Origin of the sequence: Yersinia bercovieri ATCC 43970, from assembly GCF_013282745.1 — a bacterium.
In the GTDB taxonomy this organism is placed as follows: Bacteria; Pseudomonadota; Gammaproteobacteria; order Enterobacterales; family Enterobacteriaceae; genus Yersinia; species Yersinia bercovieri.
The window spans coordinates 2,014,927-2,130,269 of the sequence record NZ_CP054044.1 but is presented as its reverse complement, the minus strand read 5'-3'; the positions used below and the strand labels follow the sequence as shown (position 1 = coordinate 2,130,269).

The following is a 115,343-nucleotide window of genomic DNA, read 5'->3' as shown; positions in this document are numbered from 1 at the left end:
CCATGTTGCAGCAGGCAGAGGCGCTAGTTGCAGAGCAAGCGCAGCTGTTGATTGATGCCGCTAAGCACGAAGCTGATGATAAGTTGAGTGCGGAACTGGCGCGTTTGGAAGCCCTAAAAGCGGTTAACCCAAATATTCGTGATGATGAGCTGGAAGCATTGGAACATAACCGTAAATTGGTACTGGAAAGTCTAAATCAAGCGGGCTGGCGTTTAGATGCTATCCGCCTGGTGGTGGTCACTCACCAGTAATCTCAAAGAGGAAAACTGAGACTGGATGCTCGGTTTTCCTTCTGCGGGGCTTTGCGCAGCGGAGCCACGCTCATGACTTTCAGCTCATATTTTTGGAATAAAAATGGAACCCTATAATCCTCCACGCGACCCCTGGCTGCATATTCTGTATCAAGATCAGCATATTATGGTGGTCAATAAACCGAGCGGGTTGCTCTCTGTACCCGGCCGCGCGCCAGAGCACAAAGACAGTGTCATGACCCGTATTCAGGCCGATTATCCGACTGCGGAATCTGTTCATCGGCTGGATATGGCAACCAGTGGTGTGATTATTGTGGCGTTGACCAAAGCTGCTGAGCGCGAGCTTAAGCGCCAGTTTCGTGAGCGCGAACCGAAAAAAACGTATATCGCGCGGGTATGGGGCCATCTGGCACAAGATGAGGGCCTGATTGACCTACCTTTAATCTGCGACTGGCCCAATCGGCCAAAACAGAAAGTCTGCTATGAGACCGGTAAATCCGCCCAAACTGAGTATCAGGTGCTTTCACGGGATGCGGATGGCAGTACCCGGGTGAAATTGTCACCAATCACTGGTCGCTCACATCAGTTACGGGTTCATATGCTGGCAATGGGTCATCCGATCCTCGGCGATGGCTTCTACGCCCATCCTGAAGCCAAAGCGATGGCACCCCGGTTGCAGTTACATGCGCAGGAATTATGTATTACTCATCCAGAGTTTAGCACCCTGATGCATTTTAAGTGTGAAGCAGGATTTTGATAGTAATTAGTTTGCATGATAGTTTTTGAATTGTGCTGGCATCTTTTAAATATGATGTTAAGTATTAGAAAAAAATATATTTAAGAATATAAAACAACAATGAAATAGTAAGCTAAGTAATAATATTCCATCAATCACAAATGAAATGAAGGAATATTATTATGGCTGTCGTAACACCCCGCACCGAAACTTCTGATAAACCAATCATTCCTCAAGGGAAGAAGATCAGAAGTCATATGCATAGATTTGATCAAAATAGTGTAGCGGCATTATCAGGATATTCGGTCAGCATGAGTACCCCCACACAAAACTGGCATCCAAAAAGAAACACCACTTCGGCTAAAATAAAAAAAGAAAATACCAAAGCTCTTGAGTCTCAGTACATAACGATCCAGTCGAAAAATGGAATAGATAAAAAAGATAACGCCATTACTTTTTATTTACCCAAAGAACAAGGCAATTACCGTGCAGAGATCTCAAACTTCAGTCCCATTAATGTCGCAGCAAAATCAATATACTCATTTGATTTCAAAGCAACACATCTCCCAAACGATCTTATTCTCTTTCAGGTAAGAGAGTTGGGGGGGAGCATGAAAAAATTGGGAGGCGACCGTCCTCCATTCTCTTTACATATCAAACAAGATGGCACATTAGTCGCGGCAATAGCCACTGTTAATCAAAATTCAGACTCCATCGGGCCTGATGCCAAAACTTATCAGAATGAAAATATATGGTTGAAGCAAATTGAATTAGCCAAATATCATCATCTCACTATCGAGATGGTCATGCATCGAGATACCCCCTCAATTAAAATATCTATTGGCGATGAGAAAATATATCAACGTGACACACCTTTTGGGGCGGCAGATTCAAAAACGTTTTATAGTAAACTTGGCGCTTATGTTCCACAGCAGGAAAATGAAGCAGGAATAAGTGACTCAAAGGTCAGTTTTGACAATATCAAAGAAGCACATTACCTATATACCCCCCCTGGTATTACGGAGAAAAAAATAACTCCCTCCTTACCTTCAGCGTCAAAAAACATAAGCTCATTACCCGATGCGATAACAACCTTCGATACCGTTTCACATAATATGACAAATGTAGATCTACCCAATATTGGCAAACATATGCTAACTCTCGGCATCGCCGTAATAACACCTTTTCTTATTTTTTAATGCAGCTCAAAATAAGAAGCGAAAGATGCCTGATAACAGGCATCTTATAAAACCAGCCAATCTTATTTAAATCCCTTCTCGCGCTTAATTAAGTCATAGGCGGCTTGAATTTCTTGGGCTTTTTGCTTCGCCATCTCCATCATTTCTGGCGGCAAACCTTTCGCCACCAACTTATCCGGATGATGCTCCCCCATCAACTTGCGGTAAGCACGTTTGATAACCACGCTGTCGTCACTGCTACTCACCCCCAACACCTTGCAGGCATCCTCCAGTGTTGGCCCATTCGACGCTTGCTGGTAACCACCTTGAGAGTATCCTCCCTGCTGGCCCTGCCATCCGCCGTGACCACCAAACTGTCGACCACCTTCAATCATGCTCAGGAATTGATCAAACTGACCACGGGAGATCCCCAGCTCTTCAGCGATGACATACAGCACCTGCCGCTCATTGGGATGCAACGAACCATCGGCAAATGCGGCCTGCAACTGAATTTCCAGAAACATCCGAATTAAATCAAAGCGCCCAAAGCAGACACCGCGCAACTCCTGCAATCTTTCACGCAGCGGGAATCCACTCTCTTTCCCCTCACGAAATGCTTGCTGTGCCGCTGCCCGGGCCTCGCCATGCAATTGCATTCTATCCATCAATTGGCTGGCAAGCTGAATATCAACCTCCGTCACCCGCCCTTTGGCCTTGGTTAAGTGCCCCATCACCTGAAAAGTGGCGCGGAAAAAAATTAATTGTCGTGTTTGTTGATCGGCAAAATAGCCGCGGCGCTTCGTGCTTCGCACCCTGTCTACCATATGGCCGACAAGCAACCCCAGTACCACACCCCAGAAACCAGTACCTGACATTAAGCCCAATACCAGACCGAGCAGTTTTCCCCAATACTGCATATACTCCTCAATTCATCATGCCGTCAGTCAAAATTTGCATTATCATACTCGGCATTCAGCTCAGCGCCTAACAGCGAGACGTGTAAGCGGCCGGATTTAACACTAGCGCAACTGTGATGAGTAATATAGTCTCAGACCGTTTGCCGGCATGATGCCCCCCGATGACGGAACACCAAAACCGCGTATGAAAAAAAGATTCCCAACACTGCTGGCCACATTGATATGGACGGCACTATATAGCCAGCAATCGCTGGCTGACCTCGCTGAGCAATGTATGCTCGGTGTACCTACCTATGACCAACCATTGGTCACAGGCGATCCGAATCAGCTACCGGTCCGCATTAATGCGGCTAAAACCGAAGCCAACTACCCGGATAACGCACTGTTCACTGGCAATGTTATTGTCCAGCAAGGTAATCGCACGTTAACCGCTAATCAGGTTGAGCTGACGCAAGTACAAAAAACCGGTGAAGCTATCCCGGTGCGTACGGTCACCGCCACTGGCGACGTGAATTATGACGATCCGCAAATCAAGCTAAAAGGCCCCAAAGGCTGGTCAAACCTGAATACCAAAGACACTGATATGGATAAAGGTAAATATCAGATGGTCGGTCGACAGGGGCGTGGTGATGCAGATTTGATGAAATTACGGGGTCAGAATCGCTACACCATTCTGGAAAATGGTACTTTTACCTCCTGTCTGCCGGGTGATAATAGCTGGAGCGTCGTGGGTTCCGAAGTCATACACGACCGTGAGGAAGAAGTAGCGGAAATCTGGAATGCCCGCTTTAAAATTGGCAAGGTGCCGGTGTTCTACAGCCCGTATATGCAATTGCCGATCGGTGATAAGCGTCGCTCAGGTTTCCTGATCCCTAATGCTAAATACACCAGTAACAACGGCATCGAGTTTATGCTGCCGTACTACTGGAATATTGCGCCAAACTTTGATGCAACCATTACCCCGCACTATATGGAGCGCCGTGGGTTGCAGTGGCAGAATGAGTTCCGCTACCTGCTGGCACCTGGTTCAGGCACCATGGCGTTAGACTGGCTGCCAAGTGATCGTTTATACCACGGGCAAGATGGCAAAGAGCAAGACCCTACCCGCTGGTTATACTACTGGGGCCATTCCGGTGTAATGGATAAAGTCTGGCGTTTCAACGTCAACTACACGCGTGTGAGTGATCCCAATTACTTCACCGATTTAACGTCGCAATATGGCTCGACCACTGATGGCTATGCCACGCAAATATTCAGCGCAGGCTATGCCGACCAGAACTGGAATGCCACCCTGGCCTCAAAACAGTTCCAGGTGTTTAGTGATGCCGGTAATAGCAATGCTTACCGTGCCCAGCCGCAGCTGGATATGAATTACTACAAAAATGACATTGGTCCATTTGACTTGCATGTCTACGGGCAGGCCGCCAAATTCACTAGCGTTAATCTGAATAATCCGGAAGCCAGTCGTTTCCACATTGAGCCATCGGTTAACCTGCCACTGTCCAACAGTTGGGGGAGTTTGAATACCGAAGCCAAATTACTGGCGACTCATTACCAGCAGGATACCCCGACTGGTTTTGCCAACTACTATTCCAGCGTGAATAAGGGTGAAACAGCCCCAGATCTAAAAGACTCAGTTAACCGGGTGATGCCGCAATTTAAAGTTGATGGCAAAGTGGTATTTGATCGGCCAATGGATTTGAGCGAAGGATTCACCCAAACGCTAGAACCGCGCGTACAATATCTCTATGTTCCCTACCGGGATCAGGATGATATCTATATTTACGACACCACGTTGATGCAGTCGGACTACTCTGGCCTGTTCCGTGACCGTACCTATAGTGGCCTCGACCGCATTGCGTCGGCGAATCAGGTATCTACCGGTTTAACCACCCGCATATATGATGATGCACTGGTTGAACGATTTAATGCTTCTGTGGGTCAAATCTATTACTTCAGCCGTTCGCGTACAGGTAATAGCGAAACTATTGATAACAGTGATGATACCGGTAGCCTTGTTTGGGCTGGCGATACATTCTGGCGAATCAGTGATCAGTTTGGCCTGAAAGGTGGTGCGCAGTATGATACCCGTTTAGGGAATTTGACCCTGGGTAACGCGGTAATGGAGTATAGGAAAGACTCGGAGCGTATGATTCAATTGAATTATCGCTATGCTAGCCCAGAATATATTCAGGCCGCTGTCTCTAACGTGACCAGCCCAGGTTACCAACAGGGTATATCTCAGGTTGGTGCCACCGCCAGTTGGCCAATTGCCGACCGCTGGGCGTTGGTAGGATCGTATTACTACGATACTAAAGCTAATCAGCCCGCCAGCCAGCTTGTTGGCGTACAATACAACACCTGCTGTTGGGCGGTAAACTTGGGTTATGAGCGTAAAATCACCGGCTGGAACTCACAAACTGAAGCCAGTAAATATGATAACAGAGTCAGTTTTAACATCGAATTACGTGGTCTGAGTAGCGACCATAACCTGGGGACTGCACAAATGCTGCGCTCAGGTATTCTGCCTTATCAAAGTGCATTCTGATACTGTGTAACACACTGAATACAGTGAATTTTAACCCGCTAAAGCGGATTACATAAATGGAAAAGGTATGAAGAACTGGAGAACGCTTATTCTCGGATTGGTTGTCTGTGCCAATACCGCGTTCGCAGCACCACAAGAAGTTGATAAAGTTGCCGCAGTGGTCGATAACGGCGTTGTTCTGCAAAGTGATGTCGATGGTCTGTTGCAATCAGTAAAACTGAATGCACAGCAGGCCGGGCAGCAGGTTCCGGATGATGCAACCTTGCGCCATCAGATTCTTGAGCGCCTGATTATGGATAGTATCCAGTTGCAGATGGCCAAGAAAATGGGCATTACCGTCAGTGACGAAGCACTGGATAAAGCTATCGCGGATATTGCAGCACAAAACCGCATGACACCTGCCCAGATGCGCAGCCGCTTAGCGGCCGATGGCTTGAATTACGACACTTACCGTGAACAGATCCGTAAAGAGATGTTGACTTCAGAAGTGCGTAACAACGAAGTGCGCCGCCGGATAACTATCCTGCCGCAGGAAGTTGAATCATTGGCCAAACAGATTGGTAACCAGACCAGTGGTGATGCCGAGCTCAACCTCAGCCATATTCTGATCCCGCTGCCAGAGAATCCCTCTCAGCAGCAAGTTGATCAGGCAGAAGAGTTAGCGAACAAACTGGTGTCCGATATTAAAGGCGGCGCTGATTTTGGTAAATTGGCTATCGCCAACTCCGCTGACTCTCAAGCGCTGAAAGGCGGCCAGATGGGTTGGGGGAAATTGCAGGAGCTGCCTTCACTGTTTGCTGAAAAACTGCAATCTGCAAATAAAGGTGATGTGGTTGGCCCTATCCGTTCCGGTGTTGGGTTCCATATCCTGAAGGTGAATGATATCCGTGGTGCAGATAAAACGGTTTCGGTGACTGAAGTTCACGCACGCCACATCTTGCTCAAACCGTCACCGGTAATGACTGACGATCAGGCGCGCGCTAAGTTAGCGGCGGCGGCGGCTGACATTAAAAGCGGGAAAACGACCTTCGCCAATATTGCCAAAGAGATCTCTCAGGACCCAGGTTCTGCGGTGCAAGGGGGTGATCTCGGTTGGGCATCACCAGACATTTATGACCCTGCGTTCCGTGATGCTTTGATGAAGCTGCAAAAAGGCGAAATCAGCGCACCAGTTCACTCCTCTTTCGGCTGGCACTTAATTCAGGTTGTTGATACCCGCCAGGTCGACAAAACTGATGCTGCACAGAAAGATCGTGCCTACCGTATGCTCTTTAGCCGTAAATTCGCTGAAGAAGCACAAACCTGGATGCAAGAGCAGCGTGCTGCTGCTTACGTAAAAATTCTTGATGGTAGTAATGCACAACCACAATAAACGTATTGTCATTACCCCCGGCGAGCCTGCCGGGGTTGGGCCGGATTTAGTCGTCGCCCTAGCTCAACAGGATTGGCCTGTTGAGCTAGTGGTATGCGCTGATCCGGCCTTGCTACTGACACGTGCTGGCCAGCTAAATCTGCCTTTGCAGCTACGTGAGTATCAGCCAGATCAGCCTGCATCAGCACAGCAAGCTGGCTCCCTCACTATTTTCCCCGTGAAAACAGCGGCTGAGGTGACACCAGGCCAGCTTGATGTCAATAATAGCCACTATGTTGTGGAGACCTTGGCGAAAGCTTGTGATGGCGCGATAAGCGGCGAATTTGCCGCATTGGTGACAGGCCCAGTACAAAAAAGCATTATCAATGATGCCGGTATCCCTTTTATCGGGCATACCGAGTTCTTTGCTGATCGTAGCCACTGTCCACGGGTGGTGATGATGCTAGCAACAGAAGAGCTACGAGTTGCTCTGGCAACCACCCATCTGCCGTTGTTGGCAGTGCCGGGGGCCATCACTCAGGCCAGCTTGCATGAAGTGATCACCATTCTTGATGGTGACCTGAAAACCAAATTTGGCATTCAGCAGCCACAGATTTATGTCTGTGGGCTTAATCCTCATGCGGGTGAAGGTGGCCATATGGGCCATGAAGAGATCGATACCATTATTCCTGCGCTGAATGCATTACGTCAGCAGGGGATAAACCTTATCGGCCCTCTTCCCGCAGATACCCTATTCCAGCCCAAATATCTGCAACACGCCGATGCAGTACTCGCGATGTATCATGATCAGGGGCTACCGGTGCTGAAATATCAAGGATTTGGCCGCGCAGTCAATATCACTCTCGGTTTGCCTTTTATCCGCACCTCAGTGGATCACGGTACCGCTTTAGAACTCGCCGCAAGCGGATCTGCCGATGTCGGCAGCTTCATTACGGCATTAAACTTAGCCATTAAAATGATAAATAACAGCAATGAATAATAGAGTCCACCAAGGGCATTTTGCCCGCAAACGCTTTGGACAAAACTTTTTAAACGATCAGTTTGTCATCGACAGTATTGTCTCTGCTATCCACCCCGTTCCCGGTGAAGCGGTAGTTGAGATCGGCCCCGGTTTAGGTGCATTAACCGAGCCAGTCGCAGCACGAATGGATCGCATGACGGTTATTGAGCTGGATCGTGACTTAGCCGCTCGACTGGCTAGCCATCCTCAGTTAAAAGACAAACTCACCATCCATCAACAAGACGCGATGAAGGTCAATTTCGCTGAATTGGCGGAGCTTGCAGGGCAGCCATTGCGGGTGTTTGGTAACTTGCCATACAACATCTCCACCCCGCTGATGTTCCATCTTTTCAGCTATACTAATGCTATTCGTGACATGCATTTCATGTTACAAAAAGAGGTCGTTAACCGCTTGGTTGCCGGGCCTAACAGTAAAGCTTATGGCCGTTTGACCGTAATGGCGCAATACTATTGCAACGTTATCCCCGTGTTGGAAGTACCGCCAACTGCATTTACCCCGGCCCCGAAAGTTGATTCGGCTGTGGTGCGCTTGATTCCACATGTGAACATGCCAAACCCGGTGGGTGATGTGCGTATGCTTACCCGCATTACCACGCAAGCATTCAACCAACGCAGAAAAACAGTGCGTAACAGCTTAGGTGATCTATTCACTGCAGAGCAGTTAATCGAATTAGGTATTGACCCAATATTGCGGGCAGAGAACATTTCGGTAGCGCAGTACTGCAAGCTGGCGAACTGGCTTTCAGCCCAATCGACACCGCAAGAATAAGCAGGAGCAGATCATGATTGAACAGCCTCGCGTTTGTGTACAGGTGCAAAGTATCTATGTGGAAACCCAATCGATACCTGATGAAGAACGTTTCGTCTTTGCCTATACCGTGACAATTCGTAATTTAGGCCGTTCAAATGTGCAACTGATGGGCCGCTATTGGTTAATCACCAATAGTAATGGCCGGCAGACTGAAGTTCAGGGTGAAGGGGTTATCGGCGAACAGCCGCTGATCCTGCCAGGTAATGAGTTTCAATATACCAGCGGCGCTGTTTTAGAGACCCCGCTGGGTACCATGGAAGGGCACTATGAGATGGTTGACCACCTAGGTCAGGCTTTCCGTACTGCGATTCCGGTGTTCCGCTTAGCGATCCCTACCCTGATCCATTAATTCTGACCTCAACTATGTCTACTTATCTTATTGGCGATGTGCATGGCTGTCTTGATGAGTTGCTTGCGCTATTGGCGCAGGTAAACTTCGATCCGCAGCAGGATAGATTGTGGCTAACCGGTGATTTAGTCGCCCGTGGCCCAGCTTCACTTGATGTTTTACGCTATGTTCGCTCATTAGGCCCGGCGGTTCGTATGGTTCTGGGTAACCATGATCTGCATTTACTGGCCGTCTTTGCAGGCATCAGCCGCAATAAACCTAAAGATCGTATCACACCGCTGCTAGAAGCACCTGATGCTGACGAATTGATTAATTGGCTACGTCGCCAACCGGTTTTGCAGGTTGATGACGAGTTAAAATTAATCATGGCCCACGCGGGGATCACCCCACAATGGGATATAGAAACCGCCAAGATGTGCGCCCGTGAAGTCGAATCAGTATTAAGCAGTGACAGCTATCCGCTATTCCTTGATGCAATGTATGGTGATATGCCGAACAACTGGTCACCCGAATTGACCGGGCTGGGGCGCTTGCGCTTTAGCACCAATGCACTGACCCGTATGCGTTTCTGCTTCCCTAATGGGCAGTTGGATATGATTTGCAAAGATACGCCAGATAATGCCCCAGCCCCACTTAAACCTTGGTTCGAACTACCAAGGCTTGTCGATCCTGAATATTCGATTATTTTTGGTCACTGGGCATCACTGGAAGGTAAAGGTGTTCCGGAAGGTATTTATGGGCTGGATACGGGCTGCTGCTGGGGTGGCGACTTAACCATGCTCCGTTGGGAGGATAAACGTTATTTCACTCAACATGCATTTAAAGTTGCAGCCGAAACCAGTGGCGTTGATGACTCTGCCGCTGCATCAGAAGATCCACCAAACTACTTATAAAGTGGTGAGGGAGTAAAGCGTCCGCGCCAGGAATGGCGCGGGTCAAGCCTCTGGGGATATTTTTTCAAAGGGCAGACGGCATCTTTACAATCTACCTGTTCTCTCCGCAAGCGGCGCTTTGTCAATAACCTCAAAGCCCATTTTAGCTTTTCTGCAAAATCTAAATAGGGGCAATAGCCTTTAGCGACGTTCCAGAATCTCGAAGCAATAGCTGTGAGAGTTGGCTTCGTCCGCATCATGAAACTCGCTGAATGTGCTTTCCCACTCATCTGGTTCATAGTCAGGGAAATGGGTATCACCACCAACTTCAGCATCAATATGGGTTAGATACATGCGATTGGCACGGTCTAAAAATTGGTTATAGACTCGCCCCCCCCCCATGACCATCACCTCTTGCGCATCACCAGCGAAAGAGAGCGCCTCATCAATAGAGGTTGCCCAGGTCACACGGTCATCAGTGCCCGGTTGACTACTGATAACAATATTCAAGCGCCCCGGTAGAGGGCGACCAATGGATTCGAAAGTTTTACGGCCCATAATAACCGGCTTATTTAGCGTGTTACGTTTGAACCACGCTAAATCCGCAGGTAAGTGCCATGGCATGGCGTTTTCCATACCGATAACGCGATCCGCTGCCAGTGCAGCGATCAGGCTGATAATCATTGTTAAACCCTGTATGTAGGCTACAAGAGCCAGTACCGAAAAATTGCTCACACTATACGTAAAGCCGAAACCAGCGTCGATAGCGATAAGCAGGCTAATCACACATATAAGACAGCTCTTAGCCCGATACCAAAACAGAGAACAAAAAAAGCCTTATACACCAGGACGTTTGCGATATAGCCATAATCCCGGCAAAGATAAACCAATCGACAACGCACCAACAATAAATGATGCTTTCAAGAAATTAGTCACCATAGTGGACATCAATGCCTCGGTGTAACCCATATGCGAAATCTCCACCACTGATATCATCGCGGTATAAGCAGAGATTCCGGGGAACATTGGGATCACAGCAGCAACAGTGAAAACTTTGGGGTGCGCCAGTAGCCAGCGCGACCAATTAATCCCGATCACCCCAATCATAATCGAGGCCAATAACGAAGCCAGTTCGATATTCATGCCAAAATGAACCATCAACATGCGCGAACCGTGACCTATTGCCCCCAGTAGTGCGCAATAGCGCAATGCACGCACCGGCACATTAAACACCATCGCAAAACCCAATGCCGGAATGGCGGCCAACACCATATCTTGCAGTAACGCCCAGAGTAAACTCACGACCACCCCCGCAATCCCCAAAGCGCCATAGCAAATATCACCCCAATACAGGTGGATAGAGTAAGCAAACTGGCCATCGCCCAACGTGCTAACCCAGTATTAACATGCCCTTTGAACATATCCGCGACAGCATTAATCAGCGGGAAACCGGGTACCAAGAGCAATACACTGGCGGCCATCGCCACACTGGATGCCTCATGGAAAAAGGGTAGCCGCATCAATAAGCCAGATGCCGATGTCGCGACAAATGCTGTGATGCAGAAATTGATCAGCGGATTCATATGGCGAGCCGTCAGGCTTTGACGCACAAACATCGCCAACCCACTGGCAATAAAGGCGATGGAAAATGCATCCCAACCGCCGCCATTGAGTTTACTAAAGCAGCCACAAGACAGTGCGACCATCACAACCACCAGCCAGCGCGGATAACGCAGCGGTTTGATATTCTCAAAACGCTTATCTACCCCCTTCGCATCCAGCAGATGATGCTCCACCAAAATGACAATATGCTGAACCTCAGTGACCACCTGCATATTGATACCGCGGTCAGCATTTTTACGGGTAGAGGTCAGGCAATTACCCTGACTGATGGTGGTCAAAACAACCGCATTGGCTGAGATGGAGCTTTCGACACTGTCCATTCCCAGTGCGATACCCAAACGGGCAGATAGCTGCTCAACCAGCATACTTTCTGCGCCATGTTGCAACAGTAGCAGAGCGCATTTGATGCACAATCGTGTAATCTCCCGCTGCTGCTGATGCGGCACTTCACTGCTTATTACATTCTCCAGGCTCATATTTGTGCATCACTATCCGTCAAAAGAGTAAAAACCCGTCAAAAGAGCAAAAGATGAGTGCTCAATATCATCACTACCGACAATCAAACCATCACAGATAACTAATAAGGATAATGCAAGGAGAGTCCAGTGGCGCTATTATCGCCAGAACGCACCACTCTGACTGGGTAATCCTTATGCTTGAAACTTCATTATTCGTCGCAACTATTGCTACCTTAGGGATGCTCTCCCCCGGCCCCGATTTTTTTCTGGTCATTAAAAACGCCGCCCGCTATCGCCGCCCTGCAGCCATGATGACCGCACTCGGCGTCATTTTGGGTGTAGCCACACATATGTCTTACTGCGTGGCGGGTCTGGCCGTGGTTATCACCACCACCCCCTGGCTATTCAATCTGCTGAAATATGCCGGTGCCTGCTATTTGATTTGGATTGGTATCCAAGCCCTGCTGTCGCGGGGAGAGAGCAAGCTCAGTATTGATAACGCAGCATACTCTCCCATCACGCTGAAAGCCGCATTCTTGCAGGGATACCTTTGCAACTTATTGAATCCCAAAGCAACACTGTTCTTCCTCGCCGTTTTCACTCAAATATTGCAGATAGACTCCGGCGTGGGTGAAAAACTATGGTACGCCTCAATCATCTGGGTACTGGCCGTGATCTGGTGGCCTCTGCTGGTGATTCTGATTCAAAGTGCGCCAGTGCGCCGTGGTTTGGCAAAAGCACAAAAAGTGGTCGATAAGCTACTGGGTGGGCTATTAATCGGTTTGGGTATCAAAGTCGCTTTAAGCTAGTTAAACCGGCTGTGAGCCACCGGGCTATAAGCTACTCCCCATAACCCGCATGAATATTGATCTTCACCAATGTTGTTTATGAACAATACTATCGTTTATGAATAATACTTTTGCGCATAAGAAACACTGTATCTGCAAGTAAAAAGCGCGATCTTATAAATAATAAGCATAAAAAAGGGCGATGTTTCCATCGCCCCCTTTCTGACAACCAAAATTAGCCTTTCATATTCTTAATCTTGGCGTGCATCTCTTGCACTGAAATCACTTGTTCGGTTGGGTCTGCATTTAAGGCCATTGCCGTTGCAAAGCCACCATTCAAGGTGGTGTCGTAGTGCACCTTATATTGCAAAGCGCTGCGGCGGATCAGTTTGGAATCTTCAATCGCCTGACGCCCTGCCGTTGTATTCACGATATAGGTGTACTCGCCATTCTTAATACGGTCCTGAATGTGTGGACGGCCTTCATGCACCTTGTTGACCAAGCGCGGATTGATCCCTGCTTCGCCCAGCACCACCGCAGTACCGTGAGTCGCATCCAGTTCAAAGCCCTGTTTCAGCAGTTTCGCCGCCAGATCAACCACCCGATGCTTATCACCCTCACGAACCGATAACAGCGCCCGACCACTCTTTTTCATGCCTGATTGACTGCCCAGCATCGCTTTAGAGAAAGCTTCTGCGAAGGTACGGCCAACCCCCATGACTTCACCGGTAGAGCGCATTTCTGGCCCTAAAATCGGGTCAACACCAGGGAATTTATTAAACGGCAATACCACCTCTTTTACCGAGTAATAAGGCGGAATAATCTCTTCGGTAATACCTTGCTCAGCCAGTGACTGCCCCACCATCACGCGCGCGGCAATTTTTGCCAGTGGCATACCGGTCGCTTTAGAGACGAATGGTACGGTACGGGCCGCTCGTGGGTTAACTTCAATCAGGTAAACTTCATTGTTCTTGACCGCAAACTGCACGTTCATCAGGCCACGAACACACAACTCGAAGGCCAGTTTTTCTACTTGCTGGCGCATCACATCCTGAATCTCTTTGCTCAGGGTGTAGGCAGGCAATGAGCAGGCTGAGTCACCGGAGTGAACCCCAGCTTGCTCGATATGTTCCATAATGCCGCCGATGAGCACGCGCTCGCCGTCGCAAATGGCATCTACATCCACCTCAACCGCATCATCAAGGAAGCGGTCCAACAGCACCGGCGCATCGTTCGAGACACTCACCGCATTTTGGAAGTAACGGCGCAGGTCGACTTCGTCATACACGATCTCCATTGCGCGCCCACCCAAGACATAGGATGGGCGAACCACCAGCGGATAACCCAGACCGGTCGCTTTCTCTACGGCCTGTTCAATCGTGGCAACCGTGGCGTTCGCTGGCTGTTTCAGGCCCAGACGATTAACCGCCTGTTGGAAACGTTCACGGTCTTCAGCGCGGTCGATAGCATCCGGGCTAGTCCCAATCACTGGCACACCAGCCGCTTCCAATTCACGGGCCAATTTCAATGGCGTCTGGCCACCATACTGCACGATAACGCCCTGCGGCTTCTCGATACGCACGATTTCCAGCACATCTTCCAGCGTAACTGACTCGAAGTAGAGGCGATCAGAGGTGTCGTAGTCGGTTGATACTGTTTCTGGGTTACAGTTCACCATGATGGTTTCGTAACCATCTTCACGCAGCGCCAATGAGGCGTGCACGCAGCAATAGTCGAACTCAATCCCTTGGCCGATACGGTTCGGCCCGCCCCCCAGCACCATCACTTTCGGACGATCACTGGTTGGGTTGGATTCGCACTCTTCCTCGTAGGTAGAGTACATGTAGGCAGTATCGGTAGAGAACTCCGCCGCACAGGTGTCTACTCGCTTGTAGACCGGATGCAGACCATGCTTGTAGCGCAGTTTACGCACTTCGCTCTCCGCCGCGCCGACCAATTTCGCCAGACGAGCATCGGCAAAACCTTTGCGTTTCAACTGGCGCATAAACTCGGCATTCAGGCCATTAATGCCGCACTCCGCCACATTCTCTTCCAGGCGAACCAGCTCTTCAATCTGCACCAGGAACCAGCGATCAACGTTGGTCAGATTGAAAACGCCATCAACCGACATCCCAGCACGGAAGGCATCGGCGATGTACCAAATACGATCAGAACCCGCCTCTTTCAATTCACGACGAATTTTGGTCAGCGCTTCGGGGTCATCCAGACTCACTTTCGGATCAAAACCTGTTGCACCCACCTCCAAACCGCGCAGCGCTTTTTGCAGTGACTCCTGCAACGTGCGGCCAATAGCCATGACTTCACCGACAGATTTCATCTGCGTAGTCAGACGATCATTAGCACCGGCAAACTTTTCGAAGTTAAAGCGAGGGATCTTGGTCACAACGTAGTCAATGGATGGCTCGAAGGAGGCAGGGGTACGACCGCCAGTGATGTCATTCATCAACTCATCCAGCGTATAACCCACCGCCAGTTTGGCGGCAATCTTGGCAATCGGGAAGCCCGTTGCTTTAGAGGCCAGCGCGGAGGAGCGGGAGACACGTGGATTCATTTCAATCACAATCAAACGGCCATTTTTCGGGTTAACCGAGAACTGCACGTTAGAACCACCGGTTTCTACGCCGATTTCACGCAGTACTGCCATCGAGGCATTACGCATGATTTGATACTCTTTATCGGTCAGTGTTTGGGCAGGGGCGACAGTGATGGAGTCACCGGTATGGATACCCATGGCATCGAAGTTTTCGATGGCGCAGACGATGATACAGTTGTCGTTTTTATCGCGAACAACTTCCATCTCATACTCTTTCCAGCCAATCAGTGACTCATCGATCAGCAACTCTTTAGTTGGCGACAAATCCAGGCCGCGCTCACAAATTTCTTCAAACTCTTCGCGGTTATAAGCAATACCGCCACCCGTGCCACCCATGGTAAAAGAGGGGCGGATGATGCAAGGGAAGCCCACATCTGCCGCGACGGCCAGCGCTTCTTCCATATTATGGGCAATACCTGAGCGGGCGGTATCCAGACCAATTTTCTTCATCGCGATATCAAAGCGACGGCGGTCTTCTGCTTTATCAATGGCATCGGCGGTGGCACCAATCATGGTGACGCCAAATTCAGCCAGCACACCTTGGCGCTCCAGTTCCAGCGCACAGTTCAGTGCGGTTTGCCCCCCCATGGTTGGCAAAACAGCGTCTGGGCGCTCTTTTTCGATGATCTTACGCACCACTTCCCAGTGGATCGGCTCGATATAGGTTGCATCGGCCATCTCAGGGTCGGTCATGATGGTCGCGGGGTTTGAGTTCACCAGAATGACGCGGTAACCCTCTTCACGCAGCGCTTTACAAGCCTGAGCGCCGGAGTAGTCAAACTCACAAGCCTGGCCGATAACGATAGGGCCTGCGCCCAGAATCAGGATGCTTTTTATATCTGTACGTTTTGGCATGGTAATCGCTCCTGATTAATTATGGGTATGGCTAGCGGCGGTGGCGCGATAAGCTTCAATCAGCTCAATAAAGTGATCAAACAACGGGGCGGCATCATGTGGCCCTGGGCTGGCTTCTGGGTGACCCTGGAAGCTGAAGGCTGCTTTATCGGTGCGGTGAATCCCTTGCAGAGAACCATCAAATAGCGAAACGTGCGTCTTACGCAGGTTGGATGGCAATGTGCTTTCATCTACTGCGAAACCATGGTTCTGTGCAGTAATCATCACGCAATCTGCATCCAAATCTTTCACTGGATGGTTGCCACCGTGGTGACCAAACTTCATTTTTACCGTTTTTGCGCCACTGGCCAGTGCCAATAATTGGTGACCTAAGCAGATACCAAACACCGGGATATCGGTTTCCAGGAAGCGCTTAATCGCCGCGATCGCATAGTCGCATGGCTCTGGGTCCCCTGGGCCGTTGGACAAGAAAATGCCATCTGGATTCAGCTTCAGAACCTCTGAAGCCGGGGTTTGCGCCGGAACCACCGTCAGGCGGCAACCGCGATCGACCAGCATACGCAGGATATTGCGTTTCACACCGTAATCGTAAGCCACGACGTGGAAGGGCAAATCTTCTGGCTGCTGCGCTGCAGGCAGATCATCTTCCAGTGTCCAACTGCCTTGCAGCCACTTATAGCTATCCTTGGTGGTCACTTCTTTCGCCAAATCCATCCCTTTCAAACCGGGGAAGGCTTTCGCTTTTTCCAACGCCAAAGCGGCATCAGATAAGTCACCCACAATAATGCAGCCGTTTTGCGCACCTTTCTCACGCAGCAACCGGGTCAGCTTGCGGGTATCGATATCAGCAATCGCCACAATGTTGTGACGTTTGAGATACTCAGCTAAGCCTTCTTCACTGCGGTAGTTGCTGGCGATCAATGGCAGGTCACGAATAACAAGACCTTGGGCGTGTACTGCGGAGGATTCTTCATCGGAGGCATTAGTGCCGACATTGCCGATATGAGGATAAGTAAGAGTAACGATCTGGCGGGAGTAGGAAGGATCAGTGAGGATTTCTTGATAACCGGTCATCGACGTATTGAAGACCACTTCCCCCACTGCCGTACCCTCTGCCGTACCCTCTGCCCCGATGGCCCGACCGTGAAATTGGGTTCCGTCTTCGAGAACCAATAGCGCTGACTTAATCAAAACACCCTCCAAGGAATAAACAGTCACATTATTTGCATATTAATTCACATCTAGCGATCTAAATCAATGCAAAAACCGCCCTCAAAGCTAATTTTTGGCAAATTGGGCGCATTTTAATGATGAGTGATGCTCTTGTCTAGCCAAAATGCCACTTCTTCTCTATTTTTTGCCGTTCTCATCAAAAATAGTGGGTTATAGCGACAAAAACAGATGCTAACTTAACATAGTAAACGGTTGCGAGGGTAAGTGACTGGAAAATATCCTTCTGGGGAGATAAAAATCAGTACCAGTGCCTAATGAGAGGATAAAAAGATAGGAAATCAGATGAAAACATGAAAAAACAGATATTACATAATGAATAACTGACAAAACACTCTATTTAATTAGAAAATAAAAAAGGACAATAAAATATTGCCCTATTATCAAATGATTATGATAAAAACAACCACATCACTGGCTGTGCTTTACACCTTTAAAGTTGATTCAAATTCAGTACATCTCGCATATCAAACTGACCATTATCATGCTCAGACACCCAAATCGCAGACTTAACTGCACCATTGGCAAATGTCATGCGGCTGGTTGCTTTATGTGTGATTTCAACCCGCTCGCCAATGTCAGCAAACATCGCGGTATGTTCACCAACGATATCGCCAGCCCGCACCGTCGCAAAGCCTATCGTGCCGGGTTTACGCTCACCGGTATGACCTTCACGACTATAGACTGCATGATCTTTTAGTGACCAGCCCAATGAATCGGCAATAGCTTCGCCCATGGCAAGAGCCGTCCCTGAAGGCGCATCAACTTTGTGTCTGTGGTGCGCTTCAATAATCTCGATATCGGTGTAGTCGCCCATCACTTTTGCTGCTTTTTCGAGCAACTTGAGCACTACATTCACCCCAACACTGAAGTTGGCCGCGAAGACAATGCCAATATCAGCTGCCGCTGCACTGATGGCCGCCTTACCTGCATCATCAAAGCCAGTTGTGCCGATAACCATCGCTTTGCGGTGCTGACGGCAAATGGCTAAATGTACCAGCGTACCTTCTGGGCGAGTAAAATCGATCAACACATCAAAATGGTCAATTACACTTAATAAATCATCACTTACAGCAATACCTAGCAAGCCTGTTCCGGCCAACTCACCAGCGTCACTGCCGACCAAAGTGGAGCCGACGCGCTCAACTGCTGCCCCCAACACAACGCCATCTGTCTGGGTAATTGCCTGAATAAGTTGCCGGCCCATACGGCCACCCGCGCCGACAACAGCGATACGAATAGTTGAATTGGTCATGATTGCTCCTAATGTTGTGTCATCTACCCTGACAAGAGTTCAGATTAGCCGCCCGCTATGGACTCTGCCAGTCTATTTAATCTGTATTAGAAAAAAATGATATACGTTCACTTTTATCAGCAATACCACTTAGCGGCTTAAATAGCGCCAATTGATCTCACTTCAGCAGCGCCCAACTCATCTGGCCTCAATGCCATAGCGCTTAGTCTGCCATTTTGGTGTTATTCCGCATATTCATTCAGTTAAGGCGCAATATATTCCATCGCTCACGATTATGGGTTCTGCTGGATCTACCTTGCCACCATAATAAAAATGCCGTTTTGCCGATAAAAAAAGCAGCCACTGAGGGCTGCTGATATCACTTAACGAATACATGCTGAGAAATTAAAAGTGAGGTTAATCGATCTGTTTAATATCAACACGTAATTCTTTGGGAACTTCGAAGACAATACTCTCTTCGCGGCCACTAAGTTCAATGGAGCCGCCGGCGCCGAGTGCTTGCAGGCGAGCAATCACTTGCTGTACCAGTATATCCGGGGCCGAGGCACCTGCCGTGACACCAATCCGCGCCGCTCCCAGCAACCATGACTCTTGGATATCAACCGCAGAGTCAATCAGGTAGGCCGGTTTCCCCATGCGCTGTGCCAGTTCGGCTAAACGGTTGGAGTTAGATGAGTTTTTCGAGCCAACCACCAGCACCAGATCGGCATCATTCGCCAAATTCCGCACCGCTTCTTGCCGGTTGGTAGTGGCGTAGCAGATATCATCTTTACGCGGGCCAACAATCTTCGGAAAACGTTTATGTAAGGCATCGATAACCGCAGAGGTGTCGTCGACAGACAAGGTCGTCTGTGTCATAAAGCACAGATTATTCTCGTCTTTTACATTCAGCCCCCAGACATCATCCGGTGACTCAACCAGATACATCCCCCCTTTCGGGTTACTGTATTGCCCCATCGTCCCTTCGACTTCTGGATGACCTGCGTGGCCTATCAGGATAGCTTCTTTACCTTTACGACTGGCGCGCGCAACCTCCATGTGCACCTTAGTCACCAACGGGCAGGTCGCATCAAACAGCATCGTCAACTTACGCTCACGGGCTTCTGCGCGAACGGCCTGCGAAACGCCATGGGCCGAGAAAATCAGAATGGAGCCATCGGGCACCTCAGAGATCTCTTCGATAAAGATAGCCCCGCGCTCACGCAGGCTATCAACCACATAGCGGTTATGGACCACTTCATGCCGCACATAAATTGGCGCGCCATACATCTCGATAGCACGCTCAACAATACTGATAGCCCGATCAACGCCTGCGCAAAAGCCGCGTGGATTAGCCAGCAATATCTGCATGGATAGCCTCCTGTTGGGGGTCAATCTCCAGCACTTCAATTTCAAAGCTGACGACATGCCCTGCCAACGGGTGATTAAAATCAACAGTAATGGACTCTTCTGCCACCTCTCGCACCACACCTGGCATTTCACTGCCATCGCGAGCGGTAAACAGCATGATGGTACCAGCATCTGGCACCCCGGTTAGCGCAAAGTCACGCTGAGTAAAATACTGAACCAGATCAGGACTTTCTAAGCCAAACGCATCTTCAGGTTGTAAAGTGAAAGTGTGCTTAGCACCCACTTTCAAACCAATCAGCTGCTGCTCTAGCGCGTCAGAAAGACTATCATCACCTAAACGAAACAGCGCAGGCTTCCCGTGAATATGGGTTGATTCAGCCGTGGAGCCATCTTCCAGCTTCAGAGTAAAGTGCACCAGTACAGCACTGCTGTCTTGTACCTGATAGCCTTGTACAACTTCGGACATATCACTCACCTTTATCAATCGCCGTTTTATCAGCCGGACTCAAGAAGCCTTCAAATATCACCAACGCAGCACCAATGCAGATCGCGACATCAGCTAGATTGAACGTCGGGAAATGCCAGTTATTGACGTAAAAATCGATGAAGTCGTTCACTGCGCCATGCACTAAGCGGTCAAATAAGTTGCCGAGTGCACCACCGATAATTAATGCGTATGCACAGTTTATCAGGCGTTGTTTTGCTGTTGAGCGATACATCATCACCATCAATATAACTGAGATGCCGATGGCTATCCCAGCAAAGAACCAGCGCTGCCAGCCACTTTTGTCCGCCAGGAAGCTAAATGCCGCGCCATAATTCTGTGCGTAAGTCATATTGAAAAAAGGAATCAGTGGCATAGATTCATACAGCGCAAAGTGGGTCATGACCCACTGTTTGCTGCCAAGATCCAAAATCACCACCAGCACCGCCAGCCATAGCCAGCGCAATCCGGTCGAACAAATTGGCTTACTCATTAGGCAAATTTACGCTCTTCACCGTCACCGGCAACGTTAGTGACACAGCGGCCGCACAGCTCAGCATGTTCCGCTACCAAACCGACGTCTTGAGTGTAGTGCCAGCAACGTGGGCACTTCTCACCGTCAGCTTTATTAAAGGTAATTTTCAGCCCTGCAATCAGTTCACTTTGCAGCGCATCATCACCTGCTTCGGCATAATCTGCGACTTTCGCAGCAGAGGTCAGTAACACAAAGCGCAATTCGTCCTGCAAACTGTTCAAACGTGCAGCCAATTCAGACTCTGCGTATAGGGTCACTGCGGCTTCCAGAGAACCGCCGATACGTTTATCGCTACGGGCTTGCTCTAAGACTTTGTTCACTTCGCCACGGACTTTCAACAGCTCGGCCCAGAAAGTATCGTTCATGCTCTCGTCGCCCGCCAATCCGAACAGCCCGTCATACCACTCTTCAGTGAAGACGTATTGCGGACGTTCCCCTGGCAGTTGATTCCAGATCTCGTCTGCAGTGAAGGACATGATTGGTGCCATCCAGCGAACCAATGCTTCGGCGATATGGAATAGCGCAGTCTGGCAGCTACGGCGGGCAACGCTGTCGCCTTTCGCGGTGTACTGGCGGTCTTTGATGATATCCAGATAGAAGGAGCCCATCTCAACCGAACAGAACTGCATCAATCGCTGTACCACCAAGTGGAAATCATAATTTTCATACGCTGCCATGATCTCGGCTTGAGCGGCTTGAGCACGGCCCACGGCCCAGCGATCTACCACCACCATCTCTTCGGGTTTCACCTGATGCTGCGCTGGATCAAAACCATTCAGGTTAGCCAGCAAGAAGCGCGCGGTGTTACGGATACGGCGATAGGAGTCAGCGGAACGTTTCAGAATTTCGTCAGAAACAGCGATTTCGCCGGTATAGTCAGTCGATGCCACCCACAAGCGCAGAATGTCGCCACCCAGTTTGTTCATCACATCTTGCGGGCTGATGGTGTTGCCGATGGATTTGGACATTTTACGGCCCTGACCATCAACGGTGAAGCCGTGAGTCAGCACCTGACGATAAGGCGCTTTGCCCTTCATCGCGGTTGCAATCATCAGTGACGACATAAACCAACCACGGTGCTGGTCAGAACCTTCCAGATACATATCTGGGCTATGACCACCAAACTCTGGGCGCACGTCAACCACCGAAGAGTGAGTTGAACCTGAGTCAAACCAGACGTCTAGCGTGTCTGGCACTTTGGTGTAATCGGCAGCATCGGCACCTAAAATCTCAGCAAGATCCAGATCCCACCATGCTTGAATACCGTCTTGCTCAACACGTTTGGCCACTTCTTCCATCAGCTCAGTGCTGCGCGGGTGAAGTGCTTCGGTCTCTTTGTGCACAAACAGAGACATCGGCACGCCCCAAGTACGCTGGCGCGAAATACACCAATCTGGGCGATTAGCCACCATGGTTTCGATACGCGCCTGGCCCCAATCTGGGATCCACTGCACACCTTTGATCTCTTCCAGTGACTGCTTACGCAAACCTTTCTGATCCATGCTGATAAACCATTGTGGCGTAGCACGGAAGATAATTGGCGTTTTGTGACGCCAGCAGCATGGGTAGCTGTGGACCAGTTTTTCAACTTTCAGCAGTGCGCCTTTCTCGCGCAGCAGCTCAACGATCACATCGTTGGCTTTAAACACAAACAGACCATCTAGCGTTGGATAAGTCCCCGCCAAATAGCAGCCGTTCGGGCCAACCGGATTCGCCACTTCCAAACCATATTTTTGACCGATAACAAAGTCATCTGGGCCATGGCCTGGGGCCGTGTGCACCGCGCCAGTACCGGCATCCAGTGTTACGTGATCGCCTAAAATCGCCGGGACGTCAAAGCCCATAAACGGATGGTTAAAGCGCAGCAGTTCGAGATCAGCGCCTTTGCAGCTTCCCAACACCGCCCATTCAGCGATACCGGCGCGCTTCATAACACTCTCAACCAGATCTTCCGCCAGAATCAGGCATTCGCCGTCAACCTGCACCAGTTGATAGATGTACTCAGCATTCAGCGAAATTGCACGGTTGGCGGGCAGGGTCCATGGCGTGGTAGTCCAGATAACCAGTGAAATTGGGCCGTTGACCTGAGTTGCGCCAAATTTTGCACTCACGGCGGCAGCATCGACGGCATTAAAACGCACATCAATAGAAGGTGAGGTTTTGTCGTAATATTCAACTTCAGCTTCAGCCAATGAGGAGCCGCAATCAGTACACCAATGTACCGGCTTCGCGCCTTTGTGCAGGTGGCCGTTATCAATGATTTTGCTTAACGCACGAATGATATTGGCTTCGGTTTTGAAATCCATCGTCAAATAGGGATGGTCCCAATCGCCCAATACGCCCAGGCGGATAAAGTCCGCTTTCTGGCCTTCAACCTGTTCAGCCGCATATTTGCGGCAGGCAGCACGGAACTCCGCGGCACTAACTTTCTCGCCCGGCTTACCAATTAGCTGCTCAACTTTTAACTCGATCGGCAGACCGTGGCAGTCCCAACCTGGGATATAAGGTGAGTCGTAGCCAGCCATTCCTTTCGATTTAACAATAATATCTTTGAGAATTTTGTTAACAGAGTGACCAATGTGAATGTTGCCGTTCGCATAAGGAGGGCCGTCGTGCAAAATAAAGGTCTTTTTACCTTTCTTGGCCGTACGAACAATCCCATACAGATCCTGCTCATACCAACGTTTCAGCATGTCAGGTTCACGCTTAGCCAGATCGCCGCGCATCGGGAACCCTGTTTCAGGTAAATTCAGGGTATTCTTGTAGTCACTCATTAGATTCTCGGTTCCGTTTCGGCTAGAAATATTAAACCGGTGTCTTTAGCCCGAAAAATGTTCGGGCCGTCACCACATCATTGGCGATTTGCTGCTTCAGGGCATCGAGCGAAGCAAAACGCTGTTCATTGCGCAGTTTTGCGCGGAGCACCACATCAATATGACGCCCATAAAGATCCATTGTGACATCAAGCAGATGAACCTCTAGCTGCTGGCGAACACCGGCAACAGTAGGCCGGGTGCCAATATTGGCAACACCGGGCAATGGCTCTGGACCCAAGCCATAAACATCAACCGCATACACTCCTTTTACCGGAGCGACTAAACGTTTTAACGGCAAATTCGCCGTGGGGAAGCCAATCGTCCGCCCCAGTTCATCACCGTGAACCACACGGCCAGAAATACTGTACGGGTGACCAAGTAACACCTCAGCCTGCACCAGATCGTCATCATGAAGCGCCTGACGAATCGCGGTGCTGCTAATGCGTAACCCGCTGTCACAGAAGCTGTCAGTGCTGATGACATCAAAGCCAAATTCAGCCCCCGCCTGTTGTAACAGCTGAAAATCCCCCTGACGCTCTGCGCCAAAGCGGAAATCATCGCCAACCGTTAAAAACTTAACACCCAACTTCTCTACCAGCAACTGAGCAACGAAAGCTTGCGCAGTATTCGCTGCAAAACGCGGATCAAATTTAACGCACAATAAGTAGTCAACACCCGCTTCGGCCAGATATCGAGCTTTATCACGCAAGCGCGTCAGCCGTGCTGGTGCTTTGTCCGCTGCAAACAATTCCAGTGGTTGCGGTTCAAATATCATGACCATAACGGGCAGCCCTAAACGCTGACCTTCGCGCTTTAACTGCTCCAATAGGGCTTGATGTCCGCGATGGACACCATCAAAGTTACCGATAGTTAGCACGCAACCATGGTGGCGTGCCCGGATATTATGTATACCGCGAATTAGCTCCATAGCTGGCTCAAAACAGTGGAAATCGCCGGATTATACCTTGTACAGCGGTTAAGGTTAACCCGCGATTGGCACCTTTAATCGAAAGTCATACCATTTTGCCAATATTATGCAGGTAAAATCCCTTTTACTGACTTTATCCTGTAGAATACGCTCGCCGTTGAATACAGAAGCAGGCTGAGATTTTTACAAGAACCACCGTCGAATCCCTTCGAGGCAGTGAACTGTGGAATTTTCTTTCGAAAGACTGTATTCCACAGCGCGAAGCTGGTAAAATCCCGCTCCATCACAACGTAGCAAGTGCCGCCCGTACAAACGGCGCTTATTTGCACAAATCCATTGACAAACGAAGGCTAAAAGGGCATATTCCTCGGCCTTTGAATTGTCCTCAATAGAATATATTTGGGAGTTGGACCTTGGCTAATATCAAATCAGCTAAGAAACGCGCCGTACAGTCTGAGAAACGCCGCAAGCATAACGCTAGCCGTCGCTCAATGGTGCGTACCTTCATTAAGAAGGTGTATGCGGCAATTGCAGCTGGCGATAAAGACGCAGCGCAAAAAGCATTTAATGAAATGCAACCAATCGTGGATCGTCAGTCCTGTAAAGGTCTGATCCACAAAAACAAAGCAGCACGTCATAAGTCAAACTTAGTCGCGCAAATCAACGCAATGCAGTAATGCATTATGTTGGTTGCTTAGTAAAAAGACCGGCCTAGGCCGGTTTTTTTATGTCCATCGTTTGGCTATCATCCCACTGTTTCACTACCTCACCGCCAGCAGAACAATAGTGCCATCACCAAATAGCGCATATTTTAGCCACTCAATCACCAAAACCATTCATTAGCCGGTAAAAAGGGCTGAAAAATCTTTATTACATACCCGCTGTACTGCTGGATGTTGGATCATCCGTTCAGCAAAAATGACGTAATACTCTTCCTGCACATTATCCAGTCGGCCAATTTCAACAATTTGATCATCTTTGGCATAAGTATCAGCAGCGTAAATTGTGGGTGCGACAAAAATGGCATTGTTATAGATAGCAAAAGCGTTCATCAGCGCTGCATCATCAAACTCCCCCAAAATTTCTACTTGTAGCCCTTTGCTGTTAATCCAGTTCAGTAATTTGCGCCCAAGCATGGAACGGCGCCCGGGGATCAACAGCGGTTTCTGTTGCAAACAGGCTGGGAAAGATAAATCTGGGATAGGTTGACGGCAATAAAAACTTACACTGCATTCACCAAGTTTGACCGAGAACAGCCCCTCTTGCTGGCTAGAATCTACCGGGCAATCTGACAGAATCATATCCAGCTTATGCTGGCTTAACTGCTCGAGCAGCATCTCATGGGTTGATTCGAAACAGCGCAGATGAATTTTTTCATTATCAACTACCGCCGTTTCCAGCACCTGGCTCACCAAGCGCTTGGATAAAGCATCGGCAACACCCACGTCGAAGAGCAGATTGGACTCTTTGCGATAGTTAACAATATCCAGCATTTCATGGCTGAGCATGAACATTTTATCGGCATAGCGGAAGACCAATTGCCCCAACTCCGACGGCACTAAACCTCGCCCCTGGCGCTTAAACAGTTTACCGCCCAGCCGCTCTTCCAAGGCTTTAATTTGGCCGGTAATGGTTTGTGGCGTCAGGAATAACGCGCCGGCCGCTCCCACAACGGAGCCCTCCTTGCAGACCTGCCAAAAATAGTAAAGATGATTGAAATTGATATGTGACACTCGCATGTTGTTATCTCCTTAACATATCGCGAAGCCAGGTATGGCCCCATGCACGATAAAACACTCCCTGTTTTAGACTTCACAGACTGTGAGCCAGGAATTCCATCAAGTAAAACTGCCGATGCCTTTGTCTGACATCGGCAATACCAATACATTGGGTAGCTATTACATTGGACTCTTTAGCTGCTTTTTTTATTCGCCGGAAGCACCAGGCGCAACAAGCTGTAACCCACAATCGCTGCAGCGGTCGAACCTAGCAATATCCCCAGTTTGGAATAGGTGGTCAGAGCAAGATCCGCGCCTTCAAACGCCAGTGAAGCAATAAATATCGACATTGTAAAGCCGATACCACAGAGCACTGAAACGGCGAAAATCTGCTTAAAGTTTATCGCATCGGGCAGTTTAGCAATCCCTAACTTAACCGCGAGCCAACTAAAGATGAAAATCCCCAGTGGCTTACCAATAAACAGACCACTCGCGATCCCTAAGGGCAGTAACGATGTCAGCCCGGAGAGAGAGACCCCCTGTAGCGAAACCCCTGCATTGGCAAAAGCAAATAGTGGCAGAATCAAATAAGCCACCCACGGGTGCAAACCATGTTCCAGCGATTCAGAAGGTGAATGCTTATTTTTGGTATGTAGCGGGATCATAAAGCCAACAATGACTCCAGCTAAGGTTGCATGTACGCCTGACTTAAGAATGCAGACCCACAGCACCAACCCCACCAGCAAATAGGCAGAAGTTTTCCCGACGCCACGCCAGTTCATGTAGCCCAGTAGCGCAATGGCCGCAGCGGCGATCCCCAAGGCTTGCACCGAAACCTCATGGGTATAAAACAGCGCAATAATAATGATGACACCCAGATCATCAATAATTGCCAGTGCCAGTAAAAACACTTTCAGACTGGTCGGTACGCGGTTCCCCAAAAGCGCCATGACACCAAGGGCAAAGGCGATATCCGTTGCGGCCGGAATTGCCCAGCCTTGGCGAGTGACTTCATCCGCCCCATTAAACAGTAAATAGATCAGGGCAGGTGCCAACATGCCGCCCAAGGCCGCAATCGCCGGAAAAACCGCTTTATCACGGCCGGCCAATGAACCTTCCATCAGCTCGCGCTTAACTTCCAAGCCAACAACAAGAAAGAATACCGCCATTAAGCCATCGTTAATCCACAACAATAGCGGCTTACTGATATCCAGCGACGCAATTTTTACTGATACCGGCACATCAAGAAATGATTGATAAATCCCTTGAAGCTGGGTATTAGCCATAAATAGGGCCACGATGGCGGCAAAGATTAGAATCAGGCCGCCCGCAGCCTCTTGGCGCAAAAATTGACGAATCATGTTTGTCACAATGAATACTCCCTACATCGGACAGAAAAACCAGCCACAGTGGCTGGCAAATAATCTATAAATTCTAGGCTAATTATTAGCTCGTAAAAAGTCGTTTTTATAGCAAAGATTACTCGGAATTACCGATCTGATTGCCATATCAATCACATTAATTTGCGACTAAAGCGCAAAGTATCTGCTGATATATGTTCGCGATAGAGAGAAAATCTATGGTTCGGGGTGTCACAAAACGCATGGATGGGCGTGCCATAATGCGGCAACACATCATGACAAATAACTTAAATGAATCGATTTCAGCATCAAATCAGCCATAAAGCGCAATGCCGACCAACTAAGGAGCTTTGGGCTTATCCTTAATTGATCGGCATTGTGCTGTTGGTGGCTTAAGCTGCATAACTCACAGGCTAAGCTACTTATTAACGGGTTAAATCATCAAAGAATTTTTTCACGCCATCGAGGAAGCTTTTAGAGCGGGGGCTATTTTTCTCACCCGCAGCGCCGACAAAACTCTCCTCCAGTTCGCGCAGTAGCTGTTTCTGCTTTTCGCTCAGATGGACTGGTGTTTCAACCACGACGCGACATAACAAATCACCTTGACTCCCGCCACGAACGGATTTAACACCTTTGCCACGCATACGGAACAGCTTGCCAGTCTGGGTTTCCGCAGGCACTTTCAGCTTAACGCGACCATCTAGCGTTGGAACTTCAATCTCGCCACCCAAGGCTGCCATTGCAAAGTTAATTGGCACTTCACAATACAGATTGTTGCCTTCGCGCTCGAAGATTGGGTGCGCTTTGACCTGCACCTGAACATATAAATCGCCTGCTGGTGCACCGTGCTCACCCGCTTCACCTTCGCCCGTTAAGCGAATGCGGTCACCGGTATCAACACCAGCCGGGATCTTGACCGACAGCGTTTTTGATTTCTCAACGCGACCATGCCCATGACACTTGTTGCACGGATCTTTAATGATTTGGCCATTACCATGACAAGTAGGACATGCCTGCTGTACGGTAAAGAACCCTTGGCGCATATGCACCTGACCCGCACCACGGCAAGTCGAACAGGTGACCGGAGAGCTTCCCGGTTTAGCACCGCTACCATGGCAAACGTCACACTCATTTAGCGTTGGGATGCGGATCTCTTTAGTTACACCGCGTACCGCTTCTTCCAGTGTCAGATCCATGTTGTAGCGCAGATCCGAACCACGGGATGCACGCTGACGCCGCCCACCACCAAATATATCGCCGAAAACATCACCAAAGATATCGCTAAAATCAGCACCGCCACCACCACCGAAACCGCCGCCGCCCATGCCACCTTGTTCGAAAGCGGCATGACCATACTGATCATATGCTGCGCGTTTTTGTGGGTCGGTCAGAATTTCGTAGGCTTCTTTAACTTCCTTAAAGTTTTCGCCGGTATCGTTCTCGTCCTGATTACGGTCCGGATGATACTTTACTGCCAGGCGTTTATAGGCCTTTTTGATTTCACGTTCATCGGCGTTCTTTTGAACACCCAGAACCTCGTAATAATCTCTCTTCGCCATTCTCTTATTTTCCTACCCTTAACATGCGTGCACGGGCGTAGAGTTTCCTCGACGCCCGTGCTGGTTTCCAGCAACAGTAAGGCCTACCACTGCTGTGCCCGCTTAAGGGCGATTATTTTTTGTCTTTCACTTCTTCGAATTCGGCGTCTACAACGTCGTCTTCTTTCTTGGCACTGGTATCGCCGCCAGCATCACCGCCTGCGGCAGCTTGCTGCTGCTGAGCCATCTCCAGCAATTTGCCAGAAACCTGCACCAGAGCCTGAGTTTTTGCTTCAATTTCAGCTTTGTCTTCACTTTTCAGAGCCGCTTCCAGCGCTTTCAAAGCATCTTCAATGGTTGTTTTGTCTTCTGCTGGCAGTTTATCACCGGCTTCTTCCAACTGTTTACGTGTACCGTGAATCAGATGGTCAGCCTGGTTGCGGGTCTGTACCAGCTCTTCAAACTTACGGTCAGCTTCGGCGTTAGCTTCCGCATCCCGTACCATTTTCTGGATCTCTTCCTCATTCAGACCAGAGGATGCCTTGATGGTGATCTTCTGCTCGCGACCGGTATTTTTGTCTTTCGCAGACACATGTAAAATACCATCGGCGTCGATATCGAAGGTCACTTCGATTTGCGCCATACCACGCGGTGCCGCCTGAATACCATCCAGATTGAACTGACCCAGAGATTTGTTATCCTGAGCACGTTTACGTTCACCCTGTAGCACATGGATGGTTACCGCAGACTGGTTATCTTCTGCAGTAGAGAACACCTGGCTGTGCTTAGTTGGGATGGTGGTGTTTTTGGTAATAAGCGGTGTCATGACACCACCCATAGTTTCAATACCCAGTGACAGTGGAGTCACGTCCAACAACAGAACGTCTTTCACTTCACCAGACAGAACACCACCCTGCACTGCCGCACCAATCGCTACAGCTTCATCTGGGTTCACGTCTTTACGTGGTTCTTTACCGAAGAAATCAGCTACTTTCTTCTGAACCATTGGCATACGAGTCTGACCACCCACCAGGATAACATCCTGAATATCGGAAACAGACAAGCCAGCATCCTGCAGAGCCACTTTCAGTGGTTCAATAGAACGGTTGACCAGATCTTCTACCAGTGACTCCAATTTAGCGCGGGTCACTTTGATGTTCATATGTTTTGGACCGCTACCATCAGCCGTGATGTACGGCAGGTTGACGTCGGTCTGTTGAGCTGAAGATAGCTCAATTTTTGCTTTTTCAGCGGCTTCTTTCAGGCGCTGCATTGCCAGTGGATCAGTACGCAGATCCATACCTTGGTCTTTCTTGAATTCATCAACCAAATAGTTGATCAAGCGGCTATCGAAGTCTTCACCCCCCAAATGGGTATCACCGTTGGTTGCCAGAACTTCGAAGGTTTTTTCGCCATCAACGTCATCGATTTCGATAATAGAGATATCGAAAGTACCACCACCGAGGTCATAAACCGCGATAGTGCGGTTACCCATCTCTTTGTCCAGACCGTAGGCCAGAGCCGCAGCAGTCGGTTCGTTGATGATACGTTTTACTTCCAGACCTGCGATACGGCCCGCATCTTTCGTTGCCTGACGCTGAGCATCGTTGAAGTACGCCGGTACAGTGATAACAGCTTCAGTGACTGGTTCGCCCAGAAAATCTTCAGCTGTTTTCTTCATTTTTTTCAGCACTTCAGCAGAGATCTGCGGTGGTGCAACTTTCTGGCCTTTAACTTCAATCCAGGCATCACCATTGTCAGCTGCCACGATTTTGTACGGCATGATATCTTTATCGCGCTGTGCTTCTTCATCCTGGAAACGACGGCCAATCAAACGTTTGATAGCAAACAGTGTATTTTGTGGGTTAGTGATAGCCTGACGTTTAGCAGGTTGACCAACCAGAATTTCACCATCTTGGGTATAAGCGATGATAGAAGGTGTAGTACGGTCGCCTTCGCTGTTCTCCAGCACACGCGCTTTTGTACCATCCATAATAGCTACACAAGAGTTGGTAGTACCCAAGTCGATACCAATAATTTTACCCATCTAAAACGCCTCCACTAAAAAGTCATATTCGGTCAAGTTACTAATCTATATGTGGGCGGATTGCTTATTTTCAACTGCCCGTATTTTCTTAATCAATGTTTTCACGCCCAACGTTCTGTTGATGCATGTCTCCGCTGATCCACGATTAGCTCCTGCGGTTGGGAATAAGATGGGGCCAGGAAACGCAGCATCAAGGGGGGAGATGAAAAAAAATTACTTTTTATCACCCTCGAGATCATTGTTTCCTACCGCGCGGATCATTATGATGCCGCGCGCACTGACGGAATAGGCCACTTTTTGGTCATTCAGGCGCTTTATATTTATTTAAATAATTATACCAAATTTGCAGAGGACTTATGAACACCACCAAGTTGGCGAATCCTGGCCCATTAGGCCTAATGGGCTTTGGGATGACTACCGTCTTGCTTAACCTGCACAACGCAGGCTTCTTTCCCCTGACCTCTGTCATTCTGAGTATGGGGATTTTTTACGGCGGTCTGGCACAAATTTTGGCCGGTTTGTTGGAGTACAAAAAGGGGAATACCTTTGCCGCAACCGCCTTTACCTCATATGGCGCATTCTGGCTGAGTCTGGTTGGCTTACTGATGTTGCCTAAAATGGGTCTGGCGGAGGCAACTGATGCACAATTCCTCGGCGTTTATTTAGGTCTGTGGGGCATCTTTACACTATTTATGTTCTTCGGCACCTTACCTGCTAACCGCGCCTTGCAGTTTGTTTTCGGCAGTCTGACACTGCTATTTGCGCTACTGGCCGTGGGCAATTTCACCGGTAACCATTCATTGCTGGTCTTTGCTGGCTTCGAAGGGATTATTTGCGGTGCCAGTGCAATTTATCTGGCCATGGCTGAAGTGCTGAACGAACAATATGGTCGTACTGTGCTGCCAATTGGCGAACCAAGCCAAAGTTTACAGCTGCAACCTGTGGCTTAATTTCCGCATAAACTAAAATTTATATTTAGTAACACTGAATGTTAGAGAGTATCTAATATTCAGTGTGTTTTACTGCTCATCATTAAATCCCCTCTTAACGCTATAATTATATATTATTTAATAGAACTATTTTTTTAATATATACCACCACAAAAGAGACAGCATAATATTATCACTAAGAATGATTGAAAAATAGATAAGGTGAATTTCTCGACATATCATATAATCCCCAAGCCTAGATAATAATAAGTCAACTCTAATTAACGAAGTTAAGGGGATACTTATGAAAACAGCAACTAAATGGTTAGTTAGCATTATATTGGCACTATCAAAACCGGGCTACTCAAATAATGATAGCGTCTGTTTCTATATGGAAGACGACTATCAAGGTGAGAGCACTTGTTTACACTCTGGTCAAGAAATAGATTTATATCTTGAGTATAAAAAATCATTCCATTCAGCCTACCCTTCACCTTTTATTGATAATGATAGTATAAGATCAATAAAGATCCCATCAGGAATGATGGCTAAAATATATAAAAATGATAACTTCAACCCCATTTTTTTTCAGTAACAGAAAGCATTAGCGCTAAGGAATTAAGTGCAATAGGGATGGATAATCAGATAAGCAGTATGAAAGTATTAAAAAATGAAAAACTCAACTGTAATCAAAATTGTCTTATATTAGATGCATACGAAATAAAAATACCTGAATCATTCGGTCAGCACTGGTATGACAAACGATTAATTAACAAGCAAATTCTACTCGTTTTTAAAAATAAGACTCTAATGCAGGGTGATGGCTATAGTATTAACTTAATCAATGGGCCAAACATTAACGTAACTGAAAAAGGTATTGTTTTTTCTGATCTTTATATGCTTAATGAATTTATTTTTGAATATCAAGAATATTCGGATGAACTTGCTTTTATTATACAACCAAGTAATGGCATAGTACAATTTCAATATATTAAGACATTAAAAGAGCAGTTGGTTGATATATCACCTATTATCTCATTTAAGTGGCAAGAACCTGCTGGTATAGAGCCAAGAATAATTATCGAGAATTATAACTATAATAGTAACAGCCCGTTGATATTAGATAGATCTATACTGACTGCCGACACTGGTGAGCAACATTGGGAAAAAAGGGATTTATCTGAAACAAGTAAAATAATATGTTCATTCACTCCATTCCTCAATATCTATAACTATATTACTCAAGGTTCATGTCAACAACTTGATCAAATCATCTTCAGTTCCGAAGAGTATTTTCGTAGTAATACAAAAGAGAAAACATTGCATATTGCCGGAGATAGTCGACCACTCAAGAAAAATTTATCAACAAAAGAAATATCAAAAGAGAGAGGTGATAATGGACCCACTGAAAATTATATGATGCTAAGTTACATCGATAGCACAAATCATCATCAATCATTGAGTCTACCCGCTGCAGCAAAAACCTGTATGACTTCGATCTATTTACTAATGAACCCACGTTCATCCCGCCAAATAAGGCCCCCTTGTATTGATTGGACGCTAGAGATCATGACTGATTTTACTCTGTTATTTGGCAACGATCTACGAACCTGGAATTCCGAGTATTTTAGCAAAATCATAAACTCAATTATAAAAACAGGGAGTACAGGTGCGGTAGTAGAAGATGCAGAAATAGAACAACGATTCAGTAAAGCGATAAGAGACAAACTCGCAGATAGAAGTACCGGGAATGCCCTTAGTGATATAAAGACTGCATTTGATTATGCTCAATTAAGTTATTTGGCCTTTGGCTTCTATTACTCAACCGATGATATGCCAGTCCATGTAGAACAGCTACCTCTGGGTGTTTATGAGTTGCTGCTAGAAACATATGTATACAAACCAACAACGCCTATGGTTATTCAACATGGTGAGTTAGTCGCACAACCTGAGTCAAATTTTGAAATAGAAATAATAACTACCCCCACAGCTGAAGAAGCAGAGAAATTATCCGATGCTGAAATTGAAAATAATCGAGCTTTGCGGGATGAACTTACCAAAACTATTGAACAATGGGGCCAACGATATCAAGGTACTCATGTTGTTGATCTCGATGCTGATTCCGATGCAACTGTAGCATTAAGCAAGACCCTTCATGCCGGACATATTGTCACTGGGATTATTCACCGCAGATTGATCATTAAGCGTCCTGGTGAAATTTATGTTGTCGTCAAATATCGGGGAGAGATTATCGCCATTGTTCTGGCCGATTGTTTCAATGATAGAAAACAAGTCGAACTGGTTGCCTCTGCAACACAACCGGAGTATGTGTTAACACCACATAGTGAAGGAACCGTAAGAGGGGCGGGAACCGCCGCCGTAAACGAATTAGCGCGATATTTACAGCAGCGCGGGGCCAGCACACTATTTTCTGAAGTCATCTCCCAACCCTCAGCTCGCGTCAAACAAAAGGTCGGGTTTAACTTTAAATCAGAATTCTAACTGACTTAGCTGAAAAAATAGCCCATAAATTTATCACGCATTATGGGCTATTCTTCAAACTGAGTTGGCTTTAATTGATGAGGAGTGGGTCAGCTCATCACCTTCTTGGCCATATTGATTTTCACTTCACTGTTAATATCATTACGTAGATAAACTCCTAACAACAAGCCTACCAGCGAGAGCAGCAGCATATAATATGCTGGCGCCATAGGGGTTACCTTCATTAATAGGGTCACTAAAATAGGTGTCAGGCCGCCAAATATGGCGTAAGCCACATTATAAGAGAATGAAATACCAGTGAAGCGAACCTCTGCCGGGAAAGCGCGCACCATCACATAGGGTACCGCCCCAACAATTCCGACACAGAAACCCGCCATCATATAATGGGTAAACAGTTGAGTCGGATCAGTCAAATTGGTGTGGTAGAACGACCATGTCGATAGCGCTAACATCAAGCTGCCGACAATAAAGGTTTTACTGGCACCGAAACGATCAATAGCCAGGCCTGCAATCACGCAGCCACAAACTAGCGCAACAATTGCTAAACTGTTCGCCTGCAGTGCCAGCGCGGGTAATACACCAAACTGTTTCTGTAAATAAGTTGGCGTCATCAGGATAACCACCACAATACCGGCAGAAAGTAGCCAGGTGAGCAGCATCGAAACGACCACCTCTTTTTTGTAATTGACCACCACAGATTTCAGTGGCAACTCTTCAGCCAAGGCTTTACGTGCCTGCATCTCTTTAAAGATAGGTGTCTCTTGTAACCAGCGGCGCAGATACATGGCGAACAGACCAAAAATCCCACCCAGGAAGAACGGCACACGCCAGCCGCCATCCAGAATAGCCTGATGACTCAACGAGGTATTCATTGCCGTTGCAACCAGCGACCCCAGCAAAATCCCCGCCGTTAAACCAGCAGTTAAGGTGCCACAGGCAATCCCAATACGTCGGCGTGGCACATGTTCAGCCACAAAGACCCATGCCCCGGGGACTTCACCACCAATCGCCGCACCTTGCAACACGCGCATAAGGAGCAGTAGCAGTGGTGCCGCGATGCCGATAGAGGCGTAAGTCGGCAGCATACCGATCGCCAGCGTTGGCAGTGCCATCAATAGAATACTGAGGGTAAACATCTTCTTACGGCCAACCAAGTCGCCAAAATGCGCCATGATGATGCCGCCCAGCGGACGAGCCAGATAACCGGCGGCAAAAATACCGAATGTCTGCACCTGACGCAGCCATTCAGGCATATCCGTCGGGAAGAAGAGGTCACCAATTACCGCGGCAAAAAAGACAAAAATAATAAAATCATAAAATTCTAACGCCCCGCCTAATGCAGCCAGTGTCAGCGTTTTATAATCTTGCTTATTTAATCGACGATTATGATGCTGCTGCGGGCCAGCATCATGTTGGGAAAAGTCGCTTTGAGATGAGTTGTGTTCTTGAGACATATGACACCGTAGTAAACCAGAGTTGGGGAAGAAAAATATTTTCATCTTTTTGTAAAGTAAACATGACTATACCGTACAAAATTCCCCACACTCGTATAATGACATCTAATGCTGTAGAAACTTTCAATTTAGCTTTTTATTTCAATTATGGCACTCTTAGGACGAAAAGCTGCTACTACTGCGCTGTTCGTTTCGATATAAGGCCCGTCCAGTAATTGAATGCAATAAGGTACGCTGGCAAAAATACCGGCGACCATAACGTTAGATTGCGCATCTTTCACCCCTTCCAGCGTCTCTTTAATCGATTTAGGCTGCCCCGGTAAGTTGATGATCAGTGCTTGCTTGCGGATAACCCCTACCTGACGGGATAAAATAGCGGTAGGAACAAAATGGAGGCTGATTTGACGCATTTGCTCGCCAAAACCTGGCATCTGCCGATCGGCGATAGCCAGAGTGGCATCAGGGGTAACATCGCGCCTTGCCGGGCCAGTTCCACCGGTGGTCAACACCAAATGGCAGCCCATTTCATCGACCAACTCACACAATGTTTGTTCAATCAGTGTTTGCTCATCAGGAATAAGGCGCGTTTCTATTTCAAAGGGGGTGGTTAACGCACTTGCCAGCCACTCTTCCAGCGCCGGAATGCCTTTATCCTGATAAACCCCGCTCGACGCCCGATCAGAGACAGAGACTAAACCTATACGTAATGTATTCATGCGATTACCTCAACGAAATGCCTTTATCTGATCAAATGATAACATACCCAAAGTGATTGCAGTGGCGGCCCGGGCAGTAAACCTCTCCAGTGCAGAGGCAGTAGAAAAACAAAAAAGGCGGCTTACGCCACCTTTTCGTCAAATCTCGCGTGATCTGCTCAGATTACAGCAGGTCTGAGATCATTTTCTCAAGTTTGCCCTGATCGATAGCAAACTTACGAATACCGTCAGCCAGTTTATCAATCGCCATTGGGTCCTGATTGTGCTGCCAGTAGAATTCAGCTTCAGTCAGCGGTGTAGGTTTCGGCTGAACTTCACCGGTGTAAGAGAGTTTACGCTCGACTGGACCTTCGCTTTCTGCCAGCTCTTTCAGCAGCGATGGGGCGATAGTCAAGCGGTCACAACCGGCCAATTCAATGATTTCACCCAGATTACGGAAGCTTGCGCCCATCACTACAGTCTTATAACCATGTTTTTTGTAATACTGGTAGATCTCAGTCACTGAAACCACACCTGGATCTTCGTTTGGTGCGAACTCTTTTTTGTCGCCATTGGCTTTGTACCAGTCAAGAATACGACCAACAAACGGAGAGATCAGGAACACACCCGCTTCAGCACAAGCACGTGCCTGAGCAAAGGAGAACAGCAGGGTCAGGTTGCAGTTGATACCCTCTTTTTCCAGCTGTTCTGCGGCACGGATACCCTGCCAGGTAGAGGCCAGCTTGATCAGGATGCGGTCATTGCTGATGCCCGCTTCGTTATACAATTTGATCAGGCGTTTAGCTTTTGCCACGCTAGCAACAGTGTCATAGGAGAGACGCGCATCAACTTCGGTAGAAATACGCCCAGGGATCAGTTTCAGAATTTCCAAACCAATATTGACGGCCAGTTTGTCCGTTGCATCGACAATCTGCTGAGCATGATCGCTACTTTGTTCACGCGCCCAAGCAATGGCTTCATCGATCAGTTTGCGATATTCAGGAATTTGAGCGGCATTCAGAATAAGGGATGGGTTGGTGGTTGCATCTTGCGGCTGATACAGCTTCATTGCCGCGATATCCCCAGTATCTGCGACTACAGTGGTGATTTGACGTAGGGAAGTAAGTTTATCGGTCATGTTGTCGTTTCTCGTCGTTTGTGCATGAACTTTTGGCATTTCGCAGCCCTGCCTTGTTCTGATAATAACATGCGTAAGCCTCGGTGCAAGGCAGTTAAACTGATTAAAAAAAGCGCAACCTTGCGCTCTCCGCTTCGCAACCGTTTACGCCTTTCAAAACAGCTGGAAATCATCTGATTAATAGCAAATTTGTCCATTATTGTGGGGCTGAGACGATTTAGCTAAGCTATATATCCTTTGGAAACTATACCCCCGATAAAGAAAGCAGCCTACCTATCTTAGCAATCGCCCAATCTTCTTTTTGCTGACGCGCGCTTTTTGCTACAGTGTGCTATCTGGATTAACAGGATGCCGTGATGCTTATTATTATCTCCCCAGCCAAAACCCTTGATTATCAAAGTCCATTAGCGACCAACAAGTTCACTCAACCTGAAATGTTGGATAAATCACAAGCGCTTATCGAAATCTGCCGCGAGTTGACGCCAGCTCAAATCAGCAGCCTGATGGGGATTAGCGACAAACTGGCGGGCTTAAATGCGGCTCGCTTTAGCGAATGGCAACCTGATTTCACGCCAGAAAATGCCCGTCAGGCCATTTTGGCCTTCAAAGGTGATGTCTACACTGGGATGCAGGCACAGACTTTTAGCGATGCCGATTTTGATTTCGCCCAACAGCATCTACGCATGCTCTCGGGCCTATACGGCGTGCTACGCCCGTTGGATTTGATGCAGCCCTACCGGCTGGAAATGGGCATTAAGTTGGCGAATCCACAGGGCAAAGATCTCTATACATTTTGGGGTGATCAGATAACCGAAAAACTGAATCAGGCGCTGGCACAGCAAGGAGATAATGTGCTGATTAATCTGGCTTCTGATGAGTATTTTAAGGCCGTGAAAACGGCCAAAATAGCCGGTTCACTGATTAAGCCGGTATTTTTAGATGAGAAAAACGGTAAATACAAAATCATCAGTTTCTACGCCAAGAAAGCCCGTGGCTTGATGAGCCGTTTTATCATCCAGAATAGGTTAACCAAACCTGAACAACTGGTTGATTTTAATCTGGAAGGTTATGAGTTTGATGCCGGGCTGTCGGCGAAAAACGAACTGGTATTTAAGCGGGCTGAACAGCACTGAAATTGAAAGGGCCATTAGAAAACTGAACTGGCCCTTTCACCTTGATGCTAACAACAGATTACTTTGGCAAGGCCATTAAAAACGCCCGCATTGTCGCAAAATCTGCTGGTAAATCATGGGATAGCAATGGTAATTGCGCCCGTATCGCCAGTGGTTTTGGCAAGGGTAGCTCTTGGCCCAAAATGGCTTCCACGCTCTCTTTGAATTTCGCCGGGTGTGCCGTACCAATGAACAGCCCGAACTCACCATCTTGCAACTGATCACGCAATACACGGTAAGCAATAGCGGCGTGAGGTTCTGAAATGTAACCCAGCTTCGCCAGCTCGCGCAGGGTCTCTTTTGTCACCTCATCACTCACTGCACCGTGGCCCAAATCCTTCAACTGCCAGACCTTACGGCGATATAGCTCCTCTACACGCGGCCAGTTATTCGGCTGGCTGACATCCATGGCATTCGATAAGGTCGCGACCGTGGATTTTGGCTGCCACTGGCCGTTGACCAAGAAACGCGGCACGGTGTCATTGGCATTGGTTGCCGCGATAAAGCGCTTCACCGGTAAACCTAAGGATTTAGCCAGCAAACCTGCGGTCAAATCACCAAAGTTGCCGCTTGGCACAGAGATAACCAGTTGATTACGCGCTTCTTGTGGCAGTTGGGCCACTGCTTCAAAGTAGTAGCAAATCTGCGCCAGTAAGCGGCTGATATTGATTGAGTTCGCCGAGTTAAGACTCAGTTCCTGCTTTAATTCTTCATCATCAAAGGCTTGCTTGACCAGCGCCTGGCAGGCATCAAAATCGCCATCAATCGCCACGGTGTGGATGTTGCCCCCCAGCGTACAGAACAATTTCTCTTGCAGTGGGCTGATTTTTCCGCGTGGATAGAGGATAACCACACGCACATTTTTCAAGCCGTAGAAAGCATGGGCTACCGCCGCACCAGTATCACCGGAGGTCGCCGTTAAGATGGTCACCGGCTGGTCACCGGCGACTTCAGCCAGCATTTGCGCCATAAAACGAGCGCCGAAATCTTTAAACGCCAAAGTCGGGCCGTGGAACAGCTCCAGTGTGGCGATATCATTCTCAACTTGCGCTATCGGTGCCGGAAACTCAAAAGCGGCCTGGACGCGCTTGGTTAACACCTCAGGGGCAATTTCGCTGCCAATAAATGCAGACAAAATACGGCTGCTGCGCGTCACAAAGTCCAGATCCAGCAGTTGGTCTATCTCTGTTACGTTAAATTCGGGCAACTCCAGCGGGAAAAAAAGCCCCTGCTGCTTACCCAGGCCCTGCTTGATCGCTTGCGAGAAGCTGACCTGCTCGTTGTGATCTTTAAGGTTATACAGTTTCATGCGTTATCCCAGTAGTCGTGCGCCTGCGGTATCCAGACGGCAAATATGAACAAAACCTTCGTCGTTTTGCAGGTAGTGATTTTGTAGCCAGCTCGCCATGCGCTGCGCGGTTTCAGTGTCGTTGCAGACAGCAAACAGTGTCGGGCCGGAGCCAGAAATGCCACAGGCCAGTGCGCCGATATCCTGTGCCGCTTGTCGTGCAGCCGCAAAGCCTGGCAGCAATTGGGTGCGGTAAGGCTCGGCAATCACATCTTTCATCATTTTGGCGGCTAAATCTGGCTGCTGCGTGTGGCAGGCATGAATGAATCCCGCCAGGTTGCGCCCATGTGCGATGCAATCCTGGCGGCGATACTGTGCCGGCAAAATGGCGCGTGCCTCAGCTGTTGAGACTTTAATACCCGGATAGGCCATCACCCACAGCCAGTCGTCAAAACCGGGGACGCCCTGACTGATGTAGCCCTCCTGCTCAAGAATTAGCTGCATCCCACCCAAATAGCAGGGCGCGACATTATCAAAATGGACACTTCCAGAGACGCGCCCTTCCAGCTCACCCATCAGCCCCAGCAGCGTCACCTCATCCAGCGGCTTGCCACAGAACTCGTTCATTGCCATCAAACCGGCCACCACCGAGCAAGCACTGGAACCCAGCCCTGAACCAATCGGCATGTTCTTTTCCAGCACCATCGCCACCGGAATCGTTTTGCCGATCGCCTGACAAAAACGCTCCCAACATTGATAAACGATATTCTCTTTCGGGTCATTAGGTAATTTACTAACAAAGCGACCTTCATTGCGCAGGCTGAAACGATCAGCCGCCGTCACACTGACGCAATCGCCAAGTAGGGTGCCATCTATCGGTGTCACTGCCGCGCCCAACACATCAAAGCCGACGCTGACATTGCCAATCGATGCCGGAGCATAGATTTTAACCATATTTAAACTCCCAACTTCCATGATAATGTGCGTAAAAGATCGGCAAACACCCCTGCGGCAGTCACATCATTACCTGCGCCATAACCGCGTAATACCAACGGAATCGGCTGATAATAGCGGGTATAGAACGCCAGCGCGTTTTCACCACTCTTCACTTTATACAGTGGATCGTTACCATCAACCGCATCCATCCGCACTTTACAACGCCCCTCTTCAATGACCCCGACATAGCGCAGTACTTTCCCCTGCTCTGCGGCATTCGCCACCAGACGGGTAAATTCTGCATCCAATGATGGCAAACGTGCCAGGAAGCTCGCTACATCACCAGAGGCATCAAAACTTGCAGGTAGCACAGGCTCAACCTCGATATCTGCCAGTTCAAGTTTGTACCCCGCTTCACGGGCCAAAATCAACAACTTGCGGGCAACATCCATTCCAGACAGGTCATCCCGTGGATCTGGCTCGGTATACCCCATCGCCTTGGCCTGCAAGGTGGCCTCTGATAGTGTCATCCCTTCGTCCAGCTTGCCGAAGATAAAGGAGAGCGAACCTGACAGGATGCCAGAGAAGCGCATCAGTTCGTCACCGGCATTGAGCAAATTCTGTAAGTTTTCGATCACCGGCAGACCCGCGCCGACATTGGTGTCATACAAGAACTTACGGCATGATTTTGCCGCCGCCGCGCGCATCTGGCGGTAGTAGTTCATTGATGAGGTGTTGGCTTTCTTATTTGGCGTGACCACATGGAAACCATCTGCCAGGAAATCAGCATATTGATCCGCCACCGCCTGGCTAGAGGTACAGTCAACAATCACCGGATTGAGCAAATGATACTCTTTCACCAAGCGAATCAGGCGGCTCAGGTTAAATGGCTCCTGCACTTCAGCCAATTCGTGACGCCAGTTATCCAGCGCAATACCATGCACATTGGTCAACATGGCTTTGGAGTTGGCGATACCGCAAACGCGCAGATCAATGTGGCGCTGTTTCAGCCATGGCTGCTGGCGATAGATTTGCTCAATCAATGCCCCGCCCACGCCACCGACACCAATCACGAACACTTCAATCACTTGATCAGTGTTAAACAGCATTTGATGGCAGACACGCACGCCGGTGGTCACCGCATCATTACTGACCACCACCGAAATAGAGCGCTCGGACGAACCTTGGGCGATGGCGATAATATTGATGTTGGCACGGGCCAGTGCCGAGAAGAAGCGGGCTGAGATCCCACGCAGGGTGCGCATACCGTCGCCGACGACAGAGATGATAGCCAGATGCTCCATCACATCTAGCGGCTCCAGCACGCCATCTTTAAGCTCTAGATAAAACTCCTCCTCCAGTGCCTTACGGGCGCGCAGAAGCTCCCCTTGTGGCACACAGAAGCTGATGCTGTATTCGGAGGAGGACTGAGTGATCAGCACCACAGAGATACCACTGCGCGACATCACGGCAAAGACGCGGGCAGCCATACCGACCATCCCTTTCATTCCCGGCCCTGAAACATTGATCATCGCCATGTTATTCAGGTTGGTGATGCCTTTTACCGGGAAACCGTCGTCACTGCTCTCGCCGCCAATCAGTGTGCCGGGAGCTTGCGGGTTAGCGGTGTTTTTTATCAGGCAAGGGATCTGGAACTGGGCGATGGGGGCGATAGTGCGGGGGTGAAGAACTGAAGCGCCAAAGTAAGATAGCTCCATCGCCTCCTGATATGACATCGATTTCAATAAGCGCGCATCAGGGACAACACGGGGATCGCAAGTATAAACCCCATCAACATCAGTCCAGATTTCACAACAGTCCGCGCGCAAACAGGCGGCCAACACGGCGGCTGAGTAGTCGGAACCATTACGCCCCAGCACCACTAACTCACCTTTGTCATTACCGGCAGTGAAACCTGCCATCAGAATGATGTGATCGGCAGGAATATTGCTGGAGCCAATACGGCGAGTCGATTCAGTGATATCCACCGTGGATTCGAGATAGTGGCCTTGAGCTAGCAGTTTCTCGACCGGATTAATCACGCTGACTTGATAACCTTTCGCTTGGAATAGCGCTTCCATAATAGCAATGGAGAGTTTTTCGCCACGGCAAATGATAGCCGCATTGATGCTGTCCGGGCACTGTCCCAGCAAGGAGATACCATGTAAAACGTGCTTGAGTTGCGCAAACTCATGGGCGACCAAGGCTTTCAAACGCTCATAGTCAAAGCCCGGTTGGGCATCGGCTAATCCGCGTAAAAGCTCGGAAAAAATCCGCTCGGCATCACTGATGTTTGGCGAGATATCTTGCCCGGCGACCATTTTGTCGATCATCGCGACCAGATGGTTGGTAATTTTAGCGGGGGCGGATAATACCGTAGCCACTTGTCCCTGACGCACATTACTTTCAATGATATCGGCAACACGCATAAAGCGTTCTGCATTTGCTACTGATGTCCCGCCAAATTTCAGCACTCGCATTTCTGGTTCTCTCCCGCTTTCGCGCTTTTTTATCGCAAACTTTTTTGCAAAGATTTGATTGAAAAAAAAAGCCCGCACTGTCTAGGTGCGGGCTTTTTTCTGTTGTTTCCTGTACGCGTCAGCCCGCCCCGTAACCAGTGGTTTCGGTGGTGGTAATAATCGTTGTAGTCAGGCTGATGTATCGCATGTCGTCTGTCTGTCTCATAAATGAAGCTCTCCCTATATTGGTTAAAGCAATCGCCCGATGAAGTCAAATTTTTTCATCTAATGCCGCTAATTAACTCATTACTCAATCAGGGTTAATCCTCTAAACCTACAGGGGTTATCTGGCAATACAATTAAAAATAATGGTTAACAGCCAGATAATAAAACTGAAATATTAACTTTAATCCATATAATTAACTTTAACGTTTTTTTTCAACTTAATGATAGAACCCCCTGACAGGCCATTGATACCAGCTCTATGATAAAAACCGCTTAAAGCAACGAAATAGTCATTTTCTGACTCGCTATTCAGACTAGCTTTCTAAAAAGTAGCAAAAAATGCCTCTTGCCCTTGTTGCTTTACATTTGGCTAACATTGGCGATAATTCTTCTTATGCTTTTGTGCGAAATAGCGCACTGGCAAGAAAAACCGCTTCATTGCCGCCATGGCGGAAGAATATTGATTTTAAACAATAAAAATCAACAGATTAGAAAAGTGTTTTTTTTGTTACGTCTGACAATCAATTTTTAATATTAATAACACTGAATCGAACACATATTTTAGCCCACCATCACTTAAGCTGGTATTCTTGTAAGTCTTTTTCACAAAAGTGTTAACGTGCTACAATTGAATTTGATATATGTCAACAAAGCGTAGTTTTGTTGGGTGGTAGATTCGGCTTACACTGTTATATTGCTGTTAATAGGGTTAGGATATGCGCCGCTTTTGTCACCTTTGGGGCTGTAGGGAGTAACACCCCGACCAAGCTAGTGATGTTGTTGACGTTGATGGAAAGTGCATCAAGAACGCGTTTACGTACTTTAGTCATGTGATGAACGGGATGACGAGTAACAAGTCAATAAAAATCCTAATATAACAAAGACTTCTGTACTTCCTATTTCTATTTTGTTGGCAATTTTAGGTAGCAAACATGCAGACCCCGCACATTCTGATCGTAGAAGATGAGATAGTTACTCGTAACACCCTGAAGAGCATTTTCGAGGCGGAAGGCTATGTTGTTCATGAAGCCAATGATGGCGCAGAAATGCACCACATTCTGTCTGAGAATGATATTAACTTAGTTATCATGGACATCAATCTGCCGGGCAAAAATGGCCTGCTGCTGGCACGGGAACTTCGTGAACAAGCCAGTGTTGCCCTGATGTTCCTGACAGGTCGTGATAACGAAGTAGATAAGATCCTTGGCCTGGAAATTGGCGCTGATGATTACATCACCAAACCTTTCAATCCGCGTGAATTAACTATTCGGGCACGCAACCTGCTGTCGCGTACCATGAATCTGGGCAGCGTCGGCGAAGAGCGCCGTTTGGTTGAGAGCTATAAATTTAATGGCTGGGAGCTGGATATCAATAGCCGCTCACTGATAAGCCCTGCGGGCGAGCACTATAAGCTGCCACGCAGTGAGTTCCGCGCCATGCTGCACTTCTGCGAAAACCCGGGCAAAATTCAATCCCGTGGTGAATTGCTGAAGAAAATGACCGGTCGTGAGCTGAAACCGCATGACCGTACAGTTGACGTGACTATCCGCCGTATTCGTAAGCATTTCGAATCCACACCGGACACGCCTGAAATCATCGCCACTATCCATGGTGAAGGTTATCGTTTTTGTGGTGATCTGGAAGAGTAATCTTTCGCGAACACACAAAGATAAAAAGGCCAGCTTAGATGCTGGCTTTTTTATCTCTTTATTCTGTTAAATTAGACGGTTGCCACGGCATAATCGGCACGGCACTGATGGCATTTTTCGGTGAACCATCAACCACGCGATCCGAATAGGTCAGATAGATTAGCGCATTGCGTTTTTGATCGTAGAAACGCACCACCTGTAACTTTTTAAATACCAGTGAAGTACGCTTCTGGAAAACCACTGTACCGTCAGATTTCTTATTCTGAATCTTGTCACTTAGCTCTATCGGCCCCACTTGCTGGCAAGAGATTGCTGCGTCAGACGTATCTTCCGCCAACCCTAACCCGCCTTTGATACCGCCGGTTTTTGCCCGGCTGATATAACAAGTTACATTTTTAACATCAGGGTCATCGAAGGCTTCAACCACGATTTTATGATCCGGCCCCAGCAGCTTAAATACCGTATCGACTGAACCAATCTCCTCCGCATGGGCGCTAATTGCCCCCAAAGAAAGTAAACAACCAAGCAATATCCAACTTTTTTTCATACACTTACTCCATTCCGTTGAATAAAGTTATTCAACGCTAACTATTTTTAGCAAAAATAAAATATCCGCTAAAAAACCATTTTATAGATCTTAGATGCTTTTTTAACACATAACGATAGGAAATTCTTAAGCAGTCGGGAACATAAAAAGTTGCTACTATGCGCCAGAGTTATTATTTCCATACTATTAACACCCTAAATTTAGGCCGCTTTACGAGGAAGATCTATGGATCAAGCCAGTATCATTCGTGATTTGCTCAGCTGGCTAGAAAGTCATTTAGACCAGCCTTTAGCACTGGACAATGTCGCTGCTAAAGCAGGCTATTCAAAATGGCATTTGCAGCGAATGTTCAAGGATGTCACCGGGAGTGCTATCGGTGCTTATATTCGTGCAAGAAGGCTATCTAAAGCCGCTGTCGCGTTACGACTCACCAGCCGCCCTATTTTGGATATTGCTCTGCAATATCGCTTTGATTCGCAGCAAACCTTTACCCGCGCCTTTAAAAAACAGTTTGCGCAAACACCGGCGCTATACCGTCGGGCGGAGGATTGGCATTCAGCGGGAATATGTCCGCCGATCCGGTTAGGTGCCTATGCTCTGCCTGAACCTGAATTCATCACCTTACCTGAGCAACATCTGGTCGGTTTAACCCAGAGCTACTCCTGTACCCTTGAGCAGATATCGACCTATCGCACTGAATTGCGGAGCCATTTCTGGCAACAGTATCTGGGGGAAGCCGATCAACTGCCGCCGGTACTCTATGGCTTGCATCACTCCCGACCGAATCAGGAGAAAGATGATGAGCAAGAGATTTTCTACACCACGGCCATTGAACCACAGCATGTGCCGGGTAACGTGCAGGAGGGGCAAGCGGTTATCTTGCAGGGTGGCGAATATGTGCTGTTTAGCTACGAGGGGCCGCTGGACGGTTTACAGAACTTCATCCTGACACTCTATGGCACCAGCTTGCCGCAGTTAGGATTAACCCGTAGACGTGGCTATGATATCGAACGATTCTTCCCGCAGGGGAGGCCAAAAGATCAGCCTCCGACCTCGCTGAAATGTGAATATCTCATCCCTATCCGGCGTTAACGCTGTAGCTCATCAAGTGCTGGCATATCCAAGTGAGCGGTATCGCCAGCACTTTCAATCACCCACCCCGAAGCCAGCCAAGGGCTCTCCTGATAATCAACACGCGACAGCGAACAGTTGCGCAAACGTAGACGCCGTTCGGCATGTGCGGGTAAACCAAGCAACGTACTCAGCAAGCACCCCAGCGCCATACCATGGCTGACTAACAGCGGCTTGCTGCCAGCAGGTAACTCAAGGCAGCTATCTAGCGCCGCACGCATACGCCGCCCCAGCTCTGTCATCGACTCCCCTTCAGGGATACGACCACCTTCAGTGCCATTGACCATCTGCTTACGCCACTGCTCCTCTTCTGGTGTTAAGCTCTCAATCGGACGTGTTTCCAGCACCCCCATATCCAGCTCGCGCAAACGGGGATCTGTCACCATTTTTAGCCCGCAAGCATCGGCGATAATTTTTGCCGTCTGCTGCGTACGCCCAAGATCACTGGCGATAATATGTGTGATCCCTTGGCTGCGAACCCGTTGTGCAACCAAGTACGCCTGACGTATACCGTTGTCGGTTAGCGGGCTGTCTGACTGGCCTTGAATACGGCGTTCCGCGTTCCAAATGGTTTCGCCATGACGCACGAGATATACCTGTAACATGTCTTTTTTCCGTTATACTGCGTGAAATAACCCTGCGACTTCATATGCGAAGGGTATAGGTTCTTAAATATATCGAGACTTATTATGTACCATGTTGTTGCCGCAACTACCAACCCTGCAAAGATTAAGGCTATTAGCCTCGCCTTCGATGACGTTTATGGCGCTGACAGTTACCGCATTGAAGGTGTCAATGTTGATAGTGGTGTCCCCCTGCAACCTATCGGCAGTATTGAAACACGCACCGGTGCCAGACAACGAGTGACTCATGCACGTCGGCTTCGCCCTGAGGCTGATTTTTGGGTCGGGATTGAAGCCGGTATCGAAGATAATATGACCTTTGCATGGATGGTTATTGAGCACTTACATTCACGGGGAGAGTCGCGTTCTGCCAGTTTGATGCTGCCCGATATTATATTGCAAGGAGTTCGCCAAGGCCGTGAGCTAGGCGACGAAATGGCAGTTTTAACCGGGATAGCGAATGTTAAGCAGAAAGGCGGGGCCATCGGCATTTTCACCGACGGCAAGTTGACTCGTACCAGTGTTTATCATCAAGCGTTATTGTTGGCGCTAGTGCCATTTCATAATGAAATTTATCAACAGTCAGCCCAGAGCTAAATCGCCGCGAAAGAAGCTACTTTTTATCTGCCAGTAATTGGGCCTCGAGCCAGCTTTTAAGCCGTGGTGGCGCAGCCTTCAGGCTATTGGAACCCCGGGTGATGGTGGCGATACCGGCACCCAACTGATTTTTTAGTTCACGCTGACTCAACTCACCACGCATTAACTCCTCAATGATACGGACACGGGTGCCCAGCGCGGTGCGCTCATCGGGTGTCAACATCAATTGTAACAACGGCAAATGGAGATCTTGCGCAATCGCATTTTGCAGCAGTGCAACAAAGCTCAGCCAGTGCTGATTATCTTCAGTCGACAGATTCGGATCGGTCAATCGTAGTTTTGTCATAATAAGTACCCAAGGGAGAGCTGTCATACTATTTAACTAGTACAACAGCTTATCATAACCTCAGATATAGCCAAAGAACTTGGCGCTACAGGTAGGCCGGCAACTCATTGAGTCCCGAATCACTGACTCCAATACATGATTCGGGTGCTGCAGCGCCGCTAACACCGCCGTAGCGCCAAGGATAACGAAAATCCTCAAAGTCATTGGTGTTGCGGCAAGGCAGCAAGCGAGCAAATCCCGATGAGCTGACATCAGTCAGTGATTCGGGTGCTGCAGCGCCGCTAACACCGCCGCAGCGCCAAGGACGAAGAGGATCAGTAGCGCCGCTGCCACTCGGCATCACTCAACACCTTCGTTGGGCGATTCATAAAGTGGCGATAAAAAGCATCATACGCCAACACATTTTTCACATAGCCACGGGTTTCGGAGAAGGGAATACTCTCGATAAATGCCACTGCATCAACCTGTCCGGCACTGTTGCCTAGCCAGGTATTGACCCGTGATGGACCCGCATTATAGGCCGCACTGGATAGAATGCGGTTGCGCCCGAACTGTTGATAGACCTCTTCCAGATAGCTGGTACCAATCTCAATATTCTTGACAGGATCGAGCAACTGGCTGCTATTCACATAGCCACTGATATTATTCAGTTTTACCGTGTGTTCTGCGGTGCGCGGCATCACCTGCATCAGCCCAGTTGCGCCGACCGGTGATTGTGCTTTCGGGTTCCAGGCACTCTCCTGACGCGCAATCGCCATGGCATAGCTTGGGGTGATCCCTTTGCCGTCTGTCGCCTGACGGAACTCCGCCGGCCATGCCAGTGGGAAGCGCTCTTCCAGATGATCCCACAGCTTGGCGACGATGGTCGCCTGTACACTGAGATCGGCCCACTTCTGGTTAAACGCGTAGCGGGCCAGTGCTTCCTGTTCAGGTTTACTGCGGCTAGCGACCAAATAGCTCCACTCGTTGCGGGCCAGATTATCCATATTCCAGTACATCAACTCGCGCACTCGGGCGATTTCTGGCCGCTGTGCCAGCGAGGCATCGGGTTTGGTGGCAATCTCGACATTAATCGGATAAGGAACCCCCAGTTTCTGGGCCGCCACCATCGGATAGAAGCCACGCTCTTGCATCAGGCCGCGTAAAATAGCTTCGCCCTCGGCTCTCTTGCCCTGCTCCAATAACAGTGATGCGCGCCAGTAACGCCACTCATCTTTATTTTGTGCCTCTGCTGGCAAGCGCGCTAACCAAGCGGCTAAGCCCTGGCGATCGCCACTGCCCAGAGACATGCGGATTCGGCGCTCGAGCAAGGGGGTGGAGTGGCTACGTAATGTCACCTGATCTCGCCATTTGGCTTGATCGTAAGTTGCATCCGCGCCCATTAAACGCCAGGCAACGGCCTCTTCCAGCTCCAGCTTCTCGCTGTCACTCATTTTCTGTAGCCGCGCTAATGTTGGGATCATCGCGCGGGCATTCTCTACGTCCTGACGGGCCAAACGGGTAAATGCAATCAGGGTCGCTGAGCGGGTAAAGTCCGTCGGCCCGACCGTACGGGCGAAGCTTTCAACACTGGCAGGGTCGCTTTGCAGTTTCGCCAGTGCTGTGCCCATGGTCTGGTAATCTGCCGGCAGCTGTTTGAGCAGATAGCTGACCAAACTGGCATTGCCCTCTTTCAGCGCCAGCTTCATCCGCGCCAGTGTCGCCAAGGGTGTTTGATGCCCGGCTTGTTGCCAGACACTGAATAATTTATCGCAGCTAGCGGGGAGTGCCTGACCATTAAGCCAGATTTCACTTGCCCCATCCCAAGCAGCTTGCTGTTCGCCTGTCGCCCATTTGGCATAGTAATAGTTACAGCGGGCGGCAACCGGTTTCGGCGCGGTTGGGCTGAAGGTCAATAACCCGCGCCAATCCTCTCGGCGGGCCAGCTCATTAACAAAGCGGGATGGGAGCGAACTTGCAGGCGGCAATGTTGGGTTACGGCTCAGGAAATCATTAACTTGCGCCGCGCTCACTTGGCTCAAATCTTGTGCTAACTGGCGGTATTCCAGATATGGGTACAGCGGATAGTCACGTAACGTGGGCATTAGCTGCGCCACGGTATCCATCTGATTGCTGTCCCAGGCCAGTTTAACTTGCTGATAGCGTTGTCGTTGGGCATCAAGGGAGTCAGCGGATGCCGCTGCTGAAATCGTCACCAGACACACGCCAATCGCCAGATATCGCCACTTTTCCATACTCACTGTTTCCTCACTGGTTGTTGGCTACTGCATTTCACTTACCGCAACCTCTTGAGTAGCATATGACGAGCAAAGTCATAATTAGTTCCGGCAGCGGGATATACTAACCAAGAGTTTCACTTGATAGCCAGTGATTACACACACTAATGGATTTGTAGGATTAATCTTTTTGAGTGATGATTAAAATCGGCAAGAGTCTTCTATGCTTTGTTGAGGATATTTTGTGCCTTGAAAAAAAGAAACCACAGAATGAAAAATCATATATTTAGTTATAATTCAATAGATTAAAACCAACCCGCTGCCAAATATTTCGTATTTATTATCTCAGATCAAGGCACTGTTTTCATAAAAATCTACTATCCTTGCTTAATATCACTATGCTGTTGTAAATATTTCATTTATATCCAAAGTCATTGACATTGCTAACCTCCGGCAGGGCCGAAGATGAATGGTAATATCTTTGCGGCAAATAAATGAAAGCAGATTGATAGATTGTAGATTTATTCATTTTTAAGAAGGTTCTTTCAATGCAAAACTCATCAGACCATAAATCCGCCTCCCCGCCCCCAGAGGGAAAGGCCTGGTATCAACTTACTACGGAAGAATCTTTGCAGCACTTAAGTAGCCGCGAAGAAGGATTAAGCCAAAAAGAGGCCGAAGAGCGCCTTAAACAGTATGGCCCCAATGCTCTACCGGCTAAAAAAAGTAAGCACCCCCTGCTACAGTTCTTAGCCCATTTTAATGATGTCCTGATCTACATTTTGCTTGCCGCCGCCTTAGTTAAGGGCCTGATGGGTCACTCCGTTGACACCATTATTATCCTTTGCGTGGCAGTCATTAATGCCTTAATTGGTTATGTTCAGGAAAATAAAGCTGAGAAGTCACTGAAAAGCATACAAAACATGCTCTCCAGTAAAGCTGTGGTCATCCGTGATGGCAGCGCACAAACCATTGACGCTCAAAATCTTGTACCGGGTGATATTGTTACGCTGAAACCAGGGGACAAAATCCCTGCCGACCTGCGATTGCTCGAAGCCCATAATCTTCAGATTGAAGAAGCTATCCTGACCGGTGAATCGACCGTGGTGGAGAAGCAGACTGGGGTGATTGAGGACGAATCTGTTATTGGCGATCGCAAAAATCTGCTGTTCTCAGGCACCACTATCAGCGCCGGTACGGCAAAAGGCGTGGTCATTGCCAGTGGCGGCAATACCGAACTGGGCCATATCAACCAAATGATGTCAGCGGTTGAATCGATTCGCACACCATTACTGCAACAGATGGACCGCTTGGGCAAAGCCATTTTCATCCTGATTTTAGTGATGATGGCATTTTTGTTCGTCTTCGCCTTTATTCTACGGGATCTGCCGGTCAATGAACTGCTGCTGGCGCTGATAAGCCTGGCCGTCGCCTCAGTACCGGAAGGGTTACCGGCGATTATTTCGATCATTCTCTCCCTGGGTGTGCAAGCGATGGCGCGCAACCGCGCGATTATCCGCAAGCTGCCAACGGTAGAGACTTTGGGTGCCATGACAGTCGTCTGTTCCGATAAAACCGGCACACTGACGATGAACGAAATGACCGTTAAAGCGGTGATTTTGGCTGACAACTGCTATCGCGTCACCGGTGAAAGCTACGAGCCGGTCGGCAATATCTACCCAGAGGGCAGCGAGCAGCAAGCCTCACTGGCGGGGCCGTTAAAAACATTTATCACTGCGGTGAATTTGTGTAATGACAGCCAGATTCAAAAGAACGATCAAGGCCACTGGACCATTGTCGGCGGGCCAACCGAAGGCGCATTAAAAGTATTGGCTGCCAAATCGGGGATCGAGCTGGGTCAAGTTGCGCAGCACGGTAAAATTCCTTTCGATTCGGCTTATAAATATATGGCCACCAGCCATCAGGTTGAGTCGGAAAACTGCATCTTCCTGACCGGTGCGCCTGACGTGCTGTTCACTTTCTGCCAGCAAGAGCTGACGGACCAGGGTGTGGTGCCATTCCGCCGTGATTACTGGGATGCCCAGATGACGCGCTATACCCAGCAGGGTTTGCGTATGTTGGCTGCGGCCTACCGCCCAACAGAGCAGACCATCAGCGAGTTAGGCCACAGCGACATCCAGCAAGGGATGGTATTTGTCGGTATTGCCGGCATGATGGACCCACCGCGCCCTGAAGCTATCGACGCCATTGCCACCTGCCAACAGGCCGGTATTCGCGTGAAAATGATCACTGGCGACCATCAGGAAACCGCCATGGCGATTGGTGCCATGTTGGGGATAGGTAATGGGAAAGACTCCATTACTGGCGGCCAGTTGGAGCATATGGACGATAAGGCGCTGGCGGAAGCGGCCGTCCGTTATGATATATTCGCCCGAACCAGCCCGGAACATAAGTTACGTCTGGTCAAAGCCTTGCAGGAGAAAGGCGAAATCGTCGGCATGACCGGCGACGGTGTTAACGATGCGCCGGCGCTGAAACAGGCCGATGTGGGTATCGCCATGGGCATCAAGGGCACCGAAGTGACAAAAGAGGCCGCCGATATGGTGCTCTCTGATGACAACTTCGCCACCATTGCCCATGCGGTTGAAGAGGGTCGTCGTGTCTACGATAACCTGAAAAAAACCATTCTGTTTGTGTTGCCGACCAACCTGGCGCAAGGGCTGTTAATCATCTTTGCTATCCTGGTGGGTGCGGTGATTCCGCTGACGCCACTGCAAATCCTCTGGATAAACATGGCGACCTCCACCACGCTCTCATTCGGTTTGGCCTTTGAGCCGGCAGAGCGCGGCATTATGCGCCGTAACCCACGTGATCCATCAAAACACGTGTTAGACGGCCACGCTATCTGGCGCATCGCGTTTGTCGGCACCTTGATTGCCTGTAGTGCTTTTGCCCTGGAAGCCTATATGGAGCCGCGCGGCTACAGCACCGAATTTATCCGCACCGTGCTGATGCAGACCTTGGTCACCGCACAGTGGATTTATATGTTTAACTGCCGCGTGATGGATCGCTTCCCACTGAACAAAGAACTCTTTGTCAACAAGGGGTTGTGGTTAGTCTCTGGTGTCCTGATTCTGTTGCAGTTAGCTATTATCTACCTGCCGTTTATGAATACCGCGTTCGGTACCGAGCCATTACCGGCTTACTATTGGGGCGTAACATTGCTGGTCTCTATCGCTATCTTTATCATCGTAGAGATCGAAAAATGGATCATCGGGCGCTTCAAAGGCGCTTCAAGCGCGGTCTGATTTTCAGCAACAATCATCAAGCCCGGCTAATCAGTCGGGCTTTTTTATAAATTCGAGATATTATTTAAGATAAATCTTATATTGCCGATACCACGACTATTATTGCATCAATTAAATCTTATAATGGTATCGCGGCTTACTATTTGTCTGCTGCCATTAGCGTGTAAACCGTGTCGCCCTACAGGAAGCGCAAAAATGAATATCGTCACTTGCGCAATTAACGGCGTCAGTAGTGATAAACACTATCATCCGCTTAAACTGATTACGCCACAGCGTATCTGGCGGGCATGTGCCTCTGTTTTATTCCTTATTTCGCTCCTGTTCACCGCGTTGCCCTTAAGGGCCGCGAATACTCTTAGCCCCGAACTCCTGCATGAACGCAATGATGCCGCCGCCAAAATGGTGCTGGGCATTATCAGCTATGCGCGTTGGCCAACACCGCCTGCGGTGATTCGCTTATGTATCGTGGCTCAAACTGATTACGCTGAAGCGCTATTCAATCCAGCATTGATGCAAACCGCCCATCCGATCAAAACGGCGCGCTACCCACAGCCCGACGCTTCGGTTGCCGCCAGCTGTGATGTGGTTTATCTAGGGCGTGTCACAGTACAGAAGCGGCAGGAACTGGCGGCACTCCTCTCGGGGCACTCGGTGCTTACCATCAGTGAAGATTATGACGAATGTACGCTGGGCAGTGCATTTTGTCTGCTATTGGAAGATAAGCAGGCCTCTTTCAAAGTCAATATGGATGCATTAGCACGCGGTGGGGTTCGAGTTCACCCCAGCGTGTTGCAACTTGCCCGTAAAAAGGCTGACGCATTATGAGTTCAATAAAGAATAAGTCTGCCAGTCAGACCCAACATCACCATGATGCAGCCAGACTCCCCACGCTGGGTCGTGTACTGGGGCGGATTCACTTAACGGTGGCACTGGTTTCCGTGGCCACGGCAGGTATCTTCCTCACTCTGGCGGCACTGTTCGCCCTGCGGGTTTATGCTGACCATAATCTGCATTTAATTGCCCGTTCGATAAGCTATACCACTGAAGCTGCGGTGGTATTTGGTGACAATGTGGCCGCTAACGAATCTCTGTCGCTGATTGCCGCCAATGAAGAGGTGGCCGAAGCAAAAATTCTGGATGTGAATGGTCGCGAGGTGGCGAGCTGGACACTGCCTGATGATGGCCCCATACACTATATGGAGCAAAGTGTTGCCCGCTGGGCGCTACCTCAACCGGTGGTGCTGCCGATGGTTCATTCCGGAAATGAGATTGGCACGATAGTGATTGTCGGCCATGGCGGCAGCTTGCTGCGTTTTCTGCTGCAAGGGCTGGCAGGCTTACTGGCCTGTCTGCTGCTCAGTACTTTGGTCGCGTTAGTTCTGTCACGGCGTATGCTCTTTGGCATCATCGGTTCACTGAACCAAATTACCAAAGTGGCCCATAATGTCAGCCGCAACCGCAGCTTTGGTCAGCGAGTCCCGTCGGCCAAAATTGCCGAGCTAAATGAGTTAAGTAATGACTTCAATGGCTTGCTGGAAGAGCTGGAAGTTTGGCAAAAACATCTGACGCAAGAGAATGACTTCCTCGCCCATCGGGCGGCACACGATAGCCTGACCGGCCTGGCAAACCGTGCCTTTTTTGAAGGCCGCTTAAGCCGCACACTCAATGATTGCAAGTCAGACCAACACGCTGCCGTTCTTTTCCTGGATGGCGATCGTTTTAAAGAGATCAACGATAGCTATGGTCATGCGGCAGGTGATGTGGTGCTGACCACCATCGCTGACCGTATTCGTGCCCTGCTACGTGAAACCGATTTAGTCGCCCGCTTGGGTGGGGATGAGTTTGCCGTGTTACTGGCACCTATCCACGAAACAGATGATGTGCTGATTATTGCTAACAATATCATTGAAAGCATGAGTCAACCCATCATTCTGGCGGATGGGATTGAAATTACCACCTCGCTGAGTATTGGCATTGCGATTTATCCTGATCATGCACAAACACCCGAAGAGCTGCTACAGCGGGCAGATGAGGCGATGTATCACGCCAAGAAAAATTTCCAGTCCAGTGGCGGAAGAGCTATTGCTCAGCCATCGGATATTACTCTCACAGAAAGCTTAGGGTAGGTGACATGCAGGGATTGAAAAATAGGGATCTGATCAGCCGTATCTGGCTTAGTTTTTTTGCTATCTGCTTATTGGTACTGGCGGGCTGCCAGACCAAACCAGCAGGGCTGAGTGCTGAGCAAATTGCCGCATTACAAGAGCAGGGGTTCAAGTTAACAGATAACGGCTGGGAGTTTGGTCTGGCCAATAAAGTGCTGTTTGACAGTGATGTCAGAAAGTTAAATCCGTCAGGTGAGCAAACAGTACAAAATATTGGTAAAGCATTAACGGCCGTGGGTATCACCCATTTTCGAGTTGATGGTCATACCGACGCTATGGGTGAAGATAGCTATAATCAGCAGCTCTCCTACCAACGGGCGGCGGCGGTCGCGGATACCCTGACAACCATCGGCATTCCAAGAAAAAATATTGATGTTCGTGGTCGTGGCAAGCTCGAACCCGTCGCCGATAACCGCACCGCCAAAGGGCGGGCGGAAAACCGCCGTGTCGCGATGATAGTCACCGCGCCATAACCCTTTTTTGTTTTCCGGTTTACGTTGGTAAACCGGTTTCTGCATTTATCCCGCGAAATCTGTCGACACGGCTCGACTATCCACTTTGGATACTGGTTCGTAGAATCCAAACGGGCTACACTCCGCATCAGAGATCACTACTAATAGAGAGGCAGACGCAACGTGGCTCAATACGTCTATTCCATGCATCGTGTCGGCAAAGTCGTTCCGCCGAAACGGCATATTTTGAAAAACATCTCCCTGAGTTTCTTCCCTGGGGCCAAAATTGGTGTACTGGGCTTGAATGGCTCCGGTAAATCGACCCTATTGCGCATTATGGCTGGCATCGATACCGATATTGAAGGTGAAGCTCGCCCACAACCTGGCATCAAAATTGGTTACTTACCGCAGGAGCCTAAGTTAAATCTTGAGCAAACGGTACGTGAATCAGTTGAAGAAGCGGTTAGTGAAGTCAAACGCGCACTGACCCGTTTGGATGAAGTTTATGCGCTGTATGCCGAGCCTGATGCTGATTTCGATAAACTCGCTAAAGAGCAAGGTGAGCTAGAAGCCATTATCCAAGCCCAGGATGGCCATAATCTGGATAACCAGTTAGAACGTGCTGCTGATGCACTGCGTCTGCCACCTTGGGATGCCAAGATTGCCAACCTGTCTGGTGGTGAACGCCGTCGTGTCGCCATCTGTCGCCTGTTGTTGGAAAAACCAGACATGCTGCTGCTGGACGAACCGACCAACCACTTGGATGCAGAGTCCGTGGCATGGCTTGAGCGCTTCCTGCACGATTATGAAGGTACGGTGGTCGCTATCACCCATGACCGTTACTTCCTCGATAATGTGGCGGGTTGGATTCTGGAGCTGGACCGTGGCGAAGGTATTCCATGGGAAGGCAACTACTCCTCATGGCTGGAGCAGAAAGATGCCCGCCTGGCGCTGGAAGCCTCTTCTGAAGCTGCACGTCGCAAATCCATTGAGAAAGAGCTGGAGTGGGTTCGTCAGAATCCAAAAGGCCGTCAGGCGAAAGGTAAAGCACGTCTGGCTCGCTTTGAAGAACTGAACAGTGTCGAGTATCAAAAACGTAACGAAACCAGCGAGTTATTCATTCCACCAGGCCCACGGTTAGGCGACAAAGTGCTGGAAGTTGAGCATTTGAGCAAATCTTACGGTGACCGCCTGTTAATTGACGATCTGACCTTTGCGCTGCCGAAAGGCGCGATAGTGGGGATAATCGGGCCGAACGGCGCGGGTAAATCAACACTATTCCGCATGTTATCGGGTCAGGAACAGCCGGACTCCGGCACCATTTCACTGGGTGATACCGTGCAGTTGGCCTCGGTTGATCAGTTCCGCGACAACATGGATGACAGCAAAACCGTCTGGGAAGAGGTGTCTGGTGGTCAGGACATCATGAAGATCGGCAACTTTGAAATTCCAAGCCGCGCTTACGTCGGCCGCTTTAACTTTAAAGGGATTGATCAAGGTAAGCGTGTCGGTGAGCTGTCCGGTGGTGAGCGTGGCCGTATTCATTTGGCTAAGCTGCTACAGGTTGGCGGCAACATGCTGCTGCTCGATGAACCGACCAACGATCTGGATATCGAAACCCTGCGCGCACTAGAGAATGCCTTGCTGGAGTTCCCAGGCTGCGCGATGGTTATCTCCCATGACCGCTGGTTCCTTGACCGCATTGCCACTCACATCATCGATTATCAAGATGAGGGCAAAGTGCAATTCTTCGAAGGTAACTTTACTGAATACGAAGAGTGGAAAAAACGCACTCTAGGTGCCGAAGCACTGGAACCCCACCGTATTAAGTATAAGAAAATGGTTAAGTAATCATTAACCTGATTTATTGAGACAAACGGCCTGCCATTGCAGGCCGTTTTATTCTGGAAACCTAACTCGGTAGCGGGTACTCCGCCCTTCCCCCGGCAACTTTTCAATACATTCCCGTTCCAATAACTCTGCGAGATGGCGGGTTGCTGTCGCTTTACTGACCTTGGCGACTTTTTGATATTGAGACGCACTGATACCTAAAGCAAAACCGTTTTCACCGCCATCTAACAGGCGATTAAGCACTTTTATCTGCTCGCCCCTCAACCCGCAGTTATTGTGCTTTAACCAGAAGCGATTCTTGGCCAATGTAGAGCGAACTCCTTCAGATGCTTGATTCAAGCTCTGTTCCAGAGTGGCGATAAACCATAGTAACCAAGCTGTGATATCCAGACTTCCACGTTGGCATTGCTCCAAAATAGCGTAATACCCATCGCGGTTCTCAAGGATGGCGACTGACATGGTGTAAAGATGAATACTTTGGCTATCCGCTTGTGATAATGCCATGTCGGTCAGTGCCCTAGTAATACGACCATTACCATCCTCGAAGGGATGCAAGGTGACGAACCAGAAATGTGCTATTGCGGCTCGTAAAAGTGGATCAACCGCGTTATCAATGCGAGATACATTAAACCAATCGATAAACTGTTTTAGTTCCGCAGACAGAACATCGCGAGGTGGTGCTTCAAAATGAACCTTTTCCTTGCCCATTCGGCCTGAAACGACCTGCATCGGGTCCCCCCCTCGCAATTGACCGCTCTTAATAGGATTCAGCATCCATGAATTATGGGGAAACAGCCATTCGTGCCATTGATACAATCGTTCAAGCGTTAAATCCGCATTACATTCATGAATGGCGTCGAGCATGATGTCAGCCAAACCATCAGAACGATCAGATGTCGGGTCACTCTCTGTCAAAGTCATCCCAAGCTTTTTTGCCAGCGATGAACGCACCGACCGGACATTAAGTTGCTCATTTTCTATTTTTGATGACGCGACAATATTAGCCAAAAGCACATCTAAGGTTTTTAAGGCGCTTTCAGCCGAGGTATTTCCCCTATTTTCACCAAGGAGTTGGCCGAGCTTAAACCGGGTGTTGCGTAGCTGGGGCTGAATAAGCGCCTCATCCCAGTAAAAATGGGGCCACTTCTCATGCTGCCACACCCATAGGTTTTCGTGCATCGTTATCTCCAGAGTTGAGAGTGAGCCGATTAGTCGCCATATTCGGCTCATTTTTTGAGCCGAATAAGCAGTATATTCGGCTCATCAAGACATTGCCAGCCCTTGCATGTAATCCTCAAATACCGGATGACCCATCACCACATCAATAAAGCAGCTCAGCGCGGGTGAGTTTAATTTGCGGCTTGGATAGACCAAATAGAGCTCATTGCCCTCGGCTTGCCATTGGGGCAACACTTCAATTAGCTGGCGGCTCGCTACCACATCACGGCTTAAAAATGCGGGGAGTAGCGTGATCCCGCCACCTGCGAGGGCGCATTCGCGGGCATACAACAGATTATCCGTGACATGCTGCACTGGCACTTGCCAGCGATAAAACTCACCTTCACGGCGCAGGATTAGCGCCTGCCAGGCGCGATGGGCAATACAGTGGTGCATCGCCAATTGGCTGGGATGAGACAAGGGTGGATGCTGTGCCAAATAGTCTGGCGCAGCCAGCAGGTAGCGTGGTGCATAGCCCAATCTGCGGCCAATCAGTGACGAGTCCTGTGGCTTCCCGGTGCGCAGCGCCACATCAAAGCCCTCCTCCACCAGATCCACCATGGTATCCGACACCAGCACCTCCAGCAGCACATCCGGATATTGCCGCTGAAAATCGGTCGCCAGCCGCGCCAGCAAGGTGGCACCTAATCCTGCCGGCGTTGAAATACGCAAGCGCCCACTGGGGTTATCTTTCAGCCGTTGCAGTGCCAGATCTGCGCGCTCAGCCGCGTGTAACATCTCTTGGCAATGCACCAAATAGCGCTCACCGGCAAAGGTCAGATTCAACTGACGGGTAGTGCGGTTGATCAGCCGAATCCCTAGACCTTGCTCTAACTGACTGATGCGCTTACTGACACTCGACTTCGGTAAACCGGCCATTTCAGCCGCGCGGGTAAAGCTGCCACACTCTGCGACTCGCGCGAACAGCGCCATATCCTGCAGTTGCTTAAACATGATTGTTTACCTCAGACGAACACTGCGTTAGTGATTGTCCATCTTATCACTGCCATCAGATAGGTCTAGACTCCATCAATACGCTAAACAGGAAGATAAAAATGACGATGAAAGCTATTGCCGTGAACCCACAACAACCCGCTGATTTTATTGAAATCGCGCTAGATCTGCTTACCCCCGGCCCCTTTGATCTGCTGGTTGAAGTCAAAGCGGCATCCATCAATCCGGTTGATACCAAAGTGCATAGCAGCTTGCAGAAAAACGGCCTGCAGCAGCCACGAATTCTGGGTTGGGATGCAGCCGGAGTGGTAGTCAGTGTCGGCGAGAAGGTCAGCGATTTTCGTGCTGGCGATGAGGTTTGGTATGCCGGTGATATCACCCGCCCCGGCAGCAATGCCAATCAGCAATTGGTCGATGCCCGCATTGCGGCCCATAAACCCCGCACTCTCAACTGGGCGCAGGCCGCCGCGCTACCATTGACCGCCATCACCGCCTGGGAAGCACTGTTCGAGCACCTGAACATCCAACATGCCAGTGCCGAGCAAAACTTGCTGATCATCGGTGGCGCGGGCGGTGTCGGCTCACTGGCTATTCCATTGGCCGCATTGCGCAGTCCGGTAACCGTGATTGCGACCGCATCACGGCCAGAATCAGCCGCCTGGTGCCGTGAACGGGGGGCAGATTTGACGGTAGATTACCGTGACCTGAAAGCGCAGTTAGCAAAAGAAGGTATCGATAAAGTAGATTATATTCTCTGCCTGAATGACACTGACGGCCACTGGCCCGCTATCAGCGAACTTATCGCGCCACTGGGGCAGATCTGCACCATTGTTGAGAATGAAAAACCCTTGGATCAGAATCAGTTAAAGCTAAAAAGTGCGGCCTTGCATTGGGAGTTTATGTTCACCCGCAGCATGTACTCTACGCCAGATATCGCCCAACAAGGGGAGATTTTACAGCAGGTGAGCCAGCTCGTGGATGAGGGCAAACTGCAAGGAACCCTGAGCGAAACACTGCACGGTCTGACGGTAGAAAACCTGCATACTGCCCATGCACAAGTGGCAAGCGGGCATATGCAGGGCAAGATAGTGATTGCTTACTAAGGTTACTCTTCCCGCGCTTCAGCCAGTACTGAAGGGCGGGCAAGACGTTGCAGGTCGGCGGCCAGGAGCTGCTGAACCAACTCGACACAGCGTAGGAAACGCGCGTCATAATCTGCCGATTCAACATGCACATATTCAATATTATTGCTGCGCAACATCTGCTCCAGCAAATGCTGAAAAGCTTTGCGGTCACGATCACTGCCAAGGCTACGCAGCCCATCGGCGACCCATGGCGTGTTGTTCTCCAGCAAGATAACCAGATCAAAGCGGTATTCATCAATCAGCGCCTGCACAAAGGGGTGCTCGCGCCCCTCATATTTTTTGCAGAATGCCTGGGTGGTGACAAAATCGGTGTCGATAAAGGCCACTTTATTAGCATATTTCACCGCAAAATCCACGTACTGCGCTTGCCCTAGTGCAATCTTGTCATAATCGGAATATTGCAGCGCCATCTCATCGCCGCCAAGATGAGAGAAAACATAGTCGCGGCCATACTCCCATGCACTGGTGGTATTGAAGATATTGGCTAACTTATTGACCAAAATAGATTTTCCGCTGGATTCGCCCCCCAATATCGCCACGGTACGAACAAAAAAGGGCTTCACCTCTGTCGGAATGTAGTCCCAGTAGCGGAAAGGATCGCGGCGGATTTGGCGGCCACTGATGTTCATAAATGAGCGCTGTGGATCAATCAGGATGGTTTCGATACCTAACTGCTCGCGGTAACGTGGCGCATCCTGACTTTCGCTGGAGTAAATAAAACTGGGGACGATACTCTTTTCAGCCATGAATTTTTTGACGCCACGGCTCCAGACATCCCAACCATGGGGATAAGGTTCAATGCCATGCTCATCAAATGAGTGAATATGGATATTTTTCTGATATTTAAAGGTTTGTAGCAACCAGCGCAGGCGGTCACTGACCGTGGGCTGCTGTGACATCGAACTGTTTTCGAACAGCTCGCGATCACGGGGTTCATCGTGACACAAAATGACATGCAACTCGTCGACCTGGCTACAGGCGCGCTGGATTAAAAAGATATGACCGGTGTGGAGCGGGTAAAATTTACCAAACACCACACCCACTTTTTTCTCGCGGCGTGGGAACTCCAACTCCAGAAAACGGTGTAAAGCTTCCAGCTTTTGCGCACTGGGGCTTTTGATTTTGTCATTGAGTAGCTGGCTTAAATACCCCTTGGTCATGCCGCTGGCTTCAGCCACCTGCTGTAAGGTACAGCCTTTCTGCTTAATTGCTGTTTTGAGATAGTCGAACTGCAGCATGCCGCCTCCTTGTTTAGTGCGCTAAACAAAAATAACACAGTATGCTGCGAGATTCGTACTACTAAATGCGCGGTTACAAATCTTCCAAAACGGCCAAAGCATCAGCCAGTTTCTTCACGCCGAAAACCTGCATATTGGGCAGCGGTTTCTTCGGCATATTAGCGTAAGGCACAATAGCGCGCTTAAAGCCGTGTTTAGCGGCTTCGGAAATACGCTCCTGACCACTGGGCACCGGCCGGATTTCACCCGCCAGCCCCACTTCACCGAACACCACCAGATCTTGTGGCAGCGGGCGGTCACGCAGGCTAGAAACCAGCGACATCAGCAGCGCTAGATCGGCGCTGGTTTCCGTCACTTTCACGCCACCGACCACATTGACGAACACGTCCTGATCCGACATCTGCAAACCGCCATGACGATGCAACACCGCCAGTAAGATCGCCAGCCGGTTCTGTTCCAGCCCGACCGCTACCCTGCGGGGGTTAGACATCATGGAGTGATCCACCAGCGCCTGGATCTCGACCAGCAGCGGGCGTGTCCCTTCCCACACCACCATCACTGAACTGCCCGCCGTCACTTCATCCCCTCGGCTAAGGAAGATAGCCGAGGGGTTACTGACCTCCCGCAGACCTTGCTCGGTCATGGCGAATACACCTAGCTCATTGACGGCGCCAAAGCGGTTTTTGTGGCTGCGCAGTGTACGAAACCGTGAGTCACCGTCGCCATCGAGCATCACTGAGCAGTCGATGCAGTGTTCCAGCACTTTTGGCCCTGCCAGCGAGCCATCTTTGGTGACATGGCCGACCATCACAATGGCGACACCACGCGTTTTAGCGAAGCGCGTCAGATAGGCGGCGGTTTCGCGCACTTGCGCCACACTGCCCGGCGACGATTGGATATCCGCCATGTGCATCACCTGAATGGAGTCGATCACCATCAGCCGTGGCTGCTCTTGCTCGGCAATCAGGCAGATCTGCTCAATACTGGTCTCTGATAGCATATTCAATCCCGCGGTGGGCAAACCCAAGCGGTGGGCGCGCATCGCAACCTGTTGCAGCGACTCTTCGCCGGTGACATACAGGGTTTTCATATTTTCGGATAATTTGCAGAGCGTTTGCAGCAACAGGGTACTTTTCCCCGCCCCCGGATTGCCACCAATCAGAATGGCACTGCCCGGCACCACCCCACCACCCAGCACCCGGTCAAACTCAAGAAAACCCGTTGAGAAGCGCGGTAGCTCGTCCAGGCTGATATCCGATAGTTTCTGTACCCGGCTAACCCCCGTATCACCGGCATAGCCGCCAAAACGTTCAGTTCGTGACGACGAGGAGGAGACCGCCGCCAACCGCACCTCAGTAATGGTATTCCAGGCATTACACGCGCTGCACTGCCCCTGCCAGCGCGGATAATCCGCCCCGCACTCATTACAGACAAATGCCCTTTTTGGCGCTTTAGCCACGATTCACCTCAATCAAATAATAAAACATCCCCAAAATCATTGGCGTTGCAGCCTGTGAACTCATCCCTTTGGTCAGTGATTCGAGTAACCAGCGCCGCTAACAACACTGTAGTGCAGGACGAAAGGGATTAGCGCTCCTCGTGCTTTAGGCTACCGGTTAGAATGCAGAGCACACTGATCAAATCACCGTGACGGATAGCCACTTTCGCTTTCGCATAAACCTTTGGTTTAGCATGGAAAGCCAGCCCCAGACCGGCGGCTTGCATCATTTTCAGGTCATTAGCACCGTCGCCTATCGCCACCGTTTGCGCCACTGGAATATTCAACTTTTCGGCTAGTTTGAGCAGGGTGTCAGCTTTATATTGCGCATCGACAATCGGCCCCAGAACTTTGCCCGTCAGCTTGCCATCTTTGATCTCAAGCTCGTTGGCGGCAACATGCACCAGCCGCAATTTGTCGCGCAGATACTCGGCATAATAGGTAAAACCGCCGGAGGCAATCGCCACATGCCAATCCAGCGCCTGAAGCTTGCGCACCAGACTGCTCAGCCCCGGCATAAGTGGCAGCTCGTCGCGTACCTGTTTTAGGATATTGGCATCGGCCCCTTTCAGGGTAGCCACGCGTTGACGTAGGCTGGCGGTGAAATCCAGCTCACCTTGCATGGCGCGCTCAGTGACAGCGGCCACCTCCTCACCCACACCGGCTAGCTTGGCAATTTCATCGATACATTCAATTTGGATGGCTGTGGAGTCCATATCCATCACCAGCAGACCTGGGGTGCGTAAATGTGGAATGGCTCCCAATGGCGCGACATCAAGACCACTCTCATCAGCCAGCGTTTTAATCCGTGGCGTCAAGCTGCCCGCGAGACGGATAACCTGATAATCCTCCACGCACCAGGCGGAAACAATCACCATTGCCGCACCCAGTTGGCGTTGAAAATCGGTAATGCGCTTTTTATCCAGTTTCCTGCCGTACAACAGCCAACCTGTGTGACCAGCACGATAATCCAGCGGCATAACTTCATCGCCACTGAGTGAAAGTGGCAAACCCGGCCATTGGTAGATCTCCGCGGGAAGATCACAATAGGTCAGACTATTAGACATGAATAACTCCTGTAGAGAACGGGGTAAAGGCAAGACAAAACAGCGCATCAAGCTATCCTATCGCCCTTGCTTCTGGCAACATATACCCTAAATAATTCGAGTTGCGGGAAGGTGGCAACTGAGCAAATCCCCAAGAGCTTACCTTAGTAAGTGACTGGGGTGAACGAGGGCCGTCAACACACCTGCAACTTGAAGGATGACGGGTATAAAGTCACCGAATTCGGCAAGGAACCTGCATGGCCAAGGCTAAATTAAAATTCCGACTGCACCGGACCGCCATTGTACTGATTTGCCTGGCATTGTTAGTCTTGCTAATGCAAGGTGCATCCTATTTCAGCCTCAGTCATCAACTGGCACGTTCAGAACAAGTTGAAGAGCTGGCGAAAACATTGGCGAAACAGGTCGCCTTCAGTCTGTCGCCCATCATGGACAGTGGTGATGACGATATCGATAGCCAGAAGGTCGATGCCATCCTCCAGCAACTGACGCAATCAAGCCGCATTCTGGATGCCAGTGTCTATCAGATTGACGGTACACTCGTGGCCGCCGCCGGTGAGAACGTAAAAGTCCGTGATCGGCTAGCTTTAGATGGTAAACGCCCCGGTAGCTATTTCAACCACCAGATTGTTGAGCTTATCCCCGGCAAAAGCGGGCCAAGTGGATTTCTGCGTATGACGCTGGACACCCATGTGCTGGCGACCGAATCCAAGCAGGTGGATAATACCACCAATTTACTGCGCCTGATGATATTGGTCGCGCTGGCCGTGGGCATTATTCTGGCACGTACCCTGTTACAAGGCCGCCGCAGCCGCTGGCAGCAATCGCCCTATCTGCTAACCGCCAATACGCCGGTGAAAGAGGATGAAAGTGAAGATGACGCGCCGGAGTCAGATAAAAAACCTGATGAAAAGTAGTGCCGCGAACAAAGCGGTGACAACAAGAGCGAACAGATTATGCCATGCGCTCAATGACAGGGGTCAGTGAAGCTATCTTTTCCTGCATCTGACTAGCTATCACTTTAAAGCCGGTACTGATAGCTGAGTGTGCCCCCACTTTTTGCCAGAATTGCAGTGCTAACTCTTGCGCTAGCAACCAATGCTCCCGGCTTATATCAATAGATAACGTTATATCGGGTGCTGTATGTCGCATATTCCCCGTATTTGACGGAGCAAAAGCCATTGGCAGCATGTCGTAAATAGGGGCAAGAGATAAAGGACTATTTTCGGGATGCAAGAATGATAAATTTCCATGATGCATGTCTGTATTCGCAATCAATATCCCGAAAGCCCAGATTAAGTGCACTTGCTCAAGTTGTGCGGAACTCAGTAAGCCTTTTGCCGCCAGTTCGCGACAAACTTTTGGCCAACTGGCCACTGGCATACCAACAAATTCAGCATTCACGGCCTCCAAAGACACCATACCAACGCGGCCACGCGCCCCATATCGGTCAAAGCGCTCAACCTCAAGGAAAATTTGCCGATCCTGATTTTGCAAGATATGGGTGGCAGCTGCCGGGTAGTCGGCGCCCTTTAATGTGTTCAGCGCCAGAGACTCGGCAATGAGCAGGTCCGCCCAACGTTGTGAGTTAGGGTTATCCTGTGTGGCGGTAAATTTAACAATAACATACGCCGGTGGTTGTTCTGAGTATCCGGCATAACAGGTAAATTTGGGTTGTTCCCCCCCCGCAGAAGACCCCACCATTTCACCGGCAAGTGCCATTTGGGACAATTCAGTGTAACGAGCTAACTTATTCGCTGGCTCAATCGGTATTGCATCAGGGGCCGCTAGCCAATTTTGATAGCTTTGCTCTCCAATCAATAGATTGCCATTCATATCATCCGCCTGACGGGACAGCGCAAGTAAAATATGATCTTCACTCCACAAGCGGATATCATCCGTAAGCTGCAACTTAGTTGCGACTGACTTTCCCCAAATTCGCCCAAGAAATCCCTGAGGGCGCATATCGGTCAAATACCAAGGCAAGCTATCAAATTGCTGCCAACTATCTAATTCCAATTGATGCACACAGCACATCTCGACTGGATGGATAAGATATAGTGTTGCGAAATGAGCAGCATGGCCTCGCTCGTCAATACGATACAGGGGAAATCGCCCCTCTTCTGTGCAATCTCCGGCAATAGGACGCCGTAAGGCATACTGTGTTGCTCTGCCTTTACCTATTTTCAGCACCTTGTCTTTTAACCCGTTTAAGTGTCGTGAAACAGTGGGCTGACTGATCGCCATGGTATGAGCCAAATAGGACGCCGTTGCTGGCCCTTGACGTAATAGCGCTTCCAGAGAGAGCATATGAATAGATTCTTGAATAGAAAGATGAATAGAAGATTGAATGGATTTATAGCGTTAATTAGCTGATGTGTAAATAAGTTTATTTTTCACAATGATTTTTATGAATAGATTCAGCAGCAGAATAACCTGCTGCTGAATAGAGAACGCAGTACGAGTGTTAAGCTTTGTCGCCCAACAACACGGATTCCAATGCAATCTCAATCATGTCATTGAACGTGGTCTGGCGTTCGGCGGCGGTGGTTTGCTCGCCGGTACGGATATGGTCAGACACGGTACAGATAGTCAGGGCTTTCGCGCCGAATTCAGCAGCGACACCATAGATACCTGCGGCTTCCATCTCCACACCCAGAATGCCGTATTTTTCCATAACATCAAACATTTGCGGATCTGGCGTGTAGAACAGATCAGCAGAGAAGATGTTGCCCACACGGACATCAATACCTTTCGCTTTGGCAGCATCAACGGCATTGCGGGTCATTTCGAAATCAGCAATCGCCGCGTAGTCGTGATCTTTAAAGCGCAGACGGTTTACTTTGGAATCGGTGCAAGCCCCCATACCGATAACCACATCGCGCAGCTTAACATCAGCCCGTACTGCGCCACATGAACCCACACGGATAATCTTCTTCACGCCAAAATCGGTGATCAACTCTTTTGCATAAATGGAGCAGGATGGAATGCCCATACCGTGGCCCATCACCGAGATTTTGCGGCCTTTATAAGTGCCGGTGAAGCCCAACATGCCACGCACGTCATTCACTTGCTTCACATCTTGCAGGAAGGTTTCGGCGATAAACTTCGCACGCAGCGGATCCCCTGGCATCAGTACAACGTCAGCGAAATCACCCATTTCAGCATTAATATGTGGCGTTGCCATAATCACTTTCCTTAAAAATCAGATAATTAAATTTTGTATTACCAAACCGTTTTCAAATTTTAACTACTTTGTGCAGTTCGGAAAAACTTTGGTATCACGAGCGTAGATGAGCACAAGCAGTTTGGGTGCGGCCAGCGCGCAAAAACCGGAGCGTACACGAAGTACGTGAGGATTTTTAGCACTGCCCAATCCCAAAATGACACGCTCAGCTTAGCTTCATGCCCTAAAGCATACTCTTACCGTAATCCATTGGGGATAGGTTGAAATACTTCGCCACCGTCTGCCCAATATCAGCAAAGGTCTCACGATGCCCCAACGATCCCGGCTTCACTTTTGGGCCATAAACCAACACCGGAATATGCTCACGGGTATGGTCGGTGCCTGGCCAGGTTGGGTCACAGCCGTGGTCAGCGGTCAGGATCATAATGTCATCTTCTTTCACCAGCGCCAGCAATTCTGGCAGGCGGCGATCAAACAGTTCCAGTGCCGCGGCATAGCCAGCAACATCACGGCGATGGCCGTATGAAGAGTCAAAATCAACAAAGTTGGTGAACACGATGGTGTTATCACCCGCTTTTTTCATCTCTTCAATGGTGGCGTCAAACAGCGCATCCAGACCCGTGGCTTTCACTTTTTGCGTGATGCCCACATGGGCGTAGATATCGGCGATTTTACCAATAGAAACCACTTCCCCGCCCTTCTCATCCACCAGTTTTTTCAGCATGGTCGGTGCTGGCGGTTCAACGGCTAAATCATGGCGGTTGCCGGTGCGCTGGAAGTTACCCGGCTTATCACCAATGAATGGACGTGCAATCACGCGGCCAATATTGTAGCCGCCCTCGGTCAGCTCTTCACGGGCAATTTCGCACAGCTCATACAGGCGATCCAGACCAAATGTCTCTTCATGGCAGGCAATCTGGAACACCGAGTCAGCTGAGGTGTAGAAAATCGGCTTGCCGGTTTTCATATGCTCTTCGCCCAGTTGGTCGAGGATAACCGTGCCGCTTGAGTGGCAGTTACCCAGATAGCCCGGCAAGTTGGCGCGTTTGACTAACTTATCCAGCAACTCCTGCGGGAAGCTATTTTCTACATCGCTGAAGTAGCCCCAGTCGAACAAGACCGGCACACCGGCAATTTCCCAGTGGCCTGATGGCGTATCTTTACCGGAGGATAACTCACTGGCATAACCATAAGCGCCAATGATATCGGCATCTTTATCCAGCCCTACCGGGAATTTACCGGTCGACTCTTCTGCCGCTTTACCCAGCCCTAAACGGCTCAGGTTCGGCAGCGTCAATGGGCCGCTACGGCCCACATTAGCTTCACCACGGGCGCAGGCTTCAGCGATGTGGCCCAGTGTATCCGCCCCTTGGTCACCAAATTTGTTAGCATCTGCGCTCGCGCCGATACCAAACGAGTCTAAAACCATAATAAATGTACGTTTCATTATTCTCTCCTGCAAAGATTCACCCGCCTGGCGGGGATCATCAAAATGGGGCGATTATTCCGTGATACGGCGATAGATAACGGGCGTCTCTTCCGCTGCTTTGTCACCCAGTGTAATGGCCGTGCGCACGGCATCTGCCGCCTGCTGCCAATCATCTTCGTTATTGGCATGAATCACGGCTAATGGCAGTTGACCATCAACATGAGTACCCAAACGGGCCATATCGGTTAAACCAACACTGTAATCAATAGCATCTGTGGCGCGACGACGACCACCACCGAGGGCTACCACGGCCATACCTAATGCACGTGTATCCATGGCAGTGATAATCCCCGACCGCTCAGCAAAGACCGGCTTACTCAACATGGCAACCGGCAAGTAACTGTCATAGCGCTCAACGAAATCACTTGGGCCTTTTTGCGCCGCCACCATACGACCAAAGAGTTCCGCCGCTTTGCCGTTATCCAGCACCGCTTGCAGCTTGGCTCTGGCATCGGCATCATCTTGGGCCAGGCCGCCGGACAGCAGCATCTCCACACACAGCGCCATGGTCACCTCCAGCAGGCGCGGGTTGCGATACTCGCCAGTCAGGAAACGCACCGCTTCGCGCACTTCAACGCCATTACCCGCGCTGGAGGCCAAGACCTGATTCATGTCAGTCAGTAGCGCCGTGGTTTTGCAACCAGCACCATTCGCGACGCCGACAATCGCCTGCGCCAAATCAGAGGATAGCTGATACGTTGGCATAAATGCACCAGAGCCGACTTTAACGTCCATCACTAACGCATCCAACCCTTCCGCCAGTTTCTTAGCCAGAATAGAGGCGGTAATTAGCGGGATAGAGTCCACTGTCGCGGTGATATCACGGGTGGCATAAAAGCGCTTATCCGCCGGTGCCAGCGAGCTGGTTTGGCCGATAATTGCCACGCCGACATCCTGAATGATTTTGCGAAATGCAGTGTCATCGGGGAAAATATCAAAACCGGGAATGGCTTCCAGTTTATCCAGTGTCCCACCGGTATGCCCCAAACCACGGCCTGAGATCATCGGCACATAACCACCACAGGCCGCGACCATTGGGCCAAGCATCAGTGATGTCACATCGCCTACACCGCCCGTGGAGTGTTTATCCACAATTGGGCCATTGAGATTCAGGCTCTTCCAGTTCAGTACCGTGCCTGAATCACGCATCGCCATGGTGAGCGCCACACGTTCAGGCATGCTCATATCATGGAAATAAATGGTCATCGCCAAAGCAGCAATCTGCCCTTCGGAAACCACATTGTCGCGAATACCATTGATAAAGAAGCGAATTTCTTCTTCGCTTAGTGGCTGACCGTCGCGTTTTTTACGAATAATTTCTTGTGCGAGAAACAAGGCATCCCCCTGTTTATGGAATGAAAGCCGCACTGCGAGCAAATTGGCCCGCAGTGCATCTGCTAAATTCAGTTATTGGCTAAATTCAAATCGGCGCAGACAGTTAATAGCCGCTGCTTTTGCTATCGCTCTGATGACCCAGAGTTGTTAATAAGCTGGCTAACAGACTGGACGCCCCAAAGCGGAAGTGGCGAGCATCTGCCCAGCCTTCACCCATCAATTGATCGGCCAGTTGTAGGAACTGCGCGGCATCTTCAGCGGTGCGTACACCGCCCGCTGGCTTGAAGCCCACGGTTTTACCCACCCCCAAATCGCGGATGGTGCGCATCATGATGCCCGCACTCTCCAATGTGGCATTCACCGGCACTTTACCGGTGGAGGTTTTGATAAAGTCAGCGCCTGCTTTGATGGCAATTTCAGAGGCCTGGCGAATCAAATGCTCTTGCTTTAACTCCCCTGTTTCGATAATGACTTTCAGCAATACATTTGCGGCAGCGCAAGCTTCTTTGCACTGTTTCACTAATTCGAAACCGACCTTATCATTACCCGCCATTAAGGCGCGGTAAGGGAACACCACATCAACTTCATTAGCACCGTAAGCAATGGCAGCACGGGTTTCGGCCAGAGCAATGGCAATATCGTCATTGCCATGTGGGAAGTTAGTCACAGTCGCAATGCGAATTTCAGGTGTACCTTGCTCGCGCAATGTTTTACGCGCAATAGGAATAAAGCGAGGATAAATACAGATTGCTGCCGTATTACCGGCAGGGCTTTTTGCCTGACGACACAACGCGATAACTTTATCATCAGTGTCGTCGTCATTCAGGGTGGTTAAATCCATCAAACTCAGCGCGCGTTTGGCATAATCATGCAGATTCGCGCAGGCGGTTAATTCGGTCATAAAACTCTCCAACACTATTTCAGCCCCGGCACCTTGCCAGAACTGAGCATTTATTTATGAGTGAACCAGAGAGTGTATTGATATCTCTGGCTTTGAACTCAAGACGTTGGCGAGCGGACTTGGTTCCTTGAAGAAAGCCCCATGGGTAATCCCCTAGGTTGCAATTGAGATCCTTCTCACCGCAATACTCTTCTTACTGGAAGTTGCCGCAATATTCGCAGCTCTCACTCAGAAAAGTTAATCATGCTATTTGAACACGTTATCAACACCTGAGGTGTGTTCAATTTCACACTAATCAATAGTAATTTGTAACGCGCCAATATTATATGTGATTGGAATCACAAAATAACCTGATTTATGGCTTACCAAAACTATTATGCCCACTAGCATCAAGAATAGCTTATGGGCAGAAATAGGGTTAGCTAGCCTAATTACAGGGCCAGGAAGAAGCCGGCGATGGTAGCACTCATCAAATTCGACAGTGTCCCTGCGGCAACCGCTTTCAGACCAAATCGCGCGATATCATGGCGGCGATTCGGGGCCATGCTGCCCAACCCACCGAGTAAGATGGCGACCGATGACAAGTTAGCAAAACCACAGAGCGCGAAGGAGATAATCGCTTTCGTGTGATCAGAAAGCACCTGCAAGCCTGCCGCTTTAACTAACTCTTCCGCCTGTAGATATTGACCGAAATTCATAAATGCCACGAATTCGTTGACGATGATTTTCTGGCCAATAAAGGAGCCAGCAACCATTGCTTCACTCCACGGCACACCAATCAGGTAAGCGATTGGGGAGAATACCCAGCCCAGAATCAGCTCCAGCGAGAGTTGCGGGTAGTCGAACCAGCCACCAATTCCGCCCAAAATACCATTTAGCAATGCAATCAATGCAATGAAAGCCAGCAACATTGCGCCGACATTCAGCGCCAGTTGTAGACCAGAGGCAGCACCGGAAGCCGCAGCGTCAATCACGTTAGCTGGTCGGTCATCTTCAGCAATCAGGGTGGTGGCATCGACGGTATCGCGGGTTTTTTCAGTTTCTGGCACCATCAATTTAGCAAAGAGCAGCCCGCCCGGAGCCGCCATAAAGGAGGCGGCGATCAGATATTCCAACGGCACCCCCATCTGCGCGTAACCGGCCAAAACTGAACCGGCGACCGAGGCTAAACCACCACACATCACAGCAAACAGTTCTGATTGAGTCATGGTGGCAATATATGGCCGCACGACCAGCGGGGCTTCCGTTTGCCCAACAAAAATGTTGGCGGTCGCGGAGAGGGATTCGGTACGTGAGGTGCCGAGCAGCTTTTGTAAGCCGCCGCCTAACACCTTAATCACAATTTGCATAATGCCGAGATAATACAGAACCGCGATCAATGATGAGAAGAAGACAATAACCGGCAATACTCGCAGGGCGAAGATAAAACCGCCACCGCCAAAGACTTCAAACATTTTGTCGGAAACCAAACCGCCAAACATAAATGAAATACCGCTATTACCGTAAGCGATAACGTTCGCCACACCTTCAGACATCCCGCCCAGGATACGACGCCCAATCGGCACATATAACACTAGTGCCCCGACACCCACCTGAATAATAAATGCCCCCACCACAGTGCGGATATTAATCGCCCTAAAATTACTGGAAAGAAGCACGGCTATTAATATCAGAACTGCCATCCCGACCAAGCTCATAAGCATGTAAGATCATCCTGTTAATGATTTGTATGAAAATAATATGGGCGGGATTATACCGACAAGCGCGCGCTATCAAACAATCTCTGTCACAAATAAACACAACTCAGAGCAACTGTTTGATATTTATTGTGATGATGGTCACAGAAAAATCACAATAGAAGAAATGGCACGCTAATTATTAGTTAGCTTTTCATGTGCAATCGAGGAGACGGTGTTATCGCGAAAGCTTATCAGCAGAGGGTAAGCGAAATAAGCGCTGACTATTCGCCAGCAGATGGGTGGCTACCTCTTGCGGCGCTTCTGAGCGCAATTCACACAAGGCCGCGAACACATGGGCAGCACGCTCGGGTCGATTGGGTTGACCTTGGAAACCGGCCAATGGCATGTCCGGCGCATCAGTTTCCAGTAACAGAGCAGAGAGCGGTAATGCCGCCATAACCTTGCGGGTTTTCTGCGCCCGCTCATAGGTGATGGTTCCCCCAACGCCAATGTAATAACCCAAGCGAATGAATGCCTGCGCTTGCGCTAAGCTGCCAGCAAAGCCATGCACCACACCAGTGCGCGGCAATGCAGCTTTGCGCAATGCGGCAGCCAGTTGATCATGGGAGCGGCGGGAGTGCAAAATAACCGGGAGATCGTGCTGTTTAGCCAGCTTAAGCTGAGCCTGTAATAGCGCTAATTGTCGTAGAAACTGCGGCTCATCCATATAGAGATCCAGACCAATCTCCCCCACCGCTACCAGTTTTTCCGGTTTATTCGCCAAATAAGAGGCCAGCGCCGCTAAATCTGCCTCCTGATGCTCAGCAATATAGAGCGGGTGCATACCCAGTGCGGCAAACAGCGGCGGATAGCGCTCAGCCAAAGCTAAAATGCGGGGGAAGTAAGCCGTACTCACAGCAGGGATAATCAGTTGCCTGACATTCGCCTGCGCAGCGCTCGCTAAGCTGGCGAGCTCCTCACCGCTGAATGGTGGAAAGTCAAAGTGACAGTGGGTGTCAACAAAATAGGGGGGATCAATAAATGAGGGCGTCGGCCCCGCTATCAGTGCCATTAGGCCGTATCACCTTTGTTTTTTGCCGCGCTCAGAGGCGAAATAATCTCGCCCGCCAACAGCTTACTTTTGCTTTTATTGTGCGTGGTGGTCGGCAAAATAAGCCCGCTGTCTGCCACGGTCATCTGAGGTGGAATATGTTGATTTGCCACGGTAACTGAATCGACGGGAGTGATAATATCTGGCGTTTGAATGATATCAAATGAAGAATCATCGCTATCAATCAACTCAGCCATATCATCTAGCTGGTTAATATCTTGTGGCTGGATCATACGGCGGGAGAGAGGGATCGCAGTTTTCTCGCCACTCATTTCAGCTTGATACTGCCCGTCACGGGGCAAGAGCCAGTGCCCGACGGTGGCCAGAAAATAGCGGCCACAGCGGCGGCCCAAATGGTAATCTTGATTCAGTGCCGCCACACGGCTCCCTAGTGCATTACTGGCAAGGGGTTTGGGCGGGAAAATCTCGAAAATCCGCAGGTCACCCGGCGGCTTTTCAATGAATTGCTGAATGCGATGATAGCTCTGTTCATGCTGTTGCATGATCCGCACCAGCTGCTGCAAACTGCTCTCACTCAGCAGGTGCTCCATCCGCTTCATCCATTGCGGGGTACAGTAAGCCTGCGAAGGAACAGTACGGATAACCACGATAGTATCCGCGCCACGGCGATAGGCCTCTTCAACCGGAATTGCATCACTGATGCCGCCATCCTGATAACTTATGCCATCCAAATCAACGCCTTGACGATAAAAACCGGGAATGGCACTGGAGGCTTTAAGCGCCGGTAGCCAGCTTTCACGGGTGGGAGCGATATAGGTTGGCTCGAAATCATCACTACGGCAGGCGCACATTAAGAATTCGCGCCCATTAATCAGGTGCTGTTCGGCGTGATCGAGTGCCAGCGGCAGTTGCTGTGAAGTGATATCCACCAGCCAATCGAGATCAATTAAGTGCCCACCACGGACAAAACGTAATGGATTGAAGAAATTAGCGGTTGTGGTGTAACGGGTAATGACGCGACGGGCATAGCCAGGTTGGCCGCAAATAAAAGCGGAGAGGTTTTGTGCGCCAGCGGATGTGCCGATCATTAGATCAAAAGGGTTAAAGCGGGCGCGCTGGAACTCATCCAGCACACCGGCTGTAAAAATTCCCCGCTGCCCGCCCCCCTCACACACCAACGCCATTTTACCGGGTTGATATGGTTTATAGGCGAGTGGCTCAATATTTCCGAGCGTGATAGGTATTCTGTATCCCACCATCCATCCTTAATTCGGCTACAACAGGTGTCGAGGATACCCCTTCTTCACCTTTGCTGTAACCCTCTCGCCATACTAAAGGCGCTTACGTCCTGTAAACAAACTGATGAGAAATAGCACAATACCGACGACGAAGACGACTTTCGCCGCCCAGGCTGCGGTGCCCGCCAGCCCACCAAAACCTAATGCCGCAGCGATTAATGCAATAATCAGAAATATGATGCCCCAGCGAAACATAAGCTTCTCCTTACCGTTTTAATTAATATTCCGTGGGCTAATCAATAACCCACGAAACACCCGTCAGTCGGATAACAATTAAGGCTTGATGCTCAGATCATTTTTGACACTTTTCACGCCATCTACCGCTTTGGCGATACTTTCAGCACGTTCGGACTGAGCTTTATTCTCAACAGTACCGGACAACTGCACCACACCCTCGGTGGTTTCAACTTTTATTTTACGTGACGGGACAATGTCATCAGCCAGTAATTTGGCCTTGATGGAGCTGGTTGTCGCAGCATCGCCAGCATATTCACTAACCGATTGTGTTTTCTGATCTTTCACATGCAGCTTATCGCTAACGGATTTTACACCTTCAACGTTTGCGGCAATTTCAACGGCAGTTTCAGCTTCTGCCTGAGAAGTAACGAAGCCACTCAGCGTCACGACGCCATGGTTGGTTTCAACTGAAATATCAGTACTTTTGAGGGATTTCTCCTCCAGCAACGCGCTTTTCACTTTTGCCGTTGCTGCGCTATCCCCCATGTAATTATCCACTTTCTTCATGGAGCTATCGATTTTGGCACCGGTCCTGTCCACAGCGTTGGAGGCTTTATTGAGCATAGTGTCTTCGGCCAGCACACTACCGCTGATAAGCGCAGTACCTAAAACAACAGCCATCACTGAACGGGCAAATTTTGTGTTTTTCATCGATTTCTTCCTTTTATTGTTTTGAACCCCAAACTGGCTATAACGCCCCAATTTGCGGATTCTTATGCCACCGCAGAGGGGTAGCCATTTGATGAATACTTTACGATTACTACAGGTTAGTCGCCCCAAAGTAAATGCGACTCAATCCTGTGCGTAGTTATAAAGATAGAGCATTTGAGGAGAAATAGAGTCGGAATCGGCCTAAAGGCAGATTTTTATGATTAAGTCAGAGTTATCTTAGGGATGAGTTTATGAGGGAGTTTAATGAATCGGGGTACGCTGTACCCCGATAGCGTGCGGCTTGCGGCGGGATTAATGCTCGCGAGTTTTACGGAAACGGACTTCTGGGTAACGCTCTTGCGTAATATTAAGATTGACCATGGTTGGCGCGATATAGCTCAAATTATCACCACCATCCAATGCCAGGTTAACTTCATTCTTACGTTTAAACTCTTCGAATTTCTTCACGTCGTCACACTCAACCCAACGGGCAGTTGAGACGTTAACGGATTCATATACCGCTTCCACGTTATATTCGCTTTTCAGCCGTGATGAAACTACTTCAAACTGCAGAATACCGACCGCGCCGACAATCAAATCGTTGTTGGTCAATGGGCGGAACACCTGCACCGCGCCCTCTTCTGACAGCTGAACCAAACCTTTCAGCAGCTGCTTTTGCTTCAATGGGTCGCGCAGACGAATGCGGCGGAACAGTTCAGGGGCGAAGTTCGGAATACCGGTGAACTTCATATCTTCACCTTGGGTGAAGGTATCGCCGATTTGAATCGTGCCATGGTTATGCAGGCCGATAATGTCGCCAGCATAGGCTTCTTCAATGTGTGAGCGGTCACCGGCCATAAAGGTCAGCGCATCGGAAATCACCACATCTTTCTTGGTGCGCACCTGACGCAGTTTCATGCCTTTCTCGTAACGGCCTGAAACTACACGCATAAAAGCAACGCGGTCACGGTGTTTCGGGTCCATATTGGCCTGAATCTTGAATACAAAACCGGTGAATTTCTCTTCAGCCGCAACCACGACCCGTGTGTCGGTTTTACGTGGCATCGGGGCTGGCGCCCACTCCACCAAACCATCCAGCATATGGTCGACACCAAAGTTACCCAGCGCAGTACCAAAGAAGACCGGCGTTAAGTCCCCCGACAGGAAAGCTTCATGATCAAACTCATGGGAAGCGCCCTGCACCAGCTCCAGCTCCTGACGGAACTGCCTGGCGATATCTTCGCCCACCGCAACATCCAGATCCGGGTTATTTAGCCCTTTAATAGTGCGCACTTCCTGAATGGTGTGGCCTTTGCCGGTCTGATACAGGTAAGTTTCATTTTTATAGAGGTGGTAAACCCCTTTAAACGACTTACCACAGCTAATCGGCCAGGTGATTGGCGCACAAGCAATTTTCAGCTCACGCTCCACTTCATCCAGCACTTCCATCGGATCACGGATCTCGCGGTCCAATTTGTTCATAAAGGTCAGGATCGGCGTATCACGCAGACGAGTGACCTCCATCAGTTTGCGCGTGCGGTCTTCAACCCCTTTAGCCGCATCGATCACCATCAAGCAGCAGTCGACCGCGGTCAGAGTACGATAAGTATCTTCAGAGAAGTCTTCATGCCCTGGGGTGTCGAGCAAGTTAACCAGGCAACCGCCGTACGGGAACTGCATCACCGAGGTGGTGATGGAGATACCGCGCTGCTTTTCCATCTCCATCCAGTCAGATTTGGCATGATGACTTGAGCCACGGCCTTTTACCGTACCGGCGGTCTGGATTGCGTGTCCAAACAGCAACACTTTTTCGGTAATGGTAGTTTTACCGGCATCGGGGTGGGAAATGATGGCGAAAGTACGTCGTTTCGCCACTTCCAGTGCATATTCACTTGGAGACATAGTTTGAAATTTCTACTTTTAGGCCGCCCTGCTCTGGGCCGCACATCCTATTGATGTGCCAGTCAGGCAAAGCAAGGCATTGAATTATGGCGCTATACCCCGCTTATTTGACGTTGCTGCCTATTCAGCGGCAACACCCGTCACTTGGGGTATAAGTGGTTATAGCGCGGTATTTTCCCTGATTTATGCGAGATAGACAATTTATTCAAGACAAACCAGCGGTTATTCAAGACAAACCATCTTATTCAAGACAAACCATCGGCAAAAACAGTGCTATCCCATGGGTAACGCCATCATAATGGCATCTTCACGCCCATCAGCACTCGGGTAGTAGTTGCGGCGCACCGAGACCTCGTTAAAACCGAGACTCTCATACAGGGCAATAGCGCCGGCGTTTGAGGCCCGAACTTCAAGCCAGAGTGTGACAATACCCCGTGTTTCCAACTGGGTAATCAGGTGTTCAAGCAGCAGGCGTCCATAGCCCTGACGCTGATACTGTGGATCAATGGCGATATTAAACAGCGTTGCTTCATCCAATACGATTTGGGTAATGGCGAAACCAACCATGTTCTGGTCGACACTCAACTTAAAATTGAGGTAGCGCTCACCCTGATTGCTGGCTAAGGTTTTTTCCGTCCACGGGAAAGCGTGGCTGGCTTGCTCAATTTGGTACGCTGTGGCCAGATCGGCTGGCGTCAGGATAGAAATCTGCTTCATGGTGACAAATCTGCTGCCAAAGTGCGCGCTTCGCGCTCGCGTCTTGATAAAGGCCGGCCAATGCCGGGCTGTGTAACTGTGCACCCGCGACCGCTAGTGGTTCACTGATGCCCAGCCGCCAACTGTTGCACTGCGTATCCGCTGGTAACATGGCTACCTGATCCGGTGTCAGCCCATAGGCCTGACGAGGAGTAAGCCCTAAGCTGCGCAATACATCGCACAACAGCGGATCATCATCTTCAGGGAGCGTATCTGCCACGATCAGCAGGCGGGTATCTTCGGGTAAGCGCACTGCAATTTCACCCTGCAAGACCGCTGGGCGGCGCAATGTCCACTGCGTAATGCCAAGCTGTTGTAACAGCAAGTCTCGTCTCGATGCCATGCCATTTCCTGTCAGAGCGACCCCTATTTCGACGCTATGCTAGCAAACCCATCGAACATGCGCCAACAAACCTCTACTTATCAGGCTCAGCGGATGGCATATTGGTGATAAATATAGTTAGCTAATCAGTTTCAGATCCGCTTTACGTAGGCGCTTTTGCTCCTGATAGAAATTTTCATGGGAACTGAGGCTCAAAAGATACAATTCAATTTTCTGCTCGATCCAACTGTAGCCCAGCAGCGTCAGTTGATTATTGAGCTGAAACTTATGCACCCGAAGATAGCTCAGGTCACCTTTCTTTAATTCACCTATTTCTGGGCTGGTAATAATGAGCTCAATGTGATCTTCAACCACAATAAGTTGTTGTTCAGAGAGCCTACTCAGCGCTTTTGCGAAGCGGCTACTTTCATAAACATCAATCTTCCGACCGCTTGGTTCTTCTGACATAACGTGACACCTTCTTATTCTCGATTTCGCTCTTCGCCAGTAAGGTTTCCAGAATAAAGCTGTAGGGCAGATCAGGGTTATCCTCAGCGATACGACCAATTTTTGCCCAGTGCTCGATCTGCTTTGGCACGCTGCGACTTGATGCTTCGGCGTGAATTTTAACGTCAGTGACAAAATCCTCATCCAGACGAATACTGATTGCCATAGTTTTACTCCTTTTTGCGCAATTTTTAACGTGCGTAGCTGCACTTTTTGTCGTGTAAAACGCACTCTTTAATGTACAGATTACACACCCCACAATAATGTGGCACAAGAGCGCAAAATGCAACAATTTGTCGCGATAGCATCACCTCTATTTTGTCTAAAAAATACAAAAATAGAGGTTGAGCCAACAAACCTCTATAATCCCCGATTATATTATTGAGGAGCCAAAGACTGATGTCAGCATTAACCCCAGCCAGTGAAGTGATACTGCGCCATAGTGATGAATTTATAGCCCGCCACGTGTTGTTTGCCGGTGACTTGCAAGATGCGCTGCCAGCGCAGTTTGATGCCGCCGGGGTACGGGTTCACTCCAATCAATATCACCACTGGCAATTACTGAGCAATACGCTGGAAGAGAGTGTGCAATTCGGGCTTTTGGCGACACCTGAAATCGTCGCGACCTGCGACACGCTGGTCTATTACTGGCCAAAAAGCAAACAAGAAGCCCAATTCCAATTGGCGAATCTGCTCTCCTTATTGCCGGTCGGCACCGATATTTTTGTGGTGGGTGAAAACCGCAGCGGCGTGCGCAGCGCAGAAGAGATGCTCGCTGATTTCGCGCAGTTGACCAAGATAGACAGTGCTCGCCGTTGTGGCTTGTACCATGGCCGCCTGGATAAACAGCCAGAATTTGATGCCGATGACTGGTGGGAGAGTTATCAGGTGGGCGATGTGACAGTGAAAACCTTGCCGGGTGTGTTCAGCCGTGATTCGCTGGATTCAGGCAGCCATCTGTTGCTCTCCACATTCAGCGAGCCATTTAAAGGCAGCGTGCTGGATGTCGGTTGTGGTGCCGGTGTCCTGGCCTCGGTTTTGGCGCAACAATCGCCAAAAATCAAATGGACCCTGAGTGATGTCTCTGCGGCAGCTATCGAAGCCAGCCGGGCGACACTGGCGGCGAATAATATTGATGCGCAAGTGATTGCCAGCAATGTCTATTCCGACATCAAAGGCCGTTTCGAGATGATTATTTCGAACCCACCTTTCCATGATGGGATTCAAACTAGCCTAACAGCGGCTGAAATGCTGATCCGTGGTGCGACCGCGCATCTGCATGTCGGCGGTAAATTGCGTATCGTGGCGAACTCCTTCTTGCCTTATCCTGCCCTGCTGGATGCCGCATTTGGCAGCCATGAAGTACTGGCGCAGAATGGCCGTTTTAAAGTGTATCAGGCAACCGTCGGGCGCGCGCCACGAGACGCTAAGAAAAAACGTTAAGATCAGGCGTTAAGATGGGCCATCCCTTCCGCGCCGTAGCGTTCACCTGCTGCGGCATGGAACGGGAACACCGCATCCAGCGCTGCCAACTCTTGCGGGCTGAGCTCCACCTCTAATGCCGCCAAATTCTCTTCCAAATAGCTGCGACGTTTGGTGCCAGGGATCGGCACAATGTGTTTCCCCTGCGCCAATACCCACGCCAATGCCAGTTGCGACGGTTTAACCCCTTTATCTTGCGCCATTTTTATCACGCTATCGGCCAGCGCCAGATTCAGTGCAAAGTTATCGCCCTGAAAACGCGGGTTATGGCGGCGAAAATCATCAGCAGCCAAATCGTCTGGACTACGAATCGCGCCAGTCAAGAAACCGCGCCCTAGTGGGCTATAGGCGACAAACCCAACACCTAATCGTTCGCAGGTCGCCAACACAGAACTCTCTGCATCTCGCGTCCACAGTGAGTATTCACTCTGCACCGCAGTAATCGGATGCACCTGATGGGCTATCTCCAGGGTAGCCGCCGAAACCTCGCTCAGACCGATATAACGGATTTTACCCGCGGTGACCAGATCAGCCAGCGTGCCAATCACCTCTTCAACTGGCACTGTGGGATCACCACGATGCTGGTAATAGAGGTCAATCACCTCGACACCCAGCCGCTTCAAGCTGCCATCGACCGACTGACGAATGTAGTCAGGGCGGCTGCTGACGCCACGTACCGCCGGATTTGCCGGATCACGTACAATACCAAATTTGGTGGCTAAAAAGACTTGATCTCGCTTGCCCTTAATCGCCCGACCCACCAACTCTTCATTGGTAAAGGGGCCATACATATCTGCGGTATCGAGCATCGTCACCCCCAGCTCCAGCGCCCGATGGAGGGTTGCAATGGACTCGTTGTGGTCTTGATTGGTGGAGTAAAAATCACTCATTCCCATGCAGCCAAGGCCCAGTGCCGAGACTTGCGGACCATTCAAACCTAATTGACGTTGTTGCATTGTGATACTCCCCATTAGTGATGTCGGAAGAAAGTGTGGTTGTTTCGTGAGGAAAGATAAATAATGCAAACTGCTCACCACTGTTCAAAAAACACCAACAATAGGCGGATGTAATCATGGATCAAATTCAAGCCATGCGGATTTTTGTCCGTATTGTTGAGTTGGGCAGTTTCAGCCGTGCGGCAGAAAAACTGCAATTGCCACGTGCGACGGTCAGCCACACCTTAAAACGGCTGGAGCAGCGGCTAGGTGTGCGTTTACTGGTGCGCACCACCCGCCAGGTGAATATCACCGCCGAAGGCACGCTCTACTACCAGCGCTGCCTGCAATTACTGTCGGCGTTTGAAGAAGCGGACTCACTCTTTAGCCACCAACGGCTGCAGCCCGAGGGGAAAGTGCGCATCGATATGCCCCACTCGCTGGCCCGCAATGTCGTGATCCCGGCACTCAGTGACTTTTATCAGCGCTATCCCCATATCACACTGATTCTTGGCGCCAATGACAGCACTATTGATCTGATGCGCGAAGGGGTGGATTGCGTGTTGCGCGCCTGGTTGCCCCACGACGAACAATTAGCCGTGCGCAATATTGGCCAGCAACCACAGATCACCTGCGCATCACCGGCTTATCTGGCGAAATATGGCGTGCCAACATCACTGGACGATTTGGCGGGGCATCAAGCGGTGGGCTATTTTTCACAGCTGACTCACCGTGACTATCCTTTGGAATTTACTTATCAAGGGCGGGTTGAAACGCGGGAGTTGCCCAGTATTTTGAGTGTTAATGGCGCGGATGCCTATATTGCCGCAGGGGTGGCGGGCTTGGGGTTAATTCAAGCGCCAACCCAGGGTATCCAGAGTCAATTAGCGCAAGGGGAGCTGATTGAGGTGTTACCCCACAGCCCGCCGCCTGCCATGCCGCTGTTTATTATGTTTCCACCAGGGCGATTTCTCGCCCCCAGAGTCAGAGTGCTGATTGACTGGCTGATCGCGCTATTTGCTCATTACCCGCCACCGTCGAGCGGAGTGCGGTGAAAGATGTTGTTCAGCGGATAAAACGAAAAATACCTCAAAAATCAAATCAATTGAACAACATATGATGTTTTTTACAGCAAACGTCCCGCTTAGGGGAAATAAGTATTGACCTGAACGTGAAAATCTCTAGAATTCGCCTCCGTGGTTGCATCAAAAAGTCATGTTTCCGGTACGCGATGGTGGCGGAATTGGTAGACGCGCTAGCTTCAGGTGTTAGTGTTCTTACGGACGTGAGGGTTCAAGTCCCTCCCTTCGCACCAAACATTATTTTTATACAACCAGCAGTAGAGATTTATATTGCACAGCACATGCGATGGTGGCGGAATTGGTAGACGCGCTAGCTTCAGGTGTTAGTGTTCTTACGGACGTGAGGGTTCAAGTCCCTCCCTTCGCACCAAGCTGGTGATATAAATCTAAAAAATATCATGCTACGCAAATTAGCTGATAAGCAGTAAGAGATCATTTGGGCGATGGTGGCGGAATTGGTAGACGCGCTAGCTTCAGGTGTTAGTGTTCTTACGGACGTGAGGGTTCAAGTCCCTCCCTTCGCACCACAATGATTTCAATCTTCTTCCGCTTCATATCTCCGCCAATTGTTATCTGTTTGTTCTCCCCTTACTTTTTCTTTTATTCAAAAAAATAGCTCGCGGATGCCACTGTGCATCAATACTGCAACCATCCCCCCCAACAACGCCAAACAAGATGGTAGCAACAGAAAATGCCGCAGCCGAGTGTGATATAGCATACTAATGGTTGCCAGCATCGCGAGTACTATCACTATTCGCAACTGACCGACGGTGATATCGGCCCACTCCAGCAGCGGCAGCAACGCAAAAGGGAGCAGTATTCCCCAACCACTGGACATGCCACGGCTCAATAATCCACCAATCCCCCACGAACGGTAAGCGGCTAATCTGGCTGAAATCATAGTAACGCCCCACCCAAGTGATAATGATAACCAATATCATATATCACTCTTTGCCAGTCTGCATCATGAAGTTGCCATGGGCTAGCACGATGCTGGCATCAGCGAAGAAACATCATGATGACAGGTGGAAACAAAAATGGTAATTTTACTTAAGAAAATTCCTAAAACGATATTAAACGCTTCAAACAAAAATAATTACTTAGAAAAACTATTTATCGTGATGCCTGAATAATATGGCTTCATGAGGATATTGTTTATTTGTCTACTGACAGCACGACATTATGCAGAGTGAATTGAATATGAATAGCCACTCCTACGATCAGCTTCTGAAAAGTAAGCATCGGCTCTCTTTACTGCTTTTTCTATTTCTTAATGCGTCGTCAGCTATTTTTAGTATGATATTACCGTCACCAAAAACACCTGCGGTGACATTGCCGATTGTTATGATCGCAGTTATCAGCCTAGGTTCCGCCGCTTATTTAATTTTTATTTCGAGGAAATATGCGGATAAACTGAATTTATTTTCAATCATCATGGGCGTGTTATGGGCCTGGCAAATCATTCTAAAATACGAATATCTAGGCACTAATGAAAATAACTACTTATTGCTTAGCCTGTTTACCATTTTCTTTATCAGCACCATTGCGCTGTCTGATAACTTTATCGCTTTTTGCCTGCACACTGCGCCAGCTGCATTAACCGTTATTTTCCTGGATGATTTTCAAAATATCTTCCGCATAACATTCACTCTTATGCTGCCTCTGATTGGCTTCTCTTTGCATCATTTAATGTCGCGGCGCAGCGATGATTTTACCCGAAAACTAGTCGCACATCTTTATAATGAAAGAGAAAAATTCAGTGATTTAAGCATGATAGATCCCTTAACCAGTTTGTATAATCGCCGTGGTCTGGAGAACAAACTTGAGACACTGCTGGCACAGTCTCCAGGTAATCATTATGTGTTACTGCTCGATATCGACCATTTTAAGGCCTATAACGATAACTATGGACACACCATGGGCGATCAAGCGCTGGTGCGGGTTGCTGCGGCGATCCGTGATGCCGTGCGTTCACGGGATATCGTAGTGCGTTATGGTGGCGAGGAGTTTTTGGTTTTACTGACACATGTGAGTGAAGAGTATGCCAGCCAATTGGCTGAGCGGGTGCGCCAGAGGGTGTTAGGTCTTGATATTCCACATGTTTTCAATCATAAAGTATCAACAACCGTAACACTGAGCGCGGGTATATCCCCGCTGCAAGCCTACGATTTGGCATCCTCACTCAAAGCAGCAGATGAGGCGCTCTATCGGGCTAAAAAAGATGGTCGCAATAAGGTAGCTTTTGCTGGAGAAAAATTGTCAAATGTGGAGTCTTCACCCTGATAAAGTGGTAGAGCACAGCGCTCGACTATTATTTTCTCAGCCCGTGGTTGAGCTTAATACTGCGCTATTATTTTTCACTCTCTTTATGTTATTAAGCCGTGCCATCCCATATACAAAAATAAATTATTGGCTCATCCTTTGGTAGAAAACATCTATTTAAGCGAATCATTCCAATCTCCAAATGCACATAATGAGTTCTTGAATGATGGCGAATCTATTAATCCCACACCAATACCCCCCTACCACCCAGATAATGCCCCTACTCCTTCCGGGTCAGGAGTTGAATAAAATTCATCCTCTGGAATAGAGTGCAATAATGATTATCATTTAAATAAAGGCGCGATAGTTCAGGAAAAGAGAGCACAGCAGGCGGGGAAAAGCATAAGCCCGACAAATGATTAACATGCCGGACTTAGCCAGACGGCCGACAATATCTGCCATCACAATTGGTGCGGCCAAAATAGAGAATGATGCCGTTAGCGTTAAAAATTGAGCGACGAATAGTAGCAAGCTGCTGATAGTAGACCGGGCATGAAATGTCCTTGGATAAAGTTGAACGCTCATGATAATCCATATCTTTTCATAAATTGAATCATTATCTTCAGTGTCGCGATTAATTATTTTTTCATGCTGCTATCTGCTGTTTCCTACCCTAAATGATTATTTTGTTGCTTTGCTAAACCGATTCTTCTACTTTTAGCAGCAAATAGGATGGAAGAGAATAGGGGTTTATCATGGAAAACACCATTTGGGTTTTGGGCGATGCGGTAATTGATTTAGTCCCAGAAAATTCAAATAGTTACCTTAAGTGCCCTGGTGGGGCACCCGCAAATGTGGCCGTCGGCATTGCCAGATTAGGCGGCAAAAGCGCTTTTATTGGCCGAGTGGGGCAAGACAGCTTTGGTCGCTTTATGCAGCAGGTATTGCAGCAAGAGAGTGTCGATACCCGTGCCATGATTTTGGACCCAGCACACCATACTTCAACAGTGGTAGTGGATTTGGATCAACACGGCGAGCGTACCTTTACATTCATGGTGACACCGAGCGCGGATTTATTTCTCCAAGTCGCTGATTTACCTGAATTCAAGCCGAATCAGTGGCTACATTTGTGCTCTATTGCTTTGAGCCAGGAACCCAGCCGCAGCACAGCATTTGAGGCTATGCGGCGCATGAAAGCTGATGGTGGATGGGTCAGTTTTGATCCCAATATTCGTGCCGATATTTGGCGCGCACCACAAGAGTTACTCCCCTGCCTGCAACAGGCATTGCAGCTGGCCGATGTGGTCAAATTATCGCTGGAAGAGCTGAACTTTATCTGCCCACAGCCAGATATCGCCACAGCCATGGCGCAGGTGATGGCTGACTACGCCTGCAAATTGCTGCTGGTGACTCTAGGGGCTGAGGGCGTTTGGGTGCATAACCGCCGTGGCCTGAAAAAATATCCCAGCCACAAAATTACCCCGATAGATACCACCGGCGCGGGGGATGCTTTTGTGGCTGGGCTGCTCGCCGCTTTGGCACAACACCCAGATTGGCACTGGAGCCAAGATCTCACGGCGGCGATAGAGAAGGCGCAAGCCTGTGGTGCGTTAGCCACCAGCGCCAAAGGGGCCATGACCGCCCTGCCTGATGCGCAACAACTGGCGCAATTTCTACAACGGAATAACTAACTGCTTCGCGACATCCGGATACTCCTGGCCCCGGTATCCGGTCTCCTTACTCATTTGACACGTTTTTTTGCTAAACACCCCAGCACAGCAATCTCGCCAGACGCCTATTGCTTGCTCTCTCGATTCCCGCCCCCTCTGCCATATCACTCAATTTGCAGCGCAGATCACAATAGCTGAACCGGGTTAGCAAAATATTTTGCTAATCCACGAGGATCCCCCTTATGTTAGCCATGAAAAACCGGTTTAGCTGTTTAGCATAAATACAATCAATCACATACCGAGTGATATAAAAATGATGATGAAACCAAGCTATCTTGCTGTATCAATAGGACTTATCCTTTCCTGTGCAGCGATTACCGCCTCAGCCGCCCCAAAGAGTGATATCGAAGCGCGCCTCAATGCATTAGAGCAGCGATTGCAGCAAGCAGAGCAACGGGCGAAAAATGCAGAAACTCGCGCCGAACTGGCAGAAAAACAAGCACAAAAATTGGAAGTTCGCACACTTCAAGCAGAAGAAAAGAGTGCTCAGGTCGCAAAACGTACCGAGAAATTAGAGAGCAAAACATCCAGTGACAATGGTTTTGAGTTCCATGGTTATGCCCGTTCCGGGCTGCTGATGAACTCATCTGGTACTGGCACCCAAGGTGGCCCATATGTTTCACCGGCCGGTAGCACTGGCGGCGCGATTGGCCGTTTAGGCAATGAGCCAGATACCTATGTTGAGGTGAATCTGGAGAAAAAACAGAAACTTGATAACGGGGCGACCACCCGCTACAAAGTGATGCTGGCCGATGGTCAACGCAGCTATAACGACTGGACCGCCGACAGCAGTGACCTCAATGTGCGTCAGGCGTTTGTTGAGCTGGGCACCCTGCCGACCTTCAATGGTATTTTCAAAGAGAGTACCTTGTGGGCCGGTAAACGTTTCGATCGCGATAATTTCGATATCCACTGGCTGGATTCCGACGTGGTATTCCTCGCCGGTACTGGTGGCGGCATTTATGACATCAAGTGGAGCGAGAGTCTGAAGAGCAATTTCTCGTTATATGGCCGCAATTATGGCGAGATTGAGAATGTTAACAGCGATATTCAGAGCTACATTTTCACCGCTAATAACTATTTCTCTATCAATAATGACAGCGACCGCTTCCAGTGGATGGTGAGTGGTTTGCGGGCCAAAGATAATGAGGCGCGCGAAAATCGTGGTGAAATCGTCAATACCCATGCGGCGGATAAAGGTATCCACAGCATGTTGGCTTACCATGGCGACAGCTTCTATGGGCTGCGCGCTGGGACATCAAAAACCGCGCTGTTATATGGGCATGGCTTAGGGGCTGAAGTTAAATCTATTGGTGCCGATGGTAATTTGACCCATGGTGCAGAGACCTGGCGTTTAGCCACCTATGGGACTACCGCACTGAGCAAGGATTGGAGCCTGGCTCCCGTCCTCATGGCGCAGCAGAGTCAAGATCGTTATGTTGATGGTGATAAATATCAGTGGGTTACCTTTAATGCCCGTCTGATTCAGGAGATCACTGAGAACTTTGCGCTGGCCTATGAGGGCAGCTATCAGTACATGAATCTGGAGCCGCAAGGCTATAAGGATTACCACAAAGTGAGCGGGGGCTTCTATAAGCTGACCTTTGCACCGACCTTTAAAGCGGGTGATATCAGTAACTTCTTCAGCCGCCCGGAAATACGCCTCTTCGCCACCTACATGGATTGGAGCCAAGATCTGGATAATTACGCCAAGGATGATGCTTTCGGTAAAAATGATTTTGCTGCCGGCGGTCAATGGAACTTTGGTATCCAAATGGAAACCTGGTTCTGATCATTCCCCGCTGTGACAAGGGATAGGCCGCCACAGCGGGAAACTTATTTGACAACAATCCGCCTACGACAGGTAGAAAGCGGAATGAATATGCGAGGGATATAATGAATATTAATGAGACCGTAAAGGCTCTGCTCCCGTTGCTTGGCGGTAAAGAGAATATTGTCAGTGCTGCGCACTGTGCTACTCGCCTGCGTTTGGTGCTGGCAGATGACTCACTGGTGCAGAAATCGGCGGTGGAAAAACTCGATGGCGTTAAAGGCTGCTTCAGTAATGCCGGGCAATTGCAGGTCATTTTCGGTACCGGGCTGGTCAATAAAGTCTATGCCGAGTTTATCCAAGTCGCGGGGATCAACGAATCCAGTAAATCAGCAGCCGCCGATGCCGCGGCCCGCAAACTGAATCCATTCCAGCGCATTGCGCGTTTGTTATCCAACATTTTTGTCCCAATCATCCCCGCAATTGTCGCCTCTGGTCTGCTAATGGGCCTACTCGGCATGGTGAAAACCTATGGCTGGGCTGATGCCAATAGCGCACTCTTTATCATGCTGGATATGTTCAGCTCCGCCGCGTTTATTATTTTGCCGATTTTGATTGGTTTCACCGCGGCTAAAGAGTTTGGCGGTAACCCCTATTTGGGGGCGACGTTAGGCGGCATTCTAACGCATCCGGCGCTGACCAATGCCTGGGGCGTTGCAGGTGGTTTCCATACTATGAATTTCTTTGGTATGGAGGTGGCGATGATTGGCTATCAGGGCACGGTGTTCCCGGTGCTACTGGCCGTGTGGTTTATGAGTCTACTGGAAAAGCGCCTGCGCAAAGTGATCCCAGATGCGCTGGATTTGATCCTCACGCCATTCCTGACGGTCATTATTACCGGTTTTGTCGCGCTGCTGTTTATCGGCCCTGCCGGACGCGTACTGGGTGATGGGATCTCGCTGGTGCTCAGCACCCTGATTACCCATGCCGGTTGGCTAGCCGGATTGCTGTTTGGCGGGCTATATTCAGTGATTGTGATAACCGGTATCCACCATAGTTTCCATGCTATCGAAGCGGGCTTGTTGGGTAATCCCAATATCGGCGTTAACTTCCTGCTGCCGATTTGGTCAATGGCGAACGTCGCACAAGGGGGAGCCTGCTTGGCGGTTTACTTTAAAACCCGTGATGCCAAAATTAAGGCCATTGCTATTCCATCCGCTTTTTCTGCCATGTTGGGGATTACCGAAGCGGCAATTTTCGGGATTAACCTGCGCTTTATCAAACCCTTCCTGGCGGCACTGGCCGGCGGTGCTTTAGGTGGTGCATGGGTGGTGGCCAACCATGTCAATATGAGTGCGGTGGGCTTAACCGGTATTCCCGGCATCGCCATCGTGCAGGGCAACTCAATCATTAACTATCTGATTGGATTGGTGATTGCCTTTGGTGCGGCATTTATTATTTCTCTGCTACTTAAATACAAAACGGACAGCGAATAATGCAAGAAGCCAGTTTACTCAAACAGCTTACGCTGGCAGTGATGCGCGGTCAGTGTCGCGCATCGCAAGACCCGCACCGCCCCGGCTGGCATCTGGCCCCCAGTGTCGGATTGCTGAATGATCCCAATGGATTCATTTATCACGCTGGTTATTATCATCTGTTCTATCAGTGGAATCCATTAGATTGCCGCCACGGCAACAAGTTTTGGGGCCACTGGCGCAGCCCTGATCTGGTTCATTGGGAGCATCAACCGGTGGCGTTAGTTCCTAGTGAGGAGTACGAAAGTCACGGCTGCTACTCTGGCTCGGCGGTGATCGTTGATGACCTTATCACCCTAATTTACACCGGTAATGTGAAGTATCCCGATGGCTCCCGCACCGCTTTCCAATGTCTGGCGCAGGAGAATGCACAGGGCGAATTCGACAAACTGGGGCCAGTGCTCCCGCTACCTGCGGGCTATACCGGCCATGTGCGCGATCCAAAAGTGTGGCAGCACAACGGCCAGTGGTACATGGTTCTGGGCGCGCAGGATAAGCAACTGCAAGGTAAAGTCCTGCTGTGGCGCTCCGCTGATCTGCATGAATGGCAAAATTTGGGTGAGATCGCCGGTTCCGGGCTGGGTGGTTTGGGGCCATTCGGCTATATGTGGGAGTGCCCAGACCTGTTCACCTTGGGGGCGCAGGATATCTTGATGTTCTGCCCGCAAGGGATACCCGCCGAAGCTGAACGTTATCGTAATACCTTCCAGGCGGGCTATTTGCTGGGCAAATTGGATTATGCCAATGCTGTGCTTGGCCATCAGGATTTCCGTGAAATGGATGCTGGTTTTGAATTCTACGCGCCACAGACCACACTGGCCGCAGATGGTCGCCGCCTGCTTTTCGGCTGGATGGGGATGCCTGATGAAGATGAGCTGTTCCAGCCGACTACCGCTTATGGCTGGATTCATATCATGACCTGCCCGCGCGAGTTGAGTTTGAACGGCGATAAATTGATTCAGCAGCCCGCGCGCGAATTAACGGCCCTACGCGGCGAGCATCACCAGTGGCAAGGTCGCGCGCAGGATGCACCGGCACTGCCTATCAGTAGCGCTGAGATCATCGTCGACATCAGTGCGCCATTTGTCCTCGAATTGGGTAATGCCCTGATGCTGACCTGGGATGGTGAACGCATCACCCTGAGCCGCCATAATCTGCGCAGCGGATTGCCAGAGTTCCGCTACTGGCGCGGTCAGTTGCAGCAGTTACAGCTGCTTTGCGATCGTTGCAGCATCGAGATCTTTATCAATCAGGGGGAGGCGGTCATGACCTCATGCTACTTCCCGACAGAAGAACCGATGGCTATCTTCAACGGAAATGCCGAACTGTGTCTGCGGCACTGGTTGTTGTCTTCGCCCATGTTAGAATGAGTTATCTTTCAAGGCGACAGATTCACTCAGTGAAAAACGATAACCTGTTAAAAAACAAGAAACGCATCACCATCAACGATATTGCCAAGCTGGCGGGTGTGTCGAAATCGACCACCAGTCTGGTGCTCAATGGGCGCAGCAAGGAGTATCGTGTTTCGGATGAGACGCGGGATCGTATTATTGCCCTCGCCAGTGAGCATCACTACCAGCCGAGCTTCCATGCCCGTTCGCTGCGGTCAACCCGCAGCCACACCATCGGGTTGGTGGTGCCCGAGATGACCAACCACGGCTTTGCTCTGATCTCCCGGGAACTGGAGATGCTCTGCCGCGAGGCCGGTTTACAGCTGCTGATCGCCTGTAGCGATGAGAATCCCGCTCAGGAGATGATGGCGGTGAACAGTCTGGTACAACGTCAAGTGGATGGCCTGATTGTCGCCTCTAGCCAGCTTAATGATAGCGAATACCAAAAGATCAATGCCCGCCTGCCGGTGGTGCAGATGGATCGATTGATTGGTGAGTCGGATTTGCCGCTAGTGATCACCGACTCAGTGGCCTCCACGAGCGCATTGGTTGAAAATGTGGCTCGCCAACATCCTGATGAATTTTACTTTCTTGGCGGCCAGCCACGTATCTCGCCGACCCGCGATCGTTTAGCAGGTTTTCAGCAAGGGCTGCAACACGCCGGGGTCGAATGCCGAGCGGAGTGGATACTCAGCGGTCATTATCTGCCCAGTTCTGGTTATGAGATGATAGCCCAGCTCTGCGCGCAATTAGGTCGCCCACCCAAAGCGGTATTTACCGCGGCCTGTGGTCTGCTGGAAGGGGTGCTGCGCTATCTCAATCAGCATCAACTCATGGACAGCGATATTCATCTTTGCAGCTTTGACGATCACTATCTGTTCGACTGTCTGCCGTTGAAAATAGACACCATCGCCCAGGACTGCCAAGGGCTGGCGCGCCATAGCTTTGAAATGATCACCGCCTTAATTGCCGAAACACCACTGGCGCAAAATCAGCTGATTCTGCCGGGGCAGATCCATTGGCGGCATCCGGGTTCTAAGGCGCTGAATGAGCCACACTGAGCCGGTTGATACACCAGCACTGATTGGCTCCTGGCAGCGCTGCCAAAAACTGATGCAAACCGAGCAATGGCGGGCGCCTCACCGTGCGGCCGGGGCCACCTTTCAATCAATTTGTCAGCGCAAAAATGACTTATTAGTGTTAGGTCAGGCCGCACTGGAAGATGCTTATGAGTACATGGAGTCACGCCACTGTGTACTATTCATTCTCGATGAAAGTGGCTGCACCCTGTGGCAATGCGGCCATCCGCAGACCCTAAATCAGTTAAAAGAGTTGGGCATTGATTGTGGCAGCTATTGGACTGAAGGATTAATCGGCACCAATGCACCCGCACTGGCAATAGCTGAAGGGCATCCGATTCAAGTCAGTGGGCAGCAACATTTTAAGCAAGCACTGCACCCGTGGCGTTTTTGTGCCACTCCGGTGTATGACAACAGCGGCCGCCAACGCGCGGTCATTGTTTTGGGGAGCTTGCTGGCCGATAACGCCGCCAGTGATCTACCGCTCACATTGGCGATCGCCCGCGAAATTGGCAATTATCTCCATGCCGACACCTTACTGGCAGAGACCAACCGCCATCTGAATGAGCTAAATGCCCTGCTAGATGGGGTTGAGGATGGGGTCATGGCATGGGATCAGCGCGGTTACCTGCTCTATCTCAACCACCGCGCTGCCGCGATTTTGCAGCTTGATGAAACCAGCAGTCTCGGCAAACCGGTCACCGATCTGCTTACCCTCCCCGCCCTGCTGACCCAGGCTATTTTGCAGCGTAACCCCCTCAGCCATGTGGAGGTGACCTTTGAAAATCAGCAGCAGTTTATTCCGGCGCTGTTGACCCTCAAGCCCATTCCTGATGGCGATCGCTGCGGCTATATTGCCTTGTTGCACCCACAAGAATTGCTGCGGCGCATGGTTTCCAGCCAATTAGGGCGGGCCAGTTATACGTTTGATCATATGCCGGTCGCGTCGCTGGAAATGCGCCGTTTAGTGCGCTATGGCAAGCAGGCCGCCAAAGGCCATCACCCGATTTTACTGCACGGAGAAGAGGGGGTGGGCAAACAGCAGCTGGGGCAGGCGATTCATAATGCCAGCAATCAAGCCGAAGGCCCTTATATCGTGCTGAATTGTCAGGCATTGCCGCAAAATTTAATGGCGCGCGAGTTTCTCGGCAGTGATGCCAGTGAAGGTGAGTCCGGCCAGCCCAGCAAGTTTGAACTAGCGAATGGCGGCACTCTGTATCTGGAGCAAGTCGAGTATCTGTCGCCCGAAATGCAGTCCGCACTGCTACAAATCGTCAAAACCGGCATGGTGATGCGGATCAACTCCAATCGTGTTATCCCGGTAGATGTCCGAATTATTACCGCCACTGGCGCAGACCTGCCACTACTGGTCAAGCAAGGCCGCTTTCGTCGCCAGCTATTTTACACCCTGCAGGCTTTTGAGTTACATATTCCCCCCCTGCGCCAGCGCCAACAGGATATTCCACTGCTAGTCCAGCATACGCTGGCGAGCCTTGGGCAGCATTTCCACTGCCAATATCAGCCTGATGACAGTGTCATCCGCCAGCTCTGCCAATACCCATGGCCGGGCAATGATCAAGAACTGAAAAGTGTGGTTGAGCGGGCAGCCATGGCCTGTCACAACAACCGAATTAATCTCAATGACTTGCCGGAGCACTTACTGGGGGAAAAACTGGTATTGGAACCCGATATGCCGCAACCTCAGCCAGTATTATCACTGCAAGAATTAGAAAGACAGGCCATTATTCGTGCCGCGCTGGTATGCCAAGGTCAACTCAATGAAATGGCGAGTTTATTAGGCATAAGCCGCACCACATTATGGCGAAAAATTAAACTCCATCAGATAGATATCCAGCAATTTAAGGGGAGTGAGTCGCCCTCAGCTAAATAACCCCACCTCCTCTGCCGGAGAAAATCATCGGCAAAATAGATCATCTCACTTTCTAATCTTGCTTATTTTTATCATGCAGTTAACCTCTGTTATAAATAGAACCAGCATCATCAAATAAAATATCATCTGCCAAACATAATTATCTTAATATTCTAAAAAATATACAATTATAAATACTTGCTGAAAAGAGATCTTTGAGATATAAACAATATAAATAAAAAACAGTCCAAACATATAAGCAAAGACATATAATTTAATACATTCTATTTTAGTGGATTACATTTACCAATCTAGAATATAAATAACACCCTATTTAACTAGGATATGCTTGCCATGGACTTAAAATATAAAATAATTAAATTCAACACAAATGAATTTGAAATAAATATAGATTCAATCAAGCAAGAGATGCCATTCAAATTATTAACCTGGGATGTAAATGATATAAAAATATCTCAATTAAAACTATTAATAGACCTACACTTTGATGATAAAGCAATCATTTTACAAGAGGCACAGCACTACCTTGATGATGAATTAGCACCGAAAAACATTCAAAACTTAATATCAATGCTAACAGATGAAGCGAAAAATATTTTTTACGCCTATAAGCCCTTTAGAAAAAGGAGCATAAGCCGATTTATTGCTGAGTATATTAATGAACGATGGGTGGTAAATAATATTGAATTACCCGAATTAGTCGGCTTCACTCAACGAGCTGACCATCCCTTAGATCTAAGGCAATTAATCCGTAAATTCCCCCCCATGGCACTGGCAACCCGTCGCTCCCCCACATTAAAAGCACTAATTAAAAATTTCGTGGAGATTTTGTGTGAATGTGAACCTCATAAAAAACCAACAAAAATTGAAGTTACCTGTCATCAAATATCTTTACAGATTGATGACTCAACACCTTCAGTTTGCAACTCACCAGAAGGTTTACATCAGGATGGAAGCGACTATATCGTATCAGCATTAGTTATTGATAAATACAATATTGAGGGCGGCACAAGTCAACTCTACTGTGCTGAAAAACAGGAATTTATTAAGTCACATACATTAGAACCGGGTGAAGGTTTATTCCATATTGATAATAACTCGACGATTTGGCACAAAGTCACGCCGATAACGCTAAAAGAACCCTCAATGAAAATCGGTTACCGAAACATACTCGGTTTTGATTTCAACTGTATATAGTGAATATAACATTATTCGAAATTAAATTAATGAATATTGAAAGTCAGCAAAAAAAGAAAAGCATAATATTATCACTCCTATTTTTTATTCATGGGGCGGTATACGCCAGCTTAGTACCTTGGCTGCCTGAAATAAAAGAGCGTTTTGAGCTAAGTAACGCTATGGTTGGGATCATGGTTTCAGCAATTCCAGCAGGTTCGATTACTTTTGGTTTGCTCTCTAACAGATTTATAAACTTCATTGGCTTATATTGGGCGACAAATATAACTTTTTTATTTCTCATTATTTGTATATCAATAGTCCCTTTTTCATCATCATGGTATGGCATAATTCTAACACTTTTTTTATTTGGTATTTCTGACTCTTGGGGAGATACCTGCATCAATGTGCAGGCTATTAATGTACAAAAATCATCAGGTCAGAGCCTCATTAATCGGTTTCATGGTGTCGGCAGTATTGGCACAATTTGGGGAGGAGTCATCGCCGTAACTGCTATTGGTGTTGGCCTTTCAATGGCACAATTTAGCCTGACCATATTTTGTATAAATTTAACCATGCTAACGACTTACATTATATTTTTTCGAGGCGTAAAACCACAAGGTGAAGTTTTTAGTCAAGGAAGTCATAAGCAAAAAATAAGTTATTCAGAGAACCAACTATATGTTATTCCATTAATTTTACTTGTATTCACATGTGGTATAGAGGAAACAGCCAGTATCTGGGGTGCAATCTACATGAAGGAGTATTATGAGGCCTCTCCGGCTATTTCCGGCTTGCCCTATTTAGGTTGTCAAATATGCATGGCTATTGGTCGTATCTTTGGTGACTATTTCACCAACAAGTTCGGTAAGATGAACACATTAAAGTGTGGCGTTATCATCGCTGCATTAGGTGTAATAACTGTAGTAAGTATTTATTCATCCCCTTTCACAATATTAGGTTTCTCATTAATAGGATTGGGAATTTCAGTTGTCTTTCCATTAGTTATTTCATTTATTGGCCAACTGCCTAATATCAATGCCACTAACGGGATCACCTTTGCTACCTGGACATCAAGGATTGGTCTACTGATTACCCCGCCAATACTCGGTATATTGGCGGACATGACATCATTAAGATTCGCATTAATTGCTATATTTATTGGCTGCTTATTTATTTTGCTATTAATTAATATCTTATCCAGGAAATTAATTGAATTAGACAGTTAACCTTAGGAGATAGATAATGAAGAAAATGAAGTGGGCGGTTATATCAGGAGATGGGCTTCCGACCAGTGGGCTACTTACCATATTTAGGAATGTAGCAGAAATTGCGATAAGAAATAATATTATCATTAATGAAATACCCGCGGATTTAGGGTTTTCCTGGCGGCCAGACAAAAAATGCTTTTTCCCTGCTGGCAGTGAAAGATCGCATTATCCAACATGGATGAAAGTGAGTTATATCCATCAATATTCAACCTGTAATAATACTTATGGCGATAGTTTTTCTCATATCAGAAGTAAAATTTCAAAATATGAGTCATTAACAACTACAGAAATTAACGATGTTAAGCAGGAGATGGCTTCAATTTCTGAAGTCTATGAAGATTACTTTATTAATTGGTTTGAAAATAATGCGGTTGATTGGGTGTTCTGCTTAAATCTAACACTTTCTGATGCTGCCCCTGTTAGCCTTGCGCTCCATAACGCCGCGAAAAAGTATTGGGATAGAAAAGATAACGGCGGTATTATTTTCTGGGATCATGACCTCTTCAATAGTTATGCCATTTATGAAAATGAAGAGAGATTATACCCGAAAGAGCCAAATCCATTGACACCAATACCACAAAATAATGCTTATACTAAATGGATAGTCGCCTCTGAAGCACTGGCAAATGAGTGTAGTTGCTACCCAACAAATATTAAGCCAGATGTCATCCCAAACATATTACCAACGATTGAGCTATCTGGCCTCAAAGAAGAACATATCGCGTTTTTAAGCCAACATAATATATTGGCAGGTTCAACTATTATTATAGTCCCTGTTCGAGTATTTAGAGTTAAAGGGATCGAAATATCAATAAGTGTATTTAGTGAACTAATTAATATTTATCAAGAGAAAAAACTATGTACCCCAAAGTTACTGATATTCGGCAATGTGAATGAAGATCCTGAGTATGCATCAGAGTTAATAGCACAGGTAGAGCACCTCAATCTAGAGGGTGATATTATTTTCTTAGATGAAGTCCCATTGCAAACTTATAAAGACAGCGATAATAAGTGGTATTTAGATGAAATAGACTTACTGACAATTTGCCATGCTTTGTCTGGGGCGGTTTTATTTACCCCTAATGTAGAAAATGTCGAAAGCGTCGGTTTAGGCCCGGCTCTTGCAGCTATTGCCGAACTCCCCTGCGCAGTAACCCACTATTCTGCTTTCACCGAGTTCTATGGGGCTGGATATCAACATATAAAAGTGATGCCAAATCACCCAAAGGATGCCGCACAACAGTTGTGCGAGTGGATGCACCAGCATGCAACTGGAGAAGAGAAGATTAAAAAATTATTAGCCAACAATCAGCAGCTTGTTCAAGAAAAATTCCCTCAAGCCCCCTGGGAAAGATTTATACATCAATTGCAGTAAGGTTATGTCGCTAAATTAACAATGATATCTCCCGGAAACTCGGACTATTAAAGGACAAACAATGAATATTATAGATACCCATACTCTCAATAATGAAAATGACCCCTCCTCTGAGATAAACGTTTTAATCCTGGGTGCCGGGATGTCAGGTTTAGAATTGGCCAAGCACTTAAATCTTCGATCAGTTAAAAACATTGTTGTTATTGACGTGGGGCCAACAGGTGATTGTCGCCATATAAATGTCGGTGACGAATATCAGTATGCTGATGAGTTTTGGAAAAATGAGGAGTCAGATAAGTATGCTTTCCGGCCCTGGCGATCATTAAGTGAACCCCATTTCTCAAAAGGGAGCTGTCTACGTCGAAGAGTCGGCGGCCGATCACTTTACTGGCATGGCGTAATTCTTCCCATTGAAGCCGATGCCCTTAAATTTTGGCCAACACAAATTGTCAGTGACCTCACTGAAGCCTGGTTAGATGGCCCACCACTTTATACTCAGGTACAGTCTGAAATATTGGCATGGGCAGAAAAGAGTCATAATGCTGATGACTCATTCAAATTTGCTAATTTTGAATTTGAAATCACGCCTCAAGCCATCCGTAATATGGGTTCATCAGACCGCTGGGAAGCCTACTCACCATTATCCTATTGGACCGAAGCGGGGCCATCAGAAACTCTTCCACCCATTATTTCTGGCTATGAAGCTATCGCGATTATGATTAAAAATGGGTACTGCATTGGAGCAAAATTACGCAATATTGAGTCAAACGAAATACACCACGTATTAGCAGATAAGTGTGTTCTCGCCTTAGGCACTATTGAGAATTCACGTTTAGCCGCGCAGGCACTTTATGATTCAGGACATTTGATAGAGAAGAAAATGACCGGCCTTGTTGACCATATTGTACAAGGATTTAATGTGACACTCGAGTATCACGCCGTGCCTATTATGATCAGGGCATTAATTGAAAAGCATCCGGATACTATCTTTTTTAGTCGCAGTCTGTCCGGTGAACGATTTAATCTGTTCTTTACACTTAGCCAATCAAGCTTTGGGGTTGAATTAGAAGTATGGGCTATGGGCGAACAGATTCCATCGATTGATGGGTTTATTAAGGTTGAGAGTGATTATGACGTTATTCCATTATCAATTTCATGTCATTTAACCAATGAGGACAATATATTAATCCATAAAGAACAAGATGAATTAAATATATTTTGGCATGAAATATGCCAACAAATAAAGATACCATTTGCACCGCTAGATTTTGACGGCGGTTTTAGTGTCCATGCCAGAACCATGGGTGATGTCTATTATGAGTTTCACTCGCCATCAAGAAACGTTAACTATAATGTCCCTGCAACATGGATAAGCCCGCTGGGAACAGAAAATCATGAAAGCAGCACCCTTCCTCTTGGGGGAATACTGAATGAAAAGCATAAATTCAATAATATAAATAACTTATATGCTATCGGCCCGAGTACATTCCCACGTCCCGGCGCAGCTAATCCTTCGTTAACCACACTCGCCCTATCTCGTCGACTCGCCTATATTTTAGATTAATGCGATAATAAATAAGGGTATTAATTATGTGCAAACCCATTTATATTCTCGGCACCGCCTTATCTCATGATGGCTCAACCTGCTTAATGAAAGATGGAGAGATTATCGTTGCCATTGAGAAAGAGAGGTTATCCAGAGTTAAACATGATGGCTTTAATGATAATAAAACTATCCAATACTGTTTAGAGGCTGAGGGTATTGAATATCATGACCTCTCACTGATAGTAGAGCAAAACTGTTACAATCCATTATTTAGTGAACAATTAGCAGAACGAAAAAATAGAGTTTTACCCGCAATGGTTCCTATTGTGACCATTTCTCATCATTTGGCACATGCTTATAGTGCGGTAGGCACATCACCTTTTGATGATATGGGTGTGGTAGTTATTGATGGGCATGGTGGTAGTTTAGATAACTGTAATGACATTGTTGAAAATATTGACAGCATAAACAACATTCATATTAATAATCGTTACCGCTACTGGGAGATCTGTAGCTACTACGTTTATCAAGATGGCAAAATGAAACCCATATTCAAAGACTTCTCTCGCTGGGTTAATCGAAAAAAACGCAGAGATTACCCCGTCTCAACCTGGGAAATAGAGAACTCTATTGGTGAGTTCTATGAAGGGATCGCGCTGTATATTTTTGGTGAGTTGGATTGTGCCGGTAAATTGATGGGGTTAGCCCCTTATGGCAGGCCCCATATTATTGATTGGGAACCCTTCTTTTTCGACGCTGGCAAAGTTGTACTGCGTAATGATTGGTGGGTGAATATAGATCCACTGCTCAATACCAGCCCAACTCATTTTAAGGATAATTTCCAATACTATTCAGATCTAGCTTATTGGGCGCAATCTAAGCTTGAGGAGGCGCTATTTTATCTATTTGATTATTACTATCATCTTCATCCGATGAAGCACTTTGCTTATGCCGGTGGTGTCGCCTTAAATGCCACAGCAAATGAGAAACTGATTAATGGATGTGATTTTGAGGATCTCTATATTCAACCGGCGGCGGGTGACAATGGGTTATCTATCGGTTGTTGCTATTATGGTTGGTTAGAGGTACTGAAAAAAGAGCGAGTCAGACACTCAGGTTCCACCTATTTTGGTAAAGTCTATGGCGATATAATCGTCGCACAAGAACTTGAGAAACATGCAGAGAGTATCGAGTACCATTATTATGATGATATTGAAACTATTGCAGCGAAGTCTATTGCTGCAGGTGATGTTATTGCCTGGTTTCAGGGCGCGTCTGAATTTGGGCCACGTGCCTTAGGCAATAGAAGTATTTTGGCCGATCCCCGAAACTCAAATATGAGAGATCATATTAATGCTAATGTGAAGTACCGAGAGGATTTTCGACCTTTTGCACCGGCGGTTTTACACGAAAAAATGCATGACTATTTCGAGTTGAATCATGATAGTGACTACATGTTATTTATTGCCTATGTGAAAGCACAGTACCAATTTGATTTACCCTCAATTGTCCATGTCGATGGCAGTGCCCGGGTGCAGACAGTAAAAAAGGAGATTAATAAGAAATTCCATAAATTGATAACGTCATTTTTTGCAGAGACTAGAATACCTATCCTACTGAATACTTCGTTGAATACGAAAGGAATGCCCATTGTTGAGACGCCCAGCGATGCCATTAACTTATTTTTAAGTTGTGGTTTAGATTTATTGTTTATTGATAATTACAAGATATCCAAGAAAAAAACCAATTTAATAGCGCAAGGAAGGTCGAACTATTAATCATATGCCGATAAAAATGAGGTTTTTATGTCGAGAAATAAGCTATCGGAGAATGAAACCAAAAAACTGAAAATTGGCATTATTCATTTAGCCACTGAAGGTATTCAACTGTTCGTGGGGGGCGTAGGATCGTATATTCGAGGGCAGATTCAAGCATTGCCCGCTGTTATTGATCTGTTGGCTGATAATAATATCACTCTGGAACCTCATTTTATTGAGATTGCCTGTAGCAAATATCATATTTTCTTTGATAACAATTGTCGCACCCACTATGTAAATAAAATCCACACTATGGGGGGCACTTTTTCTACTGTACCCAATATGACTCAAGGGAAAGGCGTGGGGTGCTCATGGCCCTATGGTGATACTTTTCTTGGTAATTTACAGAACTGGCAAACATCCTCTGCCGCAGGGGCAGCAAAAATTATAGATATCAGTGCAAATTATGATATCACTTTGGCTTTCTGCCATGAGCTTCCCTTCTCATTTACCCCATTAATTGCGCGTCTACATGCGGCGATGGAAGAGATTAATTTAAAGATTATCTATATCTCTCATGGCACCGCATTTAATCATGAAATGCCATTGCCGAATCCTGAACGTCTGATGGCAGAATCATTCCCCATCCACTGGGCCAAGATCGATACTAATATCAAACTCGGTCATATCAGCCAGTTTATGGCGGGCCATTTAATGACACAATTCGGCGCTGATCCACACTCATTTATTCCAGTACCGGCTGGGATAAATATCAATGACCCCTGGTTTCGGCTACGCAGTGATCAGGAAATAAGCCACATACTGTCACAACATGAGATCCCGCTAGCACGCCCATTAGCGATAACTCTCGGGAGAGGGGTGCATTACAAGCGCCATGATTTATTACTCAAAGCGAGTTGTTATCTGGGTAATGACATTCATCCGGTGATTGTCAGTGATCCTGTTTTACCCGAATTATTGGCATTAGCCAGCCAACTTAGGATACAGCCCTCAATAATAAATTCGTTTGATCGAGAACTTATGGCGTGCCTTATTCAATGGCGCAACACCCGTGTTTGCGTGCTTTCGGCCGAAAATGAGCCAAATGGTTTAATTCCAATGGAGTCGCGCTGGCTAGCCAGAGAGCAGGGGGCGTTATTAGTTGTTGCCGACTCCGGGGGGTTAAGTGAGCAAGTCGAACATGGTATTGATGGATTCCGACATATTGCCGGAGATGCAGAAAATCTGGCGGAGGTGATACATCATATTTACCAATTATCTGAAGTTGAAATAGATAATATTCGGCGGGCGGGCGCAACACGAATAAAAACACGACACCAATGGGAAAACCAAATTTTGGCACCGCTGGCATGTCTCATTCCTCAAATAGCAGCCCTTGATTGATTCCGGGCTGCCTATTGAACTGACTATTTCGAGCTCACGGACTATTGGAGTTTCAATATCCCAACTGCGGTATCTAATAAAGCGGTTTGCCCATTACGACTCGCCTCAAGGCAACCCACAGCACCGACTAGCATTGGAATATCCAACTCTTTCGCCAAAATAGCGCTATGAGACATAATATGCCCTTTGCTTAAACAGATGCCTTTTACCTGCCCGTGATGCAGCCCAATCATCTGGGATGGCAGCAACTCCTCGGCTAATAGTATAATTTCACCCTCAACTGAAAGTGGAACCGGTGGTAATCCCGTCAGGTGGCCCAGTGTGCGATGCAGAATATCGCGGATATCCAGTTCGCGGACACGCAAATATTCATCATCCAGTGCCAGATAATCTGCCACCATCGCCATCAATTCATCCTGCAATGCCGATTCCGCGCAGATAAGCTGATTCGCTATACGTGCATCCAGCGCTTGATGCAAATCATCATCGTCAATCAACATCCCGTGAGCATTGAAAATCGCCGCTGCCTCAGTGCTTATCTGCTGTTCTGCCTGCTGCATCAATTGCTGCAAATCTTCCATTGTTTGCGCTAACGCTTGATGTAGACGCTGCTGTTCATGAGCAATCTGCTCAGCATTAATAGTGCGCGGCATAAATACAGGGAGCGCGGGCAGCCACTGTAGCAGTGGTGCGCTAATTGCTCGGCGAGGAACCATTACGCCAGTGAATCCACTGGCGCTGGTTGTGGTCACCGACTCACCAAAGTGCTGTTGAGCCAGCTGCATAAAAGCATCCAGCGCCTCACCAGCCTGCTGACCACTGGCGAGCAGACGGATGGTATCGCCCTTGCGCACTTGCAAAATAGCCAGTTGATTCAGGCTACGTGGATTGACACACTGCCCATTTTTCTCCAGCAGTAAATCAGCGGCGAAGGGGGCCAGCACTTCGACCAATTTAGCCGCAGGCCGCACATGCAAACCATTAGGGTTGCGCACCACCCAACTGACACTCTGGGCATCGGGCGCTGATTTGGCCACCGCGCTACTGACAGGTTCCGCGACATTTTCCCCTAACTGAGCGGCCTTAGCTGCCAGCGCCCCCATGGCTTCAGCGCGAACATCGGCCAATGAAGCGCCGGATGATGCTGCCACCACTGCGGCCAGTGTCCCTTCTACCAGTGGCGCGGCGCAGAGTTCCACGTGCTGCGCGATATCGGGGGCCAGTAGCTCAAGTGCGGTTTCTGCACTGAGCAAAGCGCTGCCTAAATCCATCAATACCAGTACACCCGATGGGGTATAAACTGATTCAATGGCCTCCATCACTTTAATGGCATCCGTGCCAATCGGATGATCCAGGTCGTCTACACCGGCGGCAACCGCTAGCTGGCAGCCCCCTTGTGTCATTTGCTGTGCCAGTTCGGCCACACCCTGAGCCAGCAGCGCGCTATGAGAAACTACAACGAGATTGACCATCTCTCCTCCTGATAAAGGTGTTGGTTGCGCCAGATTAATGGCTGGCAACCTGCCATAGCGCCTGCATCATCAGCATGGCTGATGTTGCCCCTGGGTCTTGATGACCAATGCTGCGCTCGCCAAGATAGCTGGCGCGCCCCTTGCGGGCCTGCATCGTGATAGTCCCGGCCAGTGCTTGTTGAGCGCGATCAACAGTTTGCTGCAAAGCATCCACCAGCGGCACCCCTTGCTGATTTGCCTGCTCAAGTTGCGCGACCACCGCCCACCAAACATCACACATGGTTTTATCACCCGGCTCAGCTTTACCGCGCATCACCACCCCTTCAACACCATCTTTGAACATCTGACACACGGCTGCCAGATCCAGACTCTGCTTAGCATTGGTGCTTTGCGCGGCGCGGATAAAGAAGGTGCCAAACAGTGGGCCACTCGCCCCTCCGACACTTGAAAGCAGCGTCATGCCGGTATTTTTCAGGATAAAACCAATATCTTTATCGGCAAAAGAGGGTAACTTTTCGACCACTTTATTAAACCCACGATTCATATTCAGGCCGTGGTCGCCGTCGCCGATTTCGGTATCCAACTGCGTCAGAAAATCGCGCTGTTCACTGAAAACCTCAGCACAAAGCTGTAACCAACTGACAATTTGTTGTTTGGTGAGTCCCATGGTTTTCTCCAGGCACACTGTTGTTTTATAAGTGATTTTCACATAAAGGAATGCTGATTATACCCAATGGATTTCAAAGTGCAGCCAACACACCTGCAATTTGCAAGATGATGGGTATCAAGTACGAAGGGCAGGCGTATTCACCGGCGCATCCCACAACGACAACAACTCATCATCCACTTTCAGTAGCGTGATCGACATCCCCTGCATATCCAGTGAGGTACAGTAAGAACCAATCAGCTTGCGTTCAATGGTCAAACCAAAATCGGCGCAGCAGGCGGCCAACCGATGCCAAACACCATAAAGCTCTGATAGCGGAGTGGCACCCAAATTATTCACCAGCACAATCACCCGATCGCCTTTTGCTAGTGGCTGCTTACTTTGGCGCGTCTCGCACCAGTCACCGGCTTGTCTATCCCAATGGCGTAAAGTGCGCTGATAGCTACCGTGCTCAATCAGGGTCTGGAACATGGCATCAACAGTGTCATTTAGAGAGGTAAATGGCCGCCGTTCAATTCCTGGTTCACCATGAATACCCACACCAAACTCCATCTCGTTTTCAGCCAGAGTAAATGATGGCTTACCCGCCGCAGGCACGGTACAAGCGCCCAGCGCGATGCCGATAGAGTGGCCCTGATTATTAATTTTCTGGCCGAGCGCGGCACACTCATCCAGTGAGTCACCACGAACCGCCGCTGCACCCAGTAATTTCTCAATAATGACAGTATTCGCCACCCCACGCCGCCCGGCGGTATAGAGGCTATCTTTAACTGCCACATCATCATCAATCACTAATGTTGCGACCGCCGTACCATCGGCATGCAACAATTCTGCGGCCGTTTCAAAATTAAGAATGTCGCCAGTATAATTCTTAATCAACATCAGCACACCCTGCCCGCCATCAATGGCTTGGCCGCACTCATACATTTGATCAGGGGTTGGCGAGGTAAAAATTTCGCCGGGGCAGGCACCATCCAACATGCCTTCGCCGATAAAACCACAGTGCATCGGTTCGTGACCACTACCACCACCAGACATCAGGGCAACTTTACCCATCACCGGAGCATCTGCTCGAGTAATAAAAAGCGGCTCCTGATGCAATTTCAGCTCAGGATGGGCTTCAGCCAGCCCCTGAATTTGTTCCTGTAACACACTCTCTACGCTGTTAATTAATTTTTTCATTTTTTACTCCGCGAACGGGAATGGCTGGAGAGCAGAGCTGCCGATGATGAGGGGCACCGGCAAACTCGGTCAGTTAGCTTGTCTATCTATCAATGGGCCTGCCGAACCCTTTAGTTAAGAAACGCCTGTCCTAAACTGTCAGCCACGATGATGGCGGCATAAACACTGTCTGGAGTCACGGCAAACGGCATGTTGTGGATGGTCTCACCTTCCGCACAACTTGCCTGTGCCACAGCTTGGATTTTGCGCTCAATATCTTGTGTGACCCCCATTTCTGCCAATGTAATTGGCAGACCCAGTTGCTGGCAGAATGAGAGCACAGTTTCGATCTCTTCCATGCTGCTGTTTTGTAGCACGAGCTGTGTCAGCGTACCGAAGGCGACTTTCTCACCGTGGTAGAGGTGGTGGCACTCTTCCAACACCGTGAAGCCGTTGTGGATAGCGTGAGCCGCTGCCAGGCCACTACTTTCAAAACCAATACCACTCAGATAAGTATTGGCTTCAATGATGCGTTCTACCGCCTCAGTGACGACACCCGCTTCTACCGCCAATTTGGCTTTATAGCCTTCTGCCAGCAGAGTTTCGTAACATAAGCGAGCCAGCGTGACGGCCGCCAAAGTGGACGCGCCCCCCGCCATGCTGATGGCTTTGGCATCAAAACAAGCTTGCGCTTCAAAGTAAGTGGAGAGTGCATCACCCATCCCTGAGATCAGCAAGCGCACCGGTGCTTTGGCGATAATAGCTGAATCCATCAGCACGATATCTGGGTTTTTCGGGTATATCAGGTACTCAGCAAACTCGCCCTGTTCGGTATAAATCACTGACAAAGCACTGGTCGGTGCATCGGTAGAGGCAATGGTCGGCACCACAATAACCGGGATGTGCTGATAGTGAGCAATTGCTTTAGCCGTATCGAGAGTTTTCCCACCACCAATACCAATCACCCCATTGCAGTGGTGTTTTTTCAGCTCAACCGTCAGGCGTTCGATTTCCTGACGAGAGCATTCGCCGTTAAAGCGGCTAAAGTGATTTTCCAGCTCACTGCCATGCAGGCTGGAACTGACTGTATCCGCCGTCAACTTCATGACAAAATCATCGGCGATGATAAAATAGTTATTAGCCAACAACTTAGCAAATTCACCAATAGACTGTAGCGCATTGGCACCTTGGATATATTTAGACGGAGATTGAATGACTTTCAGCATATCTTGCTCCTGTAGCGTAAGAGTTAAGGCAATAATGAATGATTTTTAGACTAATTAATTAAACTGTCATTACTATAAGCGCAAAAAATAGGCTGAGAATCATTGGTGAAAACGTTCCATTATGGAACATAGTTGCATGAGTTAAGTTTCATATTGGAACGCGAGGAGTCGTGCACAGGGGCAGGAAGAGAAGTGGCGCACAGAATTATAAATGTGCTCATTGCAGGATAGTATCGTGGCTATCGACCATAAAAAAAACTGCCCGATAAAAGGGCAGCTTTTTAAGACTCTCACGCGATGTTAGCGGTTATTCACTCACTGGCTCATCATGGGTTTTTTCTTTAGGCTCTGGGTTCATGGAGCTATAAATCACTGGCAGCACCAGCAATGTCAGCACCGTTGCGAAGCCCAGACCAAACATAATGACCACCGCCATACTTTGGAAGAAAGCATCACTAAGCAGCGGTGCCAGCCCCAGTACCGTGGTAAAGGCGGTCAGCATGATAGGTCGCAGACGGGCGGTAGAAGCATCGATAATGGCCTCGCGTAGCGGTTTTTCCTGCCGCTGTAAGCCAATCTCTTCCACCAGCACAATGCCGTTACGTATCAACATTCCGCTCAGACTGAGCAGCCCCAGCAGGGCCATAAAGCCAAACGGGATACCGGTGAGCAAGAAGCCAAAGGTCACACCGATTAATGCCAACGGGACAGTCAGCCAGATAGCCAGCGCGTTACGCACTGAGCTGAACATCAAGACTGTCACCACAAACATAATCAGGAATGCGATCGGTAAACTGATAAAAATACCCCGTTGTGCTTCTTTGGTACTTTCGTAGTCACCGCCCCATTCGAGCTCATAGCCGCGTGGCAGTTGAATTGCGTCAACGCCTGGTTTGATGCGCTGCAGCAGCTCGGAGGAGGTTTCGCCCCCCTGTTGAGTCGGGTCGGTCTGAACCGTCAGTGTGCGCTTACGATCCAGGCGCATAATTAGCGGATCTTCCCACTCAGTTTCAAAACTGGTGACCACGTTGTCGATCGGGATAAAAGCTTGTCGCGCCTGACTCCACACCATCACATCGTTGAGCCGTTCAGCATTGAGCCGCTCTGAGTCTGGTGTGCGCAGGACAATCGGCATCAAGCGGGTGCCATCACGGTATAACCCGACCGGAAGGCCGCCAAAACTCATGCGCAACGTACCATCAACTTCACGTTTATCCACGCCCAACTCGCGACCCAAATAGTCGGAGAATTGTGGCCGGATCATTTTGCTACGATCTTGCCAGTCATGCCTTGCACCATCGGCCATCGGATCAGCAATGATCGCTTTCTCCGCTTGGGCTGCCAATGTCCGCAGCACATCGGGATCTGGCCCAATAAAGCGGGCTTCGATAGAGCTATTGTTTGACGGCCCGAACATGATGCGCTTGATCTGCGCGTCAACCTGCGGGTACTCGTCATGCATGTAGGATTCGATTTCACTTACCAAGCCCGGGATTTGGTCCAGCTGTTCGGCACGGACCATCACCTGCGCGTAGTTCGGATAGTGGCGCTGGGCGTTGTAGGTCAGCATAAAGCGCATCGCACCCTGACCAATGGTCGCCATGGTGTCCTCAACGCCTTTCTGCTGTTTGATGTATTGCTCAACTTTCGCCGCAACGTCTTCGGTATAGCCGATATCTGTGCCGTATGGCAGCCAGATATCCACGAAGAAGATTGGCGTGTTCGATGGCGGGAAGAAGCTTTGGCGAACATTACCAAAACCGACCACCGAGGCCACCAACAGTGCCGCCAGCAGCAGCAAGGTGATACTGCGATGTTGCAGTAATTTATTCAGGATGATGCGGTAGTAGCGGAATAACCAGCCATCATAAGGCTGCCTGGCGGGTTTGTCAGCCTCCTCTTGCGCCGGTTTTTGGCCCTGAAATGCCCATTTGGAGAAGACTGGCGTGAGTGTCAGCGCGGTAATCCAGCTCAACATCAGCGAGATCAGCAGCACTTGGAATAGTGATTTACAATATTCGCCGGTCGCATCATTGGACAGGCCAATAGGTGCAAAGGCGAGAATCGCGATGACTGTCGCCCCAAGCAGCGGCATCATTGAGCGCTTCACCACATTGCCGATGGCCGTCGAGAGGCTTTCACCTCGCTGGCGGCCAACCACCACGCCCTCCACCACCACGATGGCGTTATCCACCAACATACTTAGCGCGATAATCAACGCCCCGAGCGACACCCGCTGTAGCTCGATATTGAACAGCCACATAATAAGCAAGGTGCCGAGTACGTTAAGTGCCAGCGAGATGGCTATCACCACGCCGCTGCGTACCCCCATGAAAATCAGCAGGGTGACAACAACAATCAACAGCGCCAGTAGGAAGTTAAGGATAAAGCCGTTAACCGCCCCTTCCACTTCATGAGATTGGTCGTAGAACACGTTGATATGCATACCTGACGGGCGCTCACCTTCGAGCTGTGCCAGCCGGGCTTTGATGGCATTACCCACATTGACTACGTTGACATTTGGAGCAAATGAGATCCCCAAGGCCAGCGCGGGCTTACCATTAGCACGATAGATATTGGTTGGCGAATGACCAAAGCCCTGCGTTACTGTCGCGATATCGCGCAGATAGACACTTTTTGGGCTGCCCGGTTGGCTGACTAATAGATTTCCCAGCTCTTGTACGCTTTGGAATTCACCAGTCGGATGCAAACGTATCGACTCACTACCTACCTGTAGCTGACCGGCATCGGACACCACGTTTTGGCGGGCGAGTAAATCGGATAGCTGTTGTGGCGTGATACCGGCAGCCGTCATCTGAGCGCGGGAGATCTCCACCTGCACCTCTTCCGGCAGAATCCCCACGATGCCCACTTTACCGACCCCCGGCACCAGTACCAGTTCACGGCGCAGCTGTTCGGCAAAATTGCGCAGATCCTGATTACTGTAGCCATCACCGGTTAGCGAGAAGAAGAAGCCGTAGACATCGCCAAAGTCATCGTTGACCATGGGCGCACTGGCCCCCGGTGGTAAGCGCACACTGTTATCGTTGATTTTACGCCGCAATTCATCCCAGATTTGCGGTAACTCATTCGCGCCGTATTGTGCGCGAATATTGATGGTGATTTGCGATAAGCCAGCACTGGAAATCGACGTCACATCATCGACATAGGATAGCTCCTGAATGGCATTCTCCAGCGGCAGCGTGACCTCTTCCTCAACTTGTTGCGCCGAGGCACCATCATAGCGGGTGACAACCACCGCCGTTTTGATGGTAAAAGCTGGATCTTCCAGCCTACCTATATTGAGATAGGCAATAGCACCGCCAATACCCAGCAACAGAATTGTTAGCCAGATACGGGTGCTATTACTGATAAAATTATCAAGAACTTTCATCAGAGACCTCGCTCACGAACCCAGGCCCGGACCACTTGATTTGGCCGAAGCTCACCGGTGCCTGCAGAGACGATCTGTTCGCCATCCGCCAGACCGGAGGTCACTTGAATACCGTTCTCGGTCAACTGGCCCACCTGCACTTTGCGCTCTTCAACGTGCATCTGACCATCATCACTCTTGATGACCCATACGCGCGCATCATTTAATTGGGCGCTGTCAGGGTTAAATACCGCCTCCACAGGCACCACAATGGTCGGATGGTCGGTGCCAGACAGAGTGCCGGAGTTGATTCTGACCCGACCACTAATCCCAGAAAGCAGCGGCATATCCGCTGGGCGCTTCATGGTCAGAGTGACCTGGAAGGTCTGCGAGGCTGAGCTGGTGGTGGTGGTATGCTCTTTATATTCAGCAATAAATTCGCGCCCTGGCATATGGTTGAGTAATACCGTTGGCTTATAGTTGCGATTGCTGATGTCCAGCGTGGTAAACAGGCGCTCCGGCACACTGAACACCACATCTAAGGTATCCAGCGCACTCAATGTCGCCACCGCCTGACCTGGGGCCATGACCTGATGGTTACGCGCGCTCACATTGGCGATAATGCCATCAAATGGTGCGGTGATGGTCGCATCACTCAGCTCTTTTTGCGCAATTTCCAGACCCGCGCGGGCAGACTCCATCTCAGCGCGACGAACATCTAATTCGGCACGAGAGACCGCACGCTGGCCTTGTAAGGTATTGAAACGGTTGAATTGATCACGCGCCAGATTAAAGGTCGATTGGCGATCGCGAACACGTAAGTTGAGATCAGTGTCGTTCAGTTTGGCGATAACCTGGCCTCGCTTCACCTGCTCACCTTCACGTACCAGCAGCTGTTGCAGCTGCCCACTGCGTTTAAAGGAGAGCTGAGTTTCATCGCCAGCTTGTAACCGCGCGGGAAAATAGCGCGTCCCATTTTGACCGCTATCTTCGACGATAAATATTTTTACCGGACGTACACTCTCTACGACTTCAGGGGGAGTTCGGTCGCAGGCCGCGAGTAGAAACGTTACTAGCAGAGTGACTACTGTTTTTATCTTCACTATAAGATCTCATTGAGTCGGATTTTAAAAATTATCGCAGATTGATTATTCACACTTTTTTATCTGTTTTCTGCGCCACTTTTTCCTGTGACATACGGCGCACTAGCGCTCTTATCAGTGTGATTAATAATCCCCCGGTAAACATTCCTAAAAAGTAGATCAGCACAATTAGCACCGGAATGGGTAGTGTTATTTGCGCGTAAAGTAAAGATAAGTTCACTGAGCCGCTATTTTGGAAGGCAAACAGGGTAGTCAGAGTCACTATCAGCAAAAAACACCCGCCATAAAGGTATTTCAATCGGTAATCCTTTTCATCTCAGCCCATCACTTTTCAACATTAAAACGCCGATAGCAAAATAGCGCTACACGCTACTCACTATCGGCGATTTTTTAAGAGCACCGAGCTAATCAACCCAATTAATGCCCAAAGCCATTGGCGTTGCAGCTAGCCCGATGCAACACTATGGGATAAAAACATTAGTAATCAACGGCATCCCGGATGATTGGGCAGGTCATGCAGTGACCGCCTCCACGTCCACGGCCCAATTCACTACCCACAATCTCAATCACTTCCACCCCCTCTTTACGTAGCTGAGTGTTGGTTTTGGTGTTGCGGTCATAAGCCAATACCACACCAGGAGAGAGCGCGACCATGTTATTGCCGCTGTCCCACTGCTGACGTTCGGTGTCGTAATCGTTACCTTCCGTCTCAACCACACGCAGTTTTTTCAGGTTCAATGCGCCGGCAACCGCTTCAACAAAGGTGCCTTTATCGCGGCTTAACTTAATGCCGGTCGGGCCATTGTCTGGGCGCAGTGAGAAGGTTTGAATCTGATTAACAATCGCCGGATACAAGGTCACCACATCGCGATCGCAGAAAGTGAACACGGTATCCAGGTGCA

General features: G+C 49.0%; 100 protein-coding genes, 3 tRNA genes and 1 other annotated feature (2 of these 104 only partly in view). Of the genes, 43 read left to right on the top strand and 60 right to left on the bottom strand.

Going from position 1 to position 115,343, the window contains the following annotated elements:
- The 3 genes from rapA to HRK25_RS09570 form a co-directional block, all read left to right on the top strand.
- Positions 1-251: the 3' portion of an RNA polymerase-associated protein RapA gene (rapA, locus tag HRK25_RS09580; RefSeq protein ID WP_032896307.1), read on the top strand. Its footprint begins 2,656 nt before the window's first position; 251 of the gene's 2,907 nt are visible here — the last part of the coding sequence; the start codon falls outside the window, past its left edge; the stop codon is at positions 249-251.
- A gap of 136 nt (positions 252-387) precedes the next feature.
- Positions 388-1,008, top strand: coding sequence for a bifunctional tRNA pseudouridine(32) synthase/23S rRNA pseudouridine(746) synthase RluA (rluA, locus tag HRK25_RS09575; RefSeq protein ID WP_244262453.1), 621 nt, complete (start codon positions 388-390; stop codon positions 1,006-1,008).
- A gap of 161 nt (positions 1,009-1,169) precedes the next feature.
- Positions 1,170-2,186: a hypothetical protein gene (locus tag HRK25_RS09570; protein WP_032896309.1), complete on the top strand. Its 1,017-nt coding sequence runs from the start codon at positions 1,170-1,172 to the stop codon at positions 2,184-2,186.
- Between the two features lie 62 nt (positions 2,187-2,248).
- Here the strand turns inward: HRK25_RS09570 and djlA are convergent, their stop codons facing one another.
- Entirely contained in the window at positions 2,249-3,082 is an 834-nt protein-coding gene (djlA, locus tag HRK25_RS09565) for a co-chaperone DjlA (protein ID WP_005270586.1), read from the bottom strand.
- 184 nt (positions 3,083-3,266) lie between these two features.
- Between djlA and lptD the strand changes: the two genes are divergently transcribed.
- From lptD to apaH, 6 genes are all read left to right on the top strand, one after another.
- Complete coding sequence (gene lptD, locus HRK25_RS09560; protein WP_032896312.1) at positions 3,267-5,630, top strand: LPS assembly protein LptD; 2,364 nt, start codon at positions 3,267-3,269, stop codon at positions 5,628-5,630.
- Between the two features lie 67 nt (positions 5,631-5,697).
- Positions 5,698-7,002, top strand: coding sequence for a peptidylprolyl isomerase SurA (gene surA / locus HRK25_RS09555; RefSeq protein ID WP_005270592.1), 1,305 nt, complete (start codon positions 5,698-5,700; stop codon positions 7,000-7,002).
- A complete protein-coding gene (gene pdxA / locus HRK25_RS09550; protein WP_032896315.1) occupies positions 6,986-7,981 on the top strand; it encodes a 4-hydroxythreonine-4-phosphate dehydrogenase PdxA in 996 nt (331 codons plus the stop codon). Before surA ends, pdxA begins: the two co-directional genes overlap by 17 nt.
- Positions 7,974-8,792: a 16S rRNA (adenine(1518)-N(6)/adenine(1519)-N(6))-dimethyltransferase RsmA gene (gene rsmA, locus HRK25_RS09545; protein ID WP_032814549.1), complete on the top strand. Its 819-nt coding sequence runs from the start codon at positions 7,974-7,976 to the stop codon at positions 8,790-8,792. The genes pdxA and rsmA overlap by 8 nt, the downstream gene beginning before the upstream one ends.
- Before the next feature lie 13 nt (positions 8,793-8,805).
- On the top strand, positions 8,806-9,183 hold the full coding sequence (apaG, locus tag HRK25_RS09540) for a Co2+/Mg2+ efflux protein ApaG (RefSeq protein WP_005270600.1): 378 nt from the start codon (positions 8,806-8,808) through the stop codon (positions 9,181-9,183).
- 14 nt (positions 9,184-9,197) lie between these two features.
- Entirely contained in the window at positions 9,198-10,076 is an 879-nt protein-coding gene (gene apaH, locus HRK25_RS09535; RefSeq protein WP_005270602.1) for a bis(5'-nucleosyl)-tetraphosphatase (symmetrical) ApaH, read from the top strand.
- A 180-nt stretch (positions 10,077-10,256) separates the two neighbouring features.
- On the opposite strand, the gene folA is transcribed toward apaH, so the two are convergent.
- The 3 genes from folA to HRK25_RS09520 all read right to left on the bottom strand — a co-directional run bounded on the left by folA (position 10,257) and on the right by HRK25_RS09520 (position 12,154).
- Positions 10,257-10,739, bottom strand: a complete 483-nt coding sequence (gene folA / locus HRK25_RS09530) for a type 3 dihydrofolate reductase (RefSeq protein ID WP_005270605.1) — start codon at positions 10,737-10,739, stop codon at positions 10,257-10,259.
- 153 nt (positions 10,740-10,892) lie between these two features.
- A complete protein-coding gene (locus HRK25_RS09525) occupies positions 10,893-11,357 on the bottom strand; it encodes a threonine/serine exporter (RefSeq protein ID WP_032814552.1) in 465 nt (154 codons plus the stop codon).
- Positions 11,354-12,154 carry a threonine/serine exporter family protein gene (locus HRK25_RS09520; RefSeq protein ID WP_005270607.1) on the bottom strand — a complete coding sequence of 267 codons (801 nt, stop codon included), beginning with the start codon at positions 12,152-12,154 and terminating at the stop codon, positions 11,354-11,356. The genes HRK25_RS09525 and HRK25_RS09520 overlap by 4 nt, the downstream gene beginning before the upstream one ends.
- A 176-nt stretch (positions 12,155-12,330) precedes the next feature.
- Between HRK25_RS09520 and HRK25_RS09515 the strand changes: the two genes are divergently transcribed.
- The gene (locus HRK25_RS09515; protein WP_005270610.1) at positions 12,331-12,945 is read left to right on the top strand and encodes a LysE family transporter; all 615 of its coding nucleotides are present in this window, start codon (positions 12,331-12,333) and stop codon (positions 12,943-12,945) included.
- 214 nt (positions 12,946-13,159) lie between these two features.
- Here HRK25_RS09515 and carB read toward each other — a convergent pair whose 3' ends face one another.
- The 8 genes from carB to ribF all read right to left on the bottom strand — a co-directional run bounded on the left by carB (position 13,160) and on the right by ribF (position 24,991).
- Positions 13,160-16,393 (bottom strand): carbamoyl-phosphate synthase large subunit, encoded by a 3,234-nt coding sequence (gene carB, locus HRK25_RS09510; protein WP_005270612.1) that lies wholly within the window; start codon positions 16,391-16,393, stop codon positions 13,160-13,162.
- Positions 16,394-16,408: 15 nt separating this feature from the next.
- Positions 16,409-17,584: a glutamine-hydrolyzing carbamoyl-phosphate synthase small subunit gene (gene carA, locus HRK25_RS09505; protein ID WP_032896320.1), complete on the bottom strand. Its 1,176-nt coding sequence runs from the start codon at positions 17,582-17,584 to the stop codon at positions 16,409-16,411.
- A 472-nt stretch (positions 17,585-18,056) separates the two neighbouring features.
- Entirely contained in the window at positions 18,057-18,878 is an 822-nt protein-coding gene (gene dapB / locus HRK25_RS09500; protein WP_005270615.1) for a 4-hydroxy-tetrahydrodipicolinate reductase, read from the bottom strand.
- 396 nt (positions 18,879-19,274) lie between these two features.
- A complete protein-coding gene (gene ispH / locus HRK25_RS09495; protein ID WP_032896324.1) occupies positions 19,275-20,228 on the bottom strand; it encodes a 4-hydroxy-3-methylbut-2-enyl diphosphate reductase in 954 nt (317 codons plus the stop codon).
- Positions 20,209-20,694: an FKBP-type peptidyl-prolyl cis-trans isomerase gene (gene fkpB / locus HRK25_RS09490; protein ID WP_005270622.1), complete on the bottom strand. Its 486-nt coding sequence runs from the start codon at positions 20,692-20,694 to the stop codon at positions 20,209-20,211. The genes ispH and fkpB overlap by 20 nt, the downstream gene beginning before the upstream one ends.
- Before the next feature lies 1 nt (position 20,695).
- The gene (gene lspA, locus HRK25_RS09485) at positions 20,696-21,205 is read right to left on the bottom strand and encodes a signal peptidase II (RefSeq protein ID WP_032896334.1); all 510 of its coding nucleotides are present in this window, start codon (positions 21,203-21,205) and stop codon (positions 20,696-20,698) included.
- Complete coding sequence (gene ileS / locus HRK25_RS09480) at positions 21,205-24,021, bottom strand: isoleucine--tRNA ligase (protein ID WP_005270627.1); 2,817 nt, start codon at positions 24,019-24,021, stop codon at positions 21,205-21,207. Before ileS ends, lspA begins: the two co-directional genes overlap by 1 nt.
- Before the next feature lie 31 nt (positions 24,022-24,052).
- Positions 24,053-24,991 carry a bifunctional riboflavin kinase/FAD synthetase gene (ribF, locus tag HRK25_RS09475; RefSeq protein WP_032896336.1) on the bottom strand — a complete coding sequence of 313 codons (939 nt, stop codon included), beginning with the start codon at positions 24,989-24,991 and terminating at the stop codon, positions 24,053-24,055.
- A gap of 413 nt (positions 24,992-25,404) precedes the next feature.
- On the opposite strand from ribF, the gene rpsT reads away from it, so the two are divergent.
- Complete coding sequence (gene rpsT / locus HRK25_RS09460) at positions 25,405-25,668, top strand: 30S ribosomal protein S20 (protein WP_002220715.1); 264 nt, start codon at positions 25,405-25,407, stop codon at positions 25,666-25,668.
- Positions 25,669-25,830: 162 nt separating this feature from the next.
- On the opposite strand, the gene nhaR is transcribed toward rpsT, so the two are convergent.
- The 4 genes from nhaR to dnaK form a co-directional block, all read right to left on the bottom strand.
- On the bottom strand, positions 25,831-26,730 hold the full coding sequence (gene nhaR / locus HRK25_RS09455) for a transcriptional activator NhaR (RefSeq protein ID WP_032896340.1): 900 nt from the start codon (positions 26,728-26,730) through the stop codon (positions 25,831-25,833).
- A 173-nt stretch (positions 26,731-26,903) separates the two neighbouring features.
- A complete protein-coding gene (gene nhaA / locus HRK25_RS09450) occupies positions 26,904-28,079 on the bottom strand; it encodes a Na+/H+ antiporter NhaA (RefSeq protein ID WP_032896342.1) in 1,176 nt (391 codons plus the stop codon).
- A 416-nt stretch (positions 28,080-28,495) separates the two neighbouring features.
- Positions 28,496-29,629, bottom strand: a complete 1,134-nt coding sequence (gene dnaJ / locus HRK25_RS09445; RefSeq protein WP_004875371.1) for a molecular chaperone DnaJ — start codon at positions 29,627-29,629, stop codon at positions 28,496-28,498.
- A 112-nt stretch (positions 29,630-29,741) separates the two neighbouring features.
- Positions 29,742-31,655, bottom strand: a complete 1,914-nt coding sequence (dnaK, locus tag HRK25_RS09440) for a molecular chaperone DnaK (RefSeq protein ID WP_005270636.1) — start codon at positions 31,653-31,655, stop codon at positions 29,742-29,744.
- A 356-nt stretch (positions 31,656-32,011) separates the two neighbouring features.
- Between dnaK and satP the strand changes: the two genes are divergently transcribed.
- The 3 genes from satP (at position 32,012) to HRK25_RS09425 (ending at position 35,086) form a co-directional block, all read left to right on the top strand.
- Positions 32,012-32,605, top strand: coding sequence for an acetate uptake transporter (satP, locus tag HRK25_RS09435; protein WP_005270641.1), 594 nt, complete (start codon positions 32,012-32,014; stop codon positions 32,603-32,605).
- A gap of 283 nt (positions 32,606-32,888) precedes the next feature.
- Positions 32,889-33,179: a hypothetical protein gene (locus tag HRK25_RS09430; protein WP_005270643.1), complete on the top strand. Its 291-nt coding sequence runs from the start codon at positions 32,889-32,891 to the stop codon at positions 33,177-33,179.
- Between the two features lie 59 nt (positions 33,180-33,238).
- The gene (locus HRK25_RS09425) at positions 33,239-35,086 is read left to right on the top strand and encodes a GNAT family N-acetyltransferase (protein WP_244262452.1); all 1,848 of its coding nucleotides are present in this window, start codon (positions 33,239-33,241) and stop codon (positions 35,084-35,086) included.
- Positions 35,087-35,175: 89 nt separating this feature from the next.
- Here the strand turns inward: HRK25_RS09425 and HRK25_RS09420 are convergent, their stop codons facing one another.
- The 3 genes from HRK25_RS09420 to tal form a co-directional block, all read right to left on the bottom strand.
- Entirely contained in the window at positions 35,176-36,540 is a 1,365-nt protein-coding gene (locus HRK25_RS09420; RefSeq protein WP_005270647.1) for an MFS transporter, read from the bottom strand.
- A gap of 128 nt (positions 36,541-36,668) precedes the next feature.
- Complete coding sequence (gene mog / locus HRK25_RS09415) at positions 36,669-37,256, bottom strand: molybdopterin adenylyltransferase (RefSeq protein WP_005270648.1); 588 nt, start codon at positions 37,254-37,256, stop codon at positions 36,669-36,671.
- 163 nt (positions 37,257-37,419) lie between these two features.
- Positions 37,420-38,373 carry a transaldolase gene (gene tal / locus HRK25_RS09410; RefSeq protein WP_005270650.1) on the bottom strand — a complete coding sequence of 318 codons (954 nt, stop codon included), beginning with the start codon at positions 38,371-38,373 and terminating at the stop codon, positions 37,420-37,422.
- 356 nt (positions 38,374-38,729) lie between these two features.
- Between tal and yaaA the strand changes: the two genes are divergently transcribed.
- Positions 38,730-39,506, top strand: a complete 777-nt coding sequence (gene yaaA / locus HRK25_RS09405) for a peroxide stress protein YaaA (protein ID WP_005270656.1) — start codon at positions 38,730-38,732, stop codon at positions 39,504-39,506.
- A 58-nt stretch (positions 39,507-39,564) separates the two neighbouring features.
- Here the strand turns inward: yaaA and thrC are convergent, their stop codons facing one another.
- The 5 genes from thrC to yjjY form a co-directional block, all read right to left on the bottom strand.
- Entirely contained in the window at positions 39,565-40,854 is a 1,290-nt protein-coding gene (gene thrC / locus HRK25_RS09400; RefSeq protein ID WP_005270659.1) for a threonine synthase, read from the bottom strand.
- Between the two features lie 3 nt (positions 40,855-40,857).
- On the bottom strand, positions 40,858-41,787 hold the full coding sequence (gene thrB / locus HRK25_RS09395; protein ID WP_005270660.1) for a homoserine kinase: 930 nt from the start codon (positions 41,785-41,787) through the stop codon (positions 40,858-40,860).
- 2 nt (positions 41,788-41,789) lie between these two features.
- Positions 41,790-44,249: a bifunctional aspartate kinase/homoserine dehydrogenase I gene (gene thrA / locus HRK25_RS09390; protein WP_005270661.1), complete on the bottom strand. Its 2,460-nt coding sequence runs from the start codon at positions 44,247-44,249 to the stop codon at positions 41,790-41,792.
- Positions 44,250-44,310: 61 nt separating this feature from the next.
- Positions 44,311-44,429: a sequence feature (Thr leader region), on the bottom strand.
- Complete coding sequence (gene thrL / locus HRK25_RS09385) at positions 44,368-44,436, bottom strand: thr operon leader peptide (protein ID WP_099460353.1); 69 nt, start codon at positions 44,434-44,436, stop codon at positions 44,368-44,370. It overlaps the preceding feature by 62 nt.
- 706 nt (positions 44,437-45,142) lie before the next feature.
- The gene (yjjY, locus tag HRK25_RS20190; RefSeq protein ID WP_004706054.1) at positions 45,143-45,283 is read right to left on the bottom strand and encodes a YjjY family protein; all 141 of its coding nucleotides are present in this window, start codon (positions 45,281-45,283) and stop codon (positions 45,143-45,145) included.
- Positions 45,284-45,385: 102 nt separating this feature from the next.
- Between yjjY and arcA (HRK25_RS09380) the strand changes: the two genes are divergently transcribed.
- Positions 45,386-46,102, top strand: coding sequence for a two-component system response regulator ArcA (gene arcA, locus HRK25_RS09380; RefSeq protein WP_004706052.1), 717 nt, complete (start codon positions 45,386-45,388; stop codon positions 46,100-46,102).
- Between the two features lie 58 nt (positions 46,103-46,160).
- Here the strand turns inward: arcA (HRK25_RS09380) and creA are convergent, their stop codons facing one another.
- Entirely contained in the window at positions 46,161-46,649 is a 489-nt protein-coding gene (gene creA, locus HRK25_RS09375) for a protein CreA (RefSeq protein WP_005270663.1), read from the bottom strand.
- A gap of 225 nt (positions 46,650-46,874) precedes the next feature.
- Here creA and robA point away from each other — a divergent pair, with 225 nt between their 5' ends.
- A complete protein-coding gene (robA, locus tag HRK25_RS09370) occupies positions 46,875-47,741 on the top strand; it encodes an MDR efflux pump AcrAB transcriptional activator RobA (RefSeq protein ID WP_005270664.1) in 867 nt (288 codons plus the stop codon).
- Here the strand turns inward: robA and gpmB are convergent.
- A complete protein-coding gene (gpmB, locus tag HRK25_RS09365) occupies positions 47,738-48,385 on the bottom strand; it encodes a 2,3-diphosphoglycerate-dependent phosphoglycerate mutase GpmB (protein WP_032896347.1) in 648 nt (215 codons plus the stop codon). The genes robA and gpmB overlap by 4 nt on opposite strands.
- An 84-nt stretch (positions 48,386-48,469) precedes the next feature.
- On the opposite strand from gpmB, the gene yjjX reads away from it, so the two are divergent.
- On the top strand, positions 48,470-49,000 hold the full coding sequence (gene yjjX / locus HRK25_RS09360) for an inosine/xanthosine triphosphatase (protein WP_005270666.1): 531 nt from the start codon (positions 48,470-48,472) through the stop codon (positions 48,998-49,000).
- A 16-nt stretch (positions 49,001-49,016) separates the two neighbouring features.
- On the opposite strand, the gene trpR is transcribed toward yjjX, so the two are convergent.
- The 3 genes from trpR to sltY all read right to left on the bottom strand — a co-directional run bounded on the left by trpR (position 49,017) and on the right by sltY (position 51,580).
- The gene (gene trpR / locus HRK25_RS09355) at positions 49,017-49,346 is read right to left on the bottom strand and encodes a trp operon repressor (RefSeq protein ID WP_032896350.1); all 330 of its coding nucleotides are present in this window, start codon (positions 49,344-49,346) and stop codon (positions 49,017-49,019) included.
- An 85-nt stretch (positions 49,347-49,431) separates the two neighbouring features.
- Positions 49,432-49,686 (bottom strand): hypothetical protein, encoded by a 255-nt coding sequence (locus HRK25_RS09350; protein WP_032896353.1) that lies wholly within the window; start codon positions 49,684-49,686, stop codon positions 49,432-49,434.
- Complete coding sequence (gene sltY / locus HRK25_RS09345) at positions 49,661-51,580, bottom strand: murein transglycosylase (RefSeq protein WP_005270670.1); 1,920 nt, start codon at positions 51,578-51,580, stop codon at positions 49,661-49,663. The genes HRK25_RS09350 and sltY overlap by 26 nt, the downstream gene beginning before the upstream one ends.
- Before the next feature lie 530 nt (positions 51,581-52,110).
- Between sltY and HRK25_RS09340 the strand changes: the two genes are divergently transcribed.
- The 5 genes from HRK25_RS09340 to ettA all read left to right on the top strand — a co-directional run bounded on the left by HRK25_RS09340 (position 52,111) and on the right by ettA (position 59,299).
- Positions 52,111-54,831: a cation-transporting P-type ATPase gene (locus HRK25_RS09340; protein ID WP_032896356.1), complete on the top strand. Its 2,721-nt coding sequence runs from the start codon at positions 52,111-52,113 to the stop codon at positions 54,829-54,831.
- A 195-nt stretch (positions 54,832-55,026) separates the two neighbouring features.
- On the top strand, positions 55,027-55,656 hold the full coding sequence (gene yfiR, locus HRK25_RS09335; RefSeq protein WP_005270679.1) for a regulatory sequestration protein YfiR: 630 nt from the start codon (positions 55,027-55,029) through the stop codon (positions 55,654-55,656).
- A complete protein-coding gene (gene dgcN / locus HRK25_RS09330) occupies positions 55,653-56,957 on the top strand; it encodes a diguanylate cyclase DgcN/YfiN (protein ID WP_032896360.1) in 1,305 nt (434 codons plus the stop codon). The genes yfiR and dgcN overlap by 4 nt, the downstream gene beginning before the upstream one ends.
- A 5-nt stretch (positions 56,958-56,962) precedes the next feature.
- Positions 56,963-57,469 carry an outer membrane lipoprotein YfiB gene (yfiB, locus tag HRK25_RS09325; protein ID WP_005270685.1) on the top strand — a complete coding sequence of 169 codons (507 nt, stop codon included), beginning with the start codon at positions 56,963-56,965 and terminating at the stop codon, positions 57,467-57,469.
- Between the two features lie 162 nt (positions 57,470-57,631).
- Positions 57,632-59,299 (top strand): energy-dependent translational throttle protein EttA, encoded by a 1,668-nt coding sequence (gene ettA / locus HRK25_RS09320; RefSeq protein ID WP_032896362.1) that lies wholly within the window; start codon positions 57,632-57,634, stop codon positions 59,297-59,299.
- 48 nt (positions 59,300-59,347) lie between these two features.
- Here the strand turns inward: ettA and HRK25_RS09315 are convergent, their stop codons facing one another.
- Both HRK25_RS09315 and HRK25_RS09310 read right to left on the bottom strand, forming a co-directional pair.
- Positions 59,348-60,478 carry a Fic family protein gene (locus tag HRK25_RS09315; protein ID WP_032896364.1) on the bottom strand — a complete coding sequence of 377 codons (1,131 nt, stop codon included), beginning with the start codon at positions 60,476-60,478 and terminating at the stop codon, positions 59,348-59,350.
- 84 nt (positions 60,479-60,562) lie between these two features.
- Positions 60,563-61,471: a LysR family transcriptional regulator gene (locus HRK25_RS09310; RefSeq protein WP_005270693.1), complete on the bottom strand. Its 909-nt coding sequence runs from the start codon at positions 61,469-61,471 to the stop codon at positions 60,563-60,565.
- Positions 61,472-61,572: 101 nt separating this feature from the next.
- Between HRK25_RS09310 and HRK25_RS09305 the strand changes: the two genes are divergently transcribed.
- Positions 61,573-62,574 (top strand): zinc-binding alcohol dehydrogenase family protein, encoded by a 1,002-nt coding sequence (locus tag HRK25_RS09305; protein WP_032896366.1) that lies wholly within the window; start codon positions 61,573-61,575, stop codon positions 62,572-62,574.
- Positions 62,575-62,576: 2 nt separating this feature from the next.
- On the opposite strand, the gene nadR is transcribed toward HRK25_RS09305, so the two are convergent.
- The 3 genes from nadR to serB all read right to left on the bottom strand — a co-directional run bounded on the left by nadR (position 62,577) and on the right by serB (position 66,419).
- Positions 62,577-63,854 carry a multifunctional transcriptional regulator/nicotinamide-nucleotide adenylyltransferase/ribosylnicotinamide kinase NadR gene (gene nadR / locus HRK25_RS09300; RefSeq protein ID WP_005270697.1) on the bottom strand — a complete coding sequence of 426 codons (1,278 nt, stop codon included), beginning with the start codon at positions 63,852-63,854 and terminating at the stop codon, positions 62,577-62,579.
- 73 nt (positions 63,855-63,927) lie between these two features.
- Positions 63,928-65,313, bottom strand: coding sequence for a DNA repair protein RadA (gene radA, locus HRK25_RS09295; RefSeq protein ID WP_005270698.1), 1,386 nt, complete (start codon positions 65,311-65,313; stop codon positions 63,928-63,930).
- A 128-nt stretch (positions 65,314-65,441) separates the two neighbouring features.
- A complete protein-coding gene (gene serB / locus HRK25_RS09290; protein WP_005270699.1) occupies positions 65,442-66,419 on the bottom strand; it encodes a phosphoserine phosphatase in 978 nt (325 codons plus the stop codon).
- Between the two features lie 236 nt (positions 66,420-66,655).
- On the opposite strand from serB, the gene HRK25_RS09285 reads away from it, so the two are divergent.
- Positions 66,656-67,333 (top strand): YtjB family periplasmic protein, encoded by a 678-nt coding sequence (locus HRK25_RS09285; protein WP_032896369.1) that lies wholly within the window; start codon positions 66,656-66,658, stop codon positions 67,331-67,333.
- Between the two features lie 37 nt (positions 67,334-67,370).
- On the opposite strand, the gene yjjJ is transcribed toward HRK25_RS09285, so the two are convergent.
- The 15 genes from yjjJ to HRK25_RS09210 all read right to left on the bottom strand — a co-directional run bounded on the left by yjjJ (position 67,371) and on the right by HRK25_RS09210 (position 81,918).
- On the bottom strand, positions 67,371-68,726 hold the full coding sequence (yjjJ, locus tag HRK25_RS09280) for a type II toxin-antitoxin system HipA family toxin YjjJ (RefSeq protein WP_005270703.1): 1,356 nt from the start codon (positions 68,724-68,726) through the stop codon (positions 67,371-67,373).
- A 157-nt stretch (positions 68,727-68,883) separates the two neighbouring features.
- Positions 68,884-69,603 carry a purine-nucleoside phosphorylase gene (gene deoD / locus HRK25_RS09275; RefSeq protein ID WP_032896373.1) on the bottom strand — a complete coding sequence of 240 codons (720 nt, stop codon included), beginning with the start codon at positions 69,601-69,603 and terminating at the stop codon, positions 68,884-68,886.
- A 223-nt stretch (positions 69,604-69,826) separates the two neighbouring features.
- The gene (gene deoB, locus HRK25_RS09270; RefSeq protein WP_005270708.1) at positions 69,827-71,050 is read right to left on the bottom strand and encodes a phosphopentomutase; all 1,224 of its coding nucleotides are present in this window, start codon (positions 71,048-71,050) and stop codon (positions 69,827-69,829) included.
- A gap of 54 nt (positions 71,051-71,104) precedes the next feature.
- On the bottom strand, positions 71,105-72,427 hold the full coding sequence (deoA, locus tag HRK25_RS09265) for a thymidine phosphorylase (protein ID WP_032896375.1): 1,323 nt from the start codon (positions 72,425-72,427) through the stop codon (positions 71,105-71,107).
- A gap of 103 nt (positions 72,428-72,530) precedes the next feature.
- Positions 72,531-73,328 (bottom strand): deoxyribose-phosphate aldolase, encoded by a 798-nt coding sequence (gene deoC, locus HRK25_RS09260; protein ID WP_032896377.1) that lies wholly within the window; start codon positions 73,326-73,328, stop codon positions 72,531-72,533.
- Between the two features lie 431 nt (positions 73,329-73,759).
- On the bottom strand, positions 73,760-75,031 hold the full coding sequence (locus HRK25_RS09255) for a NupC/NupG family nucleoside CNT transporter (RefSeq protein WP_072083719.1): 1,272 nt from the start codon (positions 75,029-75,031) through the stop codon (positions 73,760-73,762).
- A gap of 211 nt (positions 75,032-75,242) precedes the next feature.
- Entirely contained in the window at positions 75,243-76,079 is an 837-nt protein-coding gene (locus HRK25_RS09250; protein ID WP_032896380.1) for a TatD family hydrolase, read from the bottom strand.
- Positions 76,079-77,338 (bottom strand): patatin-like phospholipase family protein, encoded by a 1,260-nt coding sequence (locus tag HRK25_RS09245; protein ID WP_005270727.1) that lies wholly within the window; start codon positions 77,336-77,338, stop codon positions 76,079-76,081. The genes HRK25_RS09250 and HRK25_RS09245 overlap by 1 nt, the downstream gene beginning before the upstream one ends.
- Before the next feature lie 72 nt (positions 77,339-77,410).
- Positions 77,411-77,572, bottom strand: a complete 162-nt coding sequence (locus HRK25_RS09240) for a DUF1328 domain-containing protein (RefSeq protein ID WP_004876076.1) — start codon at positions 77,570-77,572, stop codon at positions 77,411-77,413.
- 78 nt (positions 77,573-77,650) lie between these two features.
- Positions 77,651-78,265 carry a molecular chaperone OsmY gene (gene osmY, locus HRK25_RS09235; protein WP_032896384.1) on the bottom strand — a complete coding sequence of 205 codons (615 nt, stop codon included), beginning with the start codon at positions 78,263-78,265 and terminating at the stop codon, positions 77,651-77,653.
- 312 nt (positions 78,266-78,577) lie between these two features.
- On the bottom strand, positions 78,578-80,167 hold the full coding sequence (gene prfC, locus HRK25_RS09230; RefSeq protein WP_005270758.1) for a peptide chain release factor 3: 1,590 nt from the start codon (positions 80,165-80,167) through the stop codon (positions 78,578-78,580).
- A gap of 273 nt (positions 80,168-80,440) precedes the next feature.
- Complete coding sequence (gene rimI, locus HRK25_RS09225; protein WP_032896386.1) at positions 80,441-80,884, bottom strand: ribosomal protein S18-alanine N-acetyltransferase; 444 nt, start codon at positions 80,882-80,884, stop codon at positions 80,441-80,443.
- Positions 80,829-81,266: a DNA polymerase III subunit psi gene (locus tag HRK25_RS09220; protein ID WP_032896389.1), complete on the bottom strand. Its 438-nt coding sequence runs from the start codon at positions 81,264-81,266 to the stop codon at positions 80,829-80,831. The genes rimI and HRK25_RS09220 overlap by 56 nt, the downstream gene beginning before the upstream one ends.
- A gap of 117 nt (positions 81,267-81,383) precedes the next feature.
- Complete coding sequence (locus HRK25_RS09215) at positions 81,384-81,713, bottom strand: type II toxin-antitoxin system RelE/ParE family toxin (RefSeq protein WP_032896392.1); 330 nt, start codon at positions 81,711-81,713, stop codon at positions 81,384-81,386.
- Positions 81,682-81,918 (bottom strand): TA system antitoxin ParD family protein, encoded by a 237-nt coding sequence (locus tag HRK25_RS09210; RefSeq protein WP_005270776.1) that lies wholly within the window; start codon positions 81,916-81,918, stop codon positions 81,682-81,684. The genes HRK25_RS09215 and HRK25_RS09210 overlap by 32 nt, the downstream gene beginning before the upstream one ends.
- 233 nt (positions 81,919-82,151) lie before the next feature.
- On the opposite strand from HRK25_RS09210, the gene rsmC reads away from it, so the two are divergent.
- Positions 82,152-83,195 carry a 16S rRNA (guanine(1207)-N(2))-methyltransferase RsmC gene (gene rsmC / locus HRK25_RS09205; protein WP_005270781.1) on the top strand — a complete coding sequence of 348 codons (1,044 nt, stop codon included), beginning with the start codon at positions 82,152-82,154 and terminating at the stop codon, positions 83,193-83,195.
- A 2-nt stretch (positions 83,196-83,197) separates the two neighbouring features.
- Here the strand turns inward: rsmC and HRK25_RS09200 are convergent, their stop codons facing one another.
- Positions 83,198-84,190 carry an aldo/keto reductase gene (locus HRK25_RS09200; protein ID WP_005270786.1) on the bottom strand — a complete coding sequence of 331 codons (993 nt, stop codon included), beginning with the start codon at positions 84,188-84,190 and terminating at the stop codon, positions 83,198-83,200.
- 116 nt (positions 84,191-84,306) lie between these two features.
- Here HRK25_RS09200 and HRK25_RS09195 point away from each other — a divergent pair, with 116 nt between their 5' ends.
- The 4 genes from HRK25_RS09195 to HRK25_RS09180 all read left to right on the top strand — a co-directional run bounded on the left by HRK25_RS09195 (position 84,307) and on the right by HRK25_RS09180 (position 85,778).
- The gene (locus HRK25_RS09195; RefSeq protein ID WP_005270795.1) at positions 84,307-85,224 is read left to right on the top strand and encodes a LysR family transcriptional regulator; all 918 of its coding nucleotides are present in this window, start codon (positions 84,307-84,309) and stop codon (positions 85,222-85,224) included.
- Between the two features lie 173 nt (positions 85,225-85,397).
- Positions 85,398-85,484: transfer RNA gene (locus HRK25_RS09190), tRNA-Leu, on the top strand.
- Between the two features lie 50 nt (positions 85,485-85,534).
- A tRNA-Leu gene (locus HRK25_RS09185) sits at positions 85,535-85,621 on the top strand.
- 70 nt (positions 85,622-85,691) lie between these two features.
- Positions 85,692-85,778 (top strand) — tRNA-Leu (locus tag HRK25_RS09180).
- 77 nt (positions 85,779-85,855) lie between these two features.
- Here the strand turns inward: HRK25_RS09180 and HRK25_RS09175 are convergent.
- Positions 85,856-86,152: a DUF1435 family protein gene (locus tag HRK25_RS09175; RefSeq protein WP_005270798.1), complete on the bottom strand. Its 297-nt coding sequence runs from the start codon at positions 86,150-86,152 to the stop codon at positions 85,856-85,858.
- A gap of 281 nt (positions 86,153-86,433) precedes the next feature.
- On the opposite strand from HRK25_RS09175, the gene HRK25_RS09170 reads away from it, so the two are divergent.
- Entirely contained in the window at positions 86,434-87,534 is a 1,101-nt protein-coding gene (locus HRK25_RS09170; RefSeq protein WP_005270813.1) for a GGDEF domain-containing protein, read from the top strand.
- Positions 87,535-87,861: 327 nt separating this feature from the next.
- On the opposite strand, the gene HRK25_RS09165 is transcribed toward HRK25_RS09170, so the two are convergent.
- Entirely contained in the window at positions 87,862-88,098 is a 237-nt protein-coding gene (locus tag HRK25_RS09165; protein ID WP_143707641.1) for a hypothetical protein, read from the bottom strand.
- 170 nt (positions 88,099-88,268) lie between these two features.
- Here HRK25_RS09165 and HRK25_RS09160 point away from each other — a divergent pair, with 170 nt between their 5' ends.
- The 12 genes from HRK25_RS09160 to HRK25_RS09105 all read left to right on the top strand — a co-directional run bounded on the left by HRK25_RS09160 (position 88,269) and on the right by HRK25_RS09105 (position 105,439).
- Positions 88,269-89,204: an aminoimidazole riboside kinase gene (locus HRK25_RS09160; RefSeq protein ID WP_005270816.1), complete on the top strand. Its 936-nt coding sequence runs from the start codon at positions 88,269-88,271 to the stop codon at positions 89,202-89,204.
- Between the two features lie 292 nt (positions 89,205-89,496).
- On the top strand, positions 89,497-91,035 hold the full coding sequence (locus HRK25_RS09155) for a carbohydrate porin (protein WP_005270817.1): 1,539 nt from the start codon (positions 89,497-89,499) through the stop codon (positions 91,033-91,035).
- 104 nt (positions 91,036-91,139) lie between these two features.
- Complete coding sequence (locus HRK25_RS09150) at positions 91,140-92,510, top strand: sucrose-specific PTS transporter subunit IIBC (protein ID WP_032896394.1); 1,371 nt, start codon at positions 91,140-91,142, stop codon at positions 92,508-92,510.
- Positions 92,510-93,919, top strand: coding sequence for a glycoside hydrolase family 32 protein (locus HRK25_RS09145; protein ID WP_005270818.1), 1,410 nt, complete (start codon positions 92,510-92,512; stop codon positions 93,917-93,919). The genes HRK25_RS09150 and HRK25_RS09145 overlap by 1 nt, the downstream gene beginning before the upstream one ends.
- Positions 93,920-93,948: 29 nt before the next feature.
- Positions 93,949-95,001 carry a LacI family DNA-binding transcriptional regulator gene (locus HRK25_RS09140; protein ID WP_005270819.1) on the top strand — a complete coding sequence of 351 codons (1,053 nt, stop codon included), beginning with the start codon at positions 93,949-93,951 and terminating at the stop codon, positions 94,999-95,001.
- On the top strand, positions 94,988-96,910 hold the full coding sequence (gene dhaR, locus HRK25_RS09135) for a dihydroxyacetone kinase operon transcriptional regulator DhaR (protein ID WP_032896396.1): 1,923 nt from the start codon (positions 94,988-94,990) through the stop codon (positions 96,908-96,910). Before HRK25_RS09140 ends, dhaR begins: the two co-directional genes overlap by 14 nt.
- Positions 96,911-97,243: 333 nt before the next feature.
- Positions 97,244-98,107: a 2OG-Fe dioxygenase family protein gene (locus HRK25_RS09130; RefSeq protein WP_032896398.1), complete on the top strand. Its 864-nt coding sequence runs from the start codon at positions 97,244-97,246 to the stop codon at positions 98,105-98,107.
- A gap of 29 nt (positions 98,108-98,136) precedes the next feature.
- Complete coding sequence (locus HRK25_RS09125; protein WP_032896425.1) at positions 98,137-99,315, top strand: MFS transporter; 1,179 nt, start codon at positions 98,137-98,139, stop codon at positions 99,313-99,315.
- 16 nt (positions 99,316-99,331) lie between these two features.
- A complete protein-coding gene (locus HRK25_RS09120; RefSeq protein WP_032896400.1) occupies positions 99,332-100,732 on the top strand; it encodes a glycosyltransferase family protein in 1,401 nt (466 codons plus the stop codon).
- A gap of 61 nt (positions 100,733-100,793) precedes the next feature.
- Entirely contained in the window at positions 100,794-102,296 is a 1,503-nt protein-coding gene (locus tag HRK25_RS09115; protein ID WP_005270827.1) for a GMC oxidoreductase, read from the top strand.
- A 26-nt stretch (positions 102,297-102,322) separates the two neighbouring features.
- Positions 102,323-104,056, top strand: coding sequence for a carbamoyltransferase family protein (locus tag HRK25_RS09110; RefSeq protein WP_005270829.1), 1,734 nt, complete (start codon positions 102,323-102,325; stop codon positions 104,054-104,056).
- Between the two features lie 27 nt (positions 104,057-104,083).
- Positions 104,084-105,439 (top strand): glycosyltransferase family 4 protein, encoded by a 1,356-nt coding sequence (locus HRK25_RS09105; RefSeq protein ID WP_005270833.1) that lies wholly within the window; start codon positions 104,084-104,086, stop codon positions 105,437-105,439.
- A 41-nt stretch (positions 105,440-105,480) separates the two neighbouring features.
- Here the strand turns inward: HRK25_RS09105 and dhaM are convergent, their stop codons facing one another.
- The 8 genes from dhaM to arcA (HRK25_RS09065) all read right to left on the bottom strand — a co-directional run.
- On the bottom strand, positions 105,481-106,911 hold the full coding sequence (gene dhaM / locus HRK25_RS09100; protein ID WP_005270836.1) for a dihydroxyacetone kinase phosphoryl donor subunit DhaM: 1,431 nt from the start codon (positions 106,909-106,911) through the stop codon (positions 105,481-105,483).
- A 34-nt stretch (positions 106,912-106,945) separates the two neighbouring features.
- Positions 106,946-107,578: a dihydroxyacetone kinase subunit DhaL gene (dhaL, locus tag HRK25_RS09095; RefSeq protein WP_049599902.1), complete on the bottom strand. Its 633-nt coding sequence runs from the start codon at positions 107,576-107,578 to the stop codon at positions 106,946-106,948.
- Between the two features lie 117 nt (positions 107,579-107,695).
- Positions 107,696-108,760 (bottom strand): dihydroxyacetone kinase subunit DhaK, encoded by a 1,065-nt coding sequence (gene dhaK, locus HRK25_RS09090; protein ID WP_005270845.1) that lies wholly within the window; start codon positions 108,758-108,760, stop codon positions 107,696-107,698.
- Between the two features lie 110 nt (positions 108,761-108,870).
- Entirely contained in the window at positions 108,871-109,965 is a 1,095-nt protein-coding gene (locus tag HRK25_RS09085) for a glycerol dehydrogenase (RefSeq protein ID WP_005270848.1), read from the bottom strand.
- A gap of 307 nt (positions 109,966-110,272) precedes the next feature.
- Positions 110,273-113,359, bottom strand: coding sequence for an efflux RND transporter permease subunit (locus HRK25_RS09080; protein WP_005270851.1), 3,087 nt, complete (start codon positions 113,357-113,359; stop codon positions 110,273-110,275).
- Entirely contained in the window at positions 113,359-114,441 is a 1,083-nt protein-coding gene (locus HRK25_RS09075) for an efflux RND transporter periplasmic adaptor subunit (RefSeq protein WP_032896403.1), read from the bottom strand. The genes HRK25_RS09080 and HRK25_RS09075 overlap by 1 nt, the downstream gene beginning before the upstream one ends.
- A gap of 49 nt (positions 114,442-114,490) precedes the next feature.
- Positions 114,491-114,739, bottom strand: coding sequence for a lipopolysaccharide assembly protein LapA domain-containing protein (locus HRK25_RS09070; protein WP_032896406.1), 249 nt, complete (start codon positions 114,737-114,739; stop codon positions 114,491-114,493).
- A 179-nt stretch (positions 114,740-114,918) separates the two neighbouring features.
- Positions 114,919-115,343, bottom strand: partial view of an arginine deiminase gene (gene arcA / locus HRK25_RS09065; protein ID WP_005270853.1) — the 3' portion only. Its footprint extends 859 nt past the window's final position; 425 of the gene's 1,284 nt are visible here — the last part of the coding sequence; its start codon lies off the right edge, out of view; its stop codon occupies positions 114,919-114,921.

What these genes read in the sequence shown, in the direction of transcription:
- HRK25_RS09570 (WP_032896309.1), top strand. Translation starts at nt 1,170, where the DNA reads ATGGCTGTCGTAACACCCCGCACCGAAACTTCTGATAAACCAATCATT.
- HRK25_RS09160 (WP_005270816.1), top strand. Translation starts at nt 88,269, where the DNA reads ATGGAAAACACCATTTGGGTTTTGGGCGATGCGGTAATTGATTTAGTC.
- dnaJ (WP_004875371.1), bottom strand. Translation starts at nt 29,629, where the DNA reads ATGGCGAAGAGAGATTATTACGAGGTTCTGGGTGTTCAAAAGAACGCC.
- tal (WP_005270650.1), bottom strand. Translation starts at nt 38,373, where the DNA reads ATGACCGATAAACTTACTTCCCTACGTCAAATCACCACTGTAGTCGCA.
- HRK25_RS09215 (WP_032896392.1), bottom strand. Translation starts at nt 81,713, where the DNA reads ATGTCAGAAGAACCAAGCGGTCGGAAGATTGATGTTTATGAAAGTAGC.
- HRK25_RS09175 (WP_005270798.1), bottom strand. Translation starts at nt 86,152, where the DNA reads ATGATTTCAGCCAGATTAGCCGCTTACCGTTCGTGGGGGATTGGTGGA.
- rsmC (WP_005270781.1), top strand. Translation starts at nt 82,152, where the DNA reads ATGTCAGCATTAACCCCAGCCAGTGAAGTGATACTGCGCCATAGTGAT.
- rsmA (WP_032814549.1), top strand. Translation starts at nt 7,974, where the DNA reads ATGAATAATAGAGTCCACCAAGGGCATTTTGCCCGCAAACGCTTTGGA.
- sltY (WP_005270670.1), bottom strand. Translation starts at nt 51,580, where the DNA reads ATGGAAAAGTGGCGATATCTGGCGATTGGCGTGTGTCTGGTGACGATT.
- HRK25_RS09425 (WP_244262452.1), top strand. Translation starts at nt 33,239, where the DNA reads ATGAAAGTATTAAAAAATGAAAAACTCAACTGTAATCAAAATTGTCTT.
- HRK25_RS09315 (WP_032896364.1), bottom strand. Translation starts at nt 60,478, where the DNA reads ATGCACGAAAACCTATGGGTGTGGCAGCATGAGAAGTGGCCCCATTTT.
- HRK25_RS09420 (WP_005270647.1), bottom strand. Translation starts at nt 36,540, where the DNA reads ATGTCTCAAGAACACAACTCATCTCAAAGCGACTTTTCCCAACATGAT.
- HRK25_RS09310 (WP_005270693.1), bottom strand. Translation starts at nt 61,471, where the DNA reads ATGTTTAAGCAACTGCAGGATATGGCGCTGTTCGCGCGAGTCGCAGAG.
- apaG (WP_005270600.1), top strand. Translation starts at nt 8,806, where the DNA reads ATGATTGAACAGCCTCGCGTTTGTGTACAGGTGCAAAGTATCTATGTG.
- nadR (WP_005270697.1), bottom strand. Translation starts at nt 63,854, where the DNA reads ATGCTGCAGTTCGACTATCTCAAAACAGCAATTAAGCAGAAAGGCTGT.
- yjjY (WP_004706054.1), bottom strand. Translation starts at nt 45,283, where the DNA reads ATGACTAAAGTACGTAAACGCGTTCTTGATGCACTTTCCATCAACGTC.
- HRK25_RS09220 (WP_032896389.1), bottom strand. Translation starts at nt 81,266, where the DNA reads ATGGCATCGAGACGAGACTTGCTGTTACAACAGCTTGGCATTACGCAG.
- djlA (WP_005270586.1), bottom strand. Translation starts at nt 3,082, where the DNA reads ATGCAGTATTGGGGAAAACTGCTCGGTCTGGTATTGGGCTTAATGTCA.
- robA (WP_005270664.1), top strand. Translation starts at nt 46,875, where the DNA reads ATGGATCAAGCCAGTATCATTCGTGATTTGCTCAGCTGGCTAGAAAGT.
- rimI (WP_032896386.1), bottom strand. Translation starts at nt 80,884, where the DNA reads ATGAAGCAGATTTCTATCCTGACGCCAGCCGATCTGGCCACAGCGTAC.
- lptD (WP_032896312.1), top strand. Translation starts at nt 3,267, where the DNA reads ATGAAAAAAAGATTCCCAACACTGCTGGCCACATTGATATGGACGGCA.
- deoB (WP_005270708.1), bottom strand. Translation starts at nt 71,050, where the DNA reads ATGAAACGTACATTTATTATGGTTTTAGACTCGTTTGGTATCGGCGCG.
- dnaK (WP_005270636.1), bottom strand. Translation starts at nt 31,655, where the DNA reads ATGGGTAAAATTATTGGTATCGACTTGGGTACTACCAACTCTTGTGTA.
- thrB (WP_005270660.1), bottom strand. Translation starts at nt 41,787, where the DNA reads ATGGTTAAAATCTATGCTCCGGCATCGATTGGCAATGTCAGCGTCGGC.
- yjjX (WP_005270666.1), top strand. Translation starts at nt 48,470, where the DNA reads ATGTACCATGTTGTTGCCGCAACTACCAACCCTGCAAAGATTAAGGCT.
- HRK25_RS09240 (WP_004876076.1), bottom strand. Translation starts at nt 77,572, where the DNA reads ATGTTTCGCTGGGGCATCATATTTCTGATTATTGCATTAATCGCTGCG.
- HRK25_RS09105 (WP_005270833.1), top strand. Translation starts at nt 104,084, where the DNA reads ATGTCGAGAAATAAGCTATCGGAGAATGAAACCAAAAAACTGAAAATT.
- HRK25_RS09245 (WP_005270727.1), bottom strand. Translation starts at nt 77,338, where the DNA reads ATGGTGGGATACAGAATACCTATCACGCTCGGAAATATTGAGCCACTC.
- folA (WP_005270605.1), bottom strand. Translation starts at nt 10,739, where the DNA reads ATGATTATCAGCCTGATCGCTGCACTGGCAGCGGATCGCGTTATCGGT.
- yfiR (WP_005270679.1), top strand. Translation starts at nt 55,027, where the DNA reads ATGAATATCGTCACTTGCGCAATTAACGGCGTCAGTAGTGATAAACAC.
- osmY (WP_032896384.1), bottom strand. Translation starts at nt 78,265, where the DNA reads ATGAAAAACACAAAATTTGCCCGTTCAGTGATGGCTGTTGTTTTAGGT.
- HRK25_RS09255 (WP_072083719.1), bottom strand. Translation starts at nt 75,031, where the DNA reads ATGCTTATGAGCTTGGTCGGGATGGCAGTTCTGATATTAATAGCCGTG.
- deoD (WP_032896373.1), bottom strand. Translation starts at nt 69,603, where the DNA reads ATGGCAACGCCACATATTAATGCTGAAATGGGTGATTTCGCTGACGTT.
- HRK25_RS09165 (WP_143707641.1), bottom strand. Translation starts at nt 88,098, where the DNA reads ATGAGCGTTCAACTTTATCCAAGGACATTTCATGCCCGGTCTACTATC.
- thrA (WP_005270661.1), bottom strand. Translation starts at nt 44,249, where the DNA reads ATGCGAGTGCTGAAATTTGGCGGGACATCAGTAGCAAATGCAGAACGC.
- yfiB (WP_005270685.1), top strand. Translation starts at nt 56,963, where the DNA reads ATGCAGGGATTGAAAAATAGGGATCTGATCAGCCGTATCTGGCTTAGT.
- dapB (WP_005270615.1), bottom strand. Translation starts at nt 18,878, where the DNA reads ATGACCAATTCAACTATTCGTATCGCTGTTGTCGGCGCGGGTGGCCGT.
- surA (WP_005270592.1), top strand. Translation starts at nt 5,698, where the DNA reads ATGAAGAACTGGAGAACGCTTATTCTCGGATTGGTTGTCTGTGCCAAT.
- apaH (WP_005270602.1), top strand. Translation starts at nt 9,198, where the DNA reads ATGTCTACTTATCTTATTGGCGATGTGCATGGCTGTCTTGATGAGTTG.
- yjjJ (WP_005270703.1), bottom strand. Translation starts at nt 68,726, where the DNA reads ATGCTCTCTCTGGAAGCGCTATTACGTCAAGGGCCAGCAACGGCGTCC.
- HRK25_RS09285 (WP_032896369.1), top strand. Translation starts at nt 66,656, where the DNA reads ATGGCCAAGGCTAAATTAAAATTCCGACTGCACCGGACCGCCATTGTA.
- HRK25_RS09110 (WP_005270829.1), top strand. Translation starts at nt 102,323, where the DNA reads ATGTGCAAACCCATTTATATTCTCGGCACCGCCTTATCTCATGATGGC.
- pdxA (WP_032896315.1), top strand. Translation starts at nt 6,986, where the DNA reads ATGCACAACCACAATAAACGTATTGTCATTACCCCCGGCGAGCCTGCC.
- HRK25_RS09115 (WP_005270827.1), top strand. Translation starts at nt 100,794, where the DNA reads ATGAATATTATAGATACCCATACTCTCAATAATGAAAATGACCCCTCC.
- yaaA (WP_005270656.1), top strand. Translation starts at nt 38,730, where the DNA reads ATGCTTATTATTATCTCCCCAGCCAAAACCCTTGATTATCAAAGTCCA.
- HRK25_RS09340 (WP_032896356.1), top strand. Translation starts at nt 52,111, where the DNA reads ATGCAAAACTCATCAGACCATAAATCCGCCTCCCCGCCCCCAGAGGGA.
- dhaR (WP_032896396.1), top strand. Translation starts at nt 94,988, where the DNA reads ATGAGCCACACTGAGCCGGTTGATACACCAGCACTGATTGGCTCCTGG.
- prfC (WP_005270758.1), bottom strand. Translation starts at nt 80,167, where the DNA reads ATGTCTCCAAGTGAATATGCACTGGAAGTGGCGAAACGACGTACTTTC.
- thrC (WP_005270659.1), bottom strand. Translation starts at nt 40,854, where the DNA reads ATGAAACTGTATAACCTTAAAGATCACAACGAGCAGGTCAGCTTCTCG.
- HRK25_RS09195 (WP_005270795.1), top strand. Translation starts at nt 84,307, where the DNA reads ATGGATCAAATTCAAGCCATGCGGATTTTTGTCCGTATTGTTGAGTTG.
- HRK25_RS09150 (WP_032896394.1), top strand. Translation starts at nt 91,140, where the DNA reads ATGAATATTAATGAGACCGTAAAGGCTCTGCTCCCGTTGCTTGGCGGT.
- dhaL (WP_049599902.1), bottom strand. Translation starts at nt 107,578, where the DNA reads ATGGGACTCACCAAACAACAAATTGTCAGTTGGTTACAGCTTTGTGCT.
- HRK25_RS09080 (WP_005270851.1), bottom strand. Translation starts at nt 113,359, where the DNA reads ATGAAAGTTCTTGATAATTTTATCAGTAATAGCACCCGTATCTGGCTA.
- HRK25_RS09170 (WP_005270813.1), top strand. Translation starts at nt 86,434, where the DNA reads ATGCAGAGTGAATTGAATATGAATAGCCACTCCTACGATCAGCTTCTG.
- HRK25_RS09210 (WP_005270776.1), bottom strand. Translation starts at nt 81,918, where the DNA reads ATGGCAATCAGTATTCGTCTGGATGAGGATTTTGTCACTGACGTTAAA.
- serB (WP_005270699.1), bottom strand. Translation starts at nt 66,419, where the DNA reads ATGTCTAATAGTCTGACCTATTGTGATCTTCCCGCGGAGATCTACCAA.
- HRK25_RS09350 (WP_032896353.1), bottom strand. Translation starts at nt 49,686, where the DNA reads ATGCCGAGTGGCAGCGGCGCTACTGATCCTCTTCGTCCTTGGCGCTGC.
- mog (WP_005270648.1), bottom strand. Translation starts at nt 37,256, where the DNA reads ATGAATACATTACGTATAGGTTTAGTCTCTGTCTCTGATCGGGCGTCG.
- HRK25_RS09250 (WP_032896380.1), bottom strand. Translation starts at nt 76,079, where the DNA reads ATGGCACTGATAGCGGGGCCGACGCCCTCATTTATTGATCCCCCCTAT.
- HRK25_RS09155 (WP_005270817.1), top strand. Translation starts at nt 89,497, where the DNA reads ATGATGATGAAACCAAGCTATCTTGCTGTATCAATAGGACTTATCCTT.
- HRK25_RS09085 (WP_005270848.1), bottom strand. Translation starts at nt 109,965, where the DNA reads ATGCTGAAAGTCATTCAATCTCCGTCTAAATATATCCAAGGTGCCAAT.
- dgcN (WP_032896360.1), top strand. Translation starts at nt 55,653, where the DNA reads ATGAGTTCAATAAAGAATAAGTCTGCCAGTCAGACCCAACATCACCAT.
- dhaM (WP_005270836.1), bottom strand. Translation starts at nt 106,911, where the DNA reads ATGGTCAATCTCGTTGTAGTTTCTCATAGCGCGCTGCTGGCTCAGGGT.
- ileS (WP_005270627.1), bottom strand. Translation starts at nt 24,021, where the DNA reads ATGAGTGACTACAAGAATACCCTGAATTTACCTGAAACAGGGTTCCCG.
- HRK25_RS09305 (WP_032896366.1), top strand. Translation starts at nt 61,573, where the DNA reads ATGACGATGAAAGCTATTGCCGTGAACCCACAACAACCCGCTGATTTT.
- fkpB (WP_005270622.1), bottom strand. Translation starts at nt 20,694, where the DNA reads ATGTCCGAAGTTGTACAAGGCTATCAGGTACAAGACAGCAGTGCTGTA.
- HRK25_RS09130 (WP_032896398.1), top strand. Translation starts at nt 97,244, where the DNA reads ATGGACTTAAAATATAAAATAATTAAATTCAACACAAATGAATTTGAA.
- creA (WP_005270663.1), bottom strand. Translation starts at nt 46,649, where the DNA reads ATGAAAAAAAGTTGGATATTGCTTGGTTGTTTACTTTCTTTGGGGGCA.
- ispH (WP_032896324.1), bottom strand. Translation starts at nt 20,228, where the DNA reads ATGCAGATATTGCTGGCTAATCCACGCGGCTTTTGCGCAGGCGTTGAT.
- HRK25_RS09145 (WP_005270818.1), top strand. Translation starts at nt 92,510, where the DNA reads ATGCAAGAAGCCAGTTTACTCAAACAGCTTACGCTGGCAGTGATGCGC.
- gpmB (WP_032896347.1), bottom strand. Translation starts at nt 48,385, where the DNA reads ATGTTACAGGTATATCTCGTGCGTCATGGCGAAACCATTTGGAACGCG.
- HRK25_RS09120 (WP_032896400.1), top strand. Translation starts at nt 99,332, where the DNA reads ATGAAGAAAATGAAGTGGGCGGTTATATCAGGAGATGGGCTTCCGACC.
- HRK25_RS09200 (WP_005270786.1), bottom strand. Translation starts at nt 84,190, where the DNA reads ATGCAACAACGTCAATTAGGTTTGAATGGTCCGCAAGTCTCGGCACTG.
- nhaR (WP_032896340.1), bottom strand. Translation starts at nt 26,730, where the DNA reads ATGCGAGTGTCACATATCAATTTCAATCATCTTTACTATTTTTGGCAG.
- HRK25_RS09515 (WP_005270610.1), top strand. Translation starts at nt 12,331, where the DNA reads ATGCTTGAAACTTCATTATTCGTCGCAACTATTGCTACCTTAGGGATG.
- ribF (WP_032896336.1), bottom strand. Translation starts at nt 24,991, where the DNA reads ATGGAGCTAATTCGCGGTATACATAATATCCGGGCACGCCACCATGGT.
- satP (WP_005270641.1), top strand. Translation starts at nt 32,012, where the DNA reads ATGAACACCACCAAGTTGGCGAATCCTGGCCCATTAGGCCTAATGGGC.
- dhaK (WP_005270845.1), bottom strand. Translation starts at nt 108,760, where the DNA reads ATGAAAAAATTAATTAACAGCGTAGAGAGTGTGTTACAGGAACAAATT.
- carB (WP_005270612.1), bottom strand. Translation starts at nt 16,393, where the DNA reads ATGCCAAAACGTACAGATATAAAAAGCATCCTGATTCTGGGCGCAGGC.
- HRK25_RS09520 (WP_005270607.1), bottom strand. Translation starts at nt 12,154, where the DNA reads ATGAGCCTGGAGAATGTAATAAGCAGTGAAGTGCCGCATCAGCAGCAG.
- arcA (WP_004706052.1), top strand. Translation starts at nt 45,386, where the DNA reads ATGCAGACCCCGCACATTCTGATCGTAGAAGATGAGATAGTTACTCGT.
- deoC (WP_032896377.1), bottom strand. Translation starts at nt 73,328, where the DNA reads ATGACCGAATTAACCGCCTGCGCGAATCTGCATGATTATGCCAAACGC.
- trpR (WP_032896350.1), bottom strand. Translation starts at nt 49,346, where the DNA reads ATGACAAAACTACGATTGACCGATCCGAATCTGTCGACTGAAGATAAT.
- HRK25_RS09125 (WP_032896425.1), top strand. Translation starts at nt 98,137, where the DNA reads ATGAATATTGAAAGTCAGCAAAAAAAGAAAAGCATAATATTATCACTC.
- HRK25_RS09430 (WP_005270643.1), top strand. Translation starts at nt 32,889, where the DNA reads ATGAAAACAGCAACTAAATGGTTAGTTAGCATTATATTGGCACTATCA.
- lspA (WP_032896334.1), bottom strand. Translation starts at nt 21,205, where the DNA reads ATGAGTAAGCCAATTTGTTCGACCGGATTGCGCTGGCTATGGCTGGCG.